Below are 108,677 nucleotides of genomic sequence, written 5' to 3' on the forward strand. Positions count from 1 at the left end.
GAAATGGTCAGACGGGATATGCGTCTCGAGATCGAATTCGTAGAACAGCCGGGCGTGAACCTTCTGCCTTCCAAGCATCGCAATCCCTCCAGATCCCTGAAATCCAAGGGAATCAGAAGCCTTTGAGCCGATCAAGACCGGAGTTTTTCAACAGCATCCGCCCTCGGCCGCCGGCCGGGCCTCACGCCTTGACCGACCGCTTTCCGCCCTTCATGTTGACGTGGCGCATCATGCCGCGTCTAGCGCAACCGTGCGCCAAGGCTAGACGCCGGCCACCTGACGCGCCCGGCCCGAACGGCGGCTGTGATCCGCAGGCCGCCAGAAGGCGAGCCCCCGCACTCACCACTCAATGCGGCTGCGGGCTGCTTGCCATCGCCTCTGCCCTGGCCAGCATCCGGGACACATGGCGCAGGTTGAGCTCATGCGTGTCGGCGACCCGGTTGATCACCTCGCGGATCGCGCCGATGGACGCATCACAGAGCCCCCGTCGTGCGCCCTCTCGCTCCGCGAAGGAGATGAGATCCCCCTTGCCGGGGCCGGCAAGGCGCAGGATGTCCAGGCGGCTCAGGAACGGAGCCGGAAGCGTCCTCAGGCTGTTCGAGGTCAGGACCCAGCTGATCCAGGACATGTCGAACCCGACCTGGTAGTAGGGACATTTCCAGACGGCAGCAGACGAGCGTTCCAGCAGCGGCAGCAGCCCCTCGGTCAAGCCGTAGGTCTGCCCCTTGGTCGAGGTCGGTGTGCCGGCCTTCTCGATCTCGTCGATCACCACGATCGGGTTCGCGCAGAGGCTCTGCACGATGGCTTGCAGCGGCCGGCCCCGGAAGGCCGAACCCCAGCCGCGTTGCGAGCCGTTGACAACGAAGGAGGCCTGCTCCGCGGTTCCCTCGATGCCACAGCGCGGCACCCCGAGATGGCGCCCGAGCTCGCGTGACCACACGCTCTTGCCGATCCCCGGCGGGCCGTCGAGCAGCACGGGCGGCAGCCGGAAGCCGGGCTCCCCCACCCGCACCGAGCGACGCATCGCCTTCCACAGGAAGTCGGTGGCGGCCGCCATCCAGGGCATCTCGGCATGAATGGCCGCGGCGATCTCATCGGCACGGTGCTCGCTGGCAATGCCAACCAGATCCGCCCCGCCACGAAACGCCTCGAGCGCGCGCCGGTCATCCGCGCTGAGATGGCTGAGCCCGGAAGCCTTGGCACGCGCGCCCATTACCCGGCGCGCACGGCGCAGCACCTTGTTGCGGTCCTTCTCCGAGAGCGGCACGGCGATGAGGTCCTCGTTCCAGCGCAACTCATCTTCGAAGTCTCCCGGCACCTTCGGGGACACCCCGTCCTGAAGGGCACGGAGCTTGCGCAGGTGCCACTCGAAGCGGCGCTTGAGCGCAAACTCGTTCTCGTCGGGATCGGCGAAGCGGGCATCGATGAACTTGATCTTCGTCATGGAGGTCCTTTCGGCGCATCGCGCCACGCCCTCGGGCAGAGGTTCTGCAGGAGGGGGATGTTGGAAAGAACCCGGCCGGATTGGCCGTGAGGGATGGCGAAAGCGCGGCTGGCCGTCAATGGCGCCCGCCAGGACGGAGCGCTAGGACGGCGCATCACAGGCCGCAAATCCGCCAGTCACACAAGTCATTGAAATAAAAAGAAACCACCGACTGCAGTGCAGCCGATGGTCATTAATCCTGTGCCGGAATGGTCAAATTACCCCGGAAATGGACATTTTATAGTGGGTCCAACACCTCTTACAGCTGCCAGCTCCTCAGCCGCATTTCGAATGGCCGCAGTCGGCGCAGGTCATGCAGCCCTCGACCTTGCGCATCGCATAGCTGCCGCAGGCCGGGCAGGCCGCGCCGCGCGGGGCCTCGCCTACCACCATCACCTCGGCCTTCGGATCGGACTTCAGCCCCATCCCCTCGCCCGCGATGAAACCGATCGCGATCAGGTGGCGCTCTATCACCCCGCCGATCGCGGCGAGGATCGAGGGGATGTATTGCCCCGCCATCCAGGCGCCGCCGCGCGGGTCGAACACCGCCTTCAGTTCCTCGACGACAAAGCTCACGTCGCCGCCGCGCCGGAACACCGCCGAGATCATCCGCGTCAGCGCCACGGTCCAGGCGTAATGCTCCATGTTCTTCGAGTTGATGAACACCTCGAACGGGCGCCGGTGGCCGCCCTGCACGATATCGTTCACCGTGATGTAGATCGCGTGCTCGCTCGCCGGCCATTTCAGCTTGTAGGTCGCGCCCTCGAGCGCCGCGGGGCGGTCGAGCGGCTCGGTCAGATAGACCACCTCGGCGCCCTTGTCGGCCTCGGGCGCCTTCTCCGAGGTTTCAGACACGCTCAATACCGAGCCGGTCACGTCGTTCGGCCGGTAGGTGGTGCAGCCCTTGCAGCCGGTTTCGAAGGCTTCCATGTAGACGCCCTGGAACTCCTCGAACGAGATGTCCTCGGGGCAGTTGATCGTCTTCGAGATCGACGAGTCGATCCATTTCTGCGCCGCCGCCTGCATCCGCACATGGTCGAGCGGGGCGAGGGTCTGGGCGTTGACGAAATAGTCGGGCAGCGCCGCGTCACCCTTCAGGTCGCGCCACATCTGCACGGCATAATCGACGACCTCTTCCTCGGTGCGCGAGCCGTCCTTCTGCAGCACCTTGCGCTTGTAGGCATAGGCGAAGACCGGCTCGATCCCCGAGCTGACATTGCCCGCATAAAGCGAGATCGTCCCGGTGGGCGCGATCGAGGTCAGCAGCGCGTTGCGGATGCCATGCGTGCGGATCGCCTCGCGCACATCCTCGTCCATCTGCAGCATGGTGCCGGTGGCCAGATATTTCTCGGCGTCGAACAGCGGGAAGGCACCCTTCTCCTGCGCCAGATCGACCGAGGCGAGATAGCTCGCCCGGGCGATCTCGTGCATCCAGCGTTCGGTCTGCGCCGCCGCCTCGTCCGAGCCATAACGCAGCCCGAGCATCAGCAGCGCATCGGCAAGCCCGGTCACACCAAGCCCGATGCGGCGCTTGTTCATCGCCTCCTCGGCCTGCTGCGGCAGCGGGAAGCGCGAGGCGTCGACGACGTTGTCCATCATCCGCACCGCGGTGCGCACCAGCCGGTCAAGCGCCACCGGATCGAGCTTCGCCGCCGGGGTGAACGGGTCGGTGACCAGCCGGGCGAGGTTGACCGAGCCGAGCAGGCAGGCGCCATAGGGCGGCAGCGGCTGCTCGCCACAGGGGTTGGTCGCCGCGATCTGCTCGCAATAGCCGAGGTTGTTCATCTTGTTGATGCGGTCGATGAAGATCACGCCCGGCTCGGCGTAGTCATAGGTCGAGCGCATGATCTTGTTCCACAGATCGCGCGCCTGCACCGTGTGAAAGACCTTGCCGCCGAATTTCAGATCCCAGGGGGCATCGGCCTTCACCGCCGCCATGAAGGCATCGGTCACCAGCACCGAGAGGTTGAACATCCGCAGCCGGGCCGAATCCTGCTTCGCGGTCACGAACTGCTCGATGTCGGGGTGGTCGCAGCGCATCGTCGCCATCATCGCGCCGCGGCGCGAGCCGGCCGACATGATCGTGCGGCACATCGCATCCCAGACATCCATGAAGGACAGCGGACCCGAGGCATCGGCCGCGACGCCCTTCACCTCGGCGCCGCGCGGGCGGATCGTCGAGAAGTCATAGCCGATGCCGCCGCCCTGCTGCATGGTCAGCGCGGCTTCCTTCAGCATGTCGAAGATGCCCGACATGCTGTCCGGGATCGTGCCCATGACGAAGCAGTTGAAGAGGGTCACGGTGCGCCCGGTGCCGGCACCCGCGAGGATGCGGCCGGCGGGCAGGAACTTGAAATCCTCGAGCGCGGCATAGAAGCGCTCTTCCCAGGCCACCGGGTCCGTCTCGACCGAGGCGAGATCACGCGCGACACGGCGCCAGCTGTCCTCGACCGTGATGTCGATCGGCGTGCCATCGGCCTCTTTCAGACGGTATTTCATGTCCCAGATCTGTTCGGCGATATTGGCGGCGAATCGGGTCATCGGCTCCTCGGTCCTGTCGTGACGGCCCCGATGCAGTGGCAACATCCGGGGCAGAAAAAGAAAAAGCCCCGGAACATCTGGTGTCTGACGGGGCAGGAGGCCACAATAGCATGAGTGCCCGGCGAGATTCCAGCCGCGAAATCGCTCCGCGATGCAGTTGCCGGCCGACGTCGTGCGTCCTATGTCAAAAGCCGCGAAACCGGGGGGCCGCGATGATTCACCTGATCAAGCTCTGCGTCGGCGCCGAGAAGGTCGAGGACCTGATCGAGTGGCAGGCGCAGCACTATGGCACGGGCCCCGCCCGCCACGTCACCCGCATGGGCCCGAAGCGCAGCGACGAGCTGCTGGACGGCGGCTCGCTCTACTGGGTGTTCAAGGGCGTGGTGCTGGCCCGGCAACGGGTGATCGGGCTCGAGGACGTCATGGGCGCCGACGGCATCCCGCGCTGCGCGATCCTCCTCGACCGCGAGGTGGTGCGCACCGAGGCGATGCCGCGCCGCCCGTTCCAGGGCTGGCGCTACCTGACCCCCGAGGACGCACCGGCCGACCTGCGCCCGACGCGCGAGCGCGAGGAGCCGCTGCCGCGCGAGCTGCAGGCGGCACTCTCCGAGATCGGCCTCAGATAGGGGGGCTGTCTGCCCCCCTCCCGGCCTGCGGCCGGTTCACCCCCCGAGGATATTTGGGGCAATTGGAAGCCGGAAAATCCTCGCGCTTTCTCCTTGCCGAAAAGACCTCGGGGGTGAGGCCGAAGGCCGAGGGGGCAGCGCCCCCTGCCCCGCTCAGCGCAGGATCGGCGGCTTCGACGGGTCCATCCCCGGCGCGGTGATGGTCAGCTCCTGCACCTCTTCCTCGACCGCCTCGGGCAGGTGCAGCACCAGCGCCTTCTCGAGCAGGACCGCCGCCGCGGGGTCCGCCTCGCTCAGGAAGGTGACGTCGAGTTCGCCCGCCTCGAGCCCCGAGAAGGCCAGCGCCTCGGCCATCGCCTTGGCGATGCCGGGCTGCGCCGGCTCGGGCGCGCCGAGGAAGGCGAGGACATGGCCGCGCCGGCCGCCCTCGTAGGTCACGCCGCCCAGCAGCGCGTGGCTCGCAAGCCCGGCAAGCTGGTCGAACTTCGCCTCGAAGGCCGGCAGCAGCAGCGCCAGCATCGCCGGCGGCAGCGCCGGCGCATCGAAGGCCACCGGGCGCGCCGCCGTCGTCTCGGGCGCATGGGTCAGCGCATGGGTCAGCCACTCGAGCGCCTCGGGCGGCAGCAGCAGCGCCGAGTCCGCGACGCCCAGATTGACGCCCAGCCCCACCGCCTCGCCCGCGAGGTTCTGCGCGATCACCCGGCCCGGAAGCGCCACATAGGGCGCGGGGGTCGCGGTGAATTCGGCCAGCCGTTCCTCGGTGTCGAAGGCCAGGACGAAATCCCCCTCCTCGGTCGAGAAGAGCTGCGGGATGATGTCGTTGTCCTCGTCGGGCTCGTGCTCGAGCAGCAGGAACAGCTCGGCATCGGCAAGCCGGTCATAGACCGCAAGGCGCAGCGCCTCGTTCTCGGGATCGGCTTCCATCGCGGCATGGGCGCGGTCGTAGGGGGTCTCGGTCATGTCACCTCCTTCACCCGGGCGCGCAGGGCGGGGATCAGTTCCGCCTCGAACCACGGGTTGCGTTTCAGCCATGCCGTATTGCGCCAGGACGGATGAGGCAAGGGAAAGACGCGCGGCGCATGATCGCGCCAGGCCGCGACGGTGGCGGTGACGGCGCGCGTGCCGAGGTGCCAGCGCTGCGCCGCGCCGCCGACCAGCAGCGTGAGGTCCATCGGGCCGAGCGCCGCCATCACCCGCGCCCGCCAGGTCGCGGCGCAGAGTGGCGGCGGCGGCAGGTCCGCCCCTTTCGCGTCATAGCCCGGAAAGCAGAAGGCCATCGGCACGATCGCGATCCGCGACAGGTCATAGAAGGTCTCGGCCCCCACCCCCATCCAGGCGCGCAGCCGGTCGCCCGAGGGGTCGGTGAAGGGCCGGCCCGAGGCATGCACCCGCGCGCCGGGCGCCTGACCGACGATCAGCACCCGCGCCCCGGGGCGGAACCAGACCACCGGGCGCGGCGCATGACCCGTCTCGGTTGCGGCGAAACGGGCCGCGCACAACCGGCAGGCGCGGATTTCCTCTGTCAGCGCTTCGGCGACAGGCTCGGTCATGTGTCTCCCCCTGTTTCGTGCGGCGAAACAGTCCCCGGCCGATTGTAACTGCCTGCACAGTTCGGACATAATGTCGCCGGAATGCACATCTAGATCTTTTTCCACAAAGGATCCGGTCGTGATCGACGAACCGGACGAGGCACGGTCGGCAGGAAGCGATGCTGGAATTCGAGAATGTCAGCAAGTCCTTCTGGACGGGAAAGCAGCGCAAGGTGATCCTTGACCGCGCCAGCTTCCGCGTCGAGCTGGGCCGCTCGCTCGGCATCCTGGCACCGAACGGCACCGGCAAGACCACGATCATCAACATGATGGCCGGGCTCGAGAAGCCCGACGAGGGCGAGATCCGCAAGACCTGCCGCGTCTCCTTCCCGCTCGGCTTCATGGGCGGCGTGGTGAACAAGCATTCGGCGCGCGAGAACGCGCGCTTCATCGCCCGGCTCTACGGGCTCGACCCGGATTATGTCGAGGCCTTCTGCCGCTGGCTGACCGGGATCGCCGAATATTTCGACATGCCGGTCGGCACCTACAGCCAGGGCATGCGCTCGCGCTTCACCTTCGCCTTGATGCTGGCGCTCGAATTCGACATCTACCTGATCGACGAGGGCATGCCCTCGACCACCGACGTGGAGTTCAACCGCAAGGCCGGTGCGATCCTGCGCGACCGGCTGAAGGAGGCGACGGTGATCGTCGTCTCGCACCAGGCCGCGACGCTTGAAAAGTTCTGCCGCTCGGCGGCGGTTCTGCGCGACGGGCAGCTCTACATGTTCGACACTCTGGAAGAAGCGAAGCGGATGTATGACTACAAGTCCTAAAGTCGCCAAGTATCGCATCCGCCGCACGCCGATCCCGGGCGTCACGCCGGTGCCCCCGGCCGCAGCCGAGACCGGGCGCGGCGCGACGATTGCCGATCTGCTGTCGCATCGGGCCGCCGCGCGGCGCAGCCCGGCCGCCGCCGCAGACGACCCCGCCGCGCTCTTCGAGCCGCAGGACGACGGCTTTGCCGCGCTCGACTTCCCGAGCGCGCATCCCGATGGCGACACCCAGGTGCTCGGCCCGTCCGAGATGACCCCCGAGGAGGAGATCGCCGCGATCCGCGCCGAGGGGCTGACCGGCCGGCAGCTGCGGCTGGCGCGGCGGATGGCGAAGAAGCACGGGATCGAGGCAACCTCGGATTTCGAGGCGGTGCGGATGTTGCGCCGGCGCGGCATCGACCCCTTCGACCGCTCGGCGCTGATGCACCTCGAACACGATGACGACGAGGGCCCCGGTCCGATGCCGGCCCCCGCACCGGCCGGTATGGGGGCGGGCTCGGCCACGACGAAGGCGCTCGCCCGGCTCGACGGCATGGGCGCCGACACCCGGGTGAAGCTGCCGCAGACGGTGAAAGACGCCCCGCCCCCGGCTCCGCCACTCGACGAGGGCGCGCGGGCGCGCGAGATCATCAAGATCCAGCGCGACATCGCCCGCCGGCGCCGGCGCAAGCTGATGCTGCTGGCGGCGCGGCTTGCCTTCTTCATCTTCCTGCCGACGCTGATCGCAGGCTATTACTACTATGTCGTCGCCACGCCGATGTACGCGACGAAGAGCGAATTCGTGATCCAGAAGTCCGAGGGGATGGCGGGCGGCAGCGGCCTGGGCAGCCTGTTCTCGGGCACGCAGCTGGCCACCAATCAGGATTCGGTCACGGTGCAGAGCTATCTGCAGTCGCGCGACGCCTACAAGCGGCTCGACACCGACCAGCATTTCCGCGAGGTGTTCTCGGCGCCGAACATCGACCCGCTGCAGCGGCTTGAACCCGACGCCTCGAGCGAGGCGGGCTACAAGCTGTACCAGCGCAACGTGAAGATCGGCTACGACCCCTCCGAGGGGCTGATCCGGCTCGAAGTCATCGCGCCAGATCCGCAGATCTCGGAGCGGTTCTCGAAATCGCTGATCTCCTATGCCGAGGAACAGGTCGATCAGCTCACCTCGCGGCTGCGCGGCGACCAGATGAAGGGCGCGCGCGACAGCTATGACGACGCCGAGGCGAAGGTCTTCGCCGCCCAGGCCAAGGTGCTCGAGCTGCAAGAGCAGGTCGGCGTGCTCGACCCGGTGTCGGAAAGCAGCCTGGTGATGGGGCAGATCTCGGCCTTCCAGACGCAGTTGCAGCAGAAACGGCTGGAACTCGGGCAGCTGCTCGACAACTCCCAGCCAAGCTCGGCGCGCGTGCAGGGCGTGAAGGGCGACATCGCCCGGCTCGAACAGCTGATCGCCGAGCTGCGCAAGCAGCTGACCGACAAGACCGGATCGAGCGACTCGCTCGCCGCGGTCACCGGCCAGCTGCGCATTGCCGAAGCCGAGCTGGAAACCCGTCAGCAGCTTCTGGCCGCGGCCGCCCAGCAGATGGAAACGGCGCGGATCGAGGCGAACAAGCAGGTGCGTTACCTCGAAATGGGCGTGCGTCCGGTCGCTCCCGACGAACCGTCCTATCCGCGCGCCTTCGAGGACACGGTGCTCGCCTTCCTGATCCTGTCGGGCATCTATCTGATGCTGTCGCTCACCGCCTCGATCCTGCGCGAACAGGTGTCGAGCTGAGCCGGCGCGCCGGGGTTCGCCCCGGCGCAGCCCGTTCCCGCGGGTCGCTCAGGCGACCTGCCCTGCGGCCCAGCCTGACGACCAGGCCCACTGGAAGTTGTAGCCGCCAAGCCAGCCGGTCACGTCGACCGCCTCGCCCACGAAGTAAAGACCGGGCACGGCGCGCGCCTCCATCGTCTTCGCGTCGAGCGCCTCGGTCGCGACCCCGCCCAGCGTCACCTCGGCGGTGCGATAGCCCTCGGAGCCCACCGGCCGCACCTGCCAGCGATGCACCTGCGCCGCCAGCCGCTCGAGCGCGCGGTTGCCGTGATCGGCGAGCCGCCCCGCAAGCCCCGCCTCGGCCACGGCAAAGGCCGCCAGCTTTTCGGGCAGCAGCCGCGCCAGCGCATTGTGCAGCGCCACCCGCCCCGCCTCGGCCCGCATCGCGGCCAGCGTCGCGGCGATGTCGCGCCCGGGCGCCAGATCGACGACGATCGCCTCGCCCTCGCGCCAGTAGTTCGACACCTGCAGGATCGCCGGGCCGGACAGCCCGCGGTGGGTGAAGAGCACCGCCTCGTCAAAGCCCGTGCGCCCTGCGCTCACCCGCCCCGCCACCGCGATGCCGGCGAGCGGCGCGGTCTTTTCCAGATCCTGCGCAGCGAAGGTCAGCGGCACGAGGCCCGGGCGCGTTTCCGTCACCCGCAGCCCGAAGCTTTCCGCGATGCGGTGACCGATGCCGGTCGCCCCCATCTTCGGGATCGACTTGCCGCCCGTCGCCACGATCACCCGACCCGCGCGCAAGGGGCCCTCCGAGGTCTCGACCACGAACCCCTCGCCCTCGCGCCGCACCGCCTCGACCGCGGTGCCAAGCCGCAGCTCGGCTGGCCCAAGCGCGGCGAGCAGCATGTCGACGACCTGCGTCGCCTTGCCGTCGCAAAAGAGCTGCCCCGCGGTCTTCTCGTGCCAGGCGATGCCCGCCCGCTCGATCCGGGTCAGGAAATCGGCCGGCGTGAAGCGGCTCAGCGCCGAGAGCGCGAAGCGCGGGTTTTCCGACAGGAAGCGCCCGGCGGCGTTTTGCCGGCTCAGCTCGCGGTTGGTGAAATTGCACCGCCCGCCGCCCGAGATGCGGATCTTCTCGCCCGGGCGGGCGGCATGGTCGAGCACGGTCACGCGGCGACCGCGACGGGCGCATTCGCCCGCCGCCATCAGCCCGGCGGCCCCGGCTCCGAGAATGGCGACATCGGTTTCAGACATGGCCGAGCCCTATCCTCTCGGCCGTTGCGTCCGCAACAGGATTCGGAACTTTCTTCTTGCAGCACTGACCCCCCTTGGCTAAACAACGCCCCACGTTGGGGCGTGGCCAAGTGGTAAGGCAACGGTTTTTGGTACCGTGTACCGTAGGTTCGAATCCTACCGCCCCAGCCATTCCGCCTGCCCGGCACCGAATGGCGCCGCCCGTCCAGACGCGGGCCGTGCGATCCGGGGCCGAAGCGGGTCCCTGATCGAAAGACATTCGCCGTGAAACGTCGCGCTTTCGTCCTCCTCGCGCTTCTCCCCCTCGCCGCCTGTGGTGGCAAGAACGGGGAGATGCAGTTCTACCCGATCGCCGGGCCGATCGCCGATGCCGATTCCTCGATCGTCATCGCGGCCAAGGCGACCAATATCGACACCTCCTCGGGGCAGCTCTACTTCCGCCTGCCCAAGCCCAAGCTGAAATGCGAAGGCACCTGGAGCTCGGTCACCCCCAAGGTCACCTCGCATGAGCGCGGCCTGTCGCTGACGATCCGCGACACCGGCGGCAAGTACAAGAACGCGACCGAGGATGTGGGCGGCGTCAACCGCGGCGAGATCTACGCCGTGTGCGAGGACGGCACCCGGATCCAGGGCAGCTTCATCCAGGGCTCGGGCACCAAGAGCGGCACCGGCACCGCCACCGACACCCTCGGCAACAGCTACAAGCTGCTGTTCTGACCTTTCGCGAAACCGGCGCGGCGCGCGGGCTCTGGCCCGGCGCGCCCGGCTGCGCTATGGCTCGGCCATGACCGACACGCCCTTCCCCACCCCCGAAAGCTCCACTCCCGAAAGCCTGGCCGCCTGCGCCGTCGACGTGCTGACCACCGCCGATGCGATGGAGAAGACGGAGAAATCGCGCGCCCATGCCAGGGCCTGGTTCGCCGCCCGCGCCGCCGGCACGCCGATGCCGATCGGCACCGCCACGCCGCCGCTGCGCCCCGCCCGGCCGGAGCGGCCCGAGCTGCTCGCTCCGCGCGACGTGCCGCGCCGCCGACCGGGATCGGAGGCCGGACGCAAGGCGCTGCTGCATGCGCTCGCCCATATCGAGCTCAATGCCGTCGATCTGCACTGGGACATCCTCGCGCGCTTCACCGCGACGCCGATGCCGATGGGCTTCTATGACGACTGGGTGAAGGCGGCCGACGAGGAATCGAACCACTTCCGGCTGGTGAACGCCTGTCTCGGCACGCTCGGCTCGTTCTATGGCGAGCTGCCCGCCCATGCCGGGATGTGGCGTGCCGCCGAGGACACCGCCGAGGACCTGCTCGGCCGGCTGACCGTGGTGCCGATGGTGCTCGAGGCGCGCGGGCTCGACGTCACTCCGGGGATGATCGAGATCTTCCGCAAGGCCGGCCTGCCCGACGCCATCGCCGCGCTCGAGACGATCTATGCCGAAGAGGTGGGCCACGTCGCCTATGGCTCGAAGTGGTTCCACTTCCTGTGCGGCCGGCACGAGCTCGACCCGAAGGAGACCTTCCACGGGCTGGTGCGGACCTACTTCCACGGCGCGCTGAAGCCCCCCTTCAACGAGGAAAAGCGCGCCGAGGCCGGGCTGCCGCCCGATTTCTACTGGCCGCTGGCCGAGCGCGACGACGAGGTCTGAACCGCTTGCACCCGCGGCGGAAACGGGGTAGGCGAGGCGCCCTTCCAGCGGAGCCCGCGCCATGCCCGATTTTCCCCTCGCCATCGACTTCGGCACCTCGAACTCCGCCGCGGCGGTGCTGATGGGCGGCCTGCCGCGCCGCATCCCCATCGAGACCGGCGCCGACACCCTGCCCACCGCGGTCTTCTTCCCGGCGAATGGCGGGCCGATGCGGATCGGCGCAGCCGCGGCCGAGGCGCTGATCGCCGGCACCGAAGGACGCTACATGCGCGCGCTGAAAAGCGTGCTCGGCACCTCGCTGCTGAACGAACCGCGGCTGATCGGCGGCAAGCGGCGCAGCGTCGCCGAGATCATCACCGCCTTCCTGATCGAGCTGCGCAGCCGCGCCGAGGCGACGAGCGGTCTGCGCTTCACCCGCGCGCTTTCCGGCCGGCCTGTGCATTTCCATACCAACGACCTCGAACGCGACCGCCGCGCCGAGGACGACCTGCGCGCCTGCTATCTGGCCGCGGGCTTCGAGGCGGTCGAGTTCCTGCCCGAACCCGAGGCGGCGGCGCTCGCCAGCACCGGCAATGCCGCGGCGGGCGAGACCGGGCTCGTCGTCGACATCGGCGGCGGCACCTCGGACTTCACCCTGTTCCGCACCACCGGTGCCCGCCCCGAGATCATCGCGAGCCACGGCATCCGTCTGGGCGGCACCGATTTCGACCATGCCGTGTCTATGGCCCATGTGATGCCCGCCCTCGGCCTTGGCGGCAGCCTGCGGCGCGAGCTTGGCTCGGGCCTGCTGCCGGTGCCGCAGGCGATCTACGTCGACCTGTCGACCTGGGCGAAGATCCCCTTCCTCTACACGCCCGAGACCCGGCGGATGGTGGCCGGCATGGTCCGCGTCGCGGTCGAGCGCAAGCAGATGGAACGCCTTGCCACGGTGCTGGAAGAGGAACTCGGCCACGAGATCGCCTTCGCCGTCGAGAAGGGCAAGATCGCCGCGAACATGCGCGAGGAGGCCGCCCGCATCGCGCTTGGCTTCGTCGAGCCGCGGCTCGCCTGTGAGGTGACGCCCGCCTCGCTCGATGCCGCGCTTGCCCGCTACCGCGCCGATCTGGCCGAGGCGATGGCCGAGACGCTGCGCCTTGCCGGGCTGGCGCCCGGGGATGTCAGCCGCGTCGTCTTCGTCGGCGGCGCCAGCCTGATGCACCTGGTGACGGAAGAGGCCGCGCGGCTCTTCCCGCAGGCCACGATGCAGCAGGGCGACGCCTTCACCGCCGTCGTCGACGGGCTCGCCCTCGCCACCGCGGTCTAGAAGCTCGCCAGCACCCGCAGGTGGCTGTGGGCGTGGTTGCCGCCGCCCTCATGCACGTGGTGGTGGTGCTCGTCCTCGGCCACCGGGATCAGCCCGAGCGTGCCATGCAGCACCCCGCGTTCGAGGAACAGCGCCTCGGCATAGGCGCGCACCTCCGCCACCCGCCCGCGCATCACCGCCACCTCGAGCGCATGACGATGGTCAAGCGGCACCGACAGCGCCGCCACCGTCTGGTCGTGGCGGTCGAGCCGCCCCTGCGGCAGCCGCGTCGCCAGGCTGCGCACCGACGGGTCGACGACATAGCTCACCGTGCCGAAGCACTCCGCCGCCTCGGGCGCACCCGGCCGCGCCGCCAGGGCCCGGCGCAACAGGTCGCGGATCGCCTCCGACCGGCTTTGCGCCCCGGTCTGCTCGAGATAGGCGTCAAGCTCTGCCGCCAGGTCGTCGTCAAGCGTGATCGTCGTGCGCTGCATCCTGCCTCCGTCTGTCGCGGCAAGCCTAGCACCCGCGCGCGGCAAACAGAAGCGGACGGCGGTTCTGGCTTGCCCTGCTGAAGGCAGTATGCATAACTTTCAAAAAACGCATACGACAGGAAAAGCCATGCCCCGCCTCCTCCCGCTGCTGCCGCTGGCCCTGATGCTGGCCGCCTCCCCCGCCGCCGCGCATTTCCAGGAGCTGATCCCCTCGGCCGATGTCCTGCCCGAGGGCGGCAAGGTCACCTTCGATCTGGTCTTCACCCACCCGGTCGAAGGCGGCCCGGTGATGGCGATGCAGAAACCCGCGGGCTTCGGCATGGTGATGAACGGGCAAAAGACCGACCTGATGCCGGCGCTGCGCGAGGCCCCGGTGGGCGGCACCCCCGCCTGGGCCGCCGAGGCCGATCTGGCCGAGCCCGGCGCCGCGGTCGTCTGGGTCGCGCCGCAGCCCTATTGGGAACCGGCCGAGGGCAAGTTCATCGTCCATTACGCGAAGGTGGTGGTCGATTCCTATGCCTCGGGCGAGGGCTGGGACGCGCTGGCCGGCCTGCCGGTCGAGATCGCGCCGCTGACCCGCCCGAACGGGCTGTGGACCGGCAACGCCTTCACCGGCGTGGTGCTGAAGGCCGGCAAGCCGGTGCCCTTCGCCGAGGTCGAGGTCGAGTTCGTCAACGACGGCTCGGTCGTGCCGCCGAATGACGATTTCATCACCCAGGTGCTGAAGGCCGACGCGAACGGCACCTTCAGCTATGTGATGCCGCGCGCCGGCTGGTGGGGCTTTGCCGCGCTGATCGAAGGCGATACACCGATGACGTCGCCCGAGGGCACCGAGGTGCCGGTCGAGGAAGGCGCGCTGATCTGGGTGAAGGCAACCGACATGGGCGGCAACTGATGGCACATATCCCCGACGGGATCCTGGCGGCGCCGGTGCTGATCGGCGGCGCGGTGCTGGCGGCGGGCGGCGTGGCGCTCGCCCTGCGCCAGATCGACGACCGCGCGATCATCCGCACCGCGATCCTGTCGGCCACCTTCTTTGCCGGCTCGCTGATCTCGGTGCCGGTCGGGCCGTCGAGCGTGCATCTGCTGCTGGCCGGGCTGATGGGGGTGATGCTGGGCAGCGGCGCGTTCCTGTCGGTGCTGGTGGGCCTTGTCCTTCAGGCGCTGCTGTTCGGGTTCGGCGGGCTGACCACGCTCGGCGTCAACACGGTCAACATCGCGCTGCCCGGCGTGCTGCTGGGCCTGGCCCTTGGCCCGACGATCCGCCGCACGACGCGCCCCGGCCTGCGCGCGGGGCTTGCGGCCCTTGTCGGCGCGCTGTCGGTTCTGGGCACCGGCGGGCTGGTCGCCGCCTGCCTCGCGCTCTCCTCCCCCGCCTATGCCCCGGTCGCGAGCGTGCTGCTTGCCACCTATCTGCCCCTCGCCCTGGTCGAGGCCGCGATCACCGCCGCGGTGGTCGGCTTCCTCGCCCGGGTCGAGCCCGACGCCCTGAGGCCCGCCGCATGACCCGCATCCCCCTTGCCCTTGCCCTACTGATCGCGCTCGCCTCGCCCGCCGCGGCGCACAAGCTCAAGGTCTTCGCCACCGTCGCGGGGACCGAGGTCACCGGCTATGCCTTCTTCGTCGGCGGTGGCCGGGCGCAGGGCACCGGCTGGATCGCGCGGGACGCCGCCGGCACGCCGGTGGCCTCGGGCAAGACCGACGCCGAGGGCCGCTATCGCTTCACGCCGCCGGCGGGCGCGGGCGATCTGACCGTGACGGTGAACACCGAGGAAGGGCATATCGCGCAGGCCGTGCTGCCGGCCGCAAGGCTTGACGGCACGCCCGCGGCCACCGGCAGCGCCGGCCCCGCGGCCGCCGCCTCGCTCGCCGCGGCGGGCGTGGTGACCGCCGCCCCCGCCGCTCCGCCCCGCGACGACGCCGCCCTTGCCGCCCTCGTTGAGGCCGCGGTGCAGCGCCAGGTCGAGCCGCTTCAGGAACAGATCGAGGCGATGGATGCCCGCCTGCGCCTGACCGACGTGATGTCGGGGATCTTCCTGATCATCGGGCTCGCGGGCATCGGGCTGTTCCTGCGCGGGCGGCGGGGATGATCCCGGCCGATCTGCGCTTGCGGCTGGTGGCGGCTGTCCTGCTGGTGCTGGCCGCCTCGCAACTTGCCCATCTCGGCCCGGCGATGGCCGCGCTCGCACTCGCCCTGCTCCTCGCCCTCGCCGCCCGCCCGGACCGCGCACTCTGGCGCCGGTTGCGCCATGTCGAGGGCTTCGTGGCGCTGCTCCTTCTCACCCTGCCCTTCGCCGTGCCGGGTGCGCCGCTGCTCACCCTCGGCCCGCTCAGCGCCAGCCTCGAGGGGCTGAGCCGCGCCGCACTTCTGGCCGCCAAGGTCACCACCGCGGCGCTGGTGCTGCTCGCCCTTCTGGGCACCGTCGAGCCGATCCGCCTTGGCGCGGCACTCCACGCCCTGCGCCTGCCCGAACCGCTGGTGCGGCTTTTCGTGCTGACCCTGCGCTATCTCGGCCTGATCGGCGACGAGGCGCGGCGCCTGCGCGAGGCGATGCGCGCCCGCGCCTTTCGCGCCCGCACCGACCGCCACACCTGGCGCAGCTTCGGCAACCTGATCGGCATGCTCCTGGTGCGCGCCCTCGACCGCGCCCGCCGGGTCGAGGAGGCGATGCGCCTGCGCGGATTTTCCGGCCGCTTCCCCCATGCCGCGCTCGCCGCCCCCACCGCACGCGACTGGACGGGCTTCGCGCTTCTGACTGGCCTTGCCGCCGCCGCGCTGTTACTCGACAGGCTATGATCCCGCTTCTGTCCCTCACCGATGTGCGCGTCTGCCGCGGCGAAAGCCCGGTGCTCGACGCCGTGTCGCTGACCCTGCGCAGTCGCGACCGGCTGGCAATCGTCGGACCGAACGGGGCGGGCAAGACCACGCTTCTGCGCACCCTCGTCGGGCTCGAACGCCCCGCCTCGGGCCGCGTGCGGCTCTTCGGGCAGGACTGCACGACCGAGGCCGAGTTCCGCGCCGCCCGCCCGCGCATCGGCTTCCTGTTCCAGGACAGCGACGACCAGCTGTTCTGCCCGACCGTGCTCGAGGACGTGGCCTTCGGCCCGCTGAACACCGGCTGCACCCTGCCCGAGGCCGAGGCGCGCGGCCGCGAGACGCTCGCGGCCCTTGGCATCGCCCATCTCGCCGAGCGTGTCACCCACCGGCTCTCGGGCGGCGAGAAGCGGCTCGTCTGCCTTGCCGGCCTCCTGGCGATGCGCCCCGAGGTGCTGCTGCTCGACGAACCGACGAACGGCGTCGATGCCGCGAACGGGGCGCGGCTGCGCGCGGCGCTTGCGGGGTTCGACGGCGCGATGATCCTCGTCTCGCATGACGAGGGCTTCGTCGCCGAGCTTGCCACCCGCGCGCTGCTGATCGCGGACGGCCGCCTGACCGAGGCCGAGATCCACACCCACCCGCATCTGCACGCGCATCCGCACCTGCACCCCCATCCCTGAGCGGCAGGGCAGCGCTTCTGACCCTTTGTGCGTTGGCATTTCCGCATTCCCTGCGCTAAGACGGCCCGAGCCGCCACACGGCGCGAGAGGTCCCGGAGGAAGCCAGATGCCCTATTACCGTTCCCGCAAATCGACCCATGGCCGCAACATGGCCGGCGCGCGTGGCCTTTGGCGCGCCACCGGCATGACCGACAGCGACTTCGGCAAGCCGATCATCGCGGTCGTCAACTCCTTCACCCAGTTCGTGCCGGGCCACGTCCACCTCAAGGATCTGGGCCAGATGGTCGCGCGCGAGATCGAGGCCGCGGGCGGCGTCGCCAAGGAATTCAACACCATCGCCATCGACGACGGCATCGCCATGGGCCACGACGGGATGCTCTATTCCCTGCCCTCGCGCGAGATCATCGCGGATTCGGTCGAATACATGGTGAACGGCCATTGCGCCGACGCGATGGTCTGCATCTCGAACTGCGACAAGATCACCCCCGGCATGATGATGGCCGCGATGCGGCTGAACATCCCGGTGATCTTCGTTTCGGGCGGGCCGATGGAAGCGGGCAAGGTCACGGTGAACGATCTCGAGCACGCCGTCGATCTGGTCGACGCGATGGTGGTGGCGGCGGACGACGCCTATACCGACGCGCAGGTGGACGAGTTCGAGAAGAACGCCTGCCCGACCTGCGGCTCCTGCTCGGGCATGTTCACCGCGAACTCGATGAACTGTCTGGCCGAGGCGCTTGGCCTGGCGCTGCCGGGCAACGGCTCGATGCTGGCGACCCATGCCGACCGCAAGGAGCTGTTCCTCGAGGCCGGGCGCAAGATCGTCGAGATCACCAAGCGCCATTACGAGGGCGAGGAAAAGGGCCTGCTGCCGCGCGACATCGCCACCTTCGAGGCCTTCGAGAACGCGATGAGCCTCGACATCGCGATGGGCGGTTCGACCAACACCGTGCTGCACCTGCTCGCCATCGCCCATGAGGGCGAGGTCGACTTCACCATGGACGACATCGACCGGCTCAGCCGCAAGGTGCCCTGCCTGTGCAAGGTCGCGCCGGCGAAGCAGGACGTGCACATGGAAGACGTTCACCGCGCCGGCGGCATCATGGGCATTCTGGGCGAGATGGGCCGCGCCGGCCTGCTGCACACCGACGTGCGCACCGTGCACAGCGGAAGCCTGGGCGAGGCGATCCGGAAATGGGACGTGATGACCGCGAACGACCCGTCGGTCGAGGAATTCTACCGCGCCGCGCCGGGCGGCGTGCGCACCACGCAAGCCTTCTCGACCGGCAACCGCTACAAGGAGCTTGACCGCGACCGCGAGGGCGGCGTGATCCGCGACCTCGACCATGCCTTCTCGAAGGATGGTGGTCTCGCCGTGCTCTTCGGCAATATCGCGCTGAACGGCTGCATCGTGAAGACCGCTGGCGTCGATGACTCGATCCTGAAATTCTCCGGCCCGGCGAAGGTCTTCGAAAGCCAGGACGACGCGGTCTCGGGCATCCTCACCGGCAAGGTGAAGGAAGGCGAGGTCGTGGTGATCCGCTTCGAGGGCCCGCGCGGCGGCCCGGGGATGCAGGAAATGCTCTACCCGACGAGCTATCTGAAATCGAAGGGGCTGGGCAAGAAATGCGCCCTGCTCACCGACGGCCGCTTCTCGGGCGGCACCTCGGGGCTGTCGATCGGGCACGTCTCGCCCGAGGCGGAAGAGGGCGGCACCATCGCGCTGGTGGAAACCGGCGACCTGATCGAGATCGACATCCCGAACCGCACGATCAACCTGGCCGTCGACGAGGCGACGCTCGCCGCCCGCCGCGCCGCCAAGGGCCCGCTGCCGTGGAAACCCGCCGCGCCGCGCCCGCGCCAGGTCTCGACCGCGCTCAAGGCCTACGCGATGTTCGCCTCCTCGGCGGCGAAGGGCGGCGTGCGCATCCTGCCGGAATGAGCCGGCTCCGCAGACACTGACGAAGGCCCCCGCAAGGGGGCCTTTTGCTTCGGCACAGGACAACTTGCGCGGGCATTGCGAACGCCTGTCCGGCACCGATCGGGAGCACGACTTGCCAGTTCTCATCTCCTTCGCGGGCCTGCCCGGCACCGGCAAAAGCACCATCGCCCGCGCGCTCTCCGTCGCGACCGGCGCGGTCTACCTGCGGGTGGACGAGATCGACGCGGCAATCTGGGCACACGACCCCGACCGCGATATCGGGCCTGAAAGCTATCACATCGCGGCGGCGCTGGCGGCCTCGAACCTCTGGCTCGGCCACACGACGATCGTCGACTGCGTGAACCCTTGGGCGATCACCCGGCAGATCTTCGCCGCCGCAGCACAGCGGGCCGGGGTGCGGCTGCTTGGCGTCGAGCTGACCTGCTCCGACCCCGCCCTGCACCGCCACCGCGTCGAAAGCCGCAAGATCGACGTGCCCGGCCTCACCCCGCCGGACTGGGCCAAGGTGGTCCGCCGCGACTACACGCCGTGGACGCAAGCGGATCTGCGGATTGACACCGCCCGGCAGCCGGTCCCCGAGGCCGTCGCCGAAATCACCCGGCACCTCTGAGAATCCCACGCCCGTTCCGACAGGCCCCGGAGCCTGTCACAGCACCGGATGCCCCTCGGATTGCGGCGCACCATCGAAGATCTCGTACCAGCCCGGCTTTTCCGAGGTGAATTCGTGGAACCGGTTGCGCAGCCCGGTCTCGGCATCGAGCGCATTGGCCGCGATCGGAAAGCTCTCCTCGTCGGACAGGATCTCGCCCAGCGAGGTGCCGCACAGCGAACAGAAGCAGCGGCCATATTTGTAAGGCGCTTCCGGCTGATGGCGCGCAACATGCTCCCAGCCCCGAAGCCAGCGCAGATCGTCGCGCTTCACGAAGACGATGGTGCTCGCCCCCACCTTGCGACAGCGCAAGCAGTGACATGTCCCCATCATCGACGGCACGGCGAGCAACTCGAACTGAACCGCGCCGCAACAGCAGCTTCCCCTGATCATCCTGTCCCTTTCCCGAACACCACAAAAGAGAACATTTCAAGAACCCCCACCAGACGCAAGCCTTTCGAGTGCAATCCCTTCCTTTCATCTTGCGGCAAATACCTCGGGGGTCCGGGGGCAGCGCCCCCGGCGGGTCGCCTCGCCCCCGCGAGGCGAAACCGCCACACCTCACTCCGGGTGGTCAATCTTCCCCGCCGCCCCCGCCTGTGCCGGCATCAGTCGCCGGAAAAGCGTGTCGACAAGAAAATGGATCGCCGCACCGGTCAGCCCGCCGACCAGCACCTCGGCCCCGCGCCACAGCCCGTCGGCAAGCGGCTGCGGATCGGCCGCATGCGAGAGATAGACGATCGGCACCGTCCACATCGCCACCTTCAGCTGCGGCCATTTCCGCGCGATCCAGGCGGCGATCGCGACGCCCGCCGACATCTGCACCACCGTGCCGAACTGCAGCTGCGCAAGCGCGATCCCCGTCGCCATCGCCGTCACCACACCGGCCAGCGTTCCCGCCAGCCGCTGCAGCGTGGCGCTGCTGGTCTCCGAAAGACGTTCCTGCGAGACGATGATCGCGCTGACCGAGGCCCAGGACGGGTAGTCCAGCCCCAGCCACAGCGCGATCAGATAGGCCGCCGCCGCTGCCAGCGTGCAGCGCAGAACGAAGAGAGCGTCGCGCAACCCGGCCTGCATCCGCCCGCCTTACAGATAGCGCCCGCCGCGTTCGAGCACCTCGATCTGATAGCCATCGGGATCGGCGATGAAGAAGAACCGCGCGGTCACCGTGCCAGCGGGGGCGAAATCGACGATCTTGCGCGGGGCGAGCCCCGCCGCCTCCATCCGCGCGTGCTCCGCCGCGACGTCCGCGACCGACACCGCCAGATGGCCATAGCCATTGCCCAGATCGTAAGGCTCGGCCCGGCCCTTGTTCACCGTCAGCTCAAGCTCGAACGTGCTTTCCGCATTCGCCAGATAGATCAGCGAGAAGTCGGGGAAATCGAGCCGCTCGGCCACGGTCAGCCCGAAGGCTGCCTCGTAGAACGCCAGCGACCGCGCCTCGTCCAGCACGCGGATCATCGAATGGATCATCTTGGCCATGTCTGCCCTCCGTTTTGCCCCTGTCTGGCAGGGGCGCGGGCGAAGGGCAAGTCAGGCCTGCAGGAAGGGGACCGGCACGCCGAAGGCCTGGGCCAGCAGCACGAAGTTCAGGCACAGCACGACCAGCGCGCCCGCCCCGGCGGCGATGCGCACCTTCAGCCCCGAGACGAAATCGCCCATCACCGAGCGCTGCGCCGTCAGCCACAGCAGCGCCAGCATCGGCACCGGCAGCGCGATCGACAGCACCACCTGGCTCATCACCAGCGCTTCGGTGGCGTTCACCCCCGCCAGCACCACGGCAAAGGCCGGCACCATCGTCACCGCCCGCCGCAACCAGAGCGGAACGCTGATCCGCAGGAAGCCCTGCATGATCATCTGCCCCGCCATCGTGCCGACGACCGAGGAGGAGATCCCCGAGGCGATCAGCGAGACGAGGAACACCCCGGCCGAGGCCGCGCCCAGCAGCGGCGTCAGCGTGTGATAGGCGGTCTCGATCTCGGCCACCTCGGCATGGCCCTGATGGAAGGCCGAAGCCGCCATCATCACCATCGCCATGTTCACCATGCCGGCGACGGACAGCGCCACGATCACCTCGATGTTCGAGAACCGCAGCACGGCGCGACGCTCGGTATCGTTGCGGACCTTCGCCCGGTGCTGCGTCAGCCCCGAATGCAGATAGATCGCATGTGGCATCACCGTGGCGCCGATGATCCCCACGGCAATCGTCAGCGCGCCGAGATCGGGCAGCACCGGCGTCGTCAGCCCGTGCACCGCCCCGCCCCAGTCGATCGGCGCGATCAGGATCTCGGCCAGATAGCAGATGCCGATGACGCCCACGAGCGCGCCGATGATGATCTCCATCGGGCGGAAGCCGAAGGCCTCGAAGGTCAGGATCAGATAGGTGACGACCGCGGTGATCGCCATGCCCCACAAGAGCGGGATCCCCAGAAGCAGCGACAGCCCGATCGCGCCGCCCAGGAATTCGGCGAGGTCGGTGGCCATCGCCGCCACCTCGCTCACCGCCCACATCACCATCACCAGCGGCTTCGGCAGATGCTCGCGGCTGAGTTCGGCCAGGTTCTTGCCGGTGACGATGCCCAGCTTCGCCGACAGCGCCTGGAACAGCATGGCGATCAGATTGGCGAACAGCACCACCCAGAGCAGCGCATAGCCATAGCCCGCCCCCGCCTGGATGTTCGTCGCGTAATTGCCCGGGTCCATATAGGCGACCGAGGCGATCACCGCCGGGCCGAGGAACACCAGCCACACCCGCGGCCCGCGGATCCGGCCATGGATCGCGGCGGTCATCACCGTCTGCGTGCGTCGCGTCAGCCTGTCGCTCGGTTCCATTGCGCCCCTGCTCTCCCCGATTGCTCGGCCGGAATTTAAAGCCTCGGCTACACTTTTGTCAAACGGCTTCCTTCGCTGCCGCGACCTTTCACACGGTTTTCAAGGTGAAGCCGAGGCTGTAAAGTGTTCCGCACCGGAGGATCCCATGACAGAGCCCACCCAGACCGACGACGCCGGGACCACCCCCGCCACGTCCGCCCGCTTCAGCCAGGCCCGCGCCGCCCAGTCGATGGCCGTGCTCGAGGATTACGCCGAGATGATCGACGACCTCACCGCCGAGATGGGCGAGGCGCGGATCACCGACATCGCGGCGCGGATGGGGGTGACGCATCCGACCGCGACGAAGGCGGTGGCGCGGCTCAAGCGCGAGGGGCTGGCGAATTCGCGCCCCTATCGCGGCGTGTTCCTGACCGAGGCGGGCGCGGCGCTGGCGGCACGGGTGCGGGCGCGACACCGGGTGGTGGTCGATCTGCTCGTTGCCGTGGGCGTGCCGAGCGAGACTGCCGAGCTTGATGCCGAGGGGCTCGAGCATCACGTCTCGGAGGTCACGTTGCGGGCCTTCGAGGCTTTCCTCGACGAAACCCGGAGCGGCAGCGCGGCCTGACCGCCCCCCCTGGCGTGACGTGGCGGCAACGCCGCCACATCGACGACACAGAGCCCTCTTGCGAAATGCCGGCTTTCGGTCACACTTGCGTGAGGGCCGAAGCTTTTCGGCCCGCCGTTCCCGGGGCGGGCGAACGGATTTCCGACACTTCTGACAGGACCGGCGCAGCCGGGAACTTCGTTCCAAAAGGATCACAGCAGCATCATGCACTTCAGAAACGCAACCGTGGCGGGCCTCGTGCTTCTCACCCTGTCCGCCGGCGCCAGCTTCGCCCTCGACCGCAAGCTGACGGTCTACAACAAGTCGGGCTACACGATCACCGAGTTCTACGGCTCGAACAGCGGCTCGAACAACTGGGAGGAAGACATCCTCGGCAAGGACGTCCTGCCCCCCGGCGGCTCGGTCACCATCGATTTCAACGATGGCACCGGCTACTGCATGTTCGACTTCCTGGTGAAGTTCGAGGATGGCGACGAGATGACCGACAAGATCGACGTCTGCACCGTCGGCACCTACAACATCACCAACTGAGCCCGGGGCCATCGCAGCCGGATCAGGCCAGAAATGCAAACGGGGGAGGCCGCGCCTCCCCCGTTCTCGTTTTCCGCTGCGGGCCTTGCGGCCTCACATGTTGGGATAGTTCGGACCGTCGCCGCCCTGCGGCGTGGTCCAGGTGATGTTCTGCGACGGGTCCTTGATGTCGCAGGTCTTGCAATGCACGCAGTTCTGGAAGTTGATCTGGAAGCGCGGATTGCCGGCCTCGTCGGTCAGCACCTCGTAGACGCCCGCCGGGCAATAGCGCTGCGCGGGCTCGGCATATTTCGCCAGGTTCACCGCGATCGGGATCGACGGGTCCTTCAGCTTCAGATGGCACGGCTGGCTCTCTTCATGGTTGGTGAAGGAGAAGGCCACGTTCGTCAGACGGTCGAAGCTGATCTTGCCGTCGGGCTTCGGATAGTCGATCGGCTTGAAGTTCTTCGCCTCGCCGGTATGCGCCGCGTCGTTCTTGCCATGCTTGATCGTGCCGAAGAACGAGAAGCCGAAGAGGTTGTTCGTCCACATGTCGAGCCCGCCGAAGACGAGCGAGGCGATCATCCCCCAATGCGACCACATCGGCTTGACGTTGCGCACCTTCTTCAGGTCGTCGGCAATCGGACCCGAGCGCAGGTCCTTTTCATACTCGACCAGCTCGTCGCCCTCGCGCCCGGCCTTGATCGCCGCCGCGGCCGCCTCGGCCGCCGCGATGCCCGACAGCATGGCGTTGTGGTTGCCCTTGATCCGCGGCACGTTGACCAGCCCCGCCGAGCAGCCAAGCAGCACGCCGCCCGGGAAGGTCACCTTCGGGATCGACTGCCAGCCGCCCTCCGAGATCGCCCGCGCGCCATAGGCCACGCGCTTGCCGCCCTCGAGCAGGTTCTGCACCATCGGGTGATGCTTGAAGCGCTGGAACTCCATATAGGGGAAGAGATACGGGTTCTCGTAGTTCAGGTGCACCACGAAGCCGATGAACACCTGGTTGTTCTCGAGGTGATAGATGAACGAGCCGCCGCCGGCATTCTTGCCCAGCGGCCAGCCCATGGTGTGGGCGACCGTGCCCTCGCGATGCTTCGCCGGGTCGATCTCCCAGATTTCCTTCATGCCAAGGCCGAACTTCTGCGGGCAATGGCCCTTCGACAGGTCGAACTTCTGCATCACCACCTTGGAGAGCGAGCCGCGCACGCCCTCGGCCAGCATCACGTATTTGCCGCGCAGCTCCATGCCCGGTTCATAATGCGGGCCGGGCGTGCCGTCCGACTCGAGCCCCATCTCGCCCGCGACGACGCCGGCGACGCGATCACCGTCCCAGACGATTTCCGAGGCCGACATGCCCGGGAAGATCTCGACGCCCAGCTCCTCGGCCTGCTCGGCCATCCAGCGGCAGACATTCGCCATAGAGACGATGTATTTGCCGTGGTTCGACATCAGGGGCGGCATCGGCCAGTTCGGGATGCGCATGTGCCCGGCCGGCCCGAGAATGAAGAAATTGTCCTTCTTCACCTCGGTCTTGATCGGCGCGCCCTTTTCGCGCCAGTCCGGGATCAGCTTGTCGAGCCCGATCGGGTCGAGCACCGCGCCCGACAGGATATGCGCGCCGACCTCCGAGCCCTTCTCGAGCACCACGACGTTGAGATCCGGGTCGATCTGCTTCAGACGGATCGCCGCCGACAGCCCCGCGGGACCGCCACCCACGATCACCACATCATATTCCATCGACTCGCGTTCGATCGCCGCCATGGCCTGGCTCCCTCGACTGGCTTCACCACTACGGCCCCGTTGCTAACTTACCTGACGGAACGAAGCAATTGTGACGCAGCGACTATGCGCAACTTTCTTTCGCTTTTCGCCAGGGTAAAGTGACGCAATCCGAAATGCCCGGCGAGCACGACGAGAACCGCGACATAGCCGTCGACAGCATAATGATACCCCGTGTAGACCGAGACAAAGAAGATCGACAGCAGGAAGAGCGCGCCCAGCGGCGCAAGCCAGCGCGAGCGCTCGGCAAGATAGAGCGCAACGATCGCCGCGACCGCGACATGCATCGACGGAAAGGCCGAGATGCCGAACCCGAGATCGAGCCCGCCCCCCAGGTAGCGCTGCCAGAGCCATTCCTGGATCACCCCGATGCTGGTCCCGGACAGGCCGGAGGCCGCGATGGCCTGGGTCAGCCCGCCGAACCGCTCGGTGCCAAGCAGCCGGTCGTAAAAGACCGGCCCGACGGAAGACCCGGCGAGCGCCAGCCCGTTGCCGATCACGACCCAGGAGCCGAAGAACAGCCAGATGTAGTGCCGCGCCCGCCCGATCTCGGGGTCTGTTGCAAGCACGATCAGCGGGAAGCCGAACGCGCACGGCCCCCACACCGTCATGTAGAGCTCCGGCATCCACCCCACCTCCCGCTTGCCCAACAGCCCATGTGCGATGCGCCAGGGGTCGTGACCGAAGTGCAGCCAGCTGTCGAGGGCGGCAAGCGCGGGATCGGCATGATAGGGAACGAGCATGGGAATCGCATTCTTGGCGAAGGAAAACCCGATCGGCAGCAGCAGGCTCGCACAGGCGACAAAGGCAAGCGGCGACATCCGCTCGGCGATCCGGCGCCGGCCGAGAAGCACACCCCCGATCAGGAGCCACGGTCCGAGCAGCTTTCCCGCACCGAGCATCATCCCGACCGAGGCACCTGCCCTCATGCCGGCCTCCCAGATCAGCTGAGGGGTGTCACCGTAAAGCCACCCGACCAGCGCAAGAGCGCACAGAACATAGGCCACGGAGGCCCTGAAAATCCATTTCATGTAAATGTCTCGCAAGATTTCAACGTCCCGATCCTGGCGCGCGGATGCGGCGAAAATGGGGCGCGGCCCTTGACTTCGGGGGGCGATGGCGGATTTACACTCCTGTCAACACGATGTTGCCAGCAAGCTCGGAGCAGGGGCTCTCATGGAAAAGATACCGATGACGCGCGCGGGTTTCGACGCGCTCGATGCCGAACTGAAAACCCTCAAGACCGTCGAACGCCCCACTGTCATCAAGGCGATCGCCGAGGCGCGCGAGCATGGCGACCTGTCGGAAAATGCCGAATACCACGCCGCGCGCGAGAAGCAGAGCTTCATCGAGGGCCGGATCAAGGAGCTCGAGTCGATTCTCGGCCGCGCCGAGGTGATCGACCCCTCGAAGATGTCGGGCGCGATCAAGTTCGGCGCCACCGTCACCCTCGTCGACGAGGACACCGACGAGGAACGCACCTATCAGATCGTGGGCGAGGCCGAGGCCGATCTCGAACGCGGCCTGCTGAACATGAAATCCCCGCTCGCCCGCGCCCTGATCGGCAAGGACGAGGGCGACAGCGTCGAGGTCCGCACCCCGGGCGGCGAACGCAGCTATGAAATCCTCACGGTCCGCTACCTCTGAGGACCAGACCGAAAGGTTTGCCGTGATGAGCGACGCCAAACCGGATCGCATCTCTCCCGAGCCGCCGGCGCCCGTCGCCCCGGCCCCGGCGGGCGCGCCGATCAGCCCTCCGATCGAGGATGTGCGCACGCGCGCCGAGGCCGGCCGCGGCTTCGGCCCGATCGAGCGCATCGCCGCCGGGCTCAGCCTTGTCTGGCTGGTGCTCGTCGCGGCGTTCTGGCTGTTCGTGCCAGGAAATGGCGCCGGGCTCGACGCCGCTTCGCTGGTGATGGCGGTGACCGGTATCCTGCTGCCGCTGGTGATGATCTGGATCGCCGCGATCACCGCCCGCACCGCGGCCGAGATGCGCGCCGAGGCGCAGGCGCTGAAGGCCTCGGTCGAGACGATGCGTGCGGCCTGGCTCAGCCAGTCGCAGCTGCGCGCCGGCGCCACGATCGAGAAGAAGCTCGACGAGGTGGCGCAGGTCGCCCGCCAGGCGGAAACCGCAATTGCCACCTTCACCTCGCGGCGCGACGCCGGCGCGACGCCGCCCTCGGCCGACCGCAAGGCGGCGCTGGCGGCACCGCGCCCCGCCGCGCCCGGCGAGGACCAGCCCGCCCTTGCCCTCGGCACGCCGGCCGAGGCGCTCGCCCAGCCGGTCTCAGTCGCCGATTTCATCTGCGCGCTCAATTTCCCCGACAATGCCGATGACCGCGAGGGCTTCCGCGCGCTGCGCCGCGCGCTCGAGGACCGGACGATGGCGAAGCTGATCCGTGCCGCGCAGGACGTGCTGAACCTGCTCGCCCAGGACGGCATCTACATGGACGACCTGACGCCCGACCGCGCCCGGCCCGAGCTGTGGCGCCGCTTCGCCCAGGGCGAACGCGGCCGCGAGATCGCCGCGCTCGGCGGCGTGCGCGACCGCTCCTCGCTTGCCCTCACCGCCGGCCGGATGCGCTCGGACACGATCTTCCGCGACGCCGCGCACCACTTCCTGCGCCAGTTCGACCGCACCTTCACCGAATTCGAGACGAACGCCTCGGATCAGGAAGTGGCGGAACTTGCCGAGACCCGCACCGCGCGCGCCTTCATGCTGCTCGGCCGCGTCACCGGCACCTTCGACTGAACGCCTCGGCTTTCTCCTTGCCCGAAAGACCTCGGGGTGCGGGGCAGCGCCCCGCGCCGCCCACCGTCACAGGTGCCGCGCCATGGTGATGCTCGAGCGATAGCCGAAGATCAGCGCCTTCAGCCGGCTCTCGCGGCGCCCGATCACCTCGAAGCCGAGCCGGTCATAGAGCGCGCGCGCGCGCAGGTTCTCGCCGATCACGTCAAGCCGCAGTTGCGAAAAGCCACGCATCGTCGCCTCGCGCGACAGCGCCTCGACCAGCGCCGCCCCCACCCCGGTGCCGCGCGCGCCCTCGGCCACCGCCAGCCCGTCGACGGAAATCGTGCCCGTCGCCAGATCCTCGGCCAGCACGCCAAGCGCATGCGCCCGCCACCAGGCGCCGAAGCGGCCATAGACCGCGATCAGGTCCGACATCCGGCCACCGACAAAGGACCCTCGCGCCGTGCGATAGCCGATCACGCCCAGCAACGCCCCCGCCTCGTCGCTGGCCGAGATCACGTGATCGGGCGACATCACCCGCTCGATGAAGGCCATCGCCTTCGGCTCGGGCCCCATCACCGCACCAAGCTTGCCGCCGAAGGCCTGCCAGTAAAGCCGCGCGGCCTGCGCCCGCTGCCCCGGGGTGACACCGTGACGAATGATCGTCATCACCGCGCCCCCCCGAGCCGCGCCGCGGCGGCGGCCAGGTCTTCGGGCGTGTTCAGATTGGCAAAAGGGTCCTCGGGCAGATCGTCGAAGGCGACCTCGGTCGCCGCGCCAAGCGCCACCCGCACACGCCGCTCGCCGGTCGCGAACAACGCCTCGATCCGATCCGCCTCGCAAAGCGGCCAGAGCGCCGCGGTGTAATGTGCCCGGCCGCGCCAGGTGGCGCAGGCGACGCCCCCCGGCGCAGCGAGCCGCACCACCAGATCCGCGGGCAGGAAGGGCGTGTCGGTCGCCGCGGTCACCAGCGCCCCGGCGCCCTCGGCGGCGGCCCAGCGAAGCCCGGCGCGCAGCCCGGCCAGCGGCCCCTCCCCCGCCTCCCCCGGCAGATCGGCCAGCACCGGCAGGCCGAATCCCGCAAGGTGCGCCGGATCGCCGTTGGCCGACAGCGCCAGCCGGTCGACCTGCGGCGCCAGCCGCGCGATGACATGGGCCGCGAGCGGACGGCCGGAGAGCGGCAGCAGCGCCTTCGCGACACCGCCCATGCGGCGGCCCTGCCCGCCGGCCAGGATCAGCCCGGCGATCCGCATAATGCCTCCGATACAATCGCGCCCTTGGCGCCCTTCGTCACTGCCCCTAGAACTGGCGCAACACGCCTCAGCGAGCAAGCCACCATGACCGACCGCCCCTCACTTTCCGCCGCCTACTGGCGCGGCCTGCGCAACGGATTGCCCTTCATGCTGGTGATCGTGCCCTTCGGCACCCTCTTCGGCGTCGCGGCGACCGAGGCCGGGCTGAACGTCGCCGAGGTGATGGGCTTCTCGATCCTGGTCATTGCGGGCGCCTCGCAATTCACCGCGGTGCAGCTGATGAACGACCACACGCCGGCGCTTCTGGTGATCCTGACCTCGCTCGCGGTCAATCTGCGCATGGCGATGTATTCGGCCTCGCTCGCGCCGCATCTGGGCGCCGCGCCGCGCTGGCAGAAGGCGCTCGTCGCCTATTTCATGATCGACCAGAGCTTTGCCGTCGCCGCGCAGGATTACGAGCGCGCGCCGCAGCAGAGCCTGGCCGAGAAGCTCGCCTATTACGCCGGGGCCTGCACGCCGAACTGTCCGACCTGGTATGTCGCGACGCTCGCGGGCGCGCTTCTGGGCGCGGCGATCCCGCCCGAATTCGCACTCGACTTCGCCGTGCCGGTGACCTTCCTCGCGATGATCGCACCGATGCTGCGCTCGTTGCCGCATCTGGTGGCGGCGACGGTCTCGGTCGTCGCGGCACTCGCCTTCTCGTTCCTGCCCTCGGGGCTTGGGGTGCTGGTCGCCGCGGTGCTGGCGATGGTCGCGGGCGCTCGGGCCGAAACCTTCCTGACCCGGAGGGCGGCACGATGAGCGCGGATTTCTACGGCCCCACCGAGATCTGGATCATCATCCTCGCCCTCGGCATCGGCACTTTCTTCCTGCGCTATTCCTTCCTCGGCCTCGCCGGCCGCCGGCCGCTGCCGGAATGGGCGCTGCGCTATCTGCGCTATACCGCAGTGGCGGTGCTGCCGGGGCTCGTCGCGCCGCTGGTGCTCTGGCCGCAGGCGACGGGCGGCGCACCGGACCCGGCGCGGCTGATCGCCGCCGCGGTGACGGTGCTGGCGGGGCTCGCCACGCGCAACACCCTCGCCGCGATCCTCGGCGGCTTCGTCTCGCTCTACCTCGCGCTCTGGCTGGTCGGCTGAGACGGAAACGCCCGGGGCAAGCCCCGGGCGTTCGTCTTTCCGAAGCGGCCCTGCCGGATCAGAACGGCAGCTCGGTGCCGTGCTTGATCTCTTCCTGCTGCACCATCAGCACGCCCGAATTGTCGTCGGGATCGTTGTCGTAATGGTCCTTGGTCACCACGCCCGGCAGCTTGCCGAAGGCCTTCGACAGCTTCAGCGGCGAGAAGGTATTCGGCAGCGATTCGAAACCCGGGATGTCGCGCAGCACCGCCGAGGTGTCATTGGCGCACATCATCTTGTTCACCGCGCCATTCGCCTCGGCCCGGCGGATCATCGCATCCGCCTGCGCAAGCGTCACCGGCACGCGCTGCTCGCGCACGAACCAGGTCTCGCGCGCGTGGTAGTCGATGTAGAACTTGTACATCCGTTCGGTGATGCCGTAGTCGACGTCGTTGCGCTCGGGCACCCAGGGGTGGTTCCAGGTCCCGGCCGGGTCGAAGATCACCCGCTGCGTGCCGTCGATCATCAGCGCCGAATGCCCGCCCGAGCCGGTATGGGTGCCGATCACGGTGAACAGCGTCACCGAGGGCGGGTTGCCGGTATGCACCGCGGCCTTCTGCACGACATCGTCCGGTGCCCAGACGGGTTGCGCCCCGCACGCGGCCAGCGCCAGCGGCAGGATCAAGCAGATGATAAGTCGGCGCATCTGCCGGTCTCCTCAAACTCGTGACGGGGCTGACGATCAGCCGTTTGCCAAAGCGAGGAACACCAAAAATGCCACGATGACAACCGCCCCGACGGTCACGAAACGCAGGAATCCCGCGAATGTTCTCTCATGAGCACGGATATCCATGCTGCCCATTCTGTAATCGGCCATCGTTTCCTCCCGACTGTCTCCCGGGACAAGCCTAGCGCAGCGTCACGCGCCTGTCATCCATGCGCTGCAGGGCGCCTCAGCCCTTGCGCTCGGCCGTGAGCCCGCGGGCTAGGCGGAAGCCGATCCGCCGCGCCTCGTCCTCGGCTGCGGGTTTCGGGATCGCCACCAGCATCACGTTGAGCTGGCTCACATGCTGGATCAGCTGGGTGCGCGCGCCATCCTCGTCGCGGCCGTAGAAGGTCAGGATATCGGGCGCGAAATAGCCCAGCCCCTCGATCTGCAGCACGCCGACATCGCCGCCGGTGATGCCAAGCGCCACCTCCTCGTCGGGCTGCAGCTGGCTTTCGAAGTTCTGGATATAGAGGACCAGCCGCTCATAGGCCCATTGCGCGGGCGACTTGTCCTCGAACGGCTCGTCGGCCACACCGGGCGGCAGTGGCAGGGTCTCGAAAGGGGCGCCGGCGTCGTCATCGGTCAGCACCGCATGGGCGCGCGGCAGCGCGCTGTCCTCATGCGCCTCGGCAAGGGTGCGGATCGGGGTGTCGCTCATGCGAGGGACCAGTGCCAGATATCACCGTCCCCAAGCGTGCGACGGACCTCGCCGCGGTGCAAGAGGTGATTGAGATGGGCCACCGCCTCGACCAGCGCCAGCCCGTATTCGCCCTCGCCGATCGGCCGCTTGAAGAGCGCGGGGAAACAGGCGGTCGCCGGCCGCGGCCCCTCGGCCAGCAGCGTGCGCAGACGGGCGAGCGCCCCCTCGTGGTTCTCGATCATCTGCCGCAGCCGCAGCGGCAGGCCGGTGAACGGCGTCTTGTGGCCGGGCAGCACCAGATGGTGGCGATGCGCGAAGGGCTGGAAGGCGCGGCAGCTCTCCAGCCAGTCGGCGACCGGATCGGCCATCGGCTCGGTCGCATAGACGCCGAGATTGGCCGAGATCGAGGGCAAGAGCTGATCGCCGCCAAGGATCAGCTCGTCGTCCTCGGACCAGAGCGTGGCATGATCGGGCGCATGCCCCTCGCCGATCCGCACCCGCCAGCGCCGGCCGCCGGCCACGACCCGGTCGCCCTCGCGGATCCGGGTGAAGCCCAGGGGCAGCGGATGCACGCAATCGGCGAAGTTGAAGGGGCGTTCGGTGGCACGGCGGGCATGCAGGTCGGGGGTCATCCCGGCCCGGCGCCAGAAGTCGAGCGTCTCGGCGACTGGCACCGGCTGCTCGTCAAGGATCAGCATCCGGGCAAAGAGCCAGGAGGTGCGGGTGGTCACCAGCTCGGCGCCGCGCGCCTGCAGCCAGCCCGCCAGGCCGATGTGATCGGGGTGGTAATGGGTGACGAGGACGCGGGTGACGGGCTTGCCCGCAAGCCGCCCGTCGAGCGCCGATTGCAGCGCGGCGCGGCAGGCCGGAGTGTCGATGCCCGGGTCGACCAGCGTCCATCCGTCGCCATCGTCCAGCGCATAGGCATTGACGTGGTCGAGCGCCATCGGCAGCGGAAGGCGCAGCCACAGCACGCCCTCCGCGATTTCAACGGTCTCACCCGGGGCCGGCGGATCGGGCCAGGGGTAGTGCAGCCCTTTCCGCGCGGTCCCGTGGCTCATGCGCTCAGGTCTTCGACCGACAGCGCATAAAGCCCCTCGGCGCCTTCGCGCGCCTCGGCCAGCGCCGCCGCGAACTGCGGCAGCAGGCGGCGGATATAGACCGCGGCAAGCTTCGCATGACGCGACCCGGCGCCTTCGGCGATCGCCGCACGCAGGTGGAAATGCGCGCCGAGCACGCGGGCAAAGGCCTTGAGATAGGGCACCGAGCCCGCAAAGCGGTCCTGCATGTCCTGGCCGATCATCCATTCGGTGTGCTCGCGCAGGGTCTCGGCGGCCTGCCAGACGGCATCGGCAAGATCGGGCAGCGCCTCGCGCCCGGCCTTGGCGTCTTCCTCGACCTCCTGCAGCAGACGGAACGCGGCCTTGCCGCCGTCCATCATCTTGCGCCCGACAAGGTCCATCGACTGGATGCCGTTCGTGCCCTCGTAGATCGCGGTCACGCGCACGTCGCGGAAATACTGCGCGGCGCCGGTCTCCTCGATGAAGCCCATGCCGCCATGCACCTGGATGCCCTGGTCCGAGACCCACATACCGGTGTCGGTGCCATAGGCCTTGGCGATCGGGGTCAGCAGCGCGGCGCGCGCCTTCCAGGCCTCGTCACCGGTCGCGTGCCCCATGTCGATCGCCACGGCGCAGGCAAGCGCGATCGAGCGTGCGGCAAAGACCTCGGCCTTCATCGAGGCGAGCATCCGGCGCACGTCGGCATGCTCGATGATCGGCTTGAACTGCACGCGGTCCTGCGCATAGGCGAGCGCCTTCTGATAGGCGCCCTCGGCGATGCCGATGCCCTCGACGCCGACGTTCAGACGCGCGTTGTTCATCATCGTGAACATCGCGGCCATGCCCTTGTTCGGCCCGTCGACCATCCAGCCCTTCGCGCCCTCGAAGCTCATCACGCAGGTGGGCGAGCCGTGCAGGCCCATCTTGTGCTCGAGCGAGACGACCTTCAGGCTGTTCGCCACGCCCGGTTCGCCGTTCGCGTCGGGCAGGTACTTCGGCACCATGAAGAGCGAGATCCCCTTCGTGCCCGGCGCGCCATCGGGCAGGCGGGCGAGGACGAGGTGGCAGACGTTCTTCGTCATGTCCGAATCGCCCCAGGAGATGAAGATCTTCTGCCCGGTGACCGAATAGGTGCCGTCGCCATTCGGCTCGGCCTTGGTGCGCAGCGCGCCGACGTCGGAACCGGCCTGCGGCTCGGTCAGGTTCATCGTGCCCGACCATTCGCCCGAGATCAGCTTCGGCAGGTAAAGCTCCTTGATCTCGTCCGAGGCGTGGTGTTCCAGCGCGTCGATCTGGCCTTGGGTCAGCAGCGGATTGAGCTGCAGCGCCAGGTTCGCGCCCGACATCATGTCGTTCACCGCGATCGCCATGGTCAGCGGCAGGCCCATGCCGCCGTATTCGACCGGCGAGGAGATCCCGACCCAGCCGCCCTCGGCGATCTGCTCATAGGCTTCCTTGAAGCCCGGCGAGGAGCGCACCACGCCGTTTTCCAGCTTGGCGGGCGTCAGGTCGCCATTGCGGATCAGCGGCGCCATCACCTCGTCGCACAGCTTCGCCGCCTCGGTCAGGATCGCGTCGACGGTCTCGCCGGTCGCCTCGGCGAATTTCTCGGTCGCGGAGACCGGCGCGAGCGGCACCACCTTGTCGAGAATGAACCGCAGTTCCGCGACGGGCGAACGATAGGACATGACTTCCTCCTTGGAGCGCTTGGCAACGGGCGCCGGCACGCTTATGACCTGGATACTCGGGCCACAAGTTACCGCAAGGGAAGGCGCCTTCAACCGCTACGCAGCGTCACCGGAGGTGAATGGATCGCATGACGGAACGTCTCGCAACCGATGCCGCGGGGATCGCGCGGGCGGCGGAGCTGCTGGCCGCGGGCGATCTCGTCGCCTTTCCGACCGAGACGGTCTATGGCCTCGGCGGCGATGCCCGCTCGGGCGAGGCGGTGGCGCGGATCTATGCGGCCAAGGGCCGGCCGCGCTTCAACCCGCTGATCGTGCATGTGCCCGACCTTGCCGCGGCCGAACGGGTGGCGGTGTTCTCGGACAAGGCGCGGGCGCTCGCCGCGGCATTCTGGCCCGGCCCCCTGACCCTCGTGCTGCCCTTGCGCCCCGAGGCGGGGATTTCCGACCTCGTCAGCGCCGGGCTTGATACGGTGGCGGTGCGGATGCCCGCCCACCCGGTCGCGCGCGGGCTGCTTGCGGCCTTCGGCGGCCCGGTCGCCGCGCCCTCGGCCAATCCCTCGGGCAAGGTCAGCCCGACGACCGCCGATCATGTGCTCGAGGGGCTCGACGGAAAGATTGCCGCGGTGGTCGATGGCGGGCCCTGCGCGGTGGGGCTCGAATCGACGATCCTGATGCTCGATCCGCCGACGCTGCTGCGCCCGGGCGGGCTGCCGGCCGAGGCGCTCGAGGCGGCGCTTGGCTGCGCGCTGCCGACGGGGGGGGATGCGGCGAAACCGAACGCGCCCGGCCAGCTGAAATCGCATTACGCCCCCGGCGCCGCGGTGCGGCTGAACGCCACCGAGAAACGCCCGGGCGAGGTCTTCCTCGGCTTCGGCCCCGGCCCCGCGGCCGATCTGACGCTGTCGGAAAGCGGTGATCTGGTCGAGGCGGCGGCGCACCTGTTCGGCGCGCTGCGCGAGGCCGACCGGCTGGCACAGGCACGCGGCGCCGCAACGATCGCCGTCGCGGCCATCCCCGACACCGGGCTTGGCCGCGCGATCAACGACCGGCTGCAGCGCGCCGCCGCCCCGCGCAGCTAGGGGGCGCTGCCCCCTCGCGCCAAAGGCGCTCACCCCCGAGGTATTTTCGCCAAGGTGAATGCAAAGGCGCCTGCATGGCTTTCTCCTTGCCCGAAATACCTCGGGGGGAGGCGAAGCCGGGGGGCAGCGCCCCCCTCCGTGCTCAGGCGTGGCCCGCCGCGGCCGACAGCGTGCGCGGATCGACGCCCATCGTGGCCAGCGCCCGGGTCCATTTCGTCGCATGATCGGGGTCGAGTGCGATCGTGGCATCGCCATCGGCAATCAGCCAGCCGTTCGACAGGATCTCGGCCTCGAGCTGCCCCGGCCCCCAGCCGGCATAGCCGAGCGCCAGCAGCGCCCGGTCCGGCCCGCGCCCCTGCGCAATATCCTCGAGGATGTCGCGGGTCGCGGTCATCGCCACCTCGGGCATGACCTCCATCTCCGGCCCCTGCCCCTTCCAGTCGCGCGAATGCAGCACGAAACCGCGCCCGGTCTCGACCGGGCCGCCGAAAAGAATGGGCGCACTGGCCGGCCGGTCGGAAGCCGCGACCGCGATGCCCAGCTGCCCGAGCAGGTCGCTCAGCCCGGGTTTCGGCAGCGGCTTGTTGACGATCAGCCCCATCGCGCCTTCGGGAGAATGGGCGCAGACCGCCACCACCGCATGTTCGAAACGCGGGTCGCCCATGCTGGGCATCGCGATCAGGAGTTTTCCGGTCAGGTCCATGTCGGTCTCCGCCGGCGCGGGATGCGCCTTTCCCCAAAGGTGGCCCCGCCCCCCGGCCGGATCAAGCCCCGCGCCCGCCCTCACTGTGGCAAAGCCGCATACACACGCCGCGCTGGCGCGTTTGTGACTTGGACTGCCCGGCCCCAAGGCGTTATCCGAAGGTCATGCCCAGACATCTCTCCCCCCTGCTTCCGCTCTGCCTTTGCCTTGCCGCGCTGCCCCTGCACGCCGAGGAGCCGCTGCCGCCCGGCATGGAGGGGGCCGAGGTGCTGCCCGGCTGGGAGGCCCCCGACGGCAGCCGCATCGCGGCGCTGAAGATCGAGCTCGATCCCGGCTGGAAGACCTACTGGCGCAGCCCGGGCGATGCCGGCGTGCCGCCGGTGATCGATTTCGCCGGCTCGGACAATGTCGCCAAGGTGCAGGTGATCTGGCCCGCGCCGCAGGTCTTCGACCAGAACGGGCTGCGCACCGTGGGCTATCACGACGAGATGATCCTGCCGCTCGAGATCACCCCCGCGGACCCGGCGAAACCGGTGACACTGTCGGCCGGTCTCGACATGGGGATCTGCCACGATGTCTGCGTGCCGGTCTCGCTCGAACTGGGCGCCGACCTTGCCGGGCCGGGCACCCCCGACCCCGAGATCCGCGCCGCGATGGCGGCGGTGCCGCTGCGCCAGCCCGGCCTTGCGCATTGCACGGTCGAGCCGATCGCCGACGGGATGCGGGTGAAGGCGGCGATCGATCTGCCCGAGGCGGCGGGCGAGGTGGCGTTGTTCGAGCTGCGTTCGACCCCGATGTGGGTCTCGGATTCCGAGGCCGAGCGGCAGGGCAACACGCTGCTCGCCAGCGCCGAATTCGTGCCCGACAGCGGCAAGCCCTTCGCGCTCGACCAGACCGATCTGCGCATCACCGTGCTGAGCGACGCCGGCGCGATCGAGATCGACGGCTGCCCGGCCACCCCGGCCAACTGAGCCCGCTCAGCGCGCCGGGCCGAGCCGCCGGCGCGCGATCCGCGGCGCGATCAGCCCCGCGCCCGCCACCACCAGCGCCGCAAGCCCGATGAACAGGCCAAGCGCCGCCCCCACCCCCTGCCCCGCCAGCATCGCCCGACCGAGCGTCGCGACGAAGGCGAGTGCGATCAGCCCCGCGGCCGCACCCAGCACTCCGCGCAGCGGCCGTGCCCGCAGCCCGTGGCGCAGCGCCCGCAGCTGCAGCGTCACATCGAGCTGGATCGCCAGCACCGCCGGCACGACGAGCAGCACGATGCCCATGCCGACGCCGAGCCCGTAGCACAGGGTGATGACCGTGGGCTTGAGGAACACTGCCGAGGCCGAGGTCTCGTAGAGCAGCGGCGCCAGCCCCAGCACCGTCGTCAGCGTGGTCAGCAGCACCGGCCGCAGCCGGTCCGCCACCGCATCGACGATCGCCGGGGCAAGACCGCGCTTTGCCGCATATTCGTCGACGGTCGAGATCAGCACGATCGCGTCGTTGATGATGATCCCGGCCATGCCGATCAGCCCGACGACCGAGAACATCGACATCGGCAGGCCCCAGATCGCATGGCCCCAGATCGCGCCGACAAGGCCGAAGGGAATCACCGACATCACCGCCACCGGCCGCGTCCAGCTGGCAAAGATCCAGGCCAGCACGATGTAGATGCCGACGAGACACAGGATCAGCCCGATCATCGCGTCGGACATGAAGTCGCGCTCCTGCTCGGCCGCGCCGGTCAGGGTGAAGACGACGCCGCGCTCCTCGGCGATGCGGGGCAGGATCTCGTCGCGCAGCGTGCGCTGGATCTCGTTCGCCCGCGCCGGGTCGTCTTCGGAGATGTCGCCGGTGACGCCCACGCGCCGCACCCCGTCCTCGCGCCCGATCGTCGAGAAGCCGGTTTCCGAGCGCAGGGTGACGATGTCGGAGAGCGGCACCCAGTTCCCCGCCGGCGTGCGCATCTGCATCCGGTCGATGAAATCGGCGGTGAGCTCGCCCTCGGGCAGCTCGACCCGGATCGAGGCCGAGCGCACGCCGTCGGGATAGGTCGCCGCCTCGGTGCCGTTCAGCCGCGCCCGCAGCTCGCGCCCGAGGCTGTCGATGTCGAAGCCGAGCGCCGCGCCCTGCGGTGTGAGCGACAGGATCAGCTCCTCCTTGTCATAGGCGAGCGTGTCCTCGACCGCCGAGACCTCGGGGAAAGCCGCAAGTGCCGCCTTCAGATCCTCGGCCGCCTCCTTCAGCACCCGGCTTTCGGCGCCCGAGACCTGCACCGAGATCCCGTCCGACGCGGGCCCGGTGCGGAAGCCGCGGAAGCTGAGCTCCTCGAGCAGCGGCATCCGCTCCGCCTCGCGCTGCAGGCGGGCGACGAACTCGGCCGAGGAGAAGGGGCGCAGGTCGGCATCGACCAGCTCGACCGAGATCGAGCCCAGAAGGTCGGTGTCCTTGCCCTCGGCCGAGGCAAGGGCCCGGCCCGAGGCGCCGCCGATCTGGCCGAGCACATATTCGACCGGATTGCTGCCGGTCTCGGCCGCGTAGTCCTGCCCGACCCGGTCGACGGCGCGTTGCAGCGCCTGCATCTGCGCCATGGTGTCGGCGCGCGAGGCGCCCGCCAGCATGGCGAAGGCGCCCGAGACGGTCGACTGCTCGGGCGGCGCGAAGAAACGCCATTGCACCGTGCCGCCGATCAGCAGCGCGACCTGGCTGAGCAGCAGCGCGACCGAGCCCGCCACCACCGCATAGCGCGCCCGCACGATCAGCCGCACGAGGGGCCGCATGATCCGCACCCGCACCCAGTCGAGCCCGCGGTTCACCACCCGCGACGGCGCGTCATACCAGGCGCCCTTCGCGGTATGGGTGAGCGCGTGGCTCATGTGGTTGGGCAGGATCAGGAAGCACTCGACGAGCGAGGCGGTCAGCACCGCGATCACCGTCCAGGGAATATCCTCGACCATCCGCCCCATCGGCCCGCCGACCACCGTCAGCCCGGCAAAGGCGATGATCGTGGTCAGCGACGAGGCCAGCACCGGCGCCGCCATCCGCCACGCGCCCTGCTCGGCCGCCAGCACCGGGTGCTCGCCCAGCTCGCGGGCGCGGAAATCGGCGTGCTCGCCCACCACGATCGCATCGTCGACGACGATGCCGAGCGTCAGGATCAGTGCGAAGATCGAGATCATGTTGAGCGTCATGCCGCCGAGGTACATGACCGCCAGCGCGGCGGCCATGGAGGTGGGAATCCCCATCGCCACCCAGAAGGCGGTGCGCGCATTGAGGAACAGGAACAGCAGCACGAGGACCAGCGCCAGCCCCTGCGCGCCGTTCTTCATCAGCAGTTCGAGCCGCTGGATGATCGCGGCCGAGCGGGTGCGCACAAGGTCGATGGTGGTGCCCGCGGGCAGCGTCGGGCGGATCTCGGCCACCACCGCCTCGACCGCGTGCTGCAGCGCGATCGCGTCGCCCGCGGCCGAGCGCGAGACATTCACCGTCATCGCCGGGTTCGCGCCGACGAAATAGGCCCGCGCCCGGTTCGCCCCCTCGACCCGGATCTGTGCCACATCGCCGATGGTCAGCAGCGAGCCGTCCGGGTTGGTGCGGATCACGATGCCCGCGATGTCGCGCGCGGCGCGGCGCTCCTCGCCGGTGCGCACGCGCGCCGCGCCCCCCGCCACGTCGCCCGCGGGGCTCGTTGCCGCCTCGGCCGCGATCAGCGCCGAGATCTGGCCGAGCGTCACGTTGTGGCGCATCATCTGCGCCGTCGGCACCTCGACCAGCGTGCGCGGCGCGGCCATGCCCTGCACCGTGGTGCGCGTCACGCCCGCCGCATAGAGCCGCACCACCAGCTCGTCGGCCAGCCGGCCCAGCTGTTCGGGCGGGATCGGGCCGGTCAGCACGATATCGGTCACCGTGTCGCGCCAGACGCCGCGGGTGACGACGGGCTCGTCGGCGGCCTCGGGCAGGTCGCCCGCGGCGGTGATCGCCTGCTCGACATCGTTCACCGCGCGGCCCATGTCCCAGCCCGGCTCGAATTCGAGGGTGATCGTCGCCTTGCCCTCGATCGCGCGGCTTTCGGAACTGTCGACGCCCTCGACCGAGATCAGCGAGGGTTCGAGCACCTGCACGATGGCGCGGTCGACATCCTCGGCGCCGGCGCCCTCCCAGGTCACCTCGACCTCGACCTCTTCGGTCACCGAATCGGGAAAATATTGCGCGCGCATCTTCGGCAGCACGGCGAGGCCGGCGCAGAGCATGACGACCAGCACGATATTCGCCAGCGTCCGGTGCCGGGTGAAGCGGCCGATGAGGCCGCGCGGCGGCGGCAGGGGCTCGCCCGGGCGCACGAAATCGCCCTCGGCGCGGGCGGCCTCGGCGGCAGCGGCGTTCGCCTCGGCGGCAGTGTCCTCGGCGGCGGTGTCCTCGGGGCGCGCGCTCACCGGCTCAGCCCCCGGTCCGCGCTTCGAGCCGGTCGATCAGCTCGGCCGGCACCGCCTCTTGCGCGAGCTGGGCAAGAAGGCGCGCCTTCGTCTCCGACGGCATCCGCACATTCGCCTCGACCTGCGCGATCAGCCGCGCCCGGCGGTCGGGATCGAGCGGCACCAGCGCCGGCGCGGCGGCCGCGCCCGGCCGCAGCGGGCGCAGCTTCAGCCCCTCGCCCAGCAGCGGCGTGCGCTCGGCCACGATCTCCTGGCCCGTCGCAAGCCCTGCCGCGCGGATCAGCACCGCGTCGCCCTGCCGATGCAGCACCTCGACCGGCACCGCGGCGAGGCGCTCGCCCGCGCCCAGAAGCAGCACCTTGCCATCCGCGCCCACCGCCGCCGCCGGCACCTCGGCCACCGCGTCAAGCGGCGGCTCGTCGAGGGTGGCGGTGACGAAATCGCCGGTCTTGAAGCCCGCGGGAACGTCGAGCCGCGCAAACAGCTGCCGCCCGGTCAGCCCGGTCTCGACCGCCGCCCCCGCCCGCACCAGCGTCGCCGGCGCGGCGAGGCTGCGGCCCTGCAGATCAAGCGCCACCTCGGCCCGCATCGGCACGAGCGCTCCGGCCGCATCGGTCAGCCGGGCGAATTGCGCCGTCGAGACCCGGAACGAGACCTCGAGCGCGGCAGGGTCGATCAGCTCGCCCAGCATCTCGTTCATCGAGACGACACGCCCCTTCACCGCCGAGATGCCGGTCAGATCGCCCGCAAAGCCCGCGCGGATCACCGTGTCGCGCAGCTTGCGCTCAGCCTCGCCCAGGCTGATCTCGGCCCGGCGCAGGGTGTTGCGCGCCTGATCGAGCCCGGCCTCGGCCGCCGACAGCGCCGTGCGTTTTGTCAGCACCGCCTGATCGGCGGCCGAAACGGCCAGCTCGGCGGTCTCGGTATCGGCGGCCTTGCCGAAGCCCTTCGCGTCGATCGAGCGTTGGCGGTCGAGCGCCGAACGGCGCAGGTCCGCCTGCCGCCCGGCCGCCGTCAGGTCATCCGAGGCGATCGCCACGGTGCGCTCGGCCAGCGCCAGCGCCGCCTGCGCCTCGCCGCGCGCCGCCGCCGCGGTGTCGCGCGCCGCTTGTGCCTCGGCCGGGTCGAGCTGCACCAGCAATTCGCCGGCCGAAACCGTGCCGCCCTCGACGAAATTCGGCGACAAATCCAGGATCCGCCCCGCCACCGCCGCCCGCAGTTCCAGCCGCCGTGCCGCGCGGATCTCGCCATAGGCGGTGAGCCGCGGCACCCGCGTGCCGAAATCGAGCGTCACCACATTCGCCGCAAAGACCCGCTCGCGCGCCTGCGCCGGGCGCTCGGGCGCGGCGTTGCGGGCGCTGATCGCGGCCTTGACGGCATAGCCCCCCGCCGCCAGCAGCCCAAGGGCCAGCGCGGTGAGGAACAGCCCCATCAGGGAGCGGGTGAGAAACTTCATCGTCCGTGTCCTGTCGGTCGGTGCGGGGGAAAGGGGCCGGCCCCAGCCCTTACGCAAACTCTAGCGCGCATCCCACGGGCCCGAATGCCGCTTCGCGCCCCGTTCACGCATTTGTCAGGGCGCGAGCGCATTCAGCCGCGCGCGCAGCGACAGCAGATCGGCCCAGGCCTCGCGCTTGGCATGGGGCTGGCGCAGCAGATAGGCCGGATGCGTCATCGGCAGCGCCGGCCGGCCGAAGGCCTCGGCCCAGGTCCCGCGCAGGCGCAGGATGCCGCGCTTGTTCAGCGCCGCGGCGCAGGCGGCATTGCCCATCAGCACGATCAGATCGGGATCGGCCAGTTCGACATGGCGGGCGAGGAAGGGCAGCATCTGCGCGATCTCGGCCGGTTCCGGGTCGCGGTTGCCCGGCGGGCGCCAGGGCAGCACGTTGGTGATGTAGAAGGCCGCCTCGGCATCGGGGCTCGTCCGGCTCAGCCCGATCGCGGCGAACATCTTGTCGAGCAGGTGCCCCGCGCGGCCGACGAAGGGCTTGCCCTGGATGTCCTCGTCGCGGCCGGGCGCCTCGCCGATGATCATCACCCGCGCCTTCGGATTGCCATCGGCAAAGACCGTGGTCTTCGCGCCCTTCTTCAGATCGCACAGCTCATAGGCGGTGACCGCCTCGCGCAGCGCCTCGAGGTCATTGGCCGCGGCGGCAGCCTGCCGCGCCACGGCCACCGGATCGGGGCCCGCCTCGACCACACGCAGCGGCGGTCCGCCGGGGCCCTGCGGCGCGGCAACAGCGGGCGCGGGTTTCGGCGCGTTCAGCGTGTCGGGAAGCGCATAGGCATCAACCGGCTCGTCGAGCACAGCCGAATCCACCCCGAGCTCGATCAGCCATTCGAGCGCGGCGCGGGCAGCGTTGTAATCGAGATCGGCTCCGGCGGTCATGCCGCCAAGCTATGCCGGGGCGCGGCCGGGGTAAAGCACCCGTCCGGTCGACGGACGGTCGCGATCGACGCGCAGCATCGCCTCGGCCCGACCAAGCGCCCGCTTGCGCCAGGCAGGATAGGCCAGGAAGGGCGACAGGACGAAACCGATGACCATCAGATCGAGCAGCAGAACCACCAGCGCGCGGGCATAGAAGCCGTGCACGAGGTAGTAGAGCGGCCCGAAGACCAGCGCCCAGAACCAGCTCAGCCCGGTCGACTCGTCGAAACTGTCGGCAAGTGCGGCTGCCTCGACGCGGCTCGCCCTGGCCTCGCGCCGCAGACGCAGGCGACGCTCCTGCGCGGAAAGCGGAACATCCGGCATGGCCCCCCTCCTGAAATGGCTTCGTCACGGCGATGCCATGACCCTGCCCAACCCCCGCGGCAAAACTGCGGCACGGGTGCGGCGATTTCCGGCCCCGCCCCGGCCGCTTCGCGCTGGACGGATGCCCCCCCTTTTGCCATAAGCGGCCCCGGACAACTTCGGAGGCAGTCATGTCATTCCGCGCAAGGCATCTTCTGGGCATCGAGCATCTGGCGCCGGAGGAGATCCGGACCGTCCTCGATCTCGCCGACCGCTACGTCGAACTGAACCGCCGCACGGTGAAGCGCACCGACGTGCTCGCCGGCATGACGCAGATCAACATGTTCTTCGAGAACTCGACGCGCACGCAGTCGAGCTTCGAGCTGGCCGGCAAGCGGCTTGGCGCGGATGTGATGAACATGTCGATGCAGACCTCGTCGGTGAAGAAGGGCGAGACCCTGATCGACACCGCGCTGACGCTGAACGCGATGCACCCCGACCTGCTGGTGGTGCGCCACGCCAGTTCGGGCGCGGTCGAGCTGCTGTCGCAGAAGGTGAACTGCGCCGTCATCAATGCCGGCGACGGCAAGCACGAGCACCCGACGCAGGCGCTGCTCGACGCGCTGACGATCCGCCGCAGCAAGGGCCGGATCGAGGGGCTGACCGTGGCGATCTGCGGCGACGTCTCGCACAGCCGGGTGGCGCGCTCGAACCTGTTCCTGCTCGGCAAGATGAAGAACCGCATCCGGCTGATCGGGCCGCCGACGCTGATGCCCTCGGGGATCTCGGAATTCGGCTGCGAGGTCTTCGAGAACATGCGTGAGGGGCTCGAGGGCGCCGATGTCGTGATGATGCTGCGCCTGCAGAAGGAACGCATGGACGGCGGCTTCATCCCCTCGGAACGCGAGTATTTCTTCCGCTACGGGCTCGACGCCGAAAAGCTCGCCTGTGCGAAACCCGACGCGATCGTCATGCACCCCGGTCCGATGAACCGCGGCGTCGAGATCGACGGCACCATCGCCGACGACATCACCCGCTCGGTCATCCAGGACCAGGTCGAGATGGGCGTCGCGGTGCGCATGGCGGTGATGGATCTGCTCGCGCAGAACCTGCGCGCCGAGCGGGGCCGCGCCGCCGTCGGGGATGTCTATGTCTGAGATCAAGCGCGACAGCGTCCACGACTATCGCCCCGGCCCGGCCTCCGAGCTGCCGCTCGATCCGGGCGAGAAGGTCGCGGCGGTGTTCAGCGCCGATCCCCGGCGGTATTGGTATGACACGGCGGTTCTGGCCGGCATCGGCATCGTGCTGGTCTCGGCCGCGCTCGTGTGGATGGGCCACACCGACCAGATCGCGGTGGCCGCGCTGGCGATCGCCGTCGGCATGGCGCTGCGCGCGCTCTACTTCCGCTCCGAGGCCTTCGCGCGGCGCTGGCAGCTGACCGACCGGCGCCTTGTCGGGCCGCAGGGGCGGCAGGTGATGCTGCTCGAGATCACCACTGTGCGCCGGCTGATGGGCGATGTGCAGATCGTCACCAAGGCCGGCGACAAGCACCTGATCAAGCATCTTGCCGACGGCGCCGCCGTGATGGCGGCGATCGAGGCGGCGCGGGCGAAACGCGCGAAGGTGAAGCGGTGAGCGACACGCCCGCCTCCGCCCCCGGCCCGGCCGCGGCAGACACGCCCCTGCCGCAGGTGGGCCGCGACGGCGCCGCCTTCTGGGGCGGGCTGCTGACCCCGGGCGAGATGCTGCGCTGGCACGGCGCCCCCGATCCGCGGCTGTTCACCCCGGCAGGCGGGCCGGCGATCCTTGCCGTGCTTGCGGGCGGCGCTGGCACGGGGATCGTCATCGCCCTGCGCGCCGGAGGCTCGGCCGCGCAGGCGGTGGCGGGGATCGGGCTTTTCGTGCTCTCGGCGCTGCAGCTCGCCCGGCGCAGCGGCTTCGGCAACCGCCGGCTGATCGACACCCGCTATGCGCTGAGCGACCGGGCGATCTACATCGCGACGCTGCGCCCGGGCGCCGCCCCCTACCTCGAACGCTATCCGCTGACGCCGCAGCTGGCCGTCGGGCTTGGCCGCAATTCGGTCACCTTCCCGGTCGGCGTGATCCAGCGCAAGGACCGGCCCGAACGCCCGCTGATGCGCGGCTTCTTCCACATTCACGACGCGGCGGCGGTGCAGTCGCTGGTCCGCGAGATCCAGAGGGGAATGACATGACCCTGTTCCTGCAGAACGCCCGCCTGATCGACCCTGAACGCCTGACCGAGACCCCCGGCAACCTGCTGATCGAGGATGGCCGCATCGCGGCGCTTGGCGACATCGCCGCGCCCGAGGGGGCCGAGGTGATCGACTGCGCCGGCAAGTGCCTTGCGCCCGGCATCGTCGATCTCGGCGTGAAGATCGGCGAGCCGGGCGAGCGGCACAAGGAAAGCTTCCGCACCGCCGGGCGCGCGGCGGCCGCCGGCGGCGTCACCACGGTGATCGCCCGCCCCGACACGCTGCCCTCGATCGACACCCCCGAATCGCTGGAATTCGCCACCCGGCGCGCGGCCGAGGCGCCGGTGCGCATCCGCCACATGGCAGCGCTGACCAAGGGCCGCGACGGCCGCGAGATGACCGAGATCGGCTTTCTCATGGACGCGGGTGCCGTCGCCTTCACCGATGCCGAGGCGGTGACCACCGACGCCAAGGTGCTCAGCCGCGCCTTCACCTATGCCCGCGCGCTTGGCGCGATGGTGGTGGGCCACCCGCAGGAGCCGGGGCTGAGCCATGGCGCCGCCGTCACCTCGGGCAAGTTCGCCTCGCTGCGCGGCCTGCCCGGCGTCAGCCCGATGGCCGAGCGCATCGGCCTTGAACGCGACCTCGCCCTCGTCGAGATGACCGGCGTGCGCTATCACGCCGACCAGATCACCTCGGCCGCATCGCTGCCGGCGCTTGCCCGCGCCAAGGCGGTGGGGCTCGACGTCACCGCGGGCGTCTCGATCCATCACCTGACGCTGAACGAATTCGACGTCGGCGATTACCGCACCTTCTTCAAGATGACGCCGCCGCTGCGCTCGGAAGAGGACCGTCTGGCCGCGGTGCAGGCGGTGGCCGACGGGCTGATCGACGTGATCTGCTCGATGCACACGCCCGCCGACGAGGAAAGCAAGCGCCTGCCCTTCGAGCAGGCGGCCTCGGGTGCGGTCGGGCTCGAGACGCTGCTGCCCGCGGCGCTGCGGCTTTACCACGCCGGCGCGCTGAGCCTGCCGCAGCTGTTCCGCGCGATGGCGCTGAACCCGGCGAAACGGCTGGGCCTCGCGCAGGGCCGGCTGGCCGAGGGGGCGCCCGCCGACCTCGTTCTCTTCGATCCGGATGCGCCTTTCGTTCTTGATCGCTTTACCCTGCACTCGAAATCGAAGAATACCCCCTTCGACGGCACCCGGATGGAAGGCAAAGTTCTTGCCACATTCGTCGCCGGGGTGCAGGTTTATCCGCATAACGAAAAATAAAAGAACGAGGCAGAGCAGTGATGCCTGGAATGGAGAACGGGGCCGCGGTGCTGACCGGGGTGGCGGTGCTGGGCTATCTGCTCGGCGCCATTCCCTTTGGGGTGGTGGTCACCCGGCTGATGGGGCTGGGCGATCTGCGCACGATCGGCTCGGGCAATATCGGCGCGACAAACGTGCTGCGCACCGGGCACAAGGGCGCGGCGCTGGCCACGCTGCTGCTCGATTCGGGCAAGGGCGCGGTGGCGGTGCTGCTCGCGCGTTATTTCCTCGACGACACCGCGGCGCAGATCGCGGGCGGCGCGGCCTTCGTCGGCCATCTCTACCCGGTGTGGCTGCGCTTTCGCGGCGGCAAGGGCGTGGCGACCTTTCTCGGCACGCTGATCGCGCTTGCCTGGCCGGTCGGCCTCGCCGCCTGCGCGGTCTGGCTGGTGACCGCGGCGCTCAGCCGGATCTCCTCGCTCTCCGCCCTCGTCTCGGCCGCGACGGCGGTGCCGCTCGCCCTCGCGCTCGGCCACCGCGAGATGATGCTGCTGGTGGCGGCGATGGCGGTGCTGATCTTCTGGCGCCACCGCGCCAATATCCAGCGCCTTGCCCAGGGGCGCGAGCCGAAGATCGGAAAGAAGGGTTGATCCCGGCGCGCTTCGCTGGCCTGATGCGCGCATCAGCCAGGAGGCCCCGATGGATTTCCAGACCGCCGTTCGCTCGTCATTGACGAAATACGCCACCTTCTCCGGCCGCGCCGCGCGCTCGGAATACTGGTGGTTCGTCCTTTTCGCCTTTCTCGGCCAGATCGTGCTGAGCATCGTCGATTCGATGCTGTTCGGCACCGGCCGCTTCATGCACGGCCCGGGCTATGCCAGCTGGGTCAGCAATGGCGGCCCGCTGAGCACGATCTTCACCCTCGCGATCCTGGTGCCGATGATCGCGGTCGGGGTGCGGCGGTTGCATGACCTCGACAAGTCGGGCTGGTGGCTGCTGATCGCCTTCATCCCGCTCATTGGCGGGCTGATCCTGCTGTTCTTCTTCGTCCAGCCCTCGCAGCCCGGTACCAACCGCTTCGGGCCGCAGCCGGGCAACACCCCGCCGCCGGTGCCGATGGGCTGAACCGTCGCGGGGGGCGCTGCCCCCCGGCTGCATCCGCAGCCTCCCCCCGAGGTATTGGAGGCAAGATGAATGGGGGCGTGTTTCATCTTGCCCCAAATACCTCGGGGTGAACTGGCCGCAGGCCAGGAGGGGCAGCGCCCCTCCCTTTCCGTCTCAATAGCTGTAATCGGCGTAGATCTTGGTCAGATCGCCGTTCCAGTCGCCCCTGTAGCGATCGAGCAGCTCGTCGGCCGGCACCTTGCCGGTCTCGATCGATTCCTCGAGCGCATTGAGGAAATGCGTCTCGTCGGGGATCAGACCGTTCGCCGAGGGGCGCGCCCGCGCGGCAAGGCCGGTCTTCGCGATCGCCACCACCTCGCGCGCGAGATCGTGGAGCTTCACGCCCCCGGCCTCGCCCTGCAGCGCATCCCTGGCGGCGGCGCGGCGCAGGCCCTCGCGGGTGGCCTCGTCCCAGCCCTTCACCAGATCCCAGGCGGCATCGAGCGCGCCCTGGTCGTACATCAGCCCGACCCAGAGCGCCGGCAGCGCGCACAGCCGCCGCCACGGCCCGCCATCGGCGCCGCGCATCTCGATGTATTTCTTCACCCGCGCCTCGGGGAAGACGGTGGTCAGGTGGTCGGCCCAGTCGGAGAGCGTCGGCTTCTCGCCCGGCAGCGCCGGCAGCTCGCCCTTGAGGAAATCGCGGAAGGACTGGCCAAGTGCGTTGATGTACTGCCCGTCGCGGTAGACGAAATACATCGGCACATCGAGGACGTAATCGACATAGCGCTCGTAGCCCGCGCCGCCCTCGAACATGAAGGGCAGCATGCCGGTGCGGGCGGGGTCGAGGTTCTGCCAGACATTGCCGCGCCACGACTTGAAGCCATTGGGCTTGCCGTCGAGGAAGGGCGAATTCGCGAACAGCGCCGTCGCCACCGGCTGCAGCGCCAGCGCCACGCGCATCTTCCGCACCATGTCGGCTTCCGAGGCGAAGTCGAGGTTCACCTGCACCGTGCAGGTGCGATACATCATCGTCTTGCCCATGGTGCCGACCTTGTCCATGTAGTCGGTCATCAGCCGGTAACGGCCCTTCGGCATCATCGGCATCTCGTCCCCGCGCCAGATCGGCGCGGCGCCAAGGCCGATGAACTTCGCCCCGATCCGGTCGGCCACCGCATGCACCTCGCGCAGGTGCTCGCCGACCTCGGCGCAGGTGTCGTGGATCGTCTCGAGCGGCGCGCCCGACAGTTCCAGCTGCCCGCCCGGTTCCAGGCTGACATTGGCGCCGTTCTGGGTCAGGCCGATGATCTTGCCCTGCTCGAGCACCGGCTCCCAGCCGAAGCCGTCGCGCAGCCCCTCGAGCATCGCCTTGATCGAGCGCGGCCCCTCGTAGGGAAGCGGCGTCAGGCTGTCGGCGAGATAGCCGAACTTCTCGTGCTCGGTGCCGATGCGCCAGTCGACGCGCGGCTTCTCGCCCGAGGCGATGTATTCGGCGAGCTGCTCGAACCGTTCGATCGGGCCTCCGCCCTGCTGGGGAATGGACATGCACGCGCCTTTCTTGCGGAAACCGAGGGCAACAGGTGGCGCTATCAGCGCGCCGAGTCAAGGGAGGCGCGCGTGGGCCGGCTCCACAGGCTCTGTGCGACCTCGCGCCGATCGAGCGCGGCGGCAAGCCGGCCCATGTCGATGCCGGGCAGCGCCGCGAAGGCATCATAGAGCGCCGGGGCCCCCGCCGCCGCGACCGGGATCAGCAGGGCCTGCCCGTCGCCGGTCTTCAACCGCCAGTGCTGCGCGCCGCGCAGGGTGAGAAGGCGGATCTCGGCCAGATCGGCAAGCGCGAGATAGCCGCCGAGCACCGTGCTGCCGGCACCGAAATAGCCGATCCGCCCCTCGTCCACCTCGACAAGGCCCGGATCGGTCACCGCCCGGGCAAAGCGCGTGCGGCGCAGTGCCGTTCCTGCCCAGACCAGGGCCAGCGCGCACAGGCCAAGCCCGAGCGGGCCCAGCAGCCAGCCGCCGCGCGTCGCGATCCAGAGCCCGAGTGCCGCGGTGCCCGCCGCCGCGAGGGTCTCGCGGTGGCGCTGCAGCGCCGCGCGCAGCTCGGGGCGGATCACCGCCAGTCTCCGAGCGCCGATTGCCACAGGGTGATCGCCGCGCAGGCGGCGGTGTCGGCGCGCAGGATGCGCGGGCCGAGCGAGACCGGCGTCACGAAGGGCAGCACGCGCAGCCGCGCCCGCTCGGGCTCGGAAAACCCGCCCTCGGGGCCGATCAGGATCGCCCAGGGGCCGGGGGCGAGGCCCGCGAGCGTCTCGGCCGGCCCGACCAGGCTTTCGTCCGCCCACAGGATGCGCCGCGCCGGGTCCCAGCCGTCAAGCAACCGGCGCAGCGGCACGAGGTCGGTGACCTCGGGCACGAAGGTGCCCAGGCATTGCTCGGCCGCCTCGAGCGCATGCGCCTGCAGCCGGTCCTGCCGGATCCGCTGCGAATTGGTGAACTCGGTCTGGACCGGCACGATCCGCGCACAGCCGAGCTCGGCCGCCTTCTCGACGATGAAGTCGGTGCGCTCCTTCTTGATCGGCGCGAAGATCAGCCACAGGTCCGGCGGGTCCAGCTGTGGCGCCGCCTGGCCAAGGCAGGTGAGCGTGCCCCCCTTCTTCGCGGCGGCAACGACCTCGGCGGTCCATTCGCCGTCGCGGCCGTTGAAGAGCGCCACCCGCGCCCCCGGTCCCTCGCGCATCACCGAAAACAGGTAATGCGCCTGCTCGGGCGTCAGGGGCACGGCTTGCCCCGGCCCCAGCGGGTGATCTACACACAGTCTGATCTTGGCGCGGTCCATGCGCGGAAATCTAGGGGAGGCACGGAACAAATGCCAGAGCTTCACGGCACGGTCGCGGATGCGGTGCAGGGCAACTGGGTGGACCGGCTGGCGCCGCCCGTGACGCGCCCCTATCTGCGGCTGGCGCGCGCTGACCGGCCGATCGGCACCTGGCTTCTGCTGATCCCCTGCTGGTGGGGGATTGCACTCGCCGCAGCCGCCGATGGCCCGCGGCTGTCGGACCTGTGGTGGGCGCTGGCCTGCACCGCCGGGGCGTTCCTGATGCGCGGCGCCGGCTGCACCTGGAACGACATCACCGACCGCGATTTCGACGGTTCGGTCGCCCGCACCCGCTCGCGCCCGATCCCCTCGGGACAGGTGACAGTGAAGCAGGCGCTGGCCTTCATGGTGGCGCAGATCGCGGTCTCGGCGCTGCTGCTGCTGACCTTCAACGGCGCCTCGATCCTGATGGGCATCGTCGCACTGGTGCCGGTGGCGATCTATCCCTTCGCCAAGCGCTTCACCTGGTGGCCGCAGGCCTTCCTCGGCATCGCCTTCAACTGGGGCGCGCTGCTGGGCTGGGTCGCCCATGCCGGCAGCCTGAGCCTGGCGCCCGTGCTGCTTTACCTCTCCGGCCTGATCTGGACGCTGTTCTACGACACGATCTATGCCCATCAGGACAAGGAGGACGATGCGCTGATCGGGGTGAAGTCGACGGCGCGGCTGTTCGGCACCGACACGGTGAAATGGCTCTCGGGTTTCCTTGTGGCCGTCGTGGCGCTGATGACTGCCGCGGTGCTGGCGGCGCTTCTGCCGGCGGGGGTTCCGCCCCTTGTCCTCGTGCTTGCGCTCTGCGCGCCCTGGGGCATGGGCTGGCACATGCTGTGGCTGCTGCGCCAGCTCGACATCGACGACAATGACACCTGCCTGCGGTTGTTCCGCGCCACCCGCGACACCGGTCTGATCGCTGCGCTGTTTCTCGCCGTTGCCGCAATCGTGTGATTGATCCGCCCCGCCCCGCCCCGTAAGAGGTTGCCCACACACCGGAGGAGGCCCTGACTGCATGCGCTTGCGCACCACTCTCCTGACCACCGCCGCCGTCGCTTCCGCGCTCGTGCTCTCTGCCTTCGTCGCCGGCGGCTCGGCCACGATCATCGAGAAGCGTTCGCGCATGGCGGTGCGCGTCGCGCTTGAGAGCGCGGGCGTCAACTGGGTGCGCGCCGAGGCGGACGGGCTGCAGGTGATCTTGCTCGGCACCGCGCCCTCCGAGGCGGCGCGCTTTCGTGCCATCACCATCGCCGGCACCGTGGTCGACAGCGCCCGCATTGTCGACAGCACCGATGTCGAGGGCGCAGCGGCGATCGCGCCGCCCGAATTCTCGCTGCAGATGCTGCGCAACGACGACGGCATCTCGCTGATCGGCCTCGTCCCCGCCGATACCGACCGCAAGGCGCTGATCGACGGGCTGCAGACCGCGCTTGGCGATCAGGGCACCGTCACCGACATGCTCGAACGCGCCGACTACCCGGTGCCCGCGGGCTGGCAGATGGCGCTCGACTTCGCGGTCGAGACACTGAAGACCCTGCCGCGGGCGAAGATCTCGGTCGATCCGGGCCGGGTCGAGGTGCAGGCGATCACCGACAGCCCGGCCGAGAAGACCCGGATCGAGACCACCCTCGCCCGCCGCCGCCCGGTCGAGCTGAAACTGACCTCGGACATCTCGGCGCCGCGGCCGGTCATCACCCCCTTCACCCTGCGCTTCCTGATCGACTCGGTCGGCCCGCGCTTCGATGCCTGCTCGGCCGACACGACGCGGGCGCGCGACCGCATCCTTGCCGCCGCGCGGGCCGCCGGCGCGAAGGGCGCACAGGGCTGCACCGTCGGCATGGGCACGCCCTCGCCGCAATGGGCCGACGCGGTGGTGATGGGGATCAATGCGCTGAAGGAGATCGGCGCCGGCACGATCACCTTCTCGGATGGCGACATCGCGCTTTCGGCCAACGAGGGCACGGACCCCGCCGTCTTCGACAAGGTCGTGGGCGAGCTCGAATCGAACCTGCCCGAGGTGTTCTCGCTGAAGACCGAGCTGCAGAGGAAGGCCGACAAGGCCGGCGCCCGGCCCGAGTTCTCGGCGCTTCTGGGCGAGGACGGCAAGGTCGAACTGCGCGGCCGGGTGACGAACGAGCGCGGCCGCGAGGCGGTCGAAAGCTTTGCCCGCGCCCGCTTCGGCGCGAAAGCGGTCTATGGCGCGACCCGGATCGACGGCGAGCTGCCGCAGGGCTGGCCGGTGCGCACCCTTGCCGCACTCGAGGCGCTCGACAGCCTTGCGCAGGGCAGCGTGACGGTCACCCCCGACCTCGTCACGGTGAAGGGGGTGACCGGCGACGCCCAGGCCTCGGACACGATCTCGCGGGTGCTGACGCAGCGCCTCGGCGAGGGCGCGCGGATCGCGCTCGACGTGCGCTATGACCGCCGGCTCGACCCGGTGCTGGGCCTGCCCGACGGGCCCGAATGCGTGCGGCGGCTGAACGCCGTTCTGGCCGAGCAGAAGATCAGCTTCGAGCCCGGCTCGGCGGTGATCGCGGCCGCGGGCGAAAAGCCGATCGAGGCGCTGGTGAAGGCGATGAAGGATTGCCAGGATTTCCGCATGGAGATCGCCGGCCATACCGACAGCCAGGGCCGCGAGGAGATGAACCAGCAGCTCAGCCAGGATCGCGCGCTCGCCGTGCTGCATGCGCTGCGCGACCGCCGGGTGCTGACCGAGAACCTGGTGGCGAAGGGCTATGGCGAGAGCCAGCCGATCGCCGACAACGGCACCGAGAACGGGCGCGAGGCGAACCGCCGGATCGAATTCGTGCTGCTTGACGCGACCCCGGTCGAGACCGAGGGCGCGCCACTGCCCGCGCCCGAGGCCGCCCCCGTCACCGCGCCCGAGGAGCACGCAGCCCAGCTGCCCCCGGAGGCCGCGGCGGCGACACCCGAGGCGGCGCAGGAGGTGCCGGCCGAGGACATGGCGCCCGATCTTTCGCCGCTCGACAGCCCCGATTTCTCGGGCAACGAGGGGCCGATGGAAGACGCGACGGGCGAGCCGCTTGCCGGCATGGGCGAGGAGCCCCTGCCCGAGGCGACGCCGCCCGCCGAGACCGACGCGACCGCGCCGGACGCGACGGCAGCCCCCACCGAGGCAACACCCGCCGAGGCCCCGGCCCCGGACGTCGCGACCGCGCCCCCGGATCAGCCCGCCCCGGCAGCGGCAGAACCGGCCGCCCCGGCGGAACCGGCCGCCGAGACCGCCGCACCGCCCACGGTGTCGCCCGAGGTGGCCGCAGCCCAGGACCCGACGATCGAGATCCCGGTCGCCCCGGCCAAGGACTCGCCCGGCACGCCGAAACCCCGCCCCAAGGGGCTGAAGACCGACCAGAACTGAGGACGCGAGGGACCGCCATGAACAGACCCGAATTCATCTTCGCGACGGCGCTGATCCTGCTCGTCTTCTTCTTCCTCGGCTGGTTCGCCTCCTGGCTGATCCACCGTCTCACCCGGGTGAGCCAGGCCGACATGGGCGAGCTCGAGCAGATGGCGCAGGCGCTGCACGAGGCCGAGGAAACACGCGACCGCGCCGTCGCCTATGCCGAAAGCCGCGAGGCCGAGCTGACGAACCACCTCAGCCAGACCGAGGCCGAGCTGCGCGCCGCGATGGACGGGCTGCGCGACGCGCGCCGCGAGGCCGAGGAGCTGCGCGACCATATCGAGCGGATGCAGAAGCGGATCGAGTGAACGGGGGCTTCCGCCCCCTGTCACCCCGGGGAGTACTTCTCCCGAGAAAACGCCGACGACCCGGGGCTTTTCCTTGCGGACAGGCTCCGGGGGAGTGTTCGGAACGAAGACGGGGGCAGCGCCCCCTCAGCCCGCGACGGGCACGCGCGCGGTGCGGATCAGCGGCAGGGCGGCGGCGACGAGCGGATGCACGCCCCCGGCCCCGGCGGCGATCTGAGCGGCCAGGCCCGCGCGCATCGGCACCGACCAGTTCTCGTTCAGATGCGCGGCGACGGCCGCGGCGCCATCGCCCGGCTGCACCTCGAAGAAGGTGGCGATCTGGTTCGCCATGCGGATGAGACGGTCCTCGCTCATGCGGCACTCTCCTCTGCCCCGGCGGGGCCTGTGTATCGGGTGAAACCGTCGCGCCCGCGCGCGATCAGCGCAAGCCCCGCCGCCCCGGCCTCGGCCACCGCAAGTGCGGTCGGCGCCGAGGGCGAGATCAGCGCCGCGGCGCCAAGGGTCGCAGCCTTCTGCACCAGATCGACTGAGAGCCGCGAGGTCATCACCACCGCCCCGCCTTCGGTCGCGATGCCGGCACGGGCCAGAGCCCCGGCAAGCTTGTCGAGCGCATTGTGCCGGCCGACGTCCTCGCGCAGAGAGATCAGCCCCCCGGCCTCGGTCCAGAAGCCCGCGGCATGAACCGCGCGGGTCGCATCCTGCAGCGCCTGCGCGGTGCGCAGATCGTCGAGCGCCCGGGCCGCCTGTGCGGGCGTCGGCGCCGCATGCATCGGCCGCGCCGGCAGCTGCCGCAGCGCCTGCTCGAGACTGTCGAGCCCGCACAACCCGCAGCCCACCGGCCCCGCCATCGCACGGCGCCGCGCGGCAAAGCGGGCGCCCGCGGGGGCGGCAAGCCAGGCCCGCGCCTCGATCCCGCGCGGCTGCGCGACGATCTCCGTGCGCAGGATCTCGGCCGGGCCGTCGATCAGCCCCTCGGCCAGCGCAAAGCCCAGCACGAAATCCTCAAGGTCGGCAGGCGTCGCCATCATCACCGCCTGCGTCGCCCCGTCATAGACGAGCGCCACCGGCACCTCCTCGGCCAGCACCTCGGCGCCGGCCGGGACGGGAACACGCCTGGCCCCCGCCGGCAGGCTCATTCCGCGGCCTCGATCCGGCGGGCGGCCTCGCTCAGCGCCTCGTAGCCCTCCTGCCAGTCCGAGGGCCCGTTCGACAGCCCCACCTGCACCGCCGTCACCTTGTATTCCGGGCAGTTCGTCGCCCAGTCGGAATTGTCGGTGGTGACAACGTTCGCCTGCGTCGTCGGGTGGTGGAAGGTGGTGTAGACGACGCCGGGCGAGACCCGCGTGGTCAGCGTCGCGCGCAGCGTGGTCTCGCCCGCGCGGCTGGCGAGCCGGACCCAGTCGCCGTCCTTGATGCCGCGCGTCTCGGCGTCATGGGGGTGGATCTCCAGCCGGTCCTCGGGGTGCCAGACCACGTTCTCGGTGCGCCGGGTCTGGGCGCCGACGTTGTAATGGCTGAGGATCCGGCCGGTGGTCAGCAGCAGCGGGAAGCGCGGGCCGGTGCGTTCGTCGGTCGGCACATAGGCGGTGCGGATGAACCGGCCCTTGCCGCGCACGAAGCCCTCGACATGCATGATCGGCGAGCCCTCGGGCGCCGCGTCATTGCACGGCCATTGCACCGAGCCGCGTTCGTCCAGCATCTCGTAGGTGACGCCGGCAAAGCCCGGGGTGGTCGCGGCAATCTCGGCCATGATCTCGCGCGGGTGGGTATAGCTCCAGCCCGCACCCATGGCGTTCGCCAGGAGCTGCGTCACCTCCCAGTCGGCATAGCCCGCCTTCGGCGCCATCACCCGGCGCACCGGGTTGATCCGGCGCTCGGCATTGGTGAAGGTGCCGTCCTTCTCGAGGAAGGTCGAGCCGGGCAGGAAGACATGGGCGTAATTCGCGGTCTCGTTCAGGAAGAGATCATGCACGATGACGCAGTCCATCGCCGCGAGCCCCGCCGAGACGTGGCGGGTGTCGGGATCGGATTGCAGGATATCCTCGCCCTGGACATAGAGCCCCTTGAACTGCCCGGCCACCGCGGCGTCGAGCATGTTCGGGATCCGCAGCCCGGGTTCGGGATCGAGCGACACGCCCCAGGCCTTCTCGAAGATCGCCCGCGCGGTGTCGTCCGAGACATGGCGATAGCCCGGCAGCTCGTGCGGGAAGCTGCCCATGTCGCAGCTGCCCTGCACGTTGTTCTGCCCGCGCAGCGGGTTCACCCCCACGCCCTCGCGGCCGATGTTGCCGGTCATCATCGCGAGGTTGGCGATGGCGATGACGGTGGTCGAGCCCTGCGAATGTTCGGTCACGCCGAGGCCGTAATAGATCGCCGCATTGGGGGCGGCGGCATAGGCGCGCGCGGCGTCGCGGATCGTCGCCGCGGGCACGCCGGTCAGCGCCTCGACCGCCTCGGGGGCATAGGCGGGGTTGGTGACGAATTCGACGTAATCGGCCCATTCATCGAGATCGCAGCGCTCGGCGATGAAGGTGTCATCGGTCAGATGCTCGGTCACGATCACATGCGCCATCGCGGTCAGCACCGCGACATTGGTGCCCGGGCGCAGCGGCAGGTGCCAGCTCTGGCCCAGATGCGCGGTGTCGAGCAGGTCGATCCGCCGCGGGTCGATCACGATCAGCTTCGCCCCCGCCCGCAGCCGCTTGCGCAGCCGCGAGCCGAAGACCGGGTGGCCGTCGGTCGGGTTCGCGCCGATGACGAGCGCCAGATCGGTCTTCTCGACCGAGTCGAAGTCCTGCGTACCGGCCGAGGTGCCGAAGGTCTGTTTCAGCCCGTAGCCGGTGGGCGAGTGGCAGACGCGGGCGCAGGTGTCGGTGTTGTTGGTGCCGAAGACCGCGCGGGCCAGCTTTTGCACCAGGAAGGTTTCCTCGTTGGTGCAGCGCGACGAGGTGATGACCCCGACCGCATCCTTGCCATGCGCCGCCTGAATCGCGTGCAGACGGGTCGCGGCGAAGCGCAGCGCCTCGTCCCAGCTGACCTCGCGCCAGGGGTCGGTGATGCGCTCGCGCACCATCGGTCTCAGGATCCGGTCGCGGTGCGTGGCATAGCCCCAGGCGAAGCGGCCCTTGACGCAGGAATGGCCGCGGTTCGCCTTGCCGCCCTTCCAGGGCACCATTCGCACCAGCTCCTCGCCGCGCATCTCGGCCTTGAAGGCGCAGCCGACGCCGCAATAGGCACAGGTGGTGATGACCGACCGTTCCGGCGTGCCGATCTCCTCGACCGATTTCTCTACCAGCGTCGCGGTCGGGCAGGCCTGCACGCAGGCGCCGCAGCTGACGCAATCGGAGGAGAGGAAATCGGGCGCGGCGGGCGAGATCCGGGCATCGAAGCCGCGCCCCTCGATGGTCAGCGCGAAGGTGCCCTGCACCTCCTCGCAGGCCCGCACGCAGCGCATGCAGACGATGCACTTCGCCGGGTCGTAGCTGAAATAGGGGTTCGAGACGTCCTTCGCGATGTAGCGCGGGTTCGCCTCGCCATTCGCGCGCACCTCGAAATGGTTTTCGCCTCTGGCATAGCGCACCTCGCGCAGGCCGACGGCACCGGCCATGTCCTGCAACTCGCAATCGCCGTTCGCGGCGCAGGTCAGGCAATCGAGCGGGTGGTCGGAGATGTAAAGCTCCATCACCCCGCGGCGCAGCTTTGCCAGCTGCGCGGTCTGGGTGTGGACCTGCATCCCCTCGCTGACCGGCGTGGTGCAGGAGGCCGGCGTGCCGCGCATGCCGTCGATCTCGACCATGCACAGCCGGCACGAGCCGATCGGCTCGAGGCTGTCGGTGGCGCAAAGCTTCGGGATGGTGATCCCGGCCTCGGCCGCCGCGCGCATCACCGAGGTGCCCGCGGGCACGGTGACGGCCACACCGTCGATCACCAGATGCACCGGCTTGCCCGCGCGCGCGGGCGTGCCCATGTCCTTGGTCCAGCCGGGTTCGGGGATGATGAAGTCCTTCATTCTGCCGCCTCCCGGACAGGGGTGAATTCCTCGGGGAAATGTCGCAACGCGCTTTGCACCGGATAGGGGGTGAAGCCGCCAAGGGCGCAGAGCGAGCCGGTCTTCATCAGCTCGCACAGGTCGTCGAGCAGGGCGAGCGCCGCGCCGTCGCCCGCCGCGATGCGGTCGAGCGTCTCGACGCCGCGCACCGCGCCGATGCGGCAGGGCGTGCACTTGCCACAGCTTTCGACGGCACAGAATTCCATCGCGAAACGGGCGAGCGCCATCATGTCGGCACTGTCGTCATGCACGACCAGACCCGCGTGCCCGACCAGCCCCTTCTGCTCGGCGAAGCATTCGTAGCAGAAGGCGAGCTCGAAATCCGACACCGGGTGATAGGCGCCGAGCGGCCCGCCCACCTGCACCGCCTTCACCGGCCGGCCGGAGGCCGTGCCGCCTGCGATGTCATTGACAATTTCACCCAATGTGATGCCGAAACCGGTCTCGAACAGGCCACCGAATTTCACATTTCCCGCAATTTGCAGCGGAATGGTGCCGCGCGAGCGACCGATGCCGATGGCGCTGTAGGCCTCGGGCCCCTCGGCCATGATCCACGGCACGGCGGCAAGCGAGAGCACGTTGTTGACCACCGTCGGCGAGGCCATGAAGCCCTGAAGCGCCGGCAGCGGCGGCTTTGCCCGCACCACGCCGCGCTTGCCCTCGAGGCTGTTCAGCAGCGAGGTCTCCTCGCCGCAGACATAGGCGCCGGCGCCCTCGCGGATCTCCATGTGGAAGGCGTGGCCGCTGCCGAGGATGGCGTCCCCGATCACCCCCGCCGCGGTCGCGATCCCGACCGCGCGGCGCATCACCGCGATCGCGTCGGGATATTCGGAACGAATGTAGACGAAGCCCTGCGTCGCACCGGTGGCGAGGGCGGCGATCGCCATGCCCTCGATCAGGCAGAAGGGGTCGCCCTCCATCAGCATGCGGTCGGCGAACGAGCCGCTGTCGCCCTCGTCGGCGTTGCACACGATGTATTTCTTCGGCGCGCGGGCGAGCTGCACGGTGCGCCACTTGATCCCGGTCGGGAAGCCCGCACCGCCACGCCCGCGCAGCCCCGAGGTGACGACGTCGTCGACGATCTCCTCGGGCTTCTTCGCCAGCGCCACGCGCAGCCCCGCAAGACCGCCGCCCGCCTCGTAGTCGGACAGGCTGAGCGGATCAGTGCGGCCGCAGCGGGCGAAGGTCAGCCGGGTCTGGCGCTTGAAAAAGGGGATCTCCTCGGTCGGGCCAAGCGCCTTCGGATGGGTCGCGGGGGCCGCGAAGAGCGAGGCCACGTCGGCCACCGTCATCGGGCCGAAGCCAAGCCGGCCCTCGGGCGCCTCGATCTCGACCAGCGGCTCGAGCCAGACCATGCCGCGCGTGCCGTTGCGGATGATCTCGACCGGAATGCCGCGCCGCGCCGCCTCGGCCGCGATCGCCGCCGCCACCGCATCCGCGCCGCAGGCCCTGGCCGCCGCATCTGCCGGAACCCAGAATCTCATGCCCGCATCTCCTCGGCCAGCGCATCGACTGCGGCGGCATCGAGCCGCCCCACCAGCCGCCCGTCGACCTGCGCGGCCGGCGCACAGGCGCAGAGCCCGAGGCAATAGACCGCCTCGAAGGTGATGCCGTCCTTGGTCTCGCCGATCTTCTGGCCCAAAGCGCGTTCGAGCCGCGCCTGCAGCGCGACGCCGCCCATCGCCTGACAGGCCTCGGCCCGGCACAGCTTCAGCACATGGCGCCCGGCGGGCTGGCGGCGGAAGTCGTGGTAGAAGCCGATCACCCCCGCCACCTCGGCCCGGCTGAGCCGCAGCGCCGTGGCGATCGGGTCGAGCGCCGCCTCGGGGATGAAGCCGAATTCCGCCTGCACGTCGTGCAGGATCGGCAGCAGCGCGCCCTCGCGCTCGGCATGGGAAGCGACGATCTCGCTCAGTCGCGCCGTGTCGGTCATGGCTCTCCTCCCTCAGGTCAGGGCCGGTTGGCTTACCGCCCGATACCGCAGCGCGATAGGCCAATCAACGGCAAGACCCCCGTTGATTGATAGAGAACGTCTATCGCTCGGCGATCCGTTCGGCCTCTTCCAGCAGCGCGCGCAGGCTGGGCGTGCGGGTGGCGCGATGGCCGACGACAAGGCCCACGGCATGACGCGCCTCGGGCGAGGTCAACGGCCGCGCGACACAGCCCGCCGGCAGCGCCGAGCCCTCGCTCAGCGCCTCGGCCAGGATCGCGGCCCAAGCGCCGGTCGCGACATGGGACAGCAGCGCGAGCGTCGAATTCGACTCGACCCGCGGCGCCACCTCGACCCCGGCCGCAGCCAGATGCGCATCGATCAGCCGGCGGTTCTGCATGTCGGGGGTGAGCAGGCACAGCGGCCGGGTCGCGGCCTCGGCCCAGTTCAGCGGCCCGGTCTCGGCGCCGCGCTCGACCAGCCGATAGCGCTCGACCCACAGGGGCACGGCATCGAGCCGCCCGGGCTCCGCCCCCTCGAGATAGGTGATCCCGGCATCAAGCGCCTGCGCCGCGATCCCCTCGCGGATCTCGGCCGAGCTGCGCGACAAGAGCGTCACCCGCGCGGCGCGGTTGCGCGCCAGAAACGGCCCGGTCAGCCGCGCCACCCGCGGCAGCGCGGTGGGAATGACGCCGATGCGCAGATGCCCCGCGACGCCAAAGCGCGCCTCGCGCATCTCGTCCTGCATCGCGCGCGCCTCGCCGACGATGCGGCGGGCATGGTCGAGCACCCGCTGCCCCTCGGGCGTCAGCCCCTGGAACCGCGCACCGCGCAGCACCAGCTGCACGCCAAGGCTTTCCTCGAGCGCGCGGATCGCCGAGCTGAGCGTCGGCTGCGTCACGCCATAAACCGCCGCCGCGCGGCCGAAATGGCCTTCGCGCGCCAGCACCATGAACATCTCGAGCTTGTCGATCATCGCGCCACGCTAGCCGCCCGCGCTGCGCGGCGCCAGAGCCCGGCGGCCGCTTTCCGCGGCAAGCGCCCCGCAGGGCGGGGAAATTCGGCAAAACCCCGGCGCCGCGGCTTGTTCACGCTAATGTGCCCCCCTACATCGAGGCACATGGACCTTGCCCGCCTCTTCCCGCGCCGCCGCGCGCCCCGTGTCGCCCTGATCCGCCTGCAAGGTGCGATCGGCATCACCCGCCCCGGGTCACCCGGCCTGTCGGACGCGGCGCTTGCGCCGGTGATCGAGCGCGCCTTTCGCAAGGGCAAGCCCGCCGCCGTGGCGCTGGTGATCAACTCGCCCGGCGGCTCGCCGGTGCAAAGCTCGCTGATCGCGGCACGGATCCGGCGGCTTGCCGACGAGACCCATGTGCCCGTCCATGCCTTCGTCGAGGATGTGGCGGCCTCGGGAGGCTATTGGCTGGCCTGCGCGGCCGATGACATCTGGGCCGACGAGACCTCGGTCGTGGGCTCGATCGGAGTGATCTCGTCGGGCTTCGGGCTGGATGGGCTGATCGCGAAACACGGGATCGAGCGGCGGGTGCACACCGCGGGCGGCTCGAAGAGCTTCCTCGACCCGTTCCGCCCGGAAAAGCCCGAGGACATCGCCCGCCTGACCCGGCTCCTTGAGGACATGCACCGCGCCTTCAAGGCCCATGTCACCGCGCGCCGCGGCACCCGGCTGAGCGGCGCGGATCTGTTCACCGGCGAGGTCTGGACCGGCGCGCAGGCGGTGGCCACCGGGCTCATTGACGGCACGGCCCATGCGGTGCCGAAGCTGAAGGCGCTTTACGGCGACAAGGTGCGGATCGTGCCGGCGAACGGGCCGCGCCGGTCCTGGCTGCGGCTGCTGGGCGCGGGACTTGGCGCCGAGGTCGCGGGCGCGCTGCTCGACACCGCCGAGGAACGCGCGCTCTGGGCGCGTTACGGGCTGTGACATGCTGATCAAGGGCATGACGCTTTTCCTCGTCGCGATGGCGGTGCTGGCCATCTTCGGCAAGCTGCGGCTGCCGGGTGGCAAGGCACGGCGCCTGGCGGGGCGCTGCCCGGCCTGCGGCCGACCGAAGATCGGGCCGGGACCCTGCCCCTGCGGACGAAACACGAAAAAGGGGGCCTGAGTGCTCATTGATCTGGTGAAGATCCTGGCCGGGCTCGGCCTTCTGGTGGTGGCAGGGGACCTTCTGGTGAAGGGCGCGGTGAACCTGGCGCTGCGGCTTGGCATTCCGGCACTGATCGTCGGGCTGACGGTCGTCGCCTTCGGCACCTCGGCGCCCGAGATGATGGTCTCGGTCGCAGCCGTGCTCGACCACAACCCGGGCATCGCGCTTGGCAACGTGATCGGCTCGAACACCGCCAACATCCTGCTGGTGATCGGCATTCCGGCGATCATCTCGGCGATCCGGACCGACACCACCGACACCCGTGAAAGCTATCTGCTGCTGATCGCCACCTCGGTGCTGTTCATTCTGGTCTGCTTCATGGGGCCGATCCGCTGGCCGCATGCCGCGCTGCTGCTTGGTGCGCTGGTGCTCATCCTGATCCGGCAGGGGCGTCAGGCACTCGCCCACCGCGCGCAGCGCGAGAACGAGGAGATCGAGGGGGTCGACGTGCACATGAGCCTGACCAAGGTCGCGCTGTTCATCGCGCTCGGCCTTGTCGGTCTGCCTTTCGGGGCCGATTTCCTGGTGGATGGCGCCAGCTCGATCGCCCGTGCAGCGGGCATTCCCGACACGGTGATCGGCCTCACCCTCGTCGCCGTCGGCACCTCGCTGCCCGAGCTTGCCACCTCGGTCACCGCCGCGGTGAAGGGGCGCGCCGATGTCGCGCTTGGCAATGTCATCGGCTCGAACATCTTCAACCTGCTCGGCATCATCGGCGTCGCGGGCTTCTTCGGCCAGCTCGAGGTGCCGCCGACAATGCTGCGGCTCGACCTGTGGGTGATGCTTGGCGCGACACTGCTGATCGCCCCCTTCATCCTGCACCGCTGGCCCTTCACCCGGCTGGTCGGTGTTGGCTTCACCCTGATCTATGCCGCCTATGTGGCGGTGCTGATGACCGCCCATGCGGGCTGAGGAGAACGACATGGGCAAGGCCCTGATCACCGGCGCGGCGAAACGGCTTGGCCGCGCGATGGCGCTCTATCTCGCGGACCGCGGCCATGACGTGGCGATCCATTGCAACGGCTCGGTCGAGGCGGCCGAGGCGACCGCGGCCGAGGCCCGCGCCCGGGGGGTGAGGGCCGTCGTCCTGCCCGCCGACATCCTCGACGAGGCGGCGGTCGAGACGCTGGTGCCGCGCGCGGCCGAGGCGCTTGGCGGGCCGCTGACGGTGCTGGTCAACAACGCCTCGATCTTCGAATACGACACCATCCGCACGGCCACCCGGACGGGCTGGGACCGTCATTTCGGCTCGAACCTGCGCGCGCCCTTCGTGCTGATCCAGGCCTTCGCCGCGCAGGCGCCGGCCGCCGACCGCACCGGCGGCGAGCCACGGGCGCAGGCGCTGGTGGTCAACATGATCGATCAGCGCGTGCTCAAGCCGACGCCCGAGTTCATGACCTATTCGCTCGCCAAGGCCGGGCTGTGGGCGCTGACCCGCACCGCCGCGCAGGCGCTGGCCCCCGACATCCGGGTGAACGCGATCGGCCCCGGCCCGACGCTGCAGGGCGCGCGGCAAAGCGAGAGCCACTTCACCCGCCAGCGCGCCGCGACCATTCTGCAGCGCGGCGCCGACCCCGACGACATCTGCGCCGCGCTTGGCTATCTGCTCGACGCGAAGGCGGTCACCGGCCAGCTGATCTGCGTCGACGGCGGCCAGCATCTGGGCTGGAAAACCCCGGACGTTCTGGGGCCCGAATAGGGCCGTTCCGGCCCCTTTAACGGTGACCCTGCGGCAAGTTGTCCACCTGGCCGCGACCTGTCACGCAAGCGTTACGAATCTTCTAGCATTTTCAGCCACTTGAAGACGTTTAAAATTTTTCATCAATGATTTCAGTTAATTACAAGATTGCCTAAAATTTAGGCCGCCCGTGAAAGGAGGCCGGATTCAAGGGAAAATCGCCGTTCCCGGAAACTTCCCAACAGAGTTATCCACAGAAACCGTGGATTCCTTTCCTCTTGAACCCCGCGCCTTAACATTGCAGCCAGAGACCGGAATCAAGGCTCCGAAATGACCGACCCAGAGATCGCTCCCGACACCGCTGCAGCGCCGCAACCCCCGCGGCTGACCGGCCATGCGCTGATCGCCGATTACGTCTCGCGGCTCGACAGCTCGCCCGGCGTCTACCGGATGCTGAACGACCGGCAGGAGGTGCTTTACGTCGGCAAGGCGCGCAACCTGAAGGCGAGGGTGTCGAACTATGCCCGGACCTCGGGGCATTCGGCGCGGATCGCGCGGATGATCTCGGAAACGCGCTACATGATGTTCCTGACGACGCGCACCGAGACCGAGGCGCTGCTGCTTGAACAGAACCTGATCAAGCAGCTCAAGCCGCGCTACAACGTGCTGCTGCGCGACGACAAGAGCTTCCCCTATATCCTGCTCGACAAGAGCCACCCCTTCCCCGAGATCCGCAAGCACCGCGGCGCGCGCACGGTGAAGGGCGCCTATTTCGGCCCCTTCGCCTCGGCCGCGGCGGTGAACCGGACGCTGAACCATCTCGAGCGGGTGTTCCAGCTGCGCAACTGCTCGGACGCGATGTTCGCCTCCCGCACCCGGCCCTGCCTGCAATACCAGATCAAGCGCTGCTCGGCGCCCTGCGTCGGCAAGATCTCCGAGGCCGAGTATGGCCGCACCGTCGCCGATGCCGAGCGCTTCCTCGAGGGCAAGTCGACGGCGATCCAGCAGGAGCTGGCCGAGGAGATGCAGGCCGCCTCGGACGCGCTCGAGTTCGAGCGCGCGGCGGCGCTGCGCGACCGGATCGCGGCGCTGACCACGGTGCAGCAGAGCCAGGGCATCAACCCGCGCGGCGTGGCCGAGGCGGATGTGGTGGCGCTGCACATGGAGGGCGGGCAGGCCTGCGTGCAGGTGTTCTTCATCCGCGCCCATCAAAGCTGGGGCAACCACGACTTCTACCCGAAGACCGGATCGGGCGCCGAGGAGGCCGAGGTGATCGAGGCCTTCCTCGGTCAGTTCTACGACACGAAGGAGGCGCCGCGGCTGATCCTGCTGTCGCATCCGATCGAGGATCTCGACCTGATGGAAGAGGCGCTCGCCGGCAAGGCCGGCCACCGCGTCGAGATCGCCGTGCCGAAACGCGGCGAGAAGGCGGAGCTTGTCGAGAACGCCCTGCGCAACGCCCGCGAGAGCCTGGGCCGGCGGATGTCGGAAAGCGCCGCGCAGGCGCGGCTGCTCAAGGGCCTGGCCGAGGCCTTCGGCCTGCCGAAGCCCCCCGAGCGGATCGAGGTCTATGACAACTCGCACATCCAGGGCACGAATGCCGTGGGCGGGATGATCTGCGCCGGGCCCGAGGGCTTCCTGAAAAGCCAGTATCGCAAGTGGAACATCAAGGGCGACGAGCTGACCCCCGGCGACGACTTCGGCATGATGAAGGAGGTGATGACCCGCCGCTTCGCCCGCCTGCTGAAGGAAGACCCCGAGCGCAAGACCGACGCCTGGCCCGACCTTCTCCTGATCGACGGCGGCGCCGGGCAGGTCTCGGCGGTGCACGAGATCATGGTGGAGATGGGCGTCACCGACATCCCGATGATCGGCGTTGCCAAGGGCATCGACCGCGACCTCGGCAAGGAGGAATTCCACCGCATCGGCGCCCGCCCGATGGCGCTGCCGCGGCAGGACCCGGTGCTGTATTACATCCAGCGGCTGCGCGACGAGGCCCACCGCTGGGCGATCGGCGCACATCGGGCGAAACGCGCGAAGGCCGCGATGGCGAACCCGCTCGACGAGGTCCCGGGCATCGGCGCCACCCGCAAGCGCGCCCTGCTGCAGCATTTCGGCTCGGCCAAGGCGGTCAGCCGGGCGGGCGTCACCGACCTTGTCGAGGTGCCCGGAATCTCGCAGGCGATGGCCGAAACGATCTGGAACTTCTTCAACGACAAGATGTGAGCGCTCACATCCTGCCGAAAAATGCGGCTTGACGGATCGCCGCGGCAGGCGTAGCGGCCCGCAAATGACAGACGAAAGCCCGATCCGCCACGCGCTCACCCATCCCGAGGACCTTCTCGCCGAAGGTCTGATCCCTCATGCCGCGCTGCCCGCGCTGAAGGAGGTCGCGCAAGAGTTCCGCATCCGCGTGACCCCGGCGATGCGCGCCGCGATCGCCCGCACCGAGGCCACCGACCCGGTCGCGATGCAATTCGTGCCCTCGCCGAAAGAGCTCGAGATCCGTGCCGAGGAACTGATCGACCCGATCGGCGACGGCGCGCATTCGCCCGCCCCCGGGGTGACGCACCGCTATCCCGACCGGGTGATCCTGCACATCACCAAGACCTGCGACGTCTATTGCCGCTTCTGCTTCCGCCGCGAGACGGTGGGCGAGACCGGCCCGCTGCCCGAGGAGGCGCTGGCGCAGGCGCTGGCCTATGTCGCCGCCACCCCGGCGATCCGCGAGGTGATCCTGACCGGGGGCGACCCGCTCACGCTCTCGCACCGGCGCCTTGCCGAGGTGCTGCGCCGGCTCGACGCGATCGCCCATGTCACCACGCTGCGCATCCACACCCGGGTGCCGGTGGTCGCGCCCGAACGCATCGACGCCGATCTGGTGGCGCTGCTGTCGGGCCTGCGCACGCCGGTCTGGGTGGTGCTGCACACCAATCACGCGCAGGAATTCACCGCCGAGGCGCGCGCGGCCATCGCCCGGCTGGTCGATGGCGGCGTGCCGATGCTGTCGCAATCGGTGTTGCTGCGCGGAGTGAACGACACCCACGAGGCGCTGATCGGTCTGTTCCGCCTGCTGCAGGACCATCGGGTGAAACCCTATTACCTGCATCATTGCGACCTCGCCCGCGGCACCTCGCATTTCCGCACCACGATCGCCGAGGGCCGAGCCCTGATGGCCGGGCTGCGCGGCCATCTGAGCGGCGCCGCGGTGCCGACCTATGTGCTCGACATCCCCGGCGGCTTCGGCAAGGTGCCGGTCACCGCCGATCATTTCACCCCCGGCCCCACCCGTGGCAGCTGGCGGGTGAGCGACTGGCAGGGCCGCATTCACGATTACGTGGACCCGCCGCGCTGAACGGCCCTCTTTCCCTCGGGGCGCGCCCCCGCTAGGGTGCGCGCATGACCTGGACCTTGCCGAATACGCTCACGGTGCTTCGACTGCTCGCCGCCCCCGGCGTGGCGGTGATGTTCCTCTATTTCCACCGCCCCTGGGCCGACTGGCTGGCGCTTGCGCTCTTCGTCGGCGCGGCGATCACCGATTACTTCGACGGCTACCTCGCGCGGCTGTGGAAGCAGGAATCGAAATTCGGCGCCATGCTCGACCCGATCGCCGACAAGGCGATGGTGGTGATCGCGATCATGGTGCTCACCGGCTATTCGGGCATGAACCCCTGGCTGATCCTGCCGGCGACGGTGATCCTGTTCCGCGAGGTCTTCGTCTCGGGGCTGCGCGAATACCTCGGCGCCGAGAAGGGCAAGCTCAAGGTCACGAAACTGGCGAAGTGGAAGACCACCGCGCAGATGGTGGCGATCGCCACGCTGTTCCTCGGCACCGGGCTCGATTTCCTGGAAAAGGGCCGCGCGCCGCGCGCGGGCGAGGGCGACCTGCCGACCGGGCTCACCCTCGCCGACATGGCCAACCACGTCGGCCTCGGCCTGATCTGGATCGCCGCGATCCTGACCGCGCTCACCGGCTGGGACTATTTCCGCAAGGCCCTGCCCTTCCTGCGGGACCCCGGCCGTGATTGACGTCGTCTATTTCGCCTGGGTGCGCGAGCGCATCGGCCTGCCGCGCGAGCGGGTCGAGACCCGGGCGGCGACGGTGCGGGATCTGGTGACGGAACTGAGCGCGCGCGAAGAGCGCTATGCCGCCGCCTTTGCCGACATCTCGGCACTGCGCGTCGCTCTCGATCAGGAGCTGTCCGAGTTCGACGCCCCGCTGGCGGGCGTGCGCGAAGTGGCCTTCTTCCCGCCGATGACGGGCGGCTGAGATGCGGATCGCCGTGCAATCCGCCCCCTTCGACGCCGCGGCCGAGATCGCAGGCTTCGGATCTGGTACGAATGCCGGCGCGCTCGTCACCTTCACCGGCCTCGTGCGCGACGACAGCGGCCGGATGCAGGCACTCGAACTCGAGCATTACCCGGGCATGACCGAACGCGCGATCGCGAAAATCGCCGAGGAGGCAATGGCGCGCTGGTCGCTGGCCGATTGCCTGGTGATCCACCGCTTCGGCCGGCTGACGGTGGGCGAGCCGATCATGATGGTCGCCACCGCCGCCCGTCATCGCGCCGCCGCCTTCGAGGCCGCCGAGTTCCTGATGGACTATCTGAAATCGCGCGCCCCCTTCTGGAAGAAGGAGATCGGCCCGGATGGCACCTCCTGGGTCGCCGCGAAGGCAAGCGACGAAGACGCGCTGACGCGCTGGTGACTTCCCACACGAGGGGGCGCTGCCCCCCCTAGAGATTGTCCTCGACCCGGAACCCGGCCGGGATCGCGTCGCGCCCCTCGAGGATCAGATCCGCCATCACCTGCGCCACTTTCGGCGCCATGCCGAAGCCGATCTTGAAGCCGCCATTCGCGATGAACTGGCCGGGCCGTCCGGGCCAGGCGCCCAGCATCGGTGCGCGCGAGCGCGCGCGTGGCCGTACCCCGGCCCAGCGGTCGACGACCTCCGCCCCCGCAAGCACCGGGCAGATCGCCCGTGCCTTCTCGATCAGCGCCTCGAGCTGTGCGTCGGTGCTGTCGGGCGCGTCGAAGTCGCGCTCCGACGTCGAGCCGATCGCCACAGTGCCATCCGCATGCGGCACGATATGCACGGCGTCGGCATAGATCTGCGGCACCGCCCCCGCGTCATGGCGCAACAGCGCCGATTGCCCCTTCACCCCGCCGCCAAGCGTCTTGCCGAAGGCCATCCCGAGATCCGCAAGCCCCGGCGCGCCGGTCGCGTGCAGCACCGCGCCCTCGTCCTCCGCCGCGCCGATCACGATCTCGCCGCCAAGCGCGGTCAGCGCCGCGGCAAGGGCCGCGCAGGCCGCGCGCGGGGCGGCACGGGCCGAAAGCGTGTCGTGGACCACGAGCCCGGTGGGCGAGAGCGGTACGAAGGGGGCGAATTGCGCGGCCGGCAGCACCCGCCACAGCGCCGCAATGCCCCAGTGCTCGGCCGCGCCGGCGGCGCGGGCCCGCGCCCGCTCGACCGCAGCAGCGTCAACCAGCGGCTGGATCCGGCCGAGCCGGGCATAGCCCGCGCCCTGACCGCCCGCGGCCTCGACCGCCGCCCAGAATGCCTCGGCCCCAAGCAGGCTTTCAAGCTGGAACTGCTTCTTCGGGTTCCAGGTCTCGGGCACATGCGGGGCAAGCGCCCCCACCGTGCCACCCGACGAGCCCGCGCCGATCCGCACCCGCTCGATCAGCCGCACCCGCGCGCCGCGCCGCGCCATCTCGAAGGCGCAGGCAAGGCCGAACACGCCGCCGCCGCGCACTGTCACCCGATCCCCTCTTGCCATTGCCCGGACCTTTCGCCAGTTTCCACGGGAATTCGCCTCAGGCACTACCCGCAATGACCTCCCCTGACCAGAGCCCTGCCGCGCTCGACTGGCGCGACGGAACGACGCCCGTCTCGACGCGCTTCGACGACCCCTATTTCAGCCTCGCGGGCGGGCTTGCGGAAACGCGCCACGTCTTCCTGGCGGGTAATGACCTGCCGGCGCGGTTCCGCCCGGGCTTCCAGGTGGCCGAGCTGGGCTTCGGCACCGGGCTGAACCTGATCGCCACGGCCCTGTCGACCGATCTGCCGATCCGCTTCACCTCCTTCGAGGCCTTCCCGATGTCGGCGCCCGAGATCGCCCGCGCGCTCGCCGCCTTCCCCGAGGCCGAGGCCGCCGCCGGCCCCTTCCTCACCGCCTGGGGTCGGGGCGAGACCCGCTTCACCCTGCGCAGCGTTTCCGTCGAGGTGATCCTCGGCGATGTGCGCGAGACCCTGCCCCTCTGGGCGGGCGCGGCCGATGCCTGGTTCCTCGACGGCTTCTCGCCCGCGAAGAACCCCGAGATGTGGGGCGAGGATCTGATGGCCGAGGTCGGCCGCCACACCGCGCCCGGCGGCAGCTTCGCCACCTATACCGCCGCGGGCTTCGTGCGCCGCGGTCTTGCCGCCGCGGGCTTCGCGGTCAGCCGCGCCCCGGGCCATGCCGGCAAGCGCCACATGAGCCGTGGAGTGCGCCCATGACCGAACAGAACACCCGCCTCGGCGTCGCGATGATGGTCGCGGTGACCTTCATCTTCGCCGCGCAGGACGGCATCTCGCGCCACCTTGCGGGGGCCTACAACGTCTATCTGGTGGTGATGATCCGCTACTGGGTCTTCGCGCTTTTCGTGCTTGGCCTCGCGCTGCGCAGCGCGGGCGGGCTGAAGGGCGCGCTGCGCACGAAACACCCGCTGATGCAGAGCCTGCGCGGCGTGCTGCTGGTGCTCGAGATCTGGGTGGCGATCATCGCCTTCGTCAAGCTCGGCCTGGTCGAGAGCCACTCGATCTTCATCTCCTATCCGCTGATCGTCGCCGCGCTCTCGGGCCCGGTGCTGGGCGAGAAGGTGGGCTGGCGGCGCTGGCTGGCGATTGCCACGGGCTTCGTCGGCGTGACGATCATCCTTGCCCCCGGCAGCGGCGTGTTCCGCCCCGAGGCGCTGATCCCGCTCGCCGGCGCGATCATGTTCGCGATTTATGCGCTCGCCACCCGCTGGGTCGCGCGCGACGATTCGGGCGAGGTGTCCTTCTTCTGGACCGGCATCACCGGCGCGCTCACCGCCACCGCCGGCGGGATCTGGTTCTGGCAGCCGATGAGCGCGGGCGACTGGGGCTGGATGAGCCTTCTGTGCCTGACCGCGATCGCCGGGCACTGGCTGATGATCCGCGCCTACGAGATCGCCGAGGCCTCGGCGCTGCAGCCGATCGCCTATCTGCAGCTCGTCTTCGGCGCGATCTTCGGCATCACCATCTTCGGCGACGTGCTGCGCCCGAACGTGGCGCTTGGCGCGGCGGTCACCGTCGGCGCGGGGCTCTTCACCCTGTGGCGGGCGCGCCGCGCGGCGCAGCGCTAGGGCGCGATGCCGCGCAGCTCGTCCGAGAAGGCAATCGGGCCGGGGCCCGCGACGCCCAGCCGGGCACGATAGACAGGCAGGCTCTCGGCCACCCGCATCACATAGGTGCGGGTCTCGGTGAAGGGGATCATCTCGACCCAGTCGACCACGTCGACCGTCGGCACCCGCGGATCGCCCATCTCCTCGATCCAGCGCCGCGGCCGGCCGGGCCCGGCGTTGTAACCCGCCGCCACCAGCACCGGCGAGGCGCCGAACTCGGCGCGCAGCTTCGCAAGGTAAGCGCCGCCAAGGCGCAGGTTGTAGGTCGGATCGGTGGTCAGCCGCGGCGCGCTGTAGGTCTCGCCGATCATCGGCGCCATCAGCTTGGCCGTGCCCGGCATCAGCTGCATCAGCCCGCGCGCGCCGACATGGCTGATGACGGCATGATCGAATTCGCTTTCCCGCCGCGCGATCGACAGCGCCAGCTCCTCGGGCACGCCGAGGTCATGCGTGGTCAGCTCAGGGATCGGGTAATAGGCCTGCACCAGCACCGTGCCGCCAAGCGCCGCGCGCTTGGCCAGAAGCAGCGCCAGATGCGGGTCGCGCCATTCCTCTGCCAGACGGGCCAGCGCCGGCAGCGCCGCGTCGGGCTGGCTTTCCTCGAGATGCAGGATGAAGCGCGCCGCCAGATCCTCGTCGCCCGCTGCCTGCAGCTCCTGCGCCGCGGCAAAGACCGAGGTCGCGGTGAAGCCCTGCCCGCGCCAGTCGGGAAGCGCCACCGGGGCCGAGAACACCGGATCGAGCGGGACACCCGCAAGCTCCGCGCACAGCAGCCCGTAATAGGCGGTCTGGAACCGCGCCCCGTCACGGAAGGCGGCCTGCGCCTCGGCGATCCGTCCCATCTGCTCGAGCGCGCGCCCGCGCCAGTAATCGGCGCGCGAGGTGCTGATCGGGCTCGCCACCTCGGCCCCGAGCGCCTCGAAATGCGCGAGCGCCTGCGGCGCATCGCCCAGCTTCAGCGCCGCAAAGCCCGCCAGCCATTCGAGATCGGCCCAATCGCCACTGCCCGCCGCAAGGTGATGTCCCGCCGCCAGCCTGTAGGCGAGCTGCGCATCGCCCTTGCGCAGGAAGAAGCGCGCAAGCTGGCCGCGCAGCGTCGACCAGGCCGCCGGGTCGCCCAGGCTCTCGGCACGGTCCGAGCGCGACAGCACGATCTCGGCCGCCCCCTCCTCGAGGCTCTTGCGCCAGCGCCAGACCGCGCGGTCGCGGGCCAGCCCCGCCGAGGCCCGCATGTAGTCCGGCACCGCGGCGATCAGCGCATCCACCCCCTGTGCGCGGCGCTGCAGCGCGATCCGCGCCGCGGCGACGGCCCGGGTGCCGGGGGTGACAAACGGCAGCAGGCGCGCCGCCTGCGCGGTCTCGCCGCGGTCGAGCATCGCCTGCATCCGCCCGCCATGCGCCGGCGCCACCAGATCGCCATAGCGGGCAAGGAAGGCGACCTCCTCGGCCTCGGTCAGGGAAAGGCTGCGCCAGGCGGTCTCGGCCACCTGCCGGGCGGCCTCGTCGCGGCCAAGCGCCTGCAGCGCGGCAATCAGCGACAGCGCCCCCTGCCCGGTCTGCGGCGCGGACCGGGCGAACCAGGCAACGACCGCGGCCGGGCTTGCCTCGCTCAACCTGTCCTCGCCCTTGCGGCGCAGCAGCGGCATCCCCGGCCAATCGCCCCGGCGCAAGACGAATTCGGCGTAGTCGTCGAAGCTGCCCTGCCCCGCCCGCAGCCGCTGCCATTCGATCAGGTCGGCAGCGATACTGCCTGCCGGTCGCGCGGCTGCCGCCGCGCCGTCCCAGTCACCGGCTTGCGCAGCCGAGAGTGCCGCAGCCAGTGCCGCGGCATCGGCCGCACGCGCGGGCGGCGTGGAAAGGGCAAGGGCGACGGTCAGAAGGACCGCCTTCGGAAGGGTTCGGATCATCGCTCTGCTCGTTTTTTCAAGTGGTGACCCGAAGCCCGGCCCGATGCAATTCACAAGTTGGCAAGAGGCGAAGGCTCGCCTATGGTCCGGCCGATTTCAACCGGGCGAATCCGCCCCCACCGCAGGAGCGTGTCATGTTCAAAGGGTCCTTCCCCGCACTCGTCACGCCGTTCACGAACGGCGCAGTCGATTGGGACACGCTCAAGAAACTTGTGGAATGGCACATCGCCGAGGGCTCGAACGGCATCGTTCCGGTCGGCACCACCGGCGAGAGCCCGACGCTGAGCCACGAGGAACACAACCGCGTGATCGAGGTGGTCGTGCAGGCCGCCGCCGGCCGGGTGCCGGTGATCGCCGGCGCCGGCTCGAACGCGACCGCCGAGGGGATCGAGCTGATCCGTCACGCCGAGGCCGCCGGCGCCGATGCCGCGCTTGTGGTGACCCCCTATTACAACAAGCCGACGCAGCGCGGCATGGTGGCGCATTTCACCGCGATGCATGATGCCTCGTCGCTGCCGATCATCATCTACAACATCCCCGGCCGCTCGGTCGTCGACATGTCGCCCGAGACGATGGGGCAGCTGGCGAAACTGCCGCGCATCGTCGGGGTCAAGGACGCGACCGGCGATCTGAGCCGCGTGGCGAAGCAGCGCCTGACCTGCGGGCCCGATTTCGTCCAGCTCTCGGGCGAGGATGCGACGGCGCTCGGCTTCAACGCCATGGGCGGCGTCGGCTGCATCTCGGTCACCGCGAACGTCGCGCCGAAGCTCTGCGCCGAGATGCAGGCAGCGACGCTGGCGGGCGATTACGTCAAGGCGATGGAATATCAGGACAAGCTGATGCCGCTGCATATCGCGATCTTCCTCGAGCCGGGCGTCGCCGGCGCGAAATACGCGATGTCGAAGCTCGGCCTGTGCGCGGCCGAGGTGCGGCTGCCGCTGACCGAGCTCACCGACGCCACCAAGGCCGCGATCGACGCGGCAATGGTGCATGCCGGCCTGATCTGAGGCCACGTCACAATCGGACATCGGGTCGGGGGGCGCTGCCCCCCGTCTTCGTTTCACGAAGCCTCCCCCCGAGGTATTTGGAGCAAGATGAAATCCGTACCGTTCATCTTGCTCCAAATACCTCAGGGGGTCCGGGGGAGAATCCCCCGGCCGGCTCAGACGTTGTGCAGATAGAGCGCGTAATCGACGTCGGCGATCCAGCGCGCGACGCGGGCATGCTCGGCCGCCTTGATCGCGGTGAAGGTGCGGTGCATGTCCGCACCAAGTGCCTCCTTCAGGAACTCCGACGCCGTCGCCCGATCGATCGCCTCGCGCCAGTCGCGCGGCATCGGCAGGTCGTCGGCACCCTCATAGCCATTGCCGGTGGTCTCGGGGCCGGGGTCGATGCGCTGCGCGAGGCCGTGGCGGATGCCCGCGAGGATCGTGGCGCCGACGAGATAGGGGCTGGCGTCGACGCCCGAGGGGCGATGTTCGATCCGCCGGGCCCTGACCTCGCCCGCCGGGATGCGCAGCGCGACGGAGCGGTTGTTGACGCCCCAGGAGGGCGACACCGGGGCATAGCTTTGCCCGACGAAGCGGCGCCAGGAATTCGCATGCGGCGCGAAGACCAGCATCGACTCGCCCATCGTCTGGCGCAGCCCGCCAAGCGCGTGGCGGATGGTGTCGGTCCACACCCCCTCGACCGCCTCGGCGAAGATGTTGCGCCCCGTGCCGTCCTGCAGCGAGACGTGGAAATGCATGCCCGAGCCCGCGTATTTCTCGACCGGCTTGGCCATGAAGCAGGCGGTGACGCCGTGCCGGCGCGCCTGCATCCGCACGATGCGCTTCAGCCGCACGAGGTCATCGGCCGCCTGCATCACGTCGGTGCGGTAATCGAGCGTCAGCTCGTATTGCCCCGGCGCATATTCCGAGATCACCGTCTCGGCGCGGATCCCCATCGCCTCGGCGGCGCGGTAGATGTCGGAGAACAGCGGCTGCATCCCGTGCAGGTGGTCGACGGAATAGACCTCGGTCCAGTCCGAGCGGCGCCCGTCGAGCACCGCAGGCGCCGGCCGCACACCCGCGCTCATGTCCGGGTCGAGCAGGAAGAATTCCAGCTCGAAGGCGCCGGCGGGGAACAGCCCCTCGCCCGCCATCGCCTCGACCTGACGCTTCAGGGCATGGCGCGGGTCCGAGCTCATCGGCACGCCGTCGAGCGAATACATGCTCATCAGCAGCTCGGCCCGCGGCGGCGTGGTGCCGTGGAGCGGCTTCAGCGTGCCCGGGATCGGCCAGGCGCGCAGATCGCCATCGCCCTGATCCCAGATCAGGCCGGTCTCGTGCACATCCTCGCCGACGATGTCGAGCCCGAGGATCGAGATCGGCAGGTGACGGCCGTTGCGGTAGAGGCCAACCAGCTCGTGGCGGCGGATGATCTTGCCGCGGCCGATGCCGTTGGCATCCGAAAGGACGATGTCGATCGCCTCGATCTCGGGATGGGCGGCGAGGAATTCCTCGGCTTCCTCGATGGAGGAGCCGGACGGGGAAAGGGTCATGTCAGGTCTCGAAAAGAAGGCCCAGCACCGCGCCGAAGGCCTCGACCAGGCGGTCGATCTGGGCCTCGGTGGTGGCGGGCGAAATCAGCATCATGTTGTGGAACGGCGCGATCAGGCAGCCGCGGTTCAGAAGTCCCTGGTGGATCGCCGCCTCGAGCGCGGGGGCATGGGCGGCCTCGGCTTGCGTGCCGTTCAGCAGCGGCCCGGGGGCGCAGATGAACTCGACCCGCGCACCGACGCGCACCACATGCCAGGGGGCGCCGACACGGGCGATCGCCTTCGTCAGTCCCGCGCTCAGTCGCGCGGCGCCCGCCTCCATCCGGGCATAATTCTCGGCGGTCATCACCTCGGAGAGGGTGGCGACGAGGCAGGCGACCTGCATCGGGTTCGCGGACAGCGTGGTGCCCATGCCGGAATGGCCGGCGGGGCGGGTGGCGTCATAGGCGGCAAAGCGGCGCGCGACGGGTTCGGTCACGCCCCAGATCGCGGTGGGCATCCCCCCCGCCACGCATTTGCCGGTGACGAAGATGTCGGGCATCAGCCCGTGCACGCGGCTGTAACCGCCCCGCCCCGACGAGATCGTGTGCGTCTCGTCGATGATGAGGAGCGCGCCGTGGCGGGTGGCCAGATCGCGCAACCCGGCGTGGAACCCGGGCGCGGGCAGCACCATGCAGGAATTGGTCAGCACCGGCTCGGTCAGGATCGCGGCGACATCGCCCGCGGCCAGCGCCACCTCGACCGAGGCGAGGTCGTTGAACTCGGCCACGGTGGCGACCTGCGTCAGATCCTCGACCTGACCGACAAGGCCCGGACGCGCCACGGTCCGGCCGCCCTCGAGCCGCACCATCGTGTCGTCGACCGTGCCGTGATAGCAGCCGTTGAACACCAGCACCTTCGGCCGCCCGGTGACGGCGCGGGCCAGGCGCAGGGCGAAGCGGTTCGCATCGGTTGCGGTCGTCGCGATCTGCCAGCGCATCGGGCCGAAGACCTCGCACAGACGCCGCCCGGCCTCGAGCGCCGCCTCGCTCGGCAGCATGGTGGTGAGGCCGCGATCGGCCTGCGCGTGGATCGCGCGGGCGACGGGGGCGGGCGAATGGCCGAACATCGAGCCGGTGTCGCCAAGGCAGAAATCGTCGATCACATGGCCGTCGAGATCCTCGATCACCGCGCCTTCGGCACGCGCGACCAGCATCGGGAAGGGCTGCGGCCAGTCCCGCATCCAGTGCATCGGCACGCCGTCGAGAAAGGCCCCGGCGCCGGCCTCGAGCGCGGCGCGGCTGCGCGGGCGGGCCGCGGCATAGACCGCAGCCTCGGCCGCCGCGAAAGCGGCAATCCGTGCGGCGCCTGCCCCGCCGATGCGTTCATCCGTCATCTGCCCCCTCCCGAAGATCGGCGCAGATCAGCACGCCGGATGTATCGCCGTCAACGCCCCACGACGTGCCGTTCCGGCAGGTGATGCGCCAAAAGGAAAAGGCCCGGGCGCACAGCCCGGGCCTTTTCGGAACACCCGCCCTCAATGCGCGCGGCTGGCGACCTCGAAGAGATCGGCGTTCAGCACCATGTGCGCCCCGATCGCGACGACATAGCCAAGCGCAATCGCCCAGGTCCACTTGAGGTGGGTGGTGAAGGTGTAGATGCCACGTGCCTGCCCCATCAGTGCCACACCCGCGGCCGAGCCGATCGACAGCAAAGAGCCGCCAACGCCGCAGGTCAGGGTGATCAGCAGCCATTGCCCGTGGCTCATGTCCGGGTCCATCGTCAGCACCGCGAACATCAGCGGGATGTTGTCGATGATCGAGCTCATCACGCCGAGGATGGTGTTTGCCGCAGTCGGCCCGAGCCCGGTGTAAAGCAGCCCCGACAGCAGATCGAGATAGCCCAGAACGCCCAGACCGCCGACGGCGAAGATGATGCCAAAGAAGAACAGCAGCGTGTCCCACTCGAGCTGCTCGAACTGCTTGAAAGCGTCAAGCACCAGCTCCTCGTGCGGGCGGCGGCGGGTGATCTTGCGGGTCAGGAAATAGCTGTAGATCTGCATGTAGCCCAGACCCAGCATCATGCCCAGTGCCGGCGGCAGGGCGAGGAAGTTCTTGAAGCAGATCGCGGTGACGATGGTGGCGAAGAACAGGAACACCACCATGCCCGCGCCCGGCTTCGGATGCGCCGTGCCATGCACGTCGGCCGGCATCTCGTTCGGGATCACGAAGGACATGATCAGCGCCGGCACCAGCCAGTTCAGCAGCGACGGGATCAGCAGGTCGAAGAACTCGAAGAACTCGATCACGCCCTTTTGCCAGACCATCAGCGTGGTGATGTCGCCGAAGGGGGTGAAGGCGCCGCCCGCATTCGCCGCGACGACGAGCGAGACGAAGGAGGTGGAGACGAATTTCGGATGGCCCTTGCCCACCGCCATCACCACCGCGCCCATGACCAGCGCCGTGGTCAGGTTGTCGAGCACGCCCGACAGGAAGAAGGCGATGACGCCGGTGATCCAGAACAGCTTGCGATAGGTCAGCCCGAGACTGACGAGCTTGGCCCGCAGCACATCGAAGACGCGCCGTTCCTCCATCGTGTTCACATAGGTGATGGCGACAAGGAGGAAGAGGAAGAGCTCGCCATATTCCTCGACGATCTCGATTGCCTTCTCATGCGCGACGCCGGTGAGCCCCGCCCGCATGTAGGCGATGCCGATCAGCATCCAGATCAGGCCGGCCGCCAGCATCACCGGCTTCGACTTGCGCATGTGGGTCGCTTCTTCCGTGATCACCAGCGCATAGGCGCCGATGAAGATCAGGATCGAGGCAATGCCGATCACGCTGCCCGTAAGGTCCAGGCTTTCCATACCGAGAGTTCTCCAGTCCCTGTTTCGGCAGGATTTACCCCCGCGCAGGCGCCGGAAACAAGTGCAAACGCGCCCCCCCCGCACAGCCGCCTCCGGGAGCGTCCGCCCCGGGGCGGGGGCGGACGACTCACCCTGTCGGCCGCGGCGCCGGGACATCGCCGCGCGGGCGCCGGCGCGGCCCGGCAAAATCCCTTCGCCCATGCAGAATGCGCAACAACCTGCCGGTTCCGGCACGGTCTGAGCAACAATGCGCTGAGCCTCTGCGGCAGCGGCGCCGCACCCGCGACTTTGACAGCCGTGTGACGCAATGCTCTCTTGCAAGTCTATGGGCACTATGCCTAAGGAATTGGCAACGAGGCTGCCCTAGGGTGGCCTCAAGAACTATCTGAGATACCTTGGAAAATAGATGCCTGCCCGCCGCGTTCAAAGACAAGCCTTTGTGACCCGCCGCCACCTGCTCGGAACCCTGTCCGCAGGGGCCGTTCTGGCCTGCGGGGGTGGTTTCGCGCGCCCGGCGATGGCCCAGGACGCGGCCCCGGCGACCGAACCCGCCCCGGCGCCTGCGCCCGAGGTTCCGGCCGAACCCGCCGCACCGCAGCAGGCGCCGTTCAGCTTCGACAGCCTGACCGAGGAGATGCGCGCGGCAACGGCCAAGCCCGACCAGCCGCAGCAGCTTCCCGACAGCTTCCTGTCGCAGCTGACCTATGACGATTACCGGCTGATCCGCTTCAGCCCCGACCGCGCCCGCTTCGCCGATGTCGAGGAGACGCGGTTCCAGCTGCATGCCTTCCACATGGGCTGGCTGTTCAAGGAGCCGGTGCTGCTCTACGAGGTCTCGGGCGACCAGGCCCGGCTGATGGGCTTCGACACCGACGACTTCATCTATGAACGCGAAGCCCGCACCCATGTGCCCGAGCACACCGTGCTTCCGGGCGTCGCCGGCTTCCGCCTGCACACGCCGCTGAACCGCCCCGACGTCTTCGACGAGCTGGCGGCCTTCCAGGGCGCCTCCTATTTCCGCTCGCTCGGCCGCGGCTCGGCCTATGGCCTCTCGGCACGCGGGCTGGCGGTGAACACCGGCATGTCGATCGCCGAGGAATTCCCGCGCTTCACCCGGTTCTGGATCCAGCGTCCCGAATCGGGCAGCGGCACGATCACCGTCTGGGCCGCGATGGAGAGCGCCTCGCTCACCGGCGCCTATCAGTTCGTCATCACCCCCGGTGAGGAAACGGTGATGGAAGTGACGGCGCGGCTGTTCCTGCGCAACGACGTCGAGCAGCTGGGCGTGGCGCCGCTGACCTCGATGTTCCTCTTTGCCGAGCGCAACCATTCCGACTTCGACGATTTCCGCCCGAACGTGCATGACAGCGACGGGCTGGGCATCACCCGCGCCGACGGCGACATCCTGTGGCGCCCGCTTGCCAATCCGCCGCGCCTCGCCTCGAGCTACTTCGCCGAGACCGCACCGAAAAGCTTCGGCCTCTATCAGCGCGACCGGAATTTCGATCATTACCAGGATGCTGCGGCCCTCTACGAGCGCCGCCCCTCGTGCATGGTCGAACCGCTGGGCGACTGGGGCAAGGGCGCCGTGCGGCTGGTCGAGATCCCCTCGGATCTCGAGGTCAACGACAACATCGTCGCCTTCTGGGTGCCCGAGGCGCCGGCGAAGGCGGGCGATGCGCTCGAATACCGCTACCGGCTGCGCTGGGGCGATCTCGAGCCGGTCGACAGCACGCTTGCGCGCGTTTTCGAAACCCGCGCCGGCGCCGGTGGCGTCTCGGGCGTTCCGAATACCGACGGCACCCGCAAGTTCGTCATCGACTTTGTCGGCGGACTGCTGGAAAATCTCCCTGCGGAGGCGGTCGACAAGCTGAATGTCGTCGCCTCGGTCTCGAAGGGGGAAATCGTGACGCAGGTGCTGCAACGCATTCCCGAGGACGGGATCTGGCGGCTCGTCCTCGACATCAAGGCGCCTTCGGGCGCCACCGTGGAACTTTCCGCCCATATCGCGGGTTATGGCCGCAAGCTGACCGAAACCTGGCTCTATCAATGGATCAAGGCATGACCGCACTTCTCGAACCGCAAGCGGCCCGTTCCTCCGTTTCCGCCGCGGCACTCAGCCCGGCAGAGCTCGTCGCGGGCCCCTGTGCCCTGCCCAACGCCCCCCTCGCAATGCCGATGCAGGTCATCGAGCCGCGCGTGGGCCTGCTGCGGAGGCTTCTTTCAGGGCTGATCCCGCATCACCCCGCGGCGCCGTCGGCGGGCGCCGGCCTCTGACAAAATGAACCGCACAAGCATCTCGCGCGCGGGGCTCTATGCCCTGCGCTCGCTGGCCGTGGGCCTCAGCCTCGTCGCGGGGCTGGGGGCTTTCGTGCTGTTCCTGCAATTCGGCGATGCCGACGGGCTCGACACGCTCGACATCCTGCGCGCGCTGCTGATCCTGATCTCGACGCTGTGGCTTGCCTGGGGCGCGATCCAGGCGCTGATCGGGCTGACCTCCTTCTCGCATCCGCCCGCCTATGATCCGGCCGCGCCGATCCGTGGCCGCACCGTGATCCTGATGCCGGTCTACAACGAGGACCCGCTCGCCACCTTCTCGCGCGTCGCCGCGATGGAGACCTCGCTGCGCGAGACCGGCGATCCGGCGCAGATCCATTTCGCGATCCTCTCCGACACCCGCAACGAGACCATCGCCCGGCGCGAGCTGGTGCTGTTCAAGCATCTGGTCGAGGACCGCAACGGCATGGGCCGCTTCTTCTACCGCCGGCGCGAGAACAACGTCGGCAAGAAGGCCGGCAACATCGAGGATTTCATCACCCGCTCGGGCGGTGCCTATGACTATGCGGTGATCCTCGACGCCGACAGCCTGATGGAAGGCACGACGATCCTGTCGATGATCCGCCGGATGGAGGCCGAGGAGCGTCTGGGCCTGCTGCAGACCCTGCCGAAGGTGATCCGGGCCCGCTCGCGCTTTGGCCGTGCGATGCAGTTCTCGGCCTCGTTCTTCTCGCCGATCTTCGCGCGCGGCCTTGCGATGATGCAGGGCGAGACCGGCCCGTTCTGGGGCCACAACGCGATCGTGCGCGTGCGCGCCTTCGCCGAAAGCTGCGGCCTGCCGGCGCTGCGCGGCAAGCCGCCCTTCGGCGGCCATGTGATGAGCCACGACTATGTCGAGGCCGCGATGCTGGCGCGTGCGGGCTGGATCGTGCGGCTTGACGACGACCTTGGCGGCAGCTTCGAGGAAGGCCCCGAGAACATCGTCGACCACGCCAAACGCGACCGGCGCTGGTGCCAGGGCAACCTGCAGCACTCGCGCATCATCGGCGCGCCGGGGCTGCGGGCCTGGTCGCGCTTCGTCTTCGCGCAGGGCATCATGGCCTATATCGCGCCGCTGTTCTGGCTGGGCTTCATCCTCGCCTCGATCGCCGCGCCGATCCTTGCCCCGCCGCCCGACTACTTCCCGATCCCCTACTGGCCCTTCCCCTATTTCCCGCCGTCCGAGGCCTCGAAGGCGATCTCGCTTGCCATCGGCATCTTCGGCCTGCTGCTGCTGCCGAAGATCCTGATCGCCACCCGCGCCGCCTTCACCGGCCGCGCGAACGGTTTCGGCGGCGCGCGCCTCGCCTTCCTGTCGACGCTGGGCGAGCTGGCCTTCTCCTCGCTCACCGCGCCGGTGCTGCTGATGTATGCGACGCGCTCGGTGTTCCAGGTGCTGCTGGGCCGCGATGGCGGCTGGCCCACCAACAACCGCGGTGACGGCACGCTGACGCTGGGCGAGAGCTTTGCCGCCTCGCACTGGATCGTCACCATCGGCGCCGTCGGCCTGGCCGCGACCTGGGCCTTCGCGCCCGGGCTGCTCCTGTGGCTGCTGCCGGTGGGCGTGCCGATGATCTTCGCCCCGGCGCTGCTGCGCTGGTCCTCGCTGCCCTCGACCGGGCGGCTGATGGGCGTGCCCACCGAATATGCGCCGGCTCCGGTGATGGTGCTGCACGACCAGATCCTCGAGCGCTGGACCGCCGCGCTCGTTCCAGAAGACGCGTCCACTGCCCCGGCCGTGGCGCCGGAGAAGACCCATGCCTGACATGTCCCCCGCTGCGGGGTCGGCGCTGCCCGTGGGCGCGCGCGACCCCCGGCTTGATTTTTTCCGCGGGCTCAGCCTGTTGATGATCTACATCAACCACGTGCCGGGCACGGTGTACGAGAACCTCACCTCGCGCAACTTCGGCCTGTCCGATGCCGCCGAGGGCTTCGTCTTCATGTCGGGCTGCGCCGCGGCGCTGGCCTATGGGCCGAAGATGAAGCACGGGCTGAACTGGGCGTCGGTGCGCAGGGGCTGGGGCCGGTCCTGGACGCTCTATCTCACCCACATGTTCACCACGATCTGGGCGATCGCCATCGTCTCGGGCGCGGCGCTGTGGTTCGGCAGCTCGGTGATGCTCGAACAGCAGGGCTATCAGGTGATGGGCAGCGATCCGCTGGCCTTCATGATCGGCATCGCCACGCTCGGCCATCAGCTTGGCTACGTCAACATCCTGCCGATGTATGCGGTGCTGATGCTGGGCGCGCCCTTCCTGATCCGGCTCGGCCAGCGCAGCCCGATCGGCCTGCTTGCCGCCAGCGTCGGGTTCTGGGCCTTCACCGGGATGACGCATTTCGACCTGCCGAACTTCCCGCAGGAGGGGGGGTGGTTCTTCAACCCCTTCGCCTGGCAGATGATCTTCTCCTTCGGCATCCTCACCGGGCTCGCGTTGCGCCACGGCCACCGCTTTGCCCCGCTGAAGGGCTGGCTGATCTGGGTCGCCGCGATCTGGGTGGTGATCTGCCTCGTCTGGGTGAAGTCGGAGACGATCAAGACCGGGATCGGCGAGTATGTGCGCCACCTGCGCGACCTTGGCGTGCCGTTCTTCCTGGTCGAGTTCGACAAGACCTATGTCTCGCTGCCGCGGTTCGCGCATTTCATCGCGCTCGCCTATCTGCTGTCGCTGCCCTGGGGCGTGCCGCGCTTTGCCGCCTCGAAGGCGATGGCGCCGGTGCGGCTGCTCGGCCGACACGGGCTGCAGGTCTTTGCGGCCAGCACCGTGCTCGCGATCTTCGGGCAGGCGGTGAAGCAGGTGCACCCGGCGGGCTTCGGTCAGGACAGCGTGCTGATCCTTGGCGGACTCGCGCTGCTCTGGGCCTTCGCCTGGATCCGCGACCGGATCCGGCAGTCCGACAAGGCGATCGCCGCGACCCAGCATGCCCGTCATGCCGCGCCCCACGCGCCGCGCGCCGCCGGCGCCGCCGCCACGACCGAGGGCAAGCCGCATTACGCCGCGGCCGCCCGCTGATTGCAGATCAGTCCTGCGGCGCGTCCATCGCGCCGCAGCTTGCCGCCACGGTCTTCAGCGCCTTCAGCACCGCCTGCACCTTCGGCGTGCGGTGCAGGTCGACATGGGTCACCAGCCAGAGCGACGATTCCCACTCCGGGATCGGCGCGATCACCTCGATCACCCGCGGATCGCGCCGCGCCTCGATCACCGGCAGGAAGCCCAGCCCGATGCCGTCGCGCACCGCCGCCGCCTGACTTTCCGGATCGTTCGCCATGAACACCACCGAATCCGCCGGCTGGTTCGCGGCAAGCCAGCGGAAGAATGGCGCCCGGCTCTCGCGGTTCTCGGCACCGACGAAGCGATGCCCGGCAAGGTCGTCGATCGACGCGGGACGCCCCATCCGCTTCAGGTAATCCTCGGAGGCGTAGAGCGCGACGCGGTTCACGCCGAGCGGCTGCACCACGTTGTCGGGCTCGGTCGGGCGGCCGCCGGCGCGGATCGCCACATGCGCCTCGCCATATTCCAGACGGAACACCCGCTGATCGGTCAGATAGCGCAGCCGCAGCCCCGGATGGTCGATCATCAGCTGCGCAAGCGCCGGCAGCACGATCCCGGTCAGCGTCGGCAGCGAGGTGATGATGAGCTCGCCCGAGACCTCCTCCCCTGCCCCGGCGATGCGCGCCGCCAGCTGCGAGAACTGGTCCTCGGTCGCCTGGCCCACGGCCAGCAGCTGCAGCCCCGCCTCGGTCGGCGTATAGCCGCGCGGATGGCGCTGGAACAGCTTCGTCCCGAGACGCTCCTCGAGCGCATCGACATGGCGGATCACCGTCGCATGGTGCACGCCCAGCACCTCGGCCGCACCCGAAACGGTGCCCACCCGCGCGACCTGATAGGCCGTCCGGATCTCGTCCCAATTGTCGAAATTCATCTGTTCACCCGCGAACACTCATTGCGCAATCATGACAATTGAGTTCACGGGCGCAAGGGCATTTCTTTGCCGCAACAGCAAACACCCGGAGTCCTCCTCATGACCAAGACCCTGCTTCTCGAAACCTCCATCAAGGGGCCGATGTCGGTCTCGCACAAGATCGCCCAGAAAGTGATCGCCAAGGTCGGCGGCGACGTGACCGTGCGCGACTGCACCACGATCCCGGCGATCGACGGCACCTGGATCGGCGCCGCCTACACCCCGGCTGAGAACCGCACCGACGAGCAGAAGGCCGCGCTTGCCCTCTCCGACGCGCTGATCGCGGAACTGAAGGCCGCCGACACCGTCGTCATCGGCTGCGGCGTCTACAACTTCGGCGTCACCGGCCCGCTCAAGCACTGGATCGACATGGTCTGCCGCGTCGGCGAGACCTTCCGCTACACCGAAGCCGGCCCCGAGGGCCTGGCCGGTGCCAAGCGCGTGATCGTGGCCTATTCCTCGGGCGGCGTGCCGGCCGGTTCGGGCTATGACTTCGCCACCCCCTACATCAAGCAGGTTCTCGGCTTCATCGGCATCACCGACGTGACCGTCGTCGCCGCCGAAGGCGTGGCCGTCGACGAGGCCGCGGCGCTGGCCCGTGCCGACGCGCAGATCGCGACGCTCGCCGCCTGATCCGGTCGCCGCGCCCTGCCCGGCTTCGTGCTCTGCGCGGGATCGGGACGCGGTGGACCTGCCGGTTCTCCCAACCGGCTCGAGGCCCCTCGGTTGACTCCGGGGGGCTTTTCGCCTAAAAGGCCCCAGATTCCCCGGAGGCAGATTCCTCCGGTCCCCGCATGAGGCGGGGATCGCCACCAGTCAGCGCGTTGCGCCCACTGGTGCGCTTGTCGTTTGTCGTGCCGGCCTGCCGGTGCCCCGCATGGAGGTGGCCATGTTCGAGAATCTCTCCGAGCGCCTTGGCGGCGTCTTCGAGCGCCTGACGAAACAGGGCGCGCTCTCGGCCGACGACGTGCGCACCGCGCTGCGCGAGGTCCGCACCGCGCTGCTCGAGGCCGACGTGTCGCTGCCGGTGGTGCGCGACTTCGTCAAGCGCGTCGAGGGCAAGGCCACCGGCGCCGCGGTGACGAAATCGGTCACCCCCGGCCAGCAGGTGGTGAAGATCGTCCATGACGAGATCATCGCCATGCTGTCGGGCGAGGGCCCGGCCGATGCGCTGAAGATCGACAACCCGCCCGCGCCGATCCTGATGGTCGGTCTGCAGGGCTCGGGCAAGACCACCACCACCGCGAAACTCGCCCGCCGCCTGAAGGAGCGCGAGAAGAAGCGCGTGCTGATGGCCTCGCTCGACATCTACCGCCCGGCGGCAATGGAACAGCTCGCCATCCTCGGCACCCAGATCGGCGTCGACACGCTGCCGATCGTGCAGGGCGAAAGCGCCGTGCAGATCGCCAAGCGCGCCAAGCAGCAGGCGACGCTCGGTGGCTATGACGTCTACCTGCTCGACACCGCGGGCCGCCTGCACATCGACGAAGTCCTGATGGGCGAGGTCCAGCAGGTCCGCGACGCGGTTTCCCCGCGCGAGACCCTGCTGGTCGTCGACGGCCTGACCGGTCAGGTCGCGGTCGAGGTCGCGCAGGAGTTCGAGGACAAGGTCGGCATCTCCGGCGTCGTGCTGACCCGGATGGACGGCGACGGCCGCGGCGGTGCGGCGCTCAGCATGCGTGCAGTGACCGGCAAGCCCATTCGCTTCGTCGGCCTCGGCGAGAAGATGGACGCGCTCGAGACCTTCGAGGCCGAGCGCATCGCCGGCCGCATCCTTGGCATGGGTGACATCGTCGCGCTCGTCGAGAAGGCCCAGGAGGTCTTCGAGAAGGAGCAGGCCGAACGCATGATGAAGCGGTTCCAGAAGGGCCTCTTCAACATGAACGACATGAAGTCCCAGCTCGAGCAGATGCTGAAGATGGGCGGCATGCAGGGCGTGATGCAGATGATGCCGGGCATGGGCAAGATGGCGAAGCAGGCCGAGGAAGCCGGCTTCTCCGACCGCGCCATCCGCCGCCAGATCGCGCTGATCAGCGCCATGACCAAGCAGGAACGCGCCCATCCCGAAATGCTGCAGGCCAGCCGCAAGAAGCGCATCGCCGCCGGCGCCGGCCTTGACGTGGCCGAGCTGAACCGGCTGCTGAAGATGCACCGGCAGATGGCCGACACGATGAAGAAGCTCGGCAAGATGGGCAAGGGCGGCATGCTGAAGCAGGCGATGGCCGCGATGCAGGGCAAGATGGGCGGGCTTCCCGACGCGGGCGACATGGACCCGGCGAAGATGGAAGAGGCGGCGAAGGCGCTTGGCCAGATGAAGGGCCTGCCGTCGATGCCGGGGCTTGGCGGCATGGGCCTGCCGGGCAGCCTGTCCGGGCTGATGGGCAAGAAGAAATGACGATCCTGCTCGACATCCCGGTGATCGAGACCGAGCGTCTGGTGCTGCGCGCGCCGGGCACGGACGACCTGCCCGCGATGTATGATTTCTACGATTCCGAACGCTCGCGCTTCGTCGGCGGTCCGTGCTCGCACGAGCAGGCCTGGCGCTCGCTCGCGATGGAGATCGGGCACTGGGCGCTGCGCGGCTATGGCCGCTGGAGCGTGGTCGAGAAGGCAAGCGGCGAGATCGTCGGCATGGTCGGCATCTTCAACCCCGAAGGCTGGTTCGGCCCGGAAATCGGCTGGGATCTCTACACCGGCTTCGAGGGCCGCGGCTATGCGACCGAGGCCGGTCGCGCCGCCCGCGCCTATGCCTATGACACCCTCGGCATGTCGAGCGTGGTCAGCCTGACACGGCTGGCGAACGAACAGTCGGCGCGCGTGGCGCAGCGCCTTGGCGCGGTGCTCGAGGGCACCTTCCAGCACGAGCGCCACGGCATGATGAACGTCTGGCGCCACCCCTCGGCCGCCCAGCTGAAGGAGATGGCCGCATGACCGACGCCATCACCCGCGCCGCCGAGCTCTTGAAGGAGCATCGCGCCTCGATCGACCGGCTCGACGCGATCCTCGTCTTCACCCTGGCCGAGCGGTTCAAGCACACGCAATCGGTGGGCCGGCTGAAGGCCGAGCATGCCCTGCCCCCCGCCGATCCCGCGCGCGAGGCGCAGCAGATCGCGCGGCTCGAAATGTTGGCGAAAGAGGCCGATCTCGACCCCGAATTCGCCAAGAAGTTCCTGAACTTCGTGATCTCGGAAGTGATCCGGCATCACGAGCAATTCCAGAAATGACGGGCATCTGCCCGCCCCCAGCCATCTGAAGGAGAGACACCCATGGCTATGAAGATCCGGCTCGCCCGCGGCGGCTCGAAGAAGCGTCCGCACTACGCGATCGTCGCCACCGACTCGCGCATGCCGCGTGACGGCCGCTTCCTCGAGAAGCTCGGCACCTACAACCCGCTGCTCGCCAAGGACAGCGAAGACCGCGTCAAGATGGACATGGAGCGCGTGCAGTACTGGCTCGCCCAGGGCGCCCAGCCGACCGACCGTGTGGCCCGCTTCCTGGAAGCCGCCGGCGTCGTCGCGAAGACCGAGCGCAAGAACATGAAGAAGGCCGTCCCCGGCGCCAAGGCGACCAAGCGCGCCGAAGAGAAGGCCGCCAAGGCTGCCGCTCCGGCCGAAGAATAATCTGGCCCAGGGCCCGATTTCGGCTAAGACAGGCGGGCCGGGCAGCGATGCCCGGCCCGTTGCACAAGGAGCCCCCGATGACGAAAGAGGATCGCGTCTGTGTCGGCGCCATCGCCGGAGCCTTTGGCGTGAAGGGCGAGGCGCGGCTGAAGAGCTTTTGCTCGACCCCCGAGGACATCGCCACCTACGGGCCGCTCTGGCTCGAGGACGGCACGCGCAGCTTCACGGTCAAGCTGACGCGCCCGGTGACGGGCGGGCTGGGGGCGCGGCTGGCGGGGCTGGCGACCAAGGAAGAGGTCGACGCGCTGAAGGGCGCGACGCTCTGGGCCGATCGCGACCGCCTGCCCTCGCTGCCCGATGACGAATTCTACCACACCGACCTGATCGGCCTGCCGGTCTTCGACGCGGGCGGGGTGCAGATCGGCAAGGTCCGTGCGGTGCAGAACTTCGGCGCCGGCGACATCCTCGAGATCTTCGCGCCGGGGCGCAAGACGACGCTGATGCTGCCCTTCACCCGCGCGGTGGTGCCGACCGTCGATCTCAAGGCTGGACGGATCATCGCCGACCCGCCCGAGGATCTCGAGTGATGCTGCAACGGGTGATCGTCCACCCGGGCTTTCACAAGACCGGCACCTCGAGCGTGCAGCGGGCGCTGCGCGCGGGCCGGACCGATCTGGCCCCCCTCTGGCAGATCGGGCTCGAGGAAGATTTCCCGGATGCCGCGGCGGCCGCGCGTGCCTATTCGCTGCGCCGCGATCCGCTCGATCTGGGCCTGTTCCAGCAGGCGCTCGCCGACTGGATCGAGACGCTGGATCTTGCCGGCGCCGAGGGGCTGCTGCTCAGCTGCGAGTCGCTGATGGGCGAGATCCCGGGCCCGCCCGACGGCGCCCGTGACTATTCCGCCGGCCCCGATCTGGCGGCGGCGCTGGTCGAGGTGCTGCACGCGGGTTTTGGCCCGGACGTCGCCGTGACGCTGCACCTGTCGACCCGCGACGGTGCCGGCTGGCTTGAAAGCCTGCACTGGCAGCTGGTGCGCGGCGGGCTTGTCGACGAGCGCTTTGGCGCCTTCGCGCGGCGGATGCGCGGCCATGCCGACCTTGCCGTGCAGGCCCGGGCCATCGCCGCGGCCGTCGCGCCGGTGCCGGTGCAGATCGCGCCGCTTGCGGAGATGACCGGCCCCGAGGGGCCGCTTGGCCCGCTTCTCGACCTGATGGGCTGGCCCGCGGCGCGGCGGCAGGCGTTTCAGGCGTTGCCGCGGGTGAACGCCCGCCCGCCGCATGTCGACCGGCTGCACCTTGCCAATCGCTTCGCCCGGATCAACCGCCGGGTTGAGGGGCGCGAGGCGGCGAAGGCGGTCAAGCAACGGATGATGGCCCGGATCTGGGCCCGCGCGCGCCGCACCCGCGCGCAGAACGAGGAACAGACATGAGCACCGACACCGGCTCCGACGAGAACGCCCCCGCAGCGGGCCCCGAGACCCCGCCCGCCCCCCGCCGCGTCGGCAAGGGCGCCGAGAAATACTCGACAAGCTATCTCGCCGAGGCCGAGGTGCCGGCGGATGCCCCCACCCGCGCGATCGGCCGGCGCCATGTCGTCACCTCGCTCACCGGCGGCAAGCTGCGCCCGCGCGACCTGATGGAAGAACAGGCCGAACCCGCCGCCGGCTGGCGCGCCAAGGTCGTCACCCTCTTCCCCGAGGCCTTCCCGGGCGTTCTGGGCCTCAGCCTGACCGGCAAGGCGATGACCGAGCGGCTGTGGTCGCTTGAAACCATCGACCTGCGCCCCTTCGGCATCGGCAAGCACCGCAACGTCGACGACACGCCCGCAGGTGGCGGCGCGGGCATGGTGCTGCGCGCCGATGTGGTGGCGGCGGCGCTTGACATCGCGGCGGCGGGCACGCCTGCGGACCGCGAGAAATGGCCGGTGATCTTCATGAGCCCGCGCGGCAAGCCCTTCACCCAGGCCGACGCGCGCCGTTTCGCCGCGGCCGAGGGGATGACCATCCTGTGCGGCCGCTTCGAGGGCGTCGACGAGCGGGTGCTGGAGCATTACGCCATCGAGGAGGTCTCGATCGGCGATTTCGTCCTCACCGGCGGCGAGCTGGCGGCGCAGGTGATCCTCGATGCCATCGTGCGGCTGCGCCCGGGGGTTCTGGGCAATGCGGAAAGCGCGGTCGAGGAAAGCCATTCGAACGGGCTGCTGGAGCATCCGCAATACACCCGGCCGGCGGAATGGGAGGGCCGCGCGATCCCCGAGGTGCTGACCTCGGGCAACCACAAGAAGATCGCGGAATGGCGGCGCGCGCAGAGCGAAGCGCTGACCAGGGCCCGGCGGCCCGACCTGTGGGAGAAGTTCGGCAAGTGATGCCACACGGAGCGCGCGGGACAGGCCGCGCGGGGGCTCTGCCCCGCCGAGGCAATGCCTCGGCCCCCCGAGGTATTTGGGGCAAGATGAATGGGGGCGTGCGCGCCCGATTTCCAGAGGGAGGACAGCATGAGCCCCATTCGATTGCAGCGCGGCCGGCTTTTCGATCACGTCCAGCTTGTGGTCCGCGACCTTGCGGCGAGTGCCGAGTTCTACAGGGCGGTTCTGGGCGAGCTCGGGATCGTGGTGACCGACACCGGCGCGGGCTGTTTCTTCGCCGATGAGCTGGTGGTGTCGGCGCTCGACAGTCCGACCGCCTCGGGCGTTCTGACCGGGCGCCAGCACCTGGCCTTCCAGGCGAAGGACCGCGCCACCGTCGACGCCTTCCACCGCACCGCCCTCGCCCATGGCGGGCGCGACAACGGCGCCCCCGGGCTGCGCCCCTACCATCCCGCATATTATGCGGCCTTCGTCCTCGATCCCGATGGCAACAACATCGAGGCGGTCTATCAGGGCGAGGCCCGGCGCAGCGCGCCATCTGTGGTGATCGAGATCTGAGGCGGCAGTGGTCGCGAAACCCGGACGGGACGCGCCCCCTGCCCCACCTCCCCCTTGATCCGTTGGCCGTTTGACCGTATGACGCGCCTGTCCGGACCGGAATCGGCCCACGGACCCTTTGCCCGTTGCCTGTGGCCGCCTTCTTCGGTGGCTGCGTGGGGCGCCGGGGGGAGGCTGAAAAAGACGAACGATCCTCCGGCGGGCGCGCCTTTCCAAAGGCCCGGACCCGATCGAAGACCGGAGCTCTCGGGCGCGACATCTTTGCGGGATTACCGCAAGCAATGAAAGGACATGCGATGAACCTGATCGCGCAACTCGAGGCGGAACAGATCGCCGCCCTCGGCAAGACCATTCCGGATTTCAAGGCCGGCGACACCGTTCGCGTCGGCTTCAAGGTGACCGAAGGCACCCGCACCCGCGTGCAGATGTACGAAGGCGTCTGCATCGCGCGCAAGGGCGGTTCGACCCTTGCTGCCTCGTTCACCGTGCGCAAGATCTCCTTCGGCGAAGGCGTCGAGCGCGTGTTCCCGCTCTATTCGACCAACATCGACTCGATCGAGGTCGTCCGTCGCGGCCGCGTGCGTCGTGCGAAGCTCTACTACCTGCGTGACCGTCGCGGCAAATCGGCCCGTATCGCCGAAGACACCACCTACAAAGCCAAGGCCTGAGGAGCGGACCGATGAAAGCCGAAATCCATCCCGAATACCACTTCATCACCGTCAAGATGACCGACGGCACCGAGTATCAGACCCGGTCGACCTGGGGCAAGGAAGGCGAAGTCATGTCGCTCGACATCGACCCGACCTCGCACCCGGCCTGGACCGGCGGCAACGCCCGTCTGATGGACACCGGTGGCCGCGTGTCGAAGTTCAAGAACAAGTACGCCGGCCTGGGCTTCTGAGCCCCGCCGCCGCGGAAACCGGAAAGGGCGCCCCTCGGGCGCCCTTTTTCATGGCCTGTGCCGGGCAGCGGCGCCACGGCCCGGCACATTCGCCAACATCCCCTTGCGCCAGGGCGGAACCTTGGTTAGCCCGATTCTGACCATCAGCGCCCTGCCAGGCGCGTCAGAACCCGGGGGAAGAACGTGGCGCATATCATTGTGACCGGAAACGAGAAGGGCGGTTCCGGCAAGTCGACCACCTGCATGCATGTCGCCACGGCGCTGTGCCGGATGGGGCACCGGGTCGGGGCGCTCGATCTCGACATCCGCCAGCGCAGCTTCGGCCGCTATGTCGAGAACCGCCGCGCCTTCCTCGCCCGCGAGGGGCTCGATCTGCCCACCCCCGATTACCGCGAGCTGCCCGACATCGAGTCCGAAAGCCTCGCCCCCGGCGAGAACCCCTATGACCACCGCCTGTCGGCCGCGGTGGCCGAGCTGGAAGCCGAGTGCGATTTCATCCTGATCGACTGCCCCGGCTCGCACACCCGGCTGAGCCAGGTGGCGCATTCGCTTGCCGACACGCTGATCACGCCGCTCAACGACAGTTTCATCGACTTCGACCTTCTGGCGCGGATCGACCCCGAGACCTCGAAGGTCCAAGGCCCCTCGATCTATTCGGAAATGGTCTGGTCGGCGCGGCAGCTGCGCGCCCGCGCCGGGCTGAAGCCGATCGACTGGATCGTGCTGCGCAACCGCGTCGGCGCGCAGCAGATGCACAACAAGCGCAAGGTGGGTGCGGCGCTCGAACAGCTGTCGAAGCGTATCGGCTTCCGCGTGGCACCGGGCTTTTCCGAGCGCGTGATCTTCCGCGAGCTGTTCCCGCGCGGGCTCACGCTGCTGGATCTGCGTGACCTCGGGGTCGAGAACCTGAACATCTCGAACGTGGCGGCGCGGCAGGAACTGCGCGAGCTGATGAAGGAGCTGCGGCTGCCCGGGGTCGAGGTCGACTTCTGAGCTCAGGCCGAAAGCCGACCCGGACGGAAGGGCGTGACCGGAGCGTGATGGATGAGCTTGCGGTGGCTCTGTCGGCCAAGCGCGGACAGCCGCGCCTCGAGGATCGCGTCCCCCTCTTCCTCGCGGAAGAGACCAAAGAGTTTCAGCAGGCTGCGCATCGTCGTCCTCCAGCCATCCCGGGTGTTCAGGGGCCAGACTCGGCCGTGATTGCGGCCGAATCTTGACCCGCTGACGGAGATCCGGAGGCTTTCGCGGCGAGCGGGCTCAGCCCCGGCCGAGCAGCGTGCAGATCCGGCGCGTGGCCAGCGCATAGCCCTCGATGCCGAGCCCTGCGATCACCCCATCGGCGCGCAGCGAGACATAGGAGTGATGGCGGAAGGCCTCGCGCTTGTGCACGTTCGAGATATGCACCTCGATCACCGGCCCCTCATAGGCGTTCAGCGCGTCGAGCAGCGCGACCGAGGTATGGGTCCAGGCGGCCGGGTTGATGACGATGCCCGCCGCGGCATGGCGCGCCTCGTGCACCCAGTCGATCATCTCGCCCTCGTGGTTGGTCTGGCGCAGCACCACCTTCAGCCCGCGTGCCCCCACTTCGGCGGCGCACAGCGCCTCGACGTCGGCGAGCGTCTCGTGGCCATAGATCTGCGGCTCGCGCTGGCCGAGCAGGTTCAGGTTCGGCCCGTTCAGGATGAAGATCGTGTCGCTCATGCTTGCCTCCGTGGCCGTGCGCCGGCCCTGTCCCCTTCTGCGCCGGGACAGGGCCGCTTGCCAAGCCCTGCCGTTCAGCGCCGCTTCATCGCGTCCAGAAGCGCCGCCCCGAAAGCCCCGGTCCCGGCGCCGGAAGTGCCCTTCGGTGCGGCACTCATCGGTCCTTTCGGGCCCCGCCCCTTCGGCGCGCCCTGCGGCCCGCGCGCGGCGCGTTCCTCGCTGGCCGAGGCACCGCCGTCCTTGCGCATGGTCAGCCCGATGCGCTTGCGCGCCACGTCGACCTCGGTCACCCGCACCCGCACCACGTCGCCCGCCTTCACCACCTCATGCGGGTCCTTCACGAAACGGTCGGCGAGCTGGCTGATGTGAACGAGCCCGTCCTGATGCACGCCGATGTCGACGAAGGCGCCGAAGGCCGCGACATTGGTCACCGTGCCCTCGAGCTGCATCCCCGGCTTCAGGTCCTTGATGTCCTCGACACCGTCGGCAAAGGTCGCGGTGACGAAGCTCGGCCGCGGGTCGCGGCCGGGTTTCTCCAGCTCGCTCAGGATGTCGCGCACCGTGGGCAGGCCAAAGCTCGCATCGACGAAATCGGCCGCGTTCAGCCGCTTCAGCGCGGCGCTGTCGCCCATCAGGGCGCGGATGTCGCGGCCGCAGGCCTTCACGATCCGGCGCGCCACGTCATAGGCCTCGGGGTGCACCGCCGAGGCGTCAAGCGGCTCGTCGCCCTCGCGGATGCGCAGGAAGCCCGCGCATTGCTCGAAGGCGCGCGGGCCAAGGCGGCTGACCTTCAGCAGTTCCTTGCGCGAGCGGAAGGCGCCGTTCACGTCGCGATGCGCCACGATCGCCTCGGCCAGCCCCGGCCCGAGGCCCGAGACATGGGCCAGCAGCGGCGCCGAGGCGGTGTTCAGATCGACGCCCACGGCGTTCACCGCATCCTCGACCACGCCTTCGAGCGCGCGGCCCAGCTTCGACTGGTCGACGTCGTGCTGATATTGCCCGACGCCGATCGACTTCGGCTCGATCTTCACCAGTTCGGCGAGCGGGTCCTGCAACCGCCGCGCGATCGAGACCGCGCCGCGCAGGCTGACATCGAGCCCGGGGAATTCGCGCGCCGCCAGTTCCGAGGCGGAATAGACCGAGGCGCCGGCCTCGGACACCACCACCTTCACCGGCGCCTTCACGCTCGCAGGCAGCAGCTTCAGCGTGTCGGCGACCAGCCGCTCGGTCTCGCGGCTGGCGGTGCCATTGCCGATCGCGATCAGCGCGACCCCATGTGCCGTGATCAGCCGCAGGATCGCCGCCTGCGCGCCGCGCACGTCGTTCTTCGGCTGGAACGGATAGAGCGTGTCGGTGGCGACAAGCTTGCCCGTCGCGTCGACCACCGCCGCCTTGACCCCGGTGCGGATGCCCGGGTCAAGACCGAGCGTCGCCTTCGACCCCGCCGGCGCCGCCAGCAGCAGATCCTTGAGGTTGCGCGAGAAGACGGCGATCGCCTCTTCCTGCGCCCGGCCGCGCATCTCGGCGGTCAGATCGAGCATCATCGACAGCGACAGCTTCACCCGCCAGGTCCAGCCCGCCACCGTGCGCAGCCAGACATCGCCCGGCGCCTGCGTGCGCGCATCGAGCACCGCGCCGACCATCGCCACGGCACGCTCGGCGCCGGCCTCGTCGGGCCCGATGTCGAGCGTCACCACCCCCTCGTTCGAGGCGCGCAGCAGCGCGAGAGCGCGGTGGCTCGGGATCGTCGCCCAGTCCTCGGCATGGTCGAAATAGTCCGAGAATTTCGCGCCCTTCTCCTCCTGCCCGGCGACGACCTTCGCCGTCACTTTCGCTTCGCGCGACAGGAAGGCGCGCAGCTCGCCCAGAAGGGTCGCGTTCTCGACCAGCCCCTCGGCGACGATCTCGCGCGCGCCGGTCAGCGCGTCCTTCACCGTCGGCACCGCCGCGCTCACGAAGCCCTGCGCCAGCGCCTCGGGATCGGCACGGCGGTCGGCAAGGATCCCCTCGGCGAGCGGCGCAAGCCCGTTTTCGCGCGCGATCATCGCCTTGGTGCGGCGCTTCGGCTTGTAGGGCAGATAGATGTCCTCGAGCTCGGCCTTGGTGCCGGCACCGGCCAGCGCGCGGGCCAGATCGTCGGTCATCTTGCCCTGCTCGGTGATGCTCGACACGATGGCGGCGCGGCGGGCCTCCATCTCGCGCAGATAGATCAGCCGGTCGGCCAGCTTGCGCAGCTGCGTGTCGTCGAGCCCGCCGGTCACTTCCTTGCGATAGCGGGCGACGAAGGGCACCGTCGCGCCACCGTCCAGAAGCTCCGTCGCGGCGCGCACCTGCTCGGGGCGGGCGTCGATTTCGGCTGCGATGGTGCGGGCGATGCGGGCGGCTGTGTCCATGCTCTCCTCCGGGGTTTGGAGCGCCTTTCTAGCCCCGCCCCCGGCCGCCGCCAAGGGCGGGTTTGGCTTGACAGCGGCGCGCCGCCGGGTCCTGATCCGGGCCGAAAAGGAGATCCGCGATGACCCAGTTCGAGCGCGATGTGGAAGAGCGGCTGGTCCGCTATGCCTCGGTCGACACGCAAAGCGACGAAGCGTCGGCGACGCAGCCGAGCACGGCGATCCAGCTCGATCTGGCCCGGATGCTGGCCGGCGAGCTGACCGCGATCGGTGCGGCCGAGGTGACGGTGACCGAGTATGGCGCGGTGCTGGCGACGGTGCCGGCGACGGCCGAAGGGCCGGTGATCGGACTTCTGGCGCATATGGACACCGCGCCGGCCTATCACGCGACCGGGGTGAAACCGCGGGTGATCCGCGGCTATGCCGGCGGGCCGATCACCTTCCCCGACGCCCCCGATCTGGTGCTGAGCCCCGAGACCGCGCCCTATCTGGCCACCAAGATCGGCGATGACATCATCACCGCCTCGGGCCTCACGCTCCTTGGCGCCGACGACAAGGCCGGGGTGAGCGTGGTGATGACGCTCGCCGCGCATCTGCTCGCCCATCCCGAGATCGCGCATCCGAAGCTGCGCCTCGCCTTCACCCCGGACGAAGAGATCGGCCGCGGCGTCGATCCGCGCCTGCCCGCCGATCTGGGCGTCGATTTCGCCTATACGCTCGACGGCGGCGCGCTTGGCGAGGTCGAGCACGAGACCTTCTCGGCCGATGGCGCCAAGGTGAAGATCACCGGCGTCTCGACCCATACCGGCACGGCGCAGGGCAAGATGGTGAACGCGCTGCATCTGGCGGCAAAGCTGATCGAGCTCTTGCCGCAGGCGACCCAGACCCCCGAGGTGACCGGCGGGCGCGACGGCTTCTGGCACGTCTATGCGCTCACCGGCACCGCGGCCGAGGCCGAGCTGAGCATCATCTTGCGCGACTTCGAGCTGGATGGCCTCGCCGCCCGGGGCGAGCTGCTGCGCACCGCCTGCGCCGCCATCGCCGCGACCGAGCCGCGCGCGAAAATCACCTGCGAGATCCGCCCGCAATATCGCAACATGCGCTATTGGCTGGAAAAGGACATGACGCCGGTGACGCTCGCCCATGCCGCCTGCCGCGCCGAGGGGATCGAGCCCGTCGCCCGCGCCATCCGCGGCGGCACCGACGGCTCGCGCCTGACCGAGATGGGCGTGCCCTGCCCCAATCTCTTCACCGGCATGCAGGAGATCCACGGGCCGCTCGAATGGATCTCGGTGCAGGACATGGCGGCGGCGGTGCGGGTCTGCCTGCGGCTCGTGTCACTGGCGGCACAGGCATGAAGGAGACAGACATGACCGATCTTCTGTTCGAGGCCCCGGCCCTGCCGACCCTGCCGGTGGCGAGCAATGCGGCCCGCTATCCGGTGCGGCGCATCTTCTGCGTCGGCCGCAACTATGCCGAACACGCGAAGGAAATGGGGGCCGAGGTCGACCGCGAGTCGCCCGTCTATTTCACCAAATCGGCCTTCGCGCTGGCGGCGTCGGGCAGCGCGCTGCCCTATCCGCCGGGCACGCAGGATCTGCACCACGAGGTCGAGCTGACCGTGGCGCTTGGCGCGCCGCTCTTCCGCGCGAGCGAGGCCGAGGCGGCGGCGGCGGTCTTCGGCTATGCCGTCGGGCTCGACATGACGCGGCGCGATCTGCAGGCGGCGGCGAAGGCGAAGCGCCATCCCTGGGATACCGGCAAGGATTTCGAGGGCTCGGCCATCGTCGCCGAGATCACCCCCGCCGCCACCTTCGGTGCGCTGGCGGATCAGGCGATCGCGCTCACCGTGAACGGCGCGCCGCGGCAGGGCTCGGGTCTGGGCGAGATGATCTGGTCGGTGCCGGCGCTGCTCGCGCATCTGTCGACGCTCTACCACCTCGGGCCGGGCGATCTGGTGATGACCGGCACACCCTCGGGCGTGGGGGCGGTCGGGCCGGGCGATGTGCTCGAGGGCACGATCGCCGGGCTGGCCCCGGTGCGGCTGACGATCACCGCGCCGGAGTAAGCTCAGGCCACCAGCTGCACCAGCGCGAAGGCGAGGCCCGAGATGAAGACCGCCGCCAGCGCGCCAAGCGCCAGCGGCCGCAGCCCGCGCGCCTTCAGCCGGCGGATATCGGTTTCAAGCCCCATCGCCGCCAGCGCCACGGTGAGCAGGAAGGCAGTGCCCCTGGCGATCGCCGCATGCAGCGCAGGCGCCGGCGGCAGCACGGTGTTCAGCAGCACCACCGCGATGAAGCCGAAGACGAACCACGGCAGCGGCGGCCGCGCCGCGCCCTCGGCCCGCTCGCGCCGCAGCGCGCCCAGCGTCAGGATCAGGGGCGCAAGCAGCATCACCCGACTGAGCTTGGCGATGGTGCCGAAATGCCCCGCCTCCTCGCCGCGGGCAAAGGCCGCCCCCACCACCTGCGCCACCTCGTGGATCGAGGCGCCGGTCCACAGCCCATAGGCGCGCGGGCCAAGGTCGATCGCCGCGGCCAGCATCGGCGCGCCCAGCATGGCGAGCGTGCCGAAGACGGTGACACAGGCGATGGCATAGGCGACATCCTCGTCATCGGCATTCGTCACCGTGTTCACCGCGATCACCGCCGAGGCGCCGCAGATCGAGCTGCCGGCGGCGATCAGCTCGGCCAGCGGCGCGGGCACGCCCAGCAGCCGGCCGAGCAGCTTCGTCACGGTGAAGGTCGCGACCAGCGTCACCGCGATCACCGCAAGGCCGGAAACCCCGACCGAGGCCGCCTGCGTCAGCGTCAGCTGGAACCCCAGCAGCACCACCCCCGCGCGCAGCACACGCTTGAGCGAGAAGGCGATGCCCGGTTGCAGCACGGCGATGGTGCCGAAGGTATTGCGCCAGACGACCCCCAGGATCAGCGCGAGGACAAGCGGGCTGAGCGCGGCGATGCCCAGCACCGCCTGCCCCGCCATCGCGAGCAGCGCAAGGGCAAGGCAGAGCGCAAGGCCGGGGGCGACAAGGCGCAAGGGCAGCGCCGGGCGGGGAAGAACGACAGAGGTCATGGCAGAAACTTTCGCTGGATGCCCCCTCATCGCCCGACGCATTCAACAATTCCAATTCATAATTCTGGTAGAATCGTTCGTTTCTACTTATCAATCTCGCATGACGCCCGAACAGCTCCGCATCTTCCTCGCTGTCGCCGACCGCGCCCATGTCACCCGCGCGGCCGAGGCGCTTGGCCTGACGCAATCGGCGGTCTCGGCGGCGCTGGCCACACTCGAACGCGCCCATGACGTGCAGCTTTTCGACCGGATCGGCCGGCGCATCGTGCTGACCGCCGAGGGCGCGGCCTTCGTGCCCGAGGCGCGGGCGGCACTCGACCGGCTGGAAACGGCGCAGGCGGTGCTCGATGATCTCGGCGCGCGGCCGCAGGGCGTGCTGCGGATCTGGGCGAGCCAGACGGTGGCAAGCTATTGGCTGCCGGCGCTGCTGGTGCGGTTCCGCGCCACGCATCCGCAGGTGCGGCTGCGGCTCGATGTCGGCAACACCGCGCAGGTGGCGGGGGCGGTGCGCGCCGGGGCCGCCGATCTCGGCTTTGTCGAGGGGGCGGTGAGCGACGGCGCGCTGCGCGCCCGCGCGGTGGCGCGCGACCGGCTGGTGCTGGTGGGGCCAGCGGGGCAGCCGCTGCCCGCGGGCGCGGCGCTGGCGCAGGCCCGCTGGATCCTGCGCGAGGAGGGCTCGGGCACGCGCTCGGTCGCCCTTGCCGCGCTCGACCGGCTGGGCCTCGACACGGCGGCGCTCGAGGTGGTTCTCGAACTGCCCTCGAACGAGGCGGTGCTGGCCGCGGTGGCGGCGGGCGGCGGGATCTCGGCGCTGTCCGAGCGGGTCGCGGAACATGCCACGGCCTCGGGCGCGGTGACGCTTGCCCCCCTGCCCGGCGCCGAACGGCCGTTCACCGCGCTGAGCCACCCCGAACGCCACCGCACCCGGGCGATGGCCGCATTCCTTGAGCTTGCGGGTTAACTGCGCCGCAGCAGGTAGATGTCCATGATCCAGCCATGCGCGGCGCGTGCGGCGGCGCGGGTGGCAAGGATCTCGGGCCCGGCCTCGGCCAGGGGGCCCGCGTGCAGCACCTCTTCGGCCATGCCGACGAAGGCGCCCCACCAGATCGTCACCCCTTCGGGCGCAAGCGTGCTGAAGGCGCAACCGCCGTCGAGCATCACCACAACCGTGTCGGCGCCCCCGGGCCAGCCGTCGTCGCGCAGCCGCCGCCCGGTGGTGATCACGACCGGCGCGCCGATCTCGTTGAGCGGGATCGCATGAGCGGCGCAGAGCGCCTGCACCGCGGTGATGCCGGGAATGACGCGGGTCGTCACCGGCAGCACGCGGGCCAGCCGCGCCGCGATGCGCAGCGTCGAATCGTAAAGCGAGGGGTCGCCCCAGACCAGGAGCGCCACCCGCCCCCCGGTGCCGATCTGCGTGCGGATCTCGCGCTCCCAGGCGGCGGCGATGGCGTCGTGCCAGTCGTCCACCCCTTGCCGGTAGGAGGGATTTTCCGCCTCGCGCACCGGCAGGGCGAAGTCGACGACGCGCGGGCCGGGGCTGCGCAGATGGGTTTCGCACAGCGCGCGGCGCAGCCCCGCAAGGTCCGACTTCTCGGCGCCCTTGAGCGGGATCAGCACCAGATCGGCCGCGTTCATCGCGTCGATCGCCTGCAGCGTCAGATGCCCGGGGTTGCCGGTGCCGATGCCGATGAGGGTCAGTTCGATCATGCGTGCTGTCTGCGGGCGGCAGGGTGTCCTGCCGCCCGCAGGTCCTCAGGCGTAAAGCCGCGGGGTGACGAGGGCCGAGCCGCGCAGCGCGTTCAGACGCTTCGCCACCGCCAGCACGCCAAGATCGACGAGCGGTTCGACGAGGATCACCGTCATGTAGGCCATGCCGAAGGTCGCCACCTGCGAGACCGCGCCGAAGCCCTGGCCATAGAAGGCCCAGAAGCCGACCCAGGCGACGATGCCGCCCTGATAGGCGGTCGAGAGCGCGAGGGCCTGCGTATAGCGCAGCTCGACATAGGGCGTGCCGGGCGCGATCAGCCGCTTTGCCAGCGCCTGCAGGCCAAAGAGCGGCACCAGCAGCGTGGTCATGTTCATCCCGTATTGCGGCAGGTCGAAGGGCGCGAAGAACAGCCCCTGGACCAGCAGGCCAAGCGCCAGCCCGATCGCCGCCGGCGCCGCGCCGAGGATCAGGAACAGCGTCGAGCCGAGGATCAGGTGGACCTCGGACACGCCCACGGGCATGTGCGGCAGCACCTCGAAGAAGGTGAAGACGAGGGCGGTGGCGATCGCCGAGCGGGCGATCAGCGAAACGGCGCCCTGCGCGCGGATCGCCTCAAAGGCGGTCTTCAGCGTGTAGACGCCCGCAGTGGCAGCGGTGGCATAGCTCAGCAGCAGCTTGGCGCCGGTGACGATACCGGGTTCGATATGCATGTCGGTCTCCTTGCCGTCACACCCGACGGCGGTTGAGGTTGCCTGCTGGCCGGTCTCCTGGCTCGCGGGTCGCAGCACCTCTTCGCCTTCCCGGGGAAACCCCAGTGGCAATGTGAAGGGCGCTCGCCGCATACAGTCGCGGGGGCGGCCGGGGCTTCGGGCGCCGCAACTGGGTCCGCCCTTCCCCGTTCCCGATGAAGCCCGGCGCTTTGCGCGTGATGGGCACCATGCAGGGGTTCAGATAAACGCCAACGGCGCGCCGAGGTCAAGCGCCGCCGGTCTCTCCGGGCGGCAGGCCGAAGGGGGCGAGCGGGCCATAGAAGATCAGCGCCGGATGGTCGGTGCGCGCGCCCGCCAGCACCTCGGCCAGCTCCGCCACGGTCGAGCGCAGGAAGCTCTGCCCCTCCTGCCCCACCGCCTCGGCCAGCATCGCGGGGGTGTCGGCCGGCAGGCCCTGCGCGATCAGCCCGCGGGCGAGGTCCGGGAAGGTGCGCTTGCCCATGAAGACGACGGTGGTCACCCCCGGATCGGCGAGCGCCGCCCAGTTGAGCGTCTCGGGCAGGCCGCCGGTGACGTCGGCGCCGGTGACGAATTGCAGCCGCCGCGCGGTCAGCCGGCGGGTGAGCGGGATGCCCGCATGCGCCGCCGCGGCACAGGCCGAGGGCACGCCCGGCACGATCTCGTAAGGGATTCCGGCGGCCAGAAGCGCGCCGATCTCCTCCTCGAGCCGACCGAAGATACCCGAATCGCCCGACTTCAGCCGCACCACGCGTTTGCCGGCCTGCGCGTGCTCGACCAGGAGCGCGTTGACGTGTTCCTGCTTCGCCGAGGGCCGGCCGGCGCGCTTGCCCACCGCAATCCGCTCGGCCCCCGCCCCCGCATGGTCCAGCACCGGGCCCGAGGCGAGATCGTCGAACAGCACGACATCGGCGCGCTTGAGCCGGTCGACCGCCTTGAGGGTGATCAGCTCGGGATCGCCCGGGCCGGAGGAAACGAAGGAGACGAAGCCGGTCATGCGCTGGCCTTTGCGATCAGGTGGAAGAAGGTGCCGGTGACGCGCCCGCCGCCCGGGGTGAGGCGCAGCGAGCCGGTCTCGGCCACCGCCGCGCCAGTGGCGTCGGTGACGGCGGCAAGCGGCGCGTCGGGCTGCGCGAGGATCGTGGCATAATGGAACTCGTGCCCGCGCAGGCGGGTGCCGGGCGGGGCGACGGGCGTGGGCGCCGCAAGCGTGGCGAGTCGATATCCGAGATGCATCCGGCGTGTCGCGAAAGAGGTTTCGAGCCCGAGGAGCCCGGTCATAGGATAGCGCGCCCCGTCGGCCGCGACGAGCCCCGCGCCAAGCACCATGTAACCGCCGCATTCGCCATGCACCGGGCGGGTTTCGGCAAAGGCGCGCAGCCCGGCGCGGAAGGTCTCGGCGGCAGCCAGCCGCGGCGCGTGCAGCTCGGGATAGCCGCCGGGCAGCCAGCAGGCATCGGCACCCGGGTCGGGCGCCTCGTCGGCGAGCGGCGAGAACGGCACGATCGTCGCCCCGGCCGCGCGCCATTCGGCCAACAGATGCGGATAGACGAAGGAAAACGCCGCGTCGCGGGCCAGCGCGATGCGCCCGCCGGGCGGGGCAAGGCGCGGCACCGGCCCGGCGTCCATCGGCACGGACATGGCCACCGCCTGCATCCGCTCAAGATCGCAGCAGCGCGCGATCACCGTGCCCGCCTCGGCCAGCAGCGCATCGAGTTCCGAGGTCTCCTCGGCCTGCACGAGGCCCAGATGCCGCTCGGGCAGGCGGATGCCCGCGGCGCGCGGCAACACCCCCAGCACCTCGATCGCCACCGCCTCGAGCCCGCGCCGGATCAGCGCCTCGTGCCGCGCCGAGGCGACATTGTTCAGCACCACGCCGGCAAGCCGCACATCGGAACGGTAACGCGCAAAGCCAAGCGCCATCGCCGCAACCGATTGCGCCGCGCCCGAGGCATCGAGCACCAGCACCACCGGCCAGCCGGTCAGCGCCGCGATATCGGCCGAGGCGCCGATCCCCGCCTCGCCCGGCACCGCGACCCCGTCGAACAGGCCCATCGAGCCCTCGGCGATCACCAGCCCCGCGTCATCTGGCGCGGTCAGCGCGGCGATCTGCCCTGCCGTCATCGCCCAGCTGTCGAGATTGACCGAGGCGCGCCCGGCGGCGGCGGCGTGAAAGGCCGGGTCGATGTAATCGGGCCCGCATTTGAACGGCCGCACCGCGACGCCGCGCGCCCGCAGCGCGGCAATCAGGCCGAGCGTCAGCGTGGTCTTGCCGGTGCCCGAGGCGGGCGCGGCGATCAGCAGCCCCCCCGTCATCCGCCTTGTCATCCGCCCCGTCATGCGCCCGTATCCGGGAAGCGCGGCGCCGCGCCGCGCGGGCGGAAACGGCGGTCATAATCGCCGGCGTAAAGACGGCTTTCGCCGAAGTCCTCGGCGCCAAGCGAGCGGCCGACGAGGATCAGCGCGGTGCGCTCGCCCTCGCCCACCGCCGGGTCGAGCGTGCCGAGCGTCGCACGCAGCACCCGCTCGTCGGGCCAGCTTGCGCGCCAGACCACCGCCACCGGGCAATCGGCGCCGTAATGCGGCGTCAGCTCGGCGATCACGCGCGGCAGCACATGCACCGACAGGTGGATCGCCAGCACCGCCCCGGTCGCGGCGAAATTCGCCAGCGTCTCGCCCTCGGGCATCGCCGAGGCGCGCCCCGAGGTCCGGGTCAGCACCACCGATTGCGCGACGCCGGGCAGGGTCAGCTCGGCCCCCAGCGTTGCGGCGGCGGCGGCGAAGGCCGGCACGCCCGGGGTGACGTCATAGGGAATGCCGAGCGCGCGCAGCCGGCGCAGCTGCTCGCCCATCGCCGACCAGACCGACAGATCGCCCGAATGCAGCCGCGCCACGTCCTGCCCGGCGGCATGGGCCGCGGCGATCTCGTCGATGATCGCGTCAAGGCTGAGCGGCGCGGTGTTCACGATCCGCGCACCGGGTGGGCAATGGGCGAGCAGCGCCTCGGGCACCAGGCTGCCAGCATACAGGCAGACCGGCGCGGCGGCGATCAGGTCGCGCCCGCGCAGGGTGATCAGATCGGCGGCGCCGGGACCCGCGCCGATGAAATGGACGGTCATTCGGTCTCTCCTTCGGACAGGGCAAGGGCGACGGTCACGCCGCCCGGACAGATGCGGCGCGGCACGGCAAGGCGGGCGCCCGGGCCCGCGGCGACCAGCGCCGCCGCCTCGGCCACCGATCCGGTGCCATGGGCCGCCAGAATGCGCGGCGCGCGGGTGGGGGTGGGCACGCCCGCGACCTCGACCGCACGCACCGGCAGCCCAAGCGGCACCACCGCCGCCCGCAGCGCCGCGGCCTTCGTGGGCAGCGTCGCCAGCGCATCGAGCCGGCCCAGGGGGGCCAGCGCCGCCGCGATCTCGGCCGCCGTCGCGGCCGCGCGAAAGCCCACGCCCGCGACCCTCATCGGGTCACGCTCCACTGCACCACCGGGCGCGCCGGCGCCCAGCCGCGACCCCGGCCAAGCGGTGCCACCTGCGCGATCTCGATCCGCAGCAGCGTGCCGCCGTGGCGGGCATGAAGCGCGATCAGCAGCGCCTCGGTTTCAAGCGTGACGGCATTGGCGACGATCCGGGTGGCGGGGGCAAGCGCCTCCCACAGCGCCGCGAACAGCGCCTCGGAACCGCCACCACCGACGAAGACGGCATCGGGTGCAGGCAGGCCGGCAAGCGCGGCGGGCGCCTGGCCTTGCACCGCCTGCATCCGTCCGCCAAGGCCGAACTCCGCGATATTCGCGCGGATGTTGTCGAGCCGGTCCGGCCGCGGCTCGATCGTGCAGGCGCGACCGCCGGCCAGGCACCACTCGACCGAGACCGAGCCCGAGCCGCCGCCGATGTCCCACAAGAGTGCGCCGGGTCGGGGGGCAAGGGCTGCAAGGGTCAGCGCCCGCACCGGCGACTTGGTGATCTGCCCGTCATGGGCAAAGGCCGCCTCGGGCAGGCCCGGGCTGCGCGGCAGGCCGGCCCCCGCGGGCAGCGCGGCGCCGTCGAGCGCCACGGCAACGGGGGCCGCGATCTCGTCCAGATCGAAAGCATCGGCGCGGGCGCGGCGCAACCGCTCGGCCGGGCCGCCCAGCCGTTCGAGCACCGTCATCCCGACCGCGCCGAAACCGCCATCGGCGAGCCAGCGCGCGAGATCGGCCACCGCCGCGCCGTCACGCAGCGTGGCGATGACCCGGACGCCGCGGCACAGCACCGGGCGCAGCCGCGCGAAGGGGGCAGCGTGCAGCGCAAGGCAGGTCGTGTCCTCCAGCCGCCAGCCCATCCGGGCGGCTGCCAGCGAGCACACGCCCGCAACCGGGATCGCCCGCCACTCGCCGGGGCCGAGCGCCGCCGCCAGGACCGCCCCCGCCCCCGCCCAGAACGGATCGCCCGAGGCCAGAACCACCGTGCGCCGGCCCCGCTCGGCCAGCACCGGCGCGATGTCGAAGGGCACGGGCCAGGCCCGCGCGCGCGCCCCGGCGCCAACCAGCTCGAGGTGCCGCGGCCCGCCGAAGATCACCTCGGCCGTGGCGAGTGCGGCACGGCTTGCATCCGGCAGCCCGGCAAGGCCATCTTCGCCAAGACCGACGATCAGCAGCCAGGGCTCAGCCATGACGCGCATCCTTCTTCTGGGCGGCACCACCGAGGCGAGCCGCATGGCCGCGGCGCTGGCCGCCTCGGGCCTGCCCGCGCTCTTCTCCTATGCCGGGCGCACCGGGGCGCCGGCGCCGCAGCCGCTGCCCACCCGGATCGGCGGCTTTGGCGGGGTGGCGGGGCTGGTGGCCTTCCTGCGCGCCGAAAACATCGGCGCGGTGATCGACGCCACCCACCCTTTCGCCGCGCAGATGAGCCGCAACGCGATCGCCGCCTGTGCCCAGACCGGCGTGCCGCTCGTCGCGCTGGAACGCGCGCCGTGGCGGGCGGAGCCGGGCGACCGCTGGACCGCCGTGCCCGACATCGCGGCCGCCGTCGCGGCGCTTCCCGAGGCGGGCGCGCGGGTGTTTCTGGCGATCGGCAAGCAGACGCTCGCCCCCTTCGCCGGAAAGCCCGGCAATCACTATCTGCTGCGCCTTGTCGACCCGCCCGAGGGGCTGCTGCCGCTGGCCGATGCCGAGGCGGTGATCGCCCGCGGCCCGTTCAGCACCGAGGGCGACATTGCGTTGCTGCGCGACCACGGCATCACCCATGTCGTCGCGAAGAACGCCGGCGGCGCGGGGGCCGAGGCGAAGCTGATCGCGGCGCGCGCGCTCGGCCTTGGCGTCATCGTGATCGACCGCCCCGCCCTGCCGCCGCGCGAGGTCCGCGCCGAGGTCGCCGGGGTGAGTGAGTGGCTCGCCGCTCACGGCTTCACCCCGCGCGGCGTATAGACCCAGCGACCGACCCGCCGCGTCCCGGAATTGCCGACCAGCACCACGGTGCGCATGTCGGCCATCTCGGACCGCGCCTCGGCCAGCGTCACGGTGCAGAGTGCCTCGTCGGGCGTGCTGACGGCGCGGGCGAAGGTGATCAGCCGGCCGGGCTCGCAGCCCGCGCGCAGGATTTCAAGCACGCGGGCAAAGCCCTCGGGCCGCGCCTTCGAGCGGGGGTTGTAGAAGGCCATGGCGAAATCGCCCGCGATCGCGGCACGCAGCCGACGCTCGATCACCGCGACGGGCTTGAGGTTGTCGCTCAGGTTGATCGCGCAGAAGTCGTGGCCAAGCGGCGCCCCCGCCCGCGCGGCGGCGGCCAGCATCGCGGTGATGCCCGGCAGGATGCGGATGTCGGCGCCCGCATGCTCCGGCGCGGCCTCGAGCGCCTCGAAGAGCGCCGAGGCCATGGCGAAGACCCCGGGATCGCCCGAGGAGACGATCACCACCCGCCGCCCTTCGGCCGCAAGGGTCAGCGCAAGGGCGGCGCGGTCGAGCTCGACCCGGTTGTCGGAGGGGTGGAGCGTCAGCCCCGCCCGCGGCGCGATGCGCGCGACATAGGGGATATAGCCCACGACATCCGTTGCCTCGGCCAGCGCCGCGCTGACCTCGGGCGTCACCAGCGCCTCGGCCCCCGGCCCCAGCCCCGCAACCGCGATCCAGCCGCTCATGCCGCCTCCTCCGCCGCCGGTCGCCGCCCCTGACCATGCACCAGCACGATCGCGAAATAGGGGCAGTCGGCATCGTCGACCTCGCTCAGCCGGGCGATGCGCTCGCCGGGCATGGTGCCGCGTTCGACAA

114 protein-coding genes, 1 tRNA gene and 1 riboswitch (1 of these 116 running past the window's edge) are annotated in these 108,677 nt (G+C 69.7%); of the genes, 63 read left to right on the forward strand and 52 right to left on the reverse strand.

The features are described 5' to 3' along the window. Positions 1–346: 346 nt before the first annotated feature. Together DYS74_RS09970 and DYS74_RS09975 are read right to left on the reverse strand one after the other, a co-directional pair. Entirely contained in the window at positions 347–1,444 is a 1,098-nt protein-coding gene (locus DYS74_RS09970) for an AAA family ATPase (RefSeq protein ID WP_121533392.1), read from the reverse strand. Positions 1,445–1,759: 315 nt separating this feature from the next. Further along, positions 1,760–4,024 carry an adenosylcobalamin-dependent ribonucleoside-diphosphate reductase gene (locus DYS74_RS09975; protein WP_121533394.1) on the reverse strand — a complete coding sequence of 755 codons (2,265 nt, stop codon included), beginning with the start codon at positions 4,022–4,024 and terminating at the stop codon, positions 1,760–1,762. 212 nt (positions 4,025–4,236) lie between these two features. Here DYS74_RS09975 and DYS74_RS09980 point away from each other — a divergent pair, with 212 nt between their 5' ends. Continuing rightward, on the forward strand, positions 4,237–4,650 hold the full coding sequence (locus DYS74_RS09980) for a DUF1489 family protein (protein ID WP_121533396.1): 414 nt from the start codon (positions 4,237–4,239) through the stop codon (positions 4,648–4,650). 153 nt (positions 4,651–4,803) lie between these two features. Here DYS74_RS09980 and DYS74_RS09985 read toward each other — a convergent pair whose 3' ends face one another. Both DYS74_RS09985 and DYS74_RS09990 read right to left on the reverse strand, forming a co-directional pair. Continuing rightward, positions 4,804–5,610: an SseB family protein gene (locus tag DYS74_RS09985; RefSeq protein WP_121533398.1), complete on the reverse strand. Its 807-nt coding sequence runs from the start codon at positions 5,608–5,610 to the stop codon at positions 4,804–4,806. Continuing rightward, entirely contained in the window at positions 5,607–6,200 is a 594-nt protein-coding gene (locus tag DYS74_RS09990; RefSeq protein WP_121533400.1) for a uracil-DNA glycosylase family protein, read from the reverse strand. Before DYS74_RS09990 ends, DYS74_RS09985 begins: the two co-directional genes overlap by 4 nt. Positions 6,201–6,358: 158 nt before the next feature. Between DYS74_RS09990 and DYS74_RS09995 the strand changes: the two genes are divergently transcribed. Both DYS74_RS09995 and DYS74_RS10000 read left to right on the forward strand, forming a co-directional pair. After that, positions 6,359–7,012: an ABC transporter ATP-binding protein gene (locus DYS74_RS09995; protein WP_121533402.1), complete on the forward strand. Its 654-nt coding sequence runs from the start codon at positions 6,359–6,361 to the stop codon at positions 7,010–7,012. Then, positions 6,996–8,774: a capsule biosynthesis protein gene (locus DYS74_RS10000; protein WP_121533404.1), complete on the forward strand. Its 1,779-nt coding sequence runs from the start codon at positions 6,996–6,998 to the stop codon at positions 8,772–8,774. The genes DYS74_RS09995 and DYS74_RS10000 overlap by 17 nt, the downstream gene beginning before the upstream one ends. 48 nt (positions 8,775–8,822) lie before the next feature. Here DYS74_RS10000 and DYS74_RS10005 read toward each other — a convergent pair whose 3' ends face one another. Then, positions 8,823–10,007, reverse strand: coding sequence for a BaiN/RdsA family NAD(P)/FAD-dependent oxidoreductase (locus tag DYS74_RS10005; protein ID WP_121533406.1), 1,185 nt, complete (start codon positions 10,005–10,007; stop codon positions 8,823–8,825). Positions 10,008–10,103: 96 nt separating this feature from the next. Between DYS74_RS10005 and DYS74_RS10010 the strand changes: the two genes are divergently transcribed. From DYS74_RS10010 to DYS74_RS10025, 4 genes are all read left to right on the forward strand, one after another. Further along, a tRNA-Gln gene (locus tag DYS74_RS10010) sits at positions 10,104–10,178 on the forward strand. A gap of 162 nt (positions 10,179–10,340) precedes the next feature. Beyond that, the gene (locus DYS74_RS10015) at positions 10,341–10,724 is read left to right on the forward strand and encodes a hypothetical protein (RefSeq protein ID WP_245965253.1); all 384 of its coding nucleotides are present in this window, start codon (positions 10,341–10,343) and stop codon (positions 10,722–10,724) included. A 67-nt stretch (positions 10,725–10,791) separates the two neighbouring features. Beyond that, the gene (locus tag DYS74_RS10020) at positions 10,792–11,649 is read left to right on the forward strand and encodes a ferritin-like domain-containing protein (protein WP_121533410.1); all 858 of its coding nucleotides are present in this window, start codon (positions 10,792–10,794) and stop codon (positions 11,647–11,649) included. A 61-nt stretch (positions 11,650–11,710) separates the two neighbouring features. Then, entirely contained in the window at positions 11,711–12,952 is a 1,242-nt protein-coding gene (locus DYS74_RS10025) for an Hsp70 family protein (RefSeq protein WP_121533412.1), read from the forward strand. Here the strand turns inward: DYS74_RS10025 and nikR are convergent. Beyond that, a complete protein-coding gene (gene nikR / locus DYS74_RS10030) occupies positions 12,949–13,425 on the reverse strand; it encodes a nickel-responsive transcriptional regulator NikR (RefSeq protein WP_121533414.1) in 477 nt (158 codons plus the stop codon). The two genes, DYS74_RS10025 and nikR, sit on opposite strands and share 4 nt — an antisense overlap. A gap of 127 nt (positions 13,426–13,552) precedes the next feature. Between nikR and DYS74_RS10035 the strand changes: the two genes are divergently transcribed. The 7 genes from DYS74_RS10035 (at position 13,553) to DYS74_RS10065 (ending at position 19,475) form a co-directional block, all read left to right on the forward strand. After that, positions 13,553–14,320 carry a DUF4198 domain-containing protein gene (locus tag DYS74_RS10035; RefSeq protein ID WP_121533416.1) on the forward strand — a complete coding sequence of 256 codons (768 nt, stop codon included), beginning with the start codon at positions 13,553–13,555 and terminating at the stop codon, positions 14,318–14,320. After that, positions 14,320–14,931 carry a cobalt transporter CbiM gene (gene cbiM / locus DYS74_RS10040; RefSeq protein ID WP_121533418.1) on the forward strand — a complete coding sequence of 204 codons (612 nt, stop codon included), beginning with the start codon at positions 14,320–14,322 and terminating at the stop codon, positions 14,929–14,931. The genes DYS74_RS10035 and cbiM overlap by 1 nt, the downstream gene beginning before the upstream one ends. Continuing rightward, positions 14,928–15,515: a cobalamin biosynthesis protein CbiL gene (locus DYS74_RS10045; protein ID WP_121533420.1), complete on the forward strand. Its 588-nt coding sequence runs from the start codon at positions 14,928–14,930 to the stop codon at positions 15,513–15,515. The genes cbiM and DYS74_RS10045 overlap by 4 nt, the downstream gene beginning before the upstream one ends. Beyond that, complete coding sequence (gene cbiQ, locus DYS74_RS10050; RefSeq protein ID WP_121533422.1) at positions 15,512–16,222, forward strand: cobalt ECF transporter T component CbiQ; 711 nt, start codon at positions 15,512–15,514, stop codon at positions 16,220–16,222. The genes DYS74_RS10045 and cbiQ overlap by 4 nt, the downstream gene beginning before the upstream one ends. Continuing rightward, positions 16,219–16,923 carry an energy-coupling factor ABC transporter ATP-binding protein gene (locus tag DYS74_RS10055; protein WP_121533424.1) on the forward strand — a complete coding sequence of 235 codons (705 nt, stop codon included), beginning with the start codon at positions 16,219–16,221 and terminating at the stop codon, positions 16,921–16,923. Before cbiQ ends, DYS74_RS10055 begins: the two co-directional genes overlap by 4 nt. A gap of 106 nt (positions 16,924–17,029) precedes the next feature. Next, positions 17,030–18,865: a dihydroxy-acid dehydratase gene (gene ilvD / locus DYS74_RS10060; protein ID WP_121533426.1), complete on the forward strand. Its 1,836-nt coding sequence runs from the start codon at positions 17,030–17,032 to the stop codon at positions 18,863–18,865. Positions 18,866–18,977: 112 nt separating this feature from the next. Further along, entirely contained in the window at positions 18,978–19,475 is a 498-nt protein-coding gene (locus tag DYS74_RS10065) for an AAA family ATPase (RefSeq protein WP_121533731.1), read from the forward strand. A gap of 36 nt (positions 19,476–19,511) precedes the next feature. Here the strand turns inward: DYS74_RS10065 and DYS74_RS10070 are convergent, their stop codons facing one another. The 4 genes from DYS74_RS10070 to DYS74_RS10085 form a co-directional block, all read right to left on the reverse strand. After that, positions 19,512–19,907, reverse strand: a complete 396-nt coding sequence (locus tag DYS74_RS10070; protein ID WP_121533428.1) for a GFA family protein — start codon at positions 19,905–19,907, stop codon at positions 19,512–19,514. Between the two features lie 168 nt (positions 19,908–20,075). Further along, a complete protein-coding gene (locus tag DYS74_RS10075) occupies positions 20,076–20,591 on the reverse strand; it encodes an FUSC family protein (protein ID WP_121533430.1) in 516 nt (171 codons plus the stop codon). Between the two features lie 9 nt (positions 20,592–20,600). Further along, the gene (locus tag DYS74_RS10080) at positions 20,601–20,996 is read right to left on the reverse strand and encodes a VOC family protein (RefSeq protein WP_121533432.1); all 396 of its coding nucleotides are present in this window, start codon (positions 20,994–20,996) and stop codon (positions 20,601–20,603) included. Between the two features lie 51 nt (positions 20,997–21,047). Then, entirely contained in the window at positions 21,048–22,346 is a 1,299-nt protein-coding gene (locus DYS74_RS10085; protein ID WP_121533433.1) for an Nramp family divalent metal transporter, read from the reverse strand. 145 nt (positions 22,347–22,491) lie between these two features. On the opposite strand from DYS74_RS10085, the gene mntR reads away from it, so the two are divergent. Together mntR and DYS74_RS10095 are read left to right on the forward strand one after the other, a co-directional pair. After that, positions 22,492–22,950: a manganese-binding transcriptional regulator MntR gene (mntR, locus tag DYS74_RS10090; protein WP_121533435.1), complete on the forward strand. Its 459-nt coding sequence runs from the start codon at positions 22,492–22,494 to the stop codon at positions 22,948–22,950. A 204-nt stretch (positions 22,951–23,154) separates the two neighbouring features. Further along, positions 23,155–23,481: a hypothetical protein gene (locus tag DYS74_RS10095; protein WP_245965255.1), complete on the forward strand. Its 327-nt coding sequence runs from the start codon at positions 23,155–23,157 to the stop codon at positions 23,479–23,481. A gap of 93 nt (positions 23,482–23,574) precedes the next feature. Here the strand turns inward: DYS74_RS10095 and DYS74_RS10100 are convergent, their stop codons facing one another. Beyond that, complete coding sequence (locus DYS74_RS10100; RefSeq protein WP_121533439.1) at positions 23,575–25,224, reverse strand: electron transfer flavoprotein-ubiquinone oxidoreductase; 1,650 nt, start codon at positions 25,222–25,224, stop codon at positions 23,575–23,577. Positions 25,225–25,271: 47 nt separating this feature from the next. Beyond that, positions 25,272–26,273, reverse strand: a complete 1,002-nt coding sequence (locus DYS74_RS10105) for a phosphatase PAP2 family protein (protein ID WP_121533440.1) — start codon at positions 26,271–26,273, stop codon at positions 25,272–25,274. A 145-nt stretch (positions 26,274–26,418) separates the two neighbouring features. Between DYS74_RS10105 and greA the strand changes: the two genes are divergently transcribed. Next, positions 26,419–26,889 carry a transcription elongation factor GreA gene (greA, locus tag DYS74_RS10110; protein ID WP_183077503.1) on the forward strand — a complete coding sequence of 157 codons (471 nt, stop codon included), beginning with the start codon at positions 26,419–26,421 and terminating at the stop codon, positions 26,887–26,889. Between the two features lie 25 nt (positions 26,890–26,914). After that, on the forward strand, positions 26,915–27,994 hold the full coding sequence (locus DYS74_RS10115; RefSeq protein ID WP_245965256.1) for a hypothetical protein: 1,080 nt from the start codon (positions 26,915–26,917) through the stop codon (positions 27,992–27,994). 66 nt (positions 27,995–28,060) lie between these two features. On the opposite strand, the gene DYS74_RS10120 is transcribed toward DYS74_RS10115, so the two are convergent. Further along, positions 28,061–28,642: a GNAT family N-acetyltransferase gene (locus DYS74_RS10120; protein WP_121533444.1), complete on the reverse strand. Its 582-nt coding sequence runs from the start codon at positions 28,640–28,642 to the stop codon at positions 28,061–28,063. Then, positions 28,642–29,226, reverse strand: coding sequence for a molybdenum cofactor guanylyltransferase MobA (gene mobA, locus DYS74_RS10125; protein ID WP_121533446.1), 585 nt, complete (start codon positions 29,224–29,226; stop codon positions 28,642–28,644). The genes DYS74_RS10120 and mobA overlap by 1 nt, the downstream gene beginning before the upstream one ends. An 84-nt stretch (positions 29,227–29,310) precedes the next feature. Here mobA and DYS74_RS10130 point away from each other — a divergent pair, with 84 nt between their 5' ends. Together DYS74_RS10130 and DYS74_RS10135 are read left to right on the forward strand one after the other, a co-directional pair. Further along, positions 29,311–30,027 (forward strand): AzlC family ABC transporter permease, encoded by a 717-nt coding sequence (locus tag DYS74_RS10130; RefSeq protein ID WP_121533448.1) that lies wholly within the window; start codon positions 29,311–29,313, stop codon positions 30,025–30,027. Continuing rightward, entirely contained in the window at positions 30,024–30,362 is a 339-nt protein-coding gene (locus tag DYS74_RS10135; protein WP_121533450.1) for an AzlD domain-containing protein, read from the forward strand. The genes DYS74_RS10130 and DYS74_RS10135 overlap by 4 nt, the downstream gene beginning before the upstream one ends. A gap of 58 nt (positions 30,363–30,420) precedes the next feature. On the opposite strand, the gene DYS74_RS10140 is transcribed toward DYS74_RS10135, so the two are convergent. The 5 genes from DYS74_RS10140 to DYS74_RS10160 all read right to left on the reverse strand — a co-directional run bounded on the left by DYS74_RS10140 (position 30,421) and on the right by DYS74_RS10160 (position 34,499). Continuing rightward, complete coding sequence (locus DYS74_RS10140) at positions 30,421–31,047, reverse strand: hypothetical protein (RefSeq protein WP_121533452.1); 627 nt, start codon at positions 31,045–31,047, stop codon at positions 30,421–30,423. A 36-nt stretch (positions 31,048–31,083) separates the two neighbouring features. Further along, positions 31,084–31,218, reverse strand: a complete 135-nt coding sequence (locus DYS74_RS10145; RefSeq protein WP_121533454.1) for an aa3-type cytochrome c oxidase subunit IV — start codon at positions 31,216–31,218, stop codon at positions 31,084–31,086. A 76-nt stretch (positions 31,219–31,294) separates the two neighbouring features. Further along, positions 31,295–31,768, reverse strand: a complete 474-nt coding sequence (locus DYS74_RS10150) for a DUF6173 family protein (protein ID WP_121533456.1) — start codon at positions 31,766–31,768, stop codon at positions 31,295–31,297. Further along, positions 31,765–32,811, reverse strand: a complete 1,047-nt coding sequence (locus DYS74_RS10155; protein WP_121533458.1) for an MBL fold metallo-hydrolase — start codon at positions 32,809–32,811, stop codon at positions 31,765–31,767. Before DYS74_RS10155 ends, DYS74_RS10150 begins: the two co-directional genes overlap by 4 nt. After that, on the reverse strand, positions 32,808–34,499 hold the full coding sequence (locus DYS74_RS10160; RefSeq protein ID WP_121533460.1) for an acyl-CoA dehydrogenase: 1,692 nt from the start codon (positions 34,497–34,499) through the stop codon (positions 32,808–32,810). Before DYS74_RS10160 ends, DYS74_RS10155 begins: the two co-directional genes overlap by 4 nt. Positions 34,500–34,627: 128 nt before the next feature. On the opposite strand from DYS74_RS10160, the gene DYS74_RS10165 reads away from it, so the two are divergent. Next, a complete protein-coding gene (locus DYS74_RS10165; protein ID WP_121533733.1) occupies positions 34,628–35,578 on the forward strand; it encodes an L-threonylcarbamoyladenylate synthase in 951 nt (316 codons plus the stop codon). Positions 35,579–35,720: 142 nt separating this feature from the next. On the opposite strand, the gene DYS74_RS10170 is transcribed toward DYS74_RS10165, so the two are convergent. Beyond that, on the reverse strand, positions 35,721–36,281 hold the full coding sequence (locus DYS74_RS10170; RefSeq protein WP_121533462.1) for a YqgE/AlgH family protein: 561 nt from the start codon (positions 36,279–36,281) through the stop codon (positions 35,721–35,723). 164 nt (positions 36,282–36,445) lie between these two features. Between DYS74_RS10170 and DYS74_RS10175 the strand changes: the two genes are divergently transcribed. Further along, the gene (locus tag DYS74_RS10175) at positions 36,446–37,252 is read left to right on the forward strand and encodes a protein-disulfide reductase DsbD domain-containing protein (protein WP_121533464.1); all 807 of its coding nucleotides are present in this window, start codon (positions 36,446–36,448) and stop codon (positions 37,250–37,252) included. 6 nt (positions 37,253–37,258) lie between these two features. Here the strand turns inward: DYS74_RS10175 and DYS74_RS10180 are convergent, their stop codons facing one another. The 4 genes from DYS74_RS10180 to DYS74_RS10195 form a co-directional block, all read right to left on the reverse strand. Next, on the reverse strand, positions 37,259–40,606 hold the full coding sequence (locus DYS74_RS10180) for an efflux RND transporter permease subunit (RefSeq protein WP_245965263.1): 3,348 nt from the start codon (positions 40,604–40,606) through the stop codon (positions 37,259–37,261). 97 nt (positions 40,607–40,703) lie between these two features. Next, on the reverse strand, positions 40,704–42,155 hold the full coding sequence (locus DYS74_RS10185; protein WP_121533466.1) for an efflux RND transporter periplasmic adaptor subunit: 1,452 nt from the start codon (positions 42,153–42,155) through the stop codon (positions 40,704–40,706). A gap of 114 nt (positions 42,156–42,269) precedes the next feature. Continuing rightward, complete coding sequence (locus DYS74_RS10190; protein ID WP_121533468.1) at positions 42,270–43,085, reverse strand: uracil-DNA glycosylase; 816 nt, start codon at positions 43,083–43,085, stop codon at positions 42,270–42,272. Between the two features lie 9 nt (positions 43,086–43,094). Then, complete coding sequence (locus DYS74_RS10195; protein ID WP_121533470.1) at positions 43,095–43,448, reverse strand: DUF2628 domain-containing protein; 354 nt, start codon at positions 43,446–43,448, stop codon at positions 43,095–43,097. 170 nt (positions 43,449–43,618) lie between these two features. Between DYS74_RS10195 and DYS74_RS10200 the strand changes: the two genes are divergently transcribed. The 6 genes from DYS74_RS10200 to DYS74_RS10225 are packed head-to-tail and all read left to right on the forward strand — an operon-like array spanning position 43,619 to position 48,018. Beyond that, positions 43,619–44,584 carry an aspartate carbamoyltransferase catalytic subunit gene (locus DYS74_RS10200; RefSeq protein ID WP_121533472.1) on the forward strand — a complete coding sequence of 322 codons (966 nt, stop codon included), beginning with the start codon at positions 43,619–43,621 and terminating at the stop codon, positions 44,582–44,584. Then, a complete protein-coding gene (locus DYS74_RS10205; RefSeq protein WP_121533474.1) occupies positions 44,577–45,062 on the forward strand; it encodes a hypothetical protein in 486 nt (161 codons plus the stop codon). Before DYS74_RS10200 ends, DYS74_RS10205 begins: the two co-directional genes overlap by 8 nt. Next, positions 45,059–45,640, forward strand: coding sequence for a hypothetical protein (locus DYS74_RS10210; protein ID WP_121533476.1), 582 nt, complete (start codon positions 45,059–45,061; stop codon positions 45,638–45,640). The genes DYS74_RS10205 and DYS74_RS10210 overlap by 4 nt, the downstream gene beginning before the upstream one ends. Further along, a complete protein-coding gene (gene pyrC, locus DYS74_RS10215; protein WP_121533478.1) occupies positions 45,637–46,914 on the forward strand; it encodes a dihydroorotase in 1,278 nt (425 codons plus the stop codon). Before DYS74_RS10210 ends, pyrC begins: the two co-directional genes overlap by 4 nt. Before the next feature lie 20 nt (positions 46,915–46,934). After that, the gene (gene plsY / locus DYS74_RS10220; RefSeq protein WP_121533480.1) at positions 46,935–47,543 is read left to right on the forward strand and encodes a glycerol-3-phosphate 1-O-acyltransferase PlsY; all 609 of its coding nucleotides are present in this window, start codon (positions 46,935–46,937) and stop codon (positions 47,541–47,543) included. A 49-nt stretch (positions 47,544–47,592) separates the two neighbouring features. Beyond that, a complete protein-coding gene (locus tag DYS74_RS10225; protein WP_121533482.1) occupies positions 47,593–48,018 on the forward strand; it encodes a DUF805 domain-containing protein in 426 nt (141 codons plus the stop codon). A 153-nt stretch (positions 48,019–48,171) separates the two neighbouring features. On the opposite strand, the gene DYS74_RS10230 is transcribed toward DYS74_RS10225, so the two are convergent. The 3 genes from DYS74_RS10230 to DYS74_RS10240 are packed head-to-tail and all read right to left on the reverse strand — an operon-like array spanning position 48,172 to position 50,833. Continuing rightward, positions 48,172–49,542 carry a glutamate--cysteine ligase gene (locus DYS74_RS10230; RefSeq protein WP_121533484.1) on the reverse strand — a complete coding sequence of 457 codons (1,371 nt, stop codon included), beginning with the start codon at positions 49,540–49,542 and terminating at the stop codon, positions 48,172–48,174. Positions 49,543–49,586: 44 nt separating this feature from the next. Continuing rightward, entirely contained in the window at positions 49,587–50,111 is a 525-nt protein-coding gene (locus tag DYS74_RS10235; protein WP_121533486.1) for a hypothetical protein, read from the reverse strand. After that, positions 50,108–50,833 (reverse strand): 16S rRNA (uracil(1498)-N(3))-methyltransferase, encoded by a 726-nt coding sequence (locus DYS74_RS10240; RefSeq protein WP_121533735.1) that lies wholly within the window; start codon positions 50,831–50,833, stop codon positions 50,108–50,110. The genes DYS74_RS10235 and DYS74_RS10240 overlap by 4 nt, the downstream gene beginning before the upstream one ends. Positions 50,834–50,863: 30 nt before the next feature. Between DYS74_RS10240 and ubiA the strand changes: the two genes are divergently transcribed. From ubiA to DYS74_RS10255, 3 genes are all read left to right on the forward strand, one after another. Next, entirely contained in the window at positions 50,864–51,814 is a 951-nt protein-coding gene (ubiA, locus tag DYS74_RS10245; RefSeq protein ID WP_245965257.1) for a 4-hydroxybenzoate octaprenyltransferase, read from the forward strand. A gap of 61 nt (positions 51,815–51,875) precedes the next feature. Continuing rightward, positions 51,876–54,239 (forward strand): OmpA family protein, encoded by a 2,364-nt coding sequence (locus DYS74_RS10250; protein WP_121533490.1) that lies wholly within the window; start codon positions 51,876–51,878, stop codon positions 54,237–54,239. 17 nt (positions 54,240–54,256) lie between these two features. Next, positions 54,257–54,589, forward strand: coding sequence for a hypothetical protein (locus DYS74_RS10255; RefSeq protein ID WP_121533492.1), 333 nt, complete (start codon positions 54,257–54,259; stop codon positions 54,587–54,589). Positions 54,590–54,715: 126 nt separating this feature from the next. On the opposite strand, the gene DYS74_RS10260 is transcribed toward DYS74_RS10255, so the two are convergent. The 6 genes from DYS74_RS10260 to DYS74_RS10285 form a co-directional block, all read right to left on the reverse strand. Continuing rightward, the gene (locus tag DYS74_RS10260) at positions 54,716–54,943 is read right to left on the reverse strand and encodes a formate dehydrogenase subunit delta (protein ID WP_121533494.1); all 228 of its coding nucleotides are present in this window, start codon (positions 54,941–54,943) and stop codon (positions 54,716–54,718) included. Then, positions 54,940–55,725, reverse strand: a complete 786-nt coding sequence (gene fdhD / locus DYS74_RS10265) for a formate dehydrogenase accessory sulfurtransferase FdhD (protein ID WP_121533496.1) — start codon at positions 55,723–55,725, stop codon at positions 54,940–54,942. The genes DYS74_RS10260 and fdhD overlap by 4 nt, the downstream gene beginning before the upstream one ends. Beyond that, positions 55,722–58,598 (reverse strand): formate dehydrogenase subunit alpha, encoded by a 2,877-nt coding sequence (fdhF, locus tag DYS74_RS10270; protein ID WP_121533498.1) that lies wholly within the window; start codon positions 58,596–58,598, stop codon positions 55,722–55,724. The genes fdhD and fdhF overlap by 4 nt, the downstream gene beginning before the upstream one ends. Beyond that, complete coding sequence (locus DYS74_RS10275) at positions 58,595–60,121, reverse strand: NADH-ubiquinone oxidoreductase-F iron-sulfur binding region domain-containing protein (RefSeq protein ID WP_121533500.1); 1,527 nt, start codon at positions 60,119–60,121, stop codon at positions 58,595–58,597. Before DYS74_RS10275 ends, fdhF begins: the two co-directional genes overlap by 4 nt. After that, positions 60,118–60,570 carry a formate dehydrogenase subunit gamma gene (locus tag DYS74_RS10280; RefSeq protein ID WP_121533502.1) on the reverse strand — a complete coding sequence of 151 codons (453 nt, stop codon included), beginning with the start codon at positions 60,568–60,570 and terminating at the stop codon, positions 60,118–60,120. Before DYS74_RS10280 ends, DYS74_RS10275 begins: the two co-directional genes overlap by 4 nt. 100 nt (positions 60,571–60,670) lie before the next feature. Further along, the gene (locus tag DYS74_RS10285) at positions 60,671–61,543 is read right to left on the reverse strand and encodes a LysR family transcriptional regulator (RefSeq protein WP_121533504.1); all 873 of its coding nucleotides are present in this window, start codon (positions 61,541–61,543) and stop codon (positions 60,671–60,673) included. Positions 61,544–61,687: 144 nt separating this feature from the next. Here DYS74_RS10285 and DYS74_RS10290 point away from each other — a divergent pair, with 144 nt between their 5' ends. The 9 genes from DYS74_RS10290 (at position 61,688) to DYS74_RS10330 (ending at position 69,116) form a co-directional block, all read left to right on the forward strand. Then, positions 61,688–62,506 (forward strand): S49 family peptidase, encoded by an 819-nt coding sequence (locus tag DYS74_RS10290; RefSeq protein ID WP_121533506.1) that lies wholly within the window; start codon positions 61,688–61,690, stop codon positions 62,504–62,506. Position 62,507: 1 nt separating this feature from the next. Then, complete coding sequence (locus tag DYS74_RS10295; protein WP_121533508.1) at positions 62,508–62,687, forward strand: hypothetical protein; 180 nt, start codon at positions 62,508–62,510, stop codon at positions 62,685–62,687. Further along, positions 62,688–63,641 (forward strand): calcium/sodium antiporter, encoded by a 954-nt coding sequence (locus tag DYS74_RS10300; protein WP_121533510.1) that lies wholly within the window; start codon positions 62,688–62,690, stop codon positions 63,639–63,641. A 10-nt stretch (positions 63,642–63,651) separates the two neighbouring features. After that, positions 63,652–64,428, forward strand: a complete 777-nt coding sequence (locus DYS74_RS10305) for an SDR family oxidoreductase (RefSeq protein ID WP_121533512.1) — start codon at positions 63,652–63,654, stop codon at positions 64,426–64,428. Between the two features lie 309 nt (positions 64,429–64,737). Continuing rightward, positions 64,738–66,633 carry an excinuclease ABC subunit UvrC gene (gene uvrC, locus DYS74_RS10310; RefSeq protein ID WP_121533514.1) on the forward strand — a complete coding sequence of 632 codons (1,896 nt, stop codon included), beginning with the start codon at positions 64,738–64,740 and terminating at the stop codon, positions 66,631–66,633. Positions 66,634–66,697: 64 nt separating this feature from the next. Further along, positions 66,698–67,762, forward strand: coding sequence for a lysine-2,3-aminomutase-like protein (locus DYS74_RS10315; RefSeq protein WP_121533516.1), 1,065 nt, complete (start codon positions 66,698–66,700; stop codon positions 67,760–67,762). A gap of 44 nt (positions 67,763–67,806) precedes the next feature. Beyond that, complete coding sequence (gene pgsA / locus DYS74_RS10320) at positions 67,807–68,436, forward strand: CDP-diacylglycerol--glycerol-3-phosphate 3-phosphatidyltransferase (protein ID WP_121533518.1); 630 nt, start codon at positions 67,807–67,809, stop codon at positions 68,434–68,436. Further along, positions 68,432–68,677 carry a molybdopterin converting factor subunit 1 gene (moaD, locus tag DYS74_RS10325; protein ID WP_121533736.1) on the forward strand — a complete coding sequence of 82 codons (246 nt, stop codon included), beginning with the start codon at positions 68,432–68,434 and terminating at the stop codon, positions 68,675–68,677. The genes pgsA and moaD overlap by 5 nt, the downstream gene beginning before the upstream one ends. Before the next feature lies 1 nt (position 68,678). Continuing rightward, a complete protein-coding gene (locus tag DYS74_RS10330) occupies positions 68,679–69,116 on the forward strand; it encodes a molybdenum cofactor biosynthesis protein MoaE (protein WP_121533520.1) in 438 nt (145 codons plus the stop codon). 28 nt (positions 69,117–69,144) lie between these two features. Here the strand turns inward: DYS74_RS10330 and DYS74_RS10335 are convergent, their stop codons facing one another. After that, positions 69,145–70,191, reverse strand: a complete 1,047-nt coding sequence (locus DYS74_RS10335) for an NAD(P)/FAD-dependent oxidoreductase (protein ID WP_121533522.1) — start codon at positions 70,189–70,191, stop codon at positions 69,145–69,147. 53 nt (positions 70,192–70,244) lie between these two features. On the opposite strand from DYS74_RS10335, the gene mnmD reads away from it, so the two are divergent. Both mnmD and DYS74_RS10345 read left to right on the forward strand, forming a co-directional pair. Beyond that, positions 70,245–70,910 (forward strand): tRNA (5-methylaminomethyl-2-thiouridine)(34)-methyltransferase MnmD, encoded by a 666-nt coding sequence (gene mnmD / locus DYS74_RS10340; RefSeq protein WP_121533524.1) that lies wholly within the window; start codon positions 70,245–70,247, stop codon positions 70,908–70,910. Further along, the gene (locus DYS74_RS10345; RefSeq protein WP_121533525.1) at positions 70,907–71,779 is read left to right on the forward strand and encodes a DMT family transporter; all 873 of its coding nucleotides are present in this window, start codon (positions 70,907–70,909) and stop codon (positions 71,777–71,779) included. The genes mnmD and DYS74_RS10345 overlap by 4 nt, the downstream gene beginning before the upstream one ends. Here DYS74_RS10345 and DYS74_RS10350 read toward each other — a convergent pair. Then, complete coding sequence (locus DYS74_RS10350) at positions 71,776–73,725, reverse strand: lytic transglycosylase domain-containing protein (protein ID WP_121533527.1); 1,950 nt, start codon at positions 73,723–73,725, stop codon at positions 71,776–71,778. The genes DYS74_RS10345 and DYS74_RS10350 overlap by 4 nt on opposite strands. Before the next feature lie 134 nt (positions 73,726–73,859). Between DYS74_RS10350 and dapA the strand changes: the two genes are divergently transcribed. After that, positions 73,860–74,732 carry a 4-hydroxy-tetrahydrodipicolinate synthase gene (gene dapA / locus DYS74_RS10355; RefSeq protein WP_121533528.1) on the forward strand — a complete coding sequence of 291 codons (873 nt, stop codon included), beginning with the start codon at positions 73,860–73,862 and terminating at the stop codon, positions 74,730–74,732. Between the two features lie 155 nt (positions 74,733–74,887). Here dapA and DYS74_RS10360 read toward each other — a convergent pair whose 3' ends face one another. The 3 genes from DYS74_RS10360 to nhaD all read right to left on the reverse strand — a co-directional run bounded on the left by DYS74_RS10360 (position 74,888) and on the right by nhaD (position 79,109). After that, positions 74,888–76,267, reverse strand: a complete 1,380-nt coding sequence (locus tag DYS74_RS10360) for a glutamine synthetase family protein (protein ID WP_121533530.1) — start codon at positions 76,265–76,267, stop codon at positions 74,888–74,890. Position 76,268: 1 nt separating this feature from the next. Beyond that, on the reverse strand, positions 76,269–77,639 hold the full coding sequence (locus DYS74_RS10365; RefSeq protein WP_121533532.1) for an aspartate aminotransferase family protein: 1,371 nt from the start codon (positions 77,637–77,639) through the stop codon (positions 76,269–76,271). 141 nt (positions 77,640–77,780) lie between these two features. Beyond that, positions 77,781–79,109, reverse strand: a complete 1,329-nt coding sequence (nhaD, locus tag DYS74_RS10370) for a sodium:proton antiporter NhaD (RefSeq protein ID WP_121533534.1) — start codon at positions 79,107–79,109, stop codon at positions 77,781–77,783. Positions 79,110–79,515: 406 nt separating this feature from the next. Between nhaD and DYS74_RS10375 the strand changes: the two genes are divergently transcribed. The 4 genes from DYS74_RS10375 to DYS74_RS10390 are packed head-to-tail and all read left to right on the forward strand — an operon-like array spanning position 79,516 to position 84,436. Continuing rightward, positions 79,516–81,174: a glucan biosynthesis protein gene (locus DYS74_RS10375; protein WP_121533536.1), complete on the forward strand. Its 1,659-nt coding sequence runs from the start codon at positions 79,516–79,518 to the stop codon at positions 81,172–81,174. Further along, a complete protein-coding gene (locus tag DYS74_RS10380; RefSeq protein ID WP_121533538.1) occupies positions 81,171–81,386 on the forward strand; it encodes a hypothetical protein in 216 nt (71 codons plus the stop codon). The genes DYS74_RS10375 and DYS74_RS10380 overlap by 4 nt, the downstream gene beginning before the upstream one ends. A 4-nt stretch (positions 81,387–81,390) precedes the next feature. Further along, complete coding sequence (mdoH, locus tag DYS74_RS10385; protein WP_121533540.1) at positions 81,391–83,190, forward strand: glucans biosynthesis glucosyltransferase MdoH; 1,800 nt, start codon at positions 81,391–81,393, stop codon at positions 83,188–83,190. Next, positions 83,183–84,436: an OpgC family protein gene (locus DYS74_RS10390; protein WP_121533542.1), complete on the forward strand. Its 1,254-nt coding sequence runs from the start codon at positions 83,183–83,185 to the stop codon at positions 84,434–84,436. Before mdoH ends, DYS74_RS10390 begins: the two co-directional genes overlap by 8 nt. Positions 84,437–84,443: 7 nt before the next feature. Here the strand turns inward: DYS74_RS10390 and DYS74_RS10395 are convergent, their stop codons facing one another. Then, entirely contained in the window at positions 84,444–85,346 is a 903-nt protein-coding gene (locus tag DYS74_RS10395; protein ID WP_121533544.1) for a LysR family transcriptional regulator, read from the reverse strand. 99 nt (positions 85,347–85,445) lie between these two features. On the opposite strand from DYS74_RS10395, the gene DYS74_RS10400 reads away from it, so the two are divergent. From DYS74_RS10400 to DYS74_RS10455, 12 genes are all read left to right on the forward strand, one after another. Continuing rightward, on the forward strand, positions 85,446–86,018 hold the full coding sequence (locus DYS74_RS10400) for an FMN-dependent NADH-azoreductase (RefSeq protein WP_121533546.1): 573 nt from the start codon (positions 85,446–85,448) through the stop codon (positions 86,016–86,018). Between the two features lie 256 nt (positions 86,019–86,274). Continuing rightward, complete coding sequence (gene ffh, locus DYS74_RS10405) at positions 86,275–87,780, forward strand: signal recognition particle protein (protein ID WP_121533737.1); 1,506 nt, start codon at positions 86,275–86,277, stop codon at positions 87,778–87,780. Beyond that, entirely contained in the window at positions 87,777–88,316 is a 540-nt protein-coding gene (locus tag DYS74_RS10410; protein ID WP_121533548.1) for a GNAT family N-acetyltransferase, read from the forward strand. The genes ffh and DYS74_RS10410 overlap by 4 nt, the downstream gene beginning before the upstream one ends. Beyond that, positions 88,313–88,609: a chorismate mutase gene (locus tag DYS74_RS10415; protein WP_121533550.1), complete on the forward strand. Its 297-nt coding sequence runs from the start codon at positions 88,313–88,315 to the stop codon at positions 88,607–88,609. The genes DYS74_RS10410 and DYS74_RS10415 overlap by 4 nt, the downstream gene beginning before the upstream one ends. 42 nt (positions 88,610–88,651) lie before the next feature. Then, complete coding sequence (gene rpsP / locus DYS74_RS10420; protein WP_121533552.1) at positions 88,652–89,005, forward strand: 30S ribosomal protein S16; 354 nt, start codon at positions 88,652–88,654, stop codon at positions 89,003–89,005. 77 nt (positions 89,006–89,082) lie between these two features. Then, on the forward strand, positions 89,083–89,592 hold the full coding sequence (gene rimM, locus DYS74_RS10425; RefSeq protein ID WP_121533553.1) for a ribosome maturation factor RimM: 510 nt from the start codon (positions 89,083–89,085) through the stop codon (positions 89,590–89,592). After that, complete coding sequence (locus DYS74_RS10430; RefSeq protein ID WP_121533555.1) at positions 89,592–90,434, forward strand: hypothetical protein; 843 nt, start codon at positions 89,592–89,594, stop codon at positions 90,432–90,434. Before rimM ends, DYS74_RS10430 begins: the two co-directional genes overlap by 1 nt. Continuing rightward, positions 90,431–91,369: a tRNA (guanosine(37)-N1)-methyltransferase TrmD gene (trmD, locus tag DYS74_RS10435; RefSeq protein ID WP_245965259.1), complete on the forward strand. Its 939-nt coding sequence runs from the start codon at positions 90,431–90,433 to the stop codon at positions 91,367–91,369. Before DYS74_RS10430 ends, trmD begins: the two co-directional genes overlap by 4 nt. Positions 91,370–91,507: 138 nt before the next feature. After that, the gene (locus DYS74_RS10440) at positions 91,508–91,927 is read left to right on the forward strand and encodes a VOC family protein (RefSeq protein WP_245965264.1); all 420 of its coding nucleotides are present in this window, start codon (positions 91,508–91,510) and stop codon (positions 91,925–91,927) included. A gap of 296 nt (positions 91,928–92,223) precedes the next feature. Then, positions 92,224–92,595 carry a 50S ribosomal protein L19 gene (rplS, locus tag DYS74_RS10445; RefSeq protein ID WP_113899894.1) on the forward strand — a complete coding sequence of 124 codons (372 nt, stop codon included), beginning with the start codon at positions 92,224–92,226 and terminating at the stop codon, positions 92,593–92,595. 11 nt (positions 92,596–92,606) lie between these two features. Then, a complete protein-coding gene (gene rpmE / locus DYS74_RS10450; RefSeq protein WP_121533559.1) occupies positions 92,607–92,828 on the forward strand; it encodes a 50S ribosomal protein L31 in 222 nt (73 codons plus the stop codon). 183 nt (positions 92,829–93,011) lie between these two features. Then, on the forward strand, positions 93,012–93,821 hold the full coding sequence (locus tag DYS74_RS10455; protein WP_121533561.1) for a division plane positioning ATPase MipZ: 810 nt from the start codon (positions 93,012–93,014) through the stop codon (positions 93,819–93,821). A 2-nt stretch (positions 93,822–93,823) separates the two neighbouring features. On the opposite strand, the gene DYS74_RS18665 is transcribed toward DYS74_RS10455, so the two are convergent. The 3 genes from DYS74_RS18665 to DYS74_RS10465 all read right to left on the reverse strand — a co-directional run bounded on the left by DYS74_RS18665 (position 93,824) and on the right by DYS74_RS10465 (position 96,922). Then, the gene (locus tag DYS74_RS18665) at positions 93,824–93,979 is read right to left on the reverse strand and encodes a hypothetical protein (RefSeq protein WP_183077504.1); all 156 of its coding nucleotides are present in this window, start codon (positions 93,977–93,979) and stop codon (positions 93,824–93,826) included. A 106-nt stretch (positions 93,980–94,085) separates the two neighbouring features. Beyond that, complete coding sequence (aroQ, locus tag DYS74_RS10460) at positions 94,086–94,529, reverse strand: type II 3-dehydroquinate dehydratase (protein WP_121533563.1); 444 nt, start codon at positions 94,527–94,529, stop codon at positions 94,086–94,088. A gap of 74 nt (positions 94,530–94,603) precedes the next feature. After that, a complete protein-coding gene (locus DYS74_RS10465) occupies positions 94,604–96,922 on the reverse strand; it encodes a Tex family protein (RefSeq protein ID WP_121533565.1) in 2,319 nt (772 codons plus the stop codon). A gap of 119 nt (positions 96,923–97,041) precedes the next feature. Between DYS74_RS10465 and pepT the strand changes: the two genes are divergently transcribed. Together pepT and DYS74_RS10475 are read left to right on the forward strand one after the other, a co-directional pair. Next, on the forward strand, positions 97,042–98,277 hold the full coding sequence (pepT, locus tag DYS74_RS10470) for a peptidase T (RefSeq protein WP_121533567.1): 1,236 nt from the start codon (positions 97,042–97,044) through the stop codon (positions 98,275–98,277). Positions 98,278–98,288: 11 nt separating this feature from the next. Next, complete coding sequence (locus tag DYS74_RS10475) at positions 98,289–98,987, forward strand: fumarylacetoacetate hydrolase family protein (protein WP_121533569.1); 699 nt, start codon at positions 98,289–98,291, stop codon at positions 98,985–98,987. A gap of 2 nt (positions 98,988–98,989) precedes the next feature. Here DYS74_RS10475 and DYS74_RS10480 read toward each other — a convergent pair whose 3' ends face one another. Next, a complete protein-coding gene (locus tag DYS74_RS10480) occupies positions 98,990–99,994 on the reverse strand; it encodes a YeiH family protein (RefSeq protein WP_121533571.1) in 1,005 nt (334 codons plus the stop codon). 100 nt (positions 99,995–100,094) lie between these two features. On the opposite strand from DYS74_RS10480, the gene DYS74_RS10485 reads away from it, so the two are divergent. Further along, the gene (locus DYS74_RS10485; RefSeq protein ID WP_121533573.1) at positions 100,095–100,955 is read left to right on the forward strand and encodes a LysR substrate-binding domain-containing protein; all 861 of its coding nucleotides are present in this window, start codon (positions 100,095–100,097) and stop codon (positions 100,953–100,955) included. On the opposite strand, the gene cobF is transcribed toward DYS74_RS10485, so the two are convergent. The 7 genes from cobF to cbiE form a co-directional block, all read right to left on the reverse strand. After that, on the reverse strand, positions 100,952–101,704 hold the full coding sequence (gene cobF, locus DYS74_RS10490) for a precorrin-6A synthase (deacetylating) (RefSeq protein WP_121533575.1): 753 nt from the start codon (positions 101,702–101,704) through the stop codon (positions 100,952–100,954). The genes DYS74_RS10485 and cobF overlap by 4 nt on opposite strands. A gap of 45 nt (positions 101,705–101,749) precedes the next feature. Continuing rightward, positions 101,750–102,415 (reverse strand): energy-coupling factor ABC transporter permease, encoded by a 666-nt coding sequence (locus DYS74_RS10495; RefSeq protein WP_121533577.1) that lies wholly within the window; start codon positions 102,413–102,415, stop codon positions 101,750–101,752. 30 nt (positions 102,416–102,445) lie between these two features. After that, positions 102,446–102,661, reverse strand: a riboswitch (cobalamin riboswitch). A 19-nt stretch (positions 102,662–102,680) separates the two neighbouring features. Further along, a complete protein-coding gene (cobA, locus tag DYS74_RS10500; protein WP_121533579.1) occupies positions 102,681–103,430 on the reverse strand; it encodes a uroporphyrinogen-III C-methyltransferase in 750 nt (249 codons plus the stop codon). Beyond that, complete coding sequence (locus DYS74_RS10505; protein ID WP_121533581.1) at positions 103,427–104,749, reverse strand: cobyrinate a,c-diamide synthase; 1,323 nt, start codon at positions 104,747–104,749, stop codon at positions 103,427–103,429. The genes cobA and DYS74_RS10505 overlap by 4 nt, the downstream gene beginning before the upstream one ends. Before the next feature lie 20 nt (positions 104,750–104,769). Beyond that, positions 104,770–105,552, reverse strand: coding sequence for a precorrin-4 C(11)-methyltransferase (gene cobM, locus DYS74_RS10510; protein ID WP_121533583.1), 783 nt, complete (start codon positions 105,550–105,552; stop codon positions 104,770–104,772). Further along, on the reverse strand, positions 105,549–105,896 hold the full coding sequence (locus tag DYS74_RS10515; protein WP_121533585.1) for a cobalamin biosynthesis protein: 348 nt from the start codon (positions 105,894–105,896) through the stop codon (positions 105,549–105,551). The genes cobM and DYS74_RS10515 overlap by 4 nt, the downstream gene beginning before the upstream one ends. Next, a complete protein-coding gene (gene cbiE / locus DYS74_RS10520) occupies positions 105,893–107,083 on the reverse strand; it encodes a precorrin-6y C5,15-methyltransferase (decarboxylating) subunit CbiE (RefSeq protein WP_121533587.1) in 1,191 nt (396 codons plus the stop codon). The genes DYS74_RS10515 and cbiE overlap by 4 nt, the downstream gene beginning before the upstream one ends. Here cbiE and DYS74_RS10525 point away from each other — a divergent pair. Continuing rightward, on the forward strand, positions 107,082–107,837 hold the full coding sequence (locus tag DYS74_RS10525) for a cobalt-precorrin-6A reductase (protein ID WP_121533589.1): 756 nt from the start codon (positions 107,082–107,084) through the stop codon (positions 107,835–107,837). The two genes, cbiE and DYS74_RS10525, sit on opposite strands and share 2 nt — an antisense overlap. Here the strand turns inward: DYS74_RS10525 and cobJ are convergent. Next, on the reverse strand, positions 107,810–108,547 hold the full coding sequence (gene cobJ, locus DYS74_RS10530; protein ID WP_121533591.1) for a precorrin-3B C(17)-methyltransferase: 738 nt from the start codon (positions 108,545–108,547) through the stop codon (positions 107,810–107,812). The two genes, DYS74_RS10525 and cobJ, sit on opposite strands and share 28 nt — an antisense overlap. After that, a protein-coding gene (locus tag DYS74_RS10535) for a precorrin-2 C(20)-methyltransferase (RefSeq protein ID WP_121533593.1) crosses the window boundary here: on the reverse strand, positions 108,544–108,677 show its end. The gene runs 604 nt beyond the window's last position; only the last 134 of its 738 coding nucleotides appear in the window; the start codon falls outside the window, past its right edge; it ends in the stop codon at positions 108,544–108,546. The genes cobJ and DYS74_RS10535 overlap by 4 nt, the downstream gene beginning before the upstream one ends.

Source organism: Paenirhodobacter hankyongi (assembly GCF_003664585.1).
GTDB lineage: Bacteria > Pseudomonadota > Alphaproteobacteria > Rhodobacterales > Rhodobacteraceae > Rhodobacter > Rhodobacter hankyongi.

Bases quoted from the DNA above. Each gene is read 5' to 3' on its own strand.
- DYS74_RS09970 (WP_121533392.1), bottom strand. From the start codon at position 1,444: ATGACGAAGATCAAGTTCATCGATGCCCGCTTCGCCGATCCCGACGAG.
- DYS74_RS09975 (WP_121533394.1), bottom strand. From the start codon at position 4,024: ATGACCCGATTCGCCGCCAATATCGCCGAACAGATCTGGGACATGAAA.
- DYS74_RS09980 (WP_121533396.1), top strand. From the start codon at position 4,237: ATGATTCACCTGATCAAGCTCTGCGTCGGCGCCGAGAAGGTCGAGGAC.
- DYS74_RS09985 (WP_121533398.1), bottom strand. From the start codon at position 5,610: ATGACCGAGACCCCCTACGACCGCGCCCATGCCGCGATGGAAGCCGAT.
- DYS74_RS09990 (WP_121533400.1), bottom strand. From the start codon at position 6,200: ATGACCGAGCCTGTCGCCGAAGCGCTGACAGAGGAAATCCGCGCCTGC.
- DYS74_RS09995 (WP_121533402.1), top strand. From the start codon at position 6,359: ATGCTGGAATTCGAGAATGTCAGCAAGTCCTTCTGGACGGGAAAGCAG.
- DYS74_RS10000 (WP_121533404.1), top strand. From the start codon at position 6,996: ATGACTACAAGTCCTAAAGTCGCCAAGTATCGCATCCGCCGCACGCCG.
- DYS74_RS10005 (WP_121533406.1), bottom strand. From the start codon at position 10,007: ATGTCTGAAACCGATGTCGCCATTCTCGGAGCCGGGGCCGCCGGGCTG.
- DYS74_RS10015 (WP_245965253.1), top strand. From the start codon at position 10,341: ATGCAGTTCTACCCGATCGCCGGGCCGATCGCCGATGCCGATTCCTCG.
- DYS74_RS10020 (WP_121533410.1), top strand. From the start codon at position 10,792: ATGACCGACACGCCCTTCCCCACCCCCGAAAGCTCCACTCCCGAAAGC.
- DYS74_RS10025 (WP_121533412.1), top strand. From the start codon at position 11,711: ATGCCCGATTTTCCCCTCGCCATCGACTTCGGCACCTCGAACTCCGCC.
- nikR (WP_121533414.1), bottom strand. From the start codon at position 13,425: ATGCAGCGCACGACGATCACGCTTGACGACGACCTGGCGGCAGAGCTT.
- DYS74_RS10035 (WP_121533416.1), top strand. From the start codon at position 13,553: ATGCCCCGCCTCCTCCCGCTGCTGCCGCTGGCCCTGATGCTGGCCGCC.
- cbiM (WP_121533418.1), top strand. From the start codon at position 14,320: ATGGCACATATCCCCGACGGGATCCTGGCGGCGCCGGTGCTGATCGGC.
- DYS74_RS10045 (WP_121533420.1), top strand. From the start codon at position 14,928: ATGACCCGCATCCCCCTTGCCCTTGCCCTACTGATCGCGCTCGCCTCG.
- cbiQ (WP_121533422.1), top strand. From the start codon at position 15,512: ATGATCCCGGCCGATCTGCGCTTGCGGCTGGTGGCGGCTGTCCTGCTG.
- DYS74_RS10055 (WP_121533424.1), top strand. From the start codon at position 16,219: ATGATCCCGCTTCTGTCCCTCACCGATGTGCGCGTCTGCCGCGGCGAA.
- ilvD (WP_121533426.1), top strand. From the start codon at position 17,030: ATGCCCTATTACCGTTCCCGCAAATCGACCCATGGCCGCAACATGGCC.
- DYS74_RS10070 (WP_121533428.1), bottom strand. From the start codon at position 19,907: ATGATCAGGGGAAGCTGCTGTTGCGGCGCGGTTCAGTTCGAGTTGCTC.
- DYS74_RS10075 (WP_121533430.1), bottom strand. From the start codon at position 20,591: ATGCAGGCCGGGTTGCGCGACGCTCTCTTCGTTCTGCGCTGCACGCTG.
- DYS74_RS10080 (WP_121533432.1), bottom strand. From the start codon at position 20,996: ATGGCCAAGATGATCCATTCGATGATCCGCGTGCTGGACGAGGCGCGG.
- DYS74_RS10085 (WP_121533433.1), bottom strand. From the start codon at position 22,346: ATGGAACCGAGCGACAGGCTGACGCGACGCACGCAGACGGTGATGACC.
- mntR (WP_121533435.1), top strand. From the start codon at position 22,492: ATGACAGAGCCCACCCAGACCGACGACGCCGGGACCACCCCCGCCACG.
- DYS74_RS10095 (WP_245965255.1), top strand. From the start codon at position 23,155: ATGCACTTCAGAAACGCAACCGTGGCGGGCCTCGTGCTTCTCACCCTG.
- DYS74_RS10100 (WP_121533439.1), bottom strand. From the start codon at position 25,224: ATGGCGGCGATCGAACGCGAGTCGATGGAATATGATGTGGTGATCGTG.
- DYS74_RS10105 (WP_121533440.1), bottom strand. From the start codon at position 26,273: ATGAAATGGATTTTCAGGGCCTCCGTGGCCTATGTTCTGTGCGCTCTT.
- greA (WP_183077503.1), top strand. From the start codon at position 26,419: ATGGAAAAGATACCGATGACGCGCGCGGGTTTCGACGCGCTCGATGCC.
- DYS74_RS10115 (WP_245965256.1), top strand. From the start codon at position 26,915: ATGAGCGACGCCAAACCGGATCGCATCTCTCCCGAGCCGCCGGCGCCC.
- DYS74_RS10120 (WP_121533444.1), bottom strand. From the start codon at position 28,642: ATGACGATCATTCGTCACGGTGTCACCCCGGGGCAGCGGGCGCAGGCC.
- mobA (WP_121533446.1), bottom strand. From the start codon at position 29,226: ATGCGGATCGCCGGGCTGATCCTGGCCGGCGGGCAGGGCCGCCGCATG.
- DYS74_RS10130 (WP_121533448.1), top strand. From the start codon at position 29,311: ATGACCGACCGCCCCTCACTTTCCGCCGCCTACTGGCGCGGCCTGCGC.
- DYS74_RS10135 (WP_121533450.1), top strand. From the start codon at position 30,024: ATGAGCGCGGATTTCTACGGCCCCACCGAGATCTGGATCATCATCCTC.
- DYS74_RS10140 (WP_121533452.1), bottom strand. From the start codon at position 31,047: ATGCGCCGACTTATCATCTGCTTGATCCTGCCGCTGGCGCTGGCCGCG.
- DYS74_RS10145 (WP_121533454.1), bottom strand. From the start codon at position 31,218: ATGGCCGATTACAGAATGGGCAGCATGGATATCCGTGCTCATGAGAGA.
- DYS74_RS10150 (WP_121533456.1), bottom strand. From the start codon at position 31,768: ATGAGCGACACCCCGATCCGCACCCTTGCCGAGGCGCATGAGGACAGC.
- DYS74_RS10155 (WP_121533458.1), bottom strand. From the start codon at position 32,811: ATGAGCCACGGGACCGCGCGGAAAGGGCTGCACTACCCCTGGCCCGAT.
- DYS74_RS10160 (WP_121533460.1), bottom strand. From the start codon at position 34,499: ATGTCCTATCGTTCGCCCGTCGCGGAACTGCGGTTCATTCTCGACAAG.
- DYS74_RS10165 (WP_121533733.1), top strand. From the start codon at position 34,628: ATGACGGAACGTCTCGCAACCGATGCCGCGGGGATCGCGCGGGCGGCG.
- DYS74_RS10170 (WP_121533462.1), bottom strand. From the start codon at position 36,281: ATGGACCTGACCGGAAAACTCCTGATCGCGATGCCCAGCATGGGCGAC.
- DYS74_RS10175 (WP_121533464.1), top strand. From the start codon at position 36,446: ATGCCCAGACATCTCTCCCCCCTGCTTCCGCTCTGCCTTTGCCTTGCC.
- DYS74_RS10185 (WP_121533466.1), bottom strand. From the start codon at position 42,155: ATGAAGTTTCTCACCCGCTCCCTGATGGGGCTGTTCCTCACCGCGCTG.
- DYS74_RS10190 (WP_121533468.1), bottom strand. From the start codon at position 43,085: ATGACCGCCGGAGCCGATCTCGATTACAACGCTGCCCGCGCCGCGCTC.
- DYS74_RS10195 (WP_121533470.1), bottom strand. From the start codon at position 43,448: ATGCCGGATGTTCCGCTTTCCGCGCAGGAGCGTCGCCTGCGTCTGCGG.
- DYS74_RS10200 (WP_121533472.1), top strand. From the start codon at position 43,619: ATGTCATTCCGCGCAAGGCATCTTCTGGGCATCGAGCATCTGGCGCCG.
- DYS74_RS10205 (WP_121533474.1), top strand. From the start codon at position 44,577: ATGTCTGAGATCAAGCGCGACAGCGTCCACGACTATCGCCCCGGCCCG.
- pyrC (WP_121533478.1), top strand. From the start codon at position 45,637: ATGACCCTGTTCCTGCAGAACGCCCGCCTGATCGACCCTGAACGCCTG.
- plsY (WP_121533480.1), top strand. From the start codon at position 46,935: ATGCCTGGAATGGAGAACGGGGCCGCGGTGCTGACCGGGGTGGCGGTG.
- DYS74_RS10225 (WP_121533482.1), top strand. From the start codon at position 47,593: ATGGATTTCCAGACCGCCGTTCGCTCGTCATTGACGAAATACGCCACC.
- DYS74_RS10230 (WP_121533484.1), bottom strand. From the start codon at position 49,542: ATGTCCATTCCCCAGCAGGGCGGAGGCCCGATCGAACGGTTCGAGCAG.
- DYS74_RS10240 (WP_121533735.1), bottom strand. From the start codon at position 50,833: ATGGACCGCGCCAAGATCAGACTGTGTGTAGATCACCCGCTGGGGCCG.
- ubiA (WP_245965257.1), top strand. From the start codon at position 50,864: ATGCCAGAGCTTCACGGCACGGTCGCGGATGCGGTGCAGGGCAACTGG.
- DYS74_RS10250 (WP_121533490.1), top strand. From the start codon at position 51,876: ATGCGCTTGCGCACCACTCTCCTGACCACCGCCGCCGTCGCTTCCGCG.
- DYS74_RS10255 (WP_121533492.1), top strand. From the start codon at position 54,257: ATGAACAGACCCGAATTCATCTTCGCGACGGCGCTGATCCTGCTCGTC.
- DYS74_RS10260 (WP_121533494.1), bottom strand. From the start codon at position 54,943: ATGAGCGAGGACCGTCTCATCCGCATGGCGAACCAGATCGCCACCTTC.
- fdhD (WP_121533496.1), bottom strand. From the start codon at position 55,725: ATGAGCCTGCCGGCGGGGGCCAGGCGTGTTCCCGTCCCGGCCGGCGCC.
- fdhF (WP_121533498.1), bottom strand. From the start codon at position 58,598: ATGAAGGACTTCATCATCCCCGAACCCGGCTGGACCAAGGACATGGGC.
- DYS74_RS10275 (WP_121533500.1), bottom strand. From the start codon at position 60,121: ATGAGATTCTGGGTTCCGGCAGATGCGGCGGCCAGGGCCTGCGGCGCG.
- DYS74_RS10280 (WP_121533502.1), bottom strand. From the start codon at position 60,570: ATGACCGACACGGCGCGACTGAGCGAGATCGTCGCTTCCCATGCCGAG.
- DYS74_RS10285 (WP_121533504.1), bottom strand. From the start codon at position 61,543: ATGATCGACAAGCTCGAGATGTTCATGGTGCTGGCGCGCGAAGGCCAT.
- DYS74_RS10290 (WP_121533506.1), top strand. From the start codon at position 61,688: ATGGACCTTGCCCGCCTCTTCCCGCGCCGCCGCGCGCCCCGTGTCGCC.
- DYS74_RS10295 (WP_121533508.1), top strand. From the start codon at position 62,508: ATGCTGATCAAGGGCATGACGCTTTTCCTCGTCGCGATGGCGGTGCTG.
- DYS74_RS10305 (WP_121533512.1), top strand. From the start codon at position 63,652: ATGGGCAAGGCCCTGATCACCGGCGCGGCGAAACGGCTTGGCCGCGCG.
- uvrC (WP_121533514.1), top strand. From the start codon at position 64,738: ATGACCGACCCAGAGATCGCTCCCGACACCGCTGCAGCGCCGCAACCC.
- DYS74_RS10315 (WP_121533516.1), top strand. From the start codon at position 66,698: ATGACAGACGAAAGCCCGATCCGCCACGCGCTCACCCATCCCGAGGAC.
- pgsA (WP_121533518.1), top strand. From the start codon at position 67,807: ATGACCTGGACCTTGCCGAATACGCTCACGGTGCTTCGACTGCTCGCC.
- DYS74_RS10330 (WP_121533520.1), top strand. From the start codon at position 68,679: ATGCGGATCGCCGTGCAATCCGCCCCCTTCGACGCCGCGGCCGAGATC.
- DYS74_RS10335 (WP_121533522.1), bottom strand. From the start codon at position 70,191: ATGGCAAGAGGGGATCGGGTGACAGTGCGCGGCGGCGGCGTGTTCGGC.
- mnmD (WP_121533524.1), top strand. From the start codon at position 70,245: ATGACCTCCCCTGACCAGAGCCCTGCCGCGCTCGACTGGCGCGACGGA.
- DYS74_RS10345 (WP_121533525.1), top strand. From the start codon at position 70,907: ATGACCGAACAGAACACCCGCCTCGGCGTCGCGATGATGGTCGCGGTG.
- DYS74_RS10350 (WP_121533527.1), bottom strand. From the start codon at position 73,725: ATGATCCGAACCCTTCCGAAGGCGGTCCTTCTGACCGTCGCCCTTGCC.
- dapA (WP_121533528.1), top strand. From the start codon at position 73,860: ATGTTCAAAGGGTCCTTCCCCGCACTCGTCACGCCGTTCACGAACGGC.
- DYS74_RS10360 (WP_121533530.1), bottom strand. From the start codon at position 76,267: ATGACCCTTTCCCCGTCCGGCTCCTCCATCGAGGAAGCCGAGGAATTC.
- DYS74_RS10365 (WP_121533532.1), bottom strand. From the start codon at position 77,639: ATGACGGATGAACGCATCGGCGGGGCAGGCGCCGCACGGATTGCCGCT.
- nhaD (WP_121533534.1), bottom strand. From the start codon at position 79,109: ATGGAAAGCCTGGACCTTACGGGCAGCGTGATCGGCATTGCCTCGATC.
- DYS74_RS10375 (WP_121533536.1), top strand. From the start codon at position 79,516: ATGCCTGCCCGCCGCGTTCAAAGACAAGCCTTTGTGACCCGCCGCCAC.
- DYS74_RS10380 (WP_121533538.1), top strand. From the start codon at position 81,171: ATGACCGCACTTCTCGAACCGCAAGCGGCCCGTTCCTCCGTTTCCGCC.
- mdoH (WP_121533540.1), top strand. From the start codon at position 81,391: ATGAACCGCACAAGCATCTCGCGCGCGGGGCTCTATGCCCTGCGCTCG.
- DYS74_RS10390 (WP_121533542.1), top strand. From the start codon at position 83,183: ATGCCTGACATGTCCCCCGCTGCGGGGTCGGCGCTGCCCGTGGGCGCG.
- DYS74_RS10395 (WP_121533544.1), bottom strand. From the start codon at position 85,346: ATGAATTTCGACAATTGGGACGAGATCCGGACGGCCTATCAGGTCGCG.
- DYS74_RS10400 (WP_121533546.1), top strand. From the start codon at position 85,446: ATGACCAAGACCCTGCTTCTCGAAACCTCCATCAAGGGGCCGATGTCG.
- ffh (WP_121533737.1), top strand. From the start codon at position 86,275: ATGTTCGAGAATCTCTCCGAGCGCCTTGGCGGCGTCTTCGAGCGCCTG.
- DYS74_RS10410 (WP_121533548.1), top strand. From the start codon at position 87,777: ATGACGATCCTGCTCGACATCCCGGTGATCGAGACCGAGCGTCTGGTG.
- DYS74_RS10415 (WP_121533550.1), top strand. From the start codon at position 88,313: ATGACCGACGCCATCACCCGCGCCGCCGAGCTCTTGAAGGAGCATCGC.
- rpsP (WP_121533552.1), top strand. From the start codon at position 88,652: ATGGCTATGAAGATCCGGCTCGCCCGCGGCGGCTCGAAGAAGCGTCCG.
- rimM (WP_121533553.1), top strand. From the start codon at position 89,083: ATGACGAAAGAGGATCGCGTCTGTGTCGGCGCCATCGCCGGAGCCTTT.
- DYS74_RS10430 (WP_121533555.1), top strand. From the start codon at position 89,592: ATGCTGCAACGGGTGATCGTCCACCCGGGCTTTCACAAGACCGGCACC.
- trmD (WP_245965259.1), top strand. From the start codon at position 90,431: ATGAGCACCGACACCGGCTCCGACGAGAACGCCCCCGCAGCGGGCCCC.
- rplS (WP_113899894.1), top strand. From the start codon at position 92,224: ATGAACCTGATCGCGCAACTCGAGGCGGAACAGATCGCCGCCCTCGGC.
- rpmE (WP_121533559.1), top strand. From the start codon at position 92,607: ATGAAAGCCGAAATCCATCCCGAATACCACTTCATCACCGTCAAGATG.
- DYS74_RS18665 (WP_183077504.1), bottom strand. From the start codon at position 93,979: ATGCGCAGCCTGCTGAAACTCTTTGGTCTCTTCCGCGAGGAAGAGGGG.
- aroQ (WP_121533563.1), bottom strand. From the start codon at position 94,529: ATGAGCGACACGATCTTCATCCTGAACGGGCCGAACCTGAACCTGCTC.
- DYS74_RS10465 (WP_121533565.1), bottom strand. From the start codon at position 96,922: ATGGACACAGCCGCCCGCATCGCCCGCACCATCGCAGCCGAAATCGAC.
- pepT (WP_121533567.1), top strand. From the start codon at position 97,042: ATGACCCAGTTCGAGCGCGATGTGGAAGAGCGGCTGGTCCGCTATGCC.
- DYS74_RS10475 (WP_121533569.1), top strand. From the start codon at position 98,289: ATGACCGATCTTCTGTTCGAGGCCCCGGCCCTGCCGACCCTGCCGGTG.
- DYS74_RS10480 (WP_121533571.1), bottom strand. From the start codon at position 99,994: ATGACCTCTGTCGTTCTTCCCCGCCCGGCGCTGCCCTTGCGCCTTGTC.
- DYS74_RS10485 (WP_121533573.1), top strand. From the start codon at position 100,095: ATGACGCCCGAACAGCTCCGCATCTTCCTCGCTGTCGCCGACCGCGCC.
- cobF (WP_121533575.1), bottom strand. From the start codon at position 101,704: ATGATCGAACTGACCCTCATCGGCATCGGCACCGGCAACCCCGGGCAT.
- DYS74_RS10495 (WP_121533577.1), bottom strand. From the start codon at position 102,415: ATGCATATCGAACCCGGTATCGTCACCGGCGCCAAGCTGCTGCTGAGC.
- cobA (WP_121533579.1), bottom strand. From the start codon at position 103,430: ATGACCGGCTTCGTCTCCTTCGTTTCCTCCGGCCCGGGCGATCCCGAG.
- DYS74_RS10505 (WP_121533581.1), bottom strand. From the start codon at position 104,749: ATGACGGGGGGGCTGCTGATCGCCGCGCCCGCCTCGGGCACCGGCAAG.
- cobM (WP_121533583.1), bottom strand. From the start codon at position 105,552: ATGACCGTCCATTTCATCGGCGCGGGTCCCGGCGCCGCCGATCTGATC.
- DYS74_RS10515 (WP_121533585.1), bottom strand. From the start codon at position 105,896: ATGAGGGTCGCGGGCGTGGGCTTTCGCGCGGCCGCGACGGCGGCCGAG.
- DYS74_RS10525 (WP_121533589.1), top strand. From the start codon at position 107,082: ATGACGCGCATCCTTCTTCTGGGCGGCACCACCGAGGCGAGCCGCATG.
- cbiE (WP_121533587.1), bottom strand. From the start codon at position 107,083: ATGGCTGAGCCCTGGCTGCTGATCGTCGGTCTTGGCGAAGATGGCCTT.
- cobJ (WP_121533591.1), bottom strand. From the start codon at position 108,547: ATGAGCGGCTGGATCGCGGTTGCGGGGCTGGGGCCGGGGGCCGAGGCG.